The organism is Burkholderia sp. YIM B11467 (genome assembly GCF_052952715.1).
Map to the genome: position 1 here is coordinate 167,344 of NZ_JBQVSQ010000008.1, position 111,300 is coordinate 278,643.

101 protein-coding genes and 1 tRNA gene are annotated in these 111,300 nt (G+C 68.0%); 45 read left to right on the forward strand and 57 right to left on the reverse strand.

The features are described from left to right. Window positions 1-231 precede the first annotated feature (231 nt). The gene (locus ACTRWB_RS26235; protein ID WP_129512833.1) at window positions 232-741 is read left to right on the forward strand and encodes a flavin reductase family protein; all 510 of its coding nucleotides are present in this window, start codon (window positions 232-234) and stop codon (window positions 739-741) included. On the opposite strand, the gene ACTRWB_RS26240 is transcribed toward ACTRWB_RS26235, so the two are convergent. Next, the gene (locus tag ACTRWB_RS26240) at window positions 728-1,228 is read right to left on the reverse strand and encodes an Lrp/AsnC family transcriptional regulator (RefSeq protein WP_006477992.1); all 501 of its coding nucleotides are present in this window, start codon (window positions 1,226-1,228) and stop codon (window positions 728-730) included. The two genes, ACTRWB_RS26235 and ACTRWB_RS26240, sit on opposite strands and share 14 nt — an antisense overlap. Window positions 1,229-1,358: 130 nt before the next feature. Between ACTRWB_RS26240 and kynB the strand changes: the two genes are divergently transcribed. The 3 genes from kynB to kynA all read left to right on the forward strand — a co-directional run bounded on the left by kynB (window position 1,359) and on the right by kynA (window position 4,298). Continuing rightward, window positions 1,359-2,000, forward strand: coding sequence for an arylformamidase (gene kynB / locus ACTRWB_RS26245; RefSeq protein ID WP_343494816.1), 642 nt, complete (start codon window positions 1,359-1,361; stop codon window positions 1,998-2,000). A gap of 25 nt (window positions 2,001-2,025) precedes the next feature. Continuing rightward, window positions 2,026-3,279, forward strand: a complete 1,254-nt coding sequence (kynU, locus tag ACTRWB_RS26250; RefSeq protein ID WP_446903558.1) for a kynureninase — start codon at window positions 2,026-2,028, stop codon at window positions 3,277-3,279. Between the two features lie 92 nt (window positions 3,280-3,371). Then, window positions 3,372-4,298, forward strand: a complete 927-nt coding sequence (kynA, locus tag ACTRWB_RS26255; protein WP_446903647.1) for a tryptophan 2,3-dioxygenase — start codon at window positions 3,372-3,374, stop codon at window positions 4,296-4,298. A gap of 21 nt (window positions 4,299-4,319) precedes the next feature. Here kynA and ACTRWB_RS26260 read toward each other — a convergent pair whose 3' ends face one another. From ACTRWB_RS26260 to mdlC, 4 genes are all read right to left on the reverse strand, one after another. Continuing rightward, window positions 4,320-5,726, reverse strand: coding sequence for an MFS transporter (locus tag ACTRWB_RS26260; RefSeq protein ID WP_446903559.1), 1,407 nt, complete (start codon window positions 5,724-5,726; stop codon window positions 4,320-4,322). A gap of 179 nt (window positions 5,727-5,905) precedes the next feature. Next, entirely contained in the window at window positions 5,906-6,850 is a 945-nt protein-coding gene (locus tag ACTRWB_RS26265) for a ketopantoate reductase family protein (protein WP_446903560.1), read from the reverse strand. A gap of 13 nt (window positions 6,851-6,863) precedes the next feature. Next, on the reverse strand, window positions 6,864-8,315 hold the full coding sequence (locus ACTRWB_RS26270) for an aldehyde dehydrogenase (protein ID WP_446903561.1): 1,452 nt from the start codon (window positions 8,313-8,315) through the stop codon (window positions 6,864-6,866). 30 nt (window positions 8,316-8,345) lie between these two features. Then, on the reverse strand, window positions 8,346-9,953 hold the full coding sequence (gene mdlC / locus ACTRWB_RS26275) for a benzoylformate decarboxylase (protein WP_446903562.1): 1,608 nt from the start codon (window positions 9,951-9,953) through the stop codon (window positions 8,346-8,348). Window positions 9,954-10,052: 99 nt separating this feature from the next. On the opposite strand from mdlC, the gene ACTRWB_RS26280 reads away from it, so the two are divergent. The 4 genes from ACTRWB_RS26280 to ACTRWB_RS26295 all read left to right on the forward strand — a co-directional run bounded on the left by ACTRWB_RS26280 (window position 10,053) and on the right by ACTRWB_RS26295 (window position 15,212). Further along, window positions 10,053-10,964, forward strand: a complete 912-nt coding sequence (locus ACTRWB_RS26280) for a LysR family transcriptional regulator (protein ID WP_446903563.1) — start codon at window positions 10,053-10,055, stop codon at window positions 10,962-10,964. A gap of 188 nt (window positions 10,965-11,152) precedes the next feature. Further along, the gene (gene dalD, locus ACTRWB_RS26285; protein ID WP_446903564.1) at window positions 11,153-12,547 is read left to right on the forward strand and encodes a D-arabinitol 4-dehydrogenase; all 1,395 of its coding nucleotides are present in this window, start codon (window positions 11,153-11,155) and stop codon (window positions 12,545-12,547) included. Window positions 12,548-12,652: 105 nt separating this feature from the next. Continuing rightward, window positions 12,653-14,134, forward strand: coding sequence for a xylulokinase (xylB, locus tag ACTRWB_RS26290; protein WP_446903565.1), 1,482 nt, complete (start codon window positions 12,653-12,655; stop codon window positions 14,132-14,134). A gap of 121 nt (window positions 14,135-14,255) precedes the next feature. After that, a complete protein-coding gene (locus tag ACTRWB_RS26295) occupies window positions 14,256-15,212 on the forward strand; it encodes a sugar-binding transcriptional regulator (RefSeq protein ID WP_419685182.1) in 957 nt (318 codons plus the stop codon). A gap of 15 nt (window positions 15,213-15,227) precedes the next feature. Here ACTRWB_RS26295 and ACTRWB_RS26300 read toward each other — a convergent pair whose 3' ends face one another. Next, window positions 15,228-16,451: an MFS transporter gene (locus ACTRWB_RS26300; RefSeq protein WP_446903566.1), complete on the reverse strand. Its 1,224-nt coding sequence runs from the start codon at window positions 16,449-16,451 to the stop codon at window positions 15,228-15,230. 113 nt (window positions 16,452-16,564) lie between these two features. On the opposite strand from ACTRWB_RS26300, the gene ACTRWB_RS26305 reads away from it, so the two are divergent. Further along, a complete protein-coding gene (locus ACTRWB_RS26305) occupies window positions 16,565-17,449 on the forward strand; it encodes a LysR family transcriptional regulator (RefSeq protein ID WP_446903567.1) in 885 nt (294 codons plus the stop codon). Window positions 17,450-17,462: 13 nt separating this feature from the next. Here the strand turns inward: ACTRWB_RS26305 and ACTRWB_RS26310 are convergent, their stop codons facing one another. The 8 genes from ACTRWB_RS26310 to ACTRWB_RS26345 all read right to left on the reverse strand — a co-directional run bounded on the left by ACTRWB_RS26310 (window position 17,463) and on the right by ACTRWB_RS26345 (window position 25,776). Continuing rightward, window positions 17,463-18,572 carry an ABC transporter ATP-binding protein gene (locus ACTRWB_RS26310; RefSeq protein ID WP_446903568.1) on the reverse strand — a complete coding sequence of 370 codons (1,110 nt, stop codon included), beginning with the start codon at window positions 18,570-18,572 and terminating at the stop codon, window positions 17,463-17,465. Window positions 18,573-18,630: 58 nt separating this feature from the next. Beyond that, window positions 18,631-19,329: an HAD family hydrolase gene (locus ACTRWB_RS26315; protein WP_446903569.1), complete on the reverse strand. Its 699-nt coding sequence runs from the start codon at window positions 19,327-19,329 to the stop codon at window positions 18,631-18,633. Further along, window positions 19,326-20,177 carry a carbohydrate ABC transporter permease gene (locus tag ACTRWB_RS26320; RefSeq protein WP_011353034.1) on the reverse strand — a complete coding sequence of 284 codons (852 nt, stop codon included), beginning with the start codon at window positions 20,175-20,177 and terminating at the stop codon, window positions 19,326-19,328. Before ACTRWB_RS26320 ends, ACTRWB_RS26315 begins: the two co-directional genes overlap by 4 nt. Then, window positions 20,174-21,121 (reverse strand): carbohydrate ABC transporter permease, encoded by a 948-nt coding sequence (locus tag ACTRWB_RS26325; RefSeq protein WP_446903570.1) that lies wholly within the window; start codon window positions 21,119-21,121, stop codon window positions 20,174-20,176. The genes ACTRWB_RS26320 and ACTRWB_RS26325 overlap by 4 nt, the downstream gene beginning before the upstream one ends. A 101-nt stretch (window positions 21,122-21,222) precedes the next feature. Then, the gene (locus ACTRWB_RS26330) at window positions 21,223-22,548 is read right to left on the reverse strand and encodes an ABC transporter substrate-binding protein (protein ID WP_048245225.1); all 1,326 of its coding nucleotides are present in this window, start codon (window positions 22,546-22,548) and stop codon (window positions 21,223-21,225) included. Window positions 22,549-22,609: 61 nt separating this feature from the next. Next, a complete protein-coding gene (locus ACTRWB_RS26335; RefSeq protein ID WP_446903571.1) occupies window positions 22,610-23,962 on the reverse strand; it encodes a D-tagatose-bisphosphate aldolase, class II, non-catalytic subunit in 1,353 nt (450 codons plus the stop codon). Continuing rightward, window positions 23,950-24,906, reverse strand: a complete 957-nt coding sequence (locus tag ACTRWB_RS26340) for a sugar kinase (RefSeq protein WP_419685195.1) — start codon at window positions 24,904-24,906, stop codon at window positions 23,950-23,952. Before ACTRWB_RS26340 ends, ACTRWB_RS26335 begins: the two co-directional genes overlap by 13 nt. A 93-nt stretch (window positions 24,907-24,999) precedes the next feature. Next, window positions 25,000-25,776, reverse strand: coding sequence for an L-iditol 2-dehydrogenase (locus tag ACTRWB_RS26345; protein ID WP_343494803.1), 777 nt, complete (start codon window positions 25,774-25,776; stop codon window positions 25,000-25,002). A 328-nt stretch (window positions 25,777-26,104) separates the two neighbouring features. On the opposite strand from ACTRWB_RS26345, the gene ACTRWB_RS26350 reads away from it, so the two are divergent. Genes ACTRWB_RS26350 through ACTRWB_RS26365 form a run of 4 tightly spaced genes read left to right on the forward strand, consistent with a single transcriptional unit; the run spans window position 26,105 to window position 29,200 of the window. After that, complete coding sequence (locus ACTRWB_RS26350) at window positions 26,105-26,566, forward strand: Fur family transcriptional regulator (RefSeq protein ID WP_011546084.1); 462 nt, start codon at window positions 26,105-26,107, stop codon at window positions 26,564-26,566. A gap of 47 nt (window positions 26,567-26,613) precedes the next feature. Then, window positions 26,614-27,528 (forward strand): metal ABC transporter solute-binding protein, encoded by a 915-nt coding sequence (locus ACTRWB_RS26355; RefSeq protein ID WP_412023116.1) that lies wholly within the window; start codon window positions 26,614-26,616, stop codon window positions 27,526-27,528. Window positions 27,529-27,543: 15 nt separating this feature from the next. Further along, entirely contained in the window at window positions 27,544-28,425 is an 882-nt protein-coding gene (locus tag ACTRWB_RS26360) for an ABC transporter ATP-binding protein (RefSeq protein WP_419685201.1), read from the forward strand. Continuing rightward, the gene (locus ACTRWB_RS26365; RefSeq protein ID WP_048245231.1) at window positions 28,418-29,200 is read left to right on the forward strand and encodes a metal ABC transporter permease; all 783 of its coding nucleotides are present in this window, start codon (window positions 28,418-28,420) and stop codon (window positions 29,198-29,200) included. The genes ACTRWB_RS26360 and ACTRWB_RS26365 overlap by 8 nt, the downstream gene beginning before the upstream one ends. Window positions 29,201-29,318: 118 nt before the next feature. On the opposite strand, the gene fghA is transcribed toward ACTRWB_RS26365, so the two are convergent. The 3 genes from fghA to ACTRWB_RS26380 form a co-directional block, all read right to left on the reverse strand. Beyond that, complete coding sequence (fghA, locus tag ACTRWB_RS26370; RefSeq protein WP_446903572.1) at window positions 29,319-30,167, reverse strand: S-formylglutathione hydrolase; 849 nt, start codon at window positions 30,165-30,167, stop codon at window positions 29,319-29,321. 16 nt (window positions 30,168-30,183) lie between these two features. After that, window positions 30,184-31,290 (reverse strand): S-(hydroxymethyl)glutathione dehydrogenase/class III alcohol dehydrogenase, encoded by a 1,107-nt coding sequence (locus ACTRWB_RS26375; RefSeq protein ID WP_034178897.1) that lies wholly within the window; start codon window positions 31,288-31,290, stop codon window positions 30,184-30,186. 272 nt (window positions 31,291-31,562) lie between these two features. Then, window positions 31,563-32,999: a xylulokinase gene (locus ACTRWB_RS26380; protein WP_446903573.1), complete on the reverse strand. Its 1,437-nt coding sequence runs from the start codon at window positions 32,997-32,999 to the stop codon at window positions 31,563-31,565. A 439-nt stretch (window positions 33,000-33,438) separates the two neighbouring features. Between ACTRWB_RS26380 and ACTRWB_RS26385 the strand changes: the two genes are divergently transcribed. After that, complete coding sequence (locus ACTRWB_RS26385; RefSeq protein WP_193098950.1) at window positions 33,439-34,815, forward strand: nucleobase:cation symporter-2 family protein; 1,377 nt, start codon at window positions 33,439-33,441, stop codon at window positions 34,813-34,815. 133 nt (window positions 34,816-34,948) lie between these two features. Here ACTRWB_RS26385 and ACTRWB_RS26390 read toward each other — a convergent pair whose 3' ends face one another. The 4 genes from ACTRWB_RS26390 to ACTRWB_RS26405 all read right to left on the reverse strand — a co-directional run bounded on the left by ACTRWB_RS26390 (window position 34,949) and on the right by ACTRWB_RS26405 (window position 41,767). Beyond that, on the reverse strand, window positions 34,949-35,512 hold the full coding sequence (locus ACTRWB_RS26390) for a chloramphenicol phosphotransferase CPT family protein (protein WP_446903574.1): 564 nt from the start codon (window positions 35,510-35,512) through the stop codon (window positions 34,949-34,951). Between the two features lie 238 nt (window positions 35,513-35,750). Continuing rightward, entirely contained in the window at window positions 35,751-37,274 is a 1,524-nt protein-coding gene (locus ACTRWB_RS26395) for an efflux transporter outer membrane subunit (RefSeq protein WP_446903575.1), read from the reverse strand. Next, window positions 37,274-40,474, reverse strand: a complete 3,201-nt coding sequence (gene bpeB, locus ACTRWB_RS26400) for an efflux RND transporter permease BpeB (RefSeq protein WP_129512855.1) — start codon at window positions 40,472-40,474, stop codon at window positions 37,274-37,276. Before bpeB ends, ACTRWB_RS26395 begins: the two co-directional genes overlap by 1 nt. A gap of 15 nt (window positions 40,475-40,489) precedes the next feature. Continuing rightward, entirely contained in the window at window positions 40,490-41,767 is a 1,278-nt protein-coding gene (locus tag ACTRWB_RS26405) for an efflux RND transporter periplasmic adaptor subunit (protein ID WP_446903576.1), read from the reverse strand. A gap of 398 nt (window positions 41,768-42,165) precedes the next feature. On the opposite strand from ACTRWB_RS26405, the gene ACTRWB_RS26410 reads away from it, so the two are divergent. After that, window positions 42,166-42,807: a TetR family transcriptional regulator gene (locus ACTRWB_RS26410; RefSeq protein ID WP_048242628.1), complete on the forward strand. Its 642-nt coding sequence runs from the start codon at window positions 42,166-42,168 to the stop codon at window positions 42,805-42,807. Between the two features lie 49 nt (window positions 42,808-42,856). Here the strand turns inward: ACTRWB_RS26410 and ACTRWB_RS26415 are convergent, their stop codons facing one another. Further along, a complete protein-coding gene (locus ACTRWB_RS26415) occupies window positions 42,857-43,534 on the reverse strand; it encodes a cysteine hydrolase family protein (RefSeq protein ID WP_446903577.1) in 678 nt (225 codons plus the stop codon). Between the two features lie 152 nt (window positions 43,535-43,686). Between ACTRWB_RS26415 and ACTRWB_RS26420 the strand changes: the two genes are divergently transcribed. Beyond that, complete coding sequence (locus tag ACTRWB_RS26420) at window positions 43,687-44,691, forward strand: helix-turn-helix domain-containing protein (protein WP_446903578.1); 1,005 nt, start codon at window positions 43,687-43,689, stop codon at window positions 44,689-44,691. Between the two features lie 52 nt (window positions 44,692-44,743). Here the strand turns inward: ACTRWB_RS26420 and ACTRWB_RS26425 are convergent, their stop codons facing one another. The 6 genes from ACTRWB_RS26425 to ACTRWB_RS26450 all read right to left on the reverse strand — a co-directional run bounded on the left by ACTRWB_RS26425 (window position 44,744) and on the right by ACTRWB_RS26450 (window position 50,126). Beyond that, window positions 44,744-45,451: a CoxG family protein gene (locus ACTRWB_RS26425; RefSeq protein ID WP_048242632.1), complete on the reverse strand. Its 708-nt coding sequence runs from the start codon at window positions 45,449-45,451 to the stop codon at window positions 44,744-44,746. A 28-nt stretch (window positions 45,452-45,479) separates the two neighbouring features. After that, entirely contained in the window at window positions 45,480-45,839 is a 360-nt protein-coding gene (locus tag ACTRWB_RS26430) for a DUF427 domain-containing protein (RefSeq protein WP_129512859.1), read from the reverse strand. A gap of 136 nt (window positions 45,840-45,975) precedes the next feature. Next, the gene (locus ACTRWB_RS26435) at window positions 45,976-46,413 is read right to left on the reverse strand and encodes a carboxypeptidase-like regulatory domain-containing protein (RefSeq protein WP_129512860.1); all 438 of its coding nucleotides are present in this window, start codon (window positions 46,411-46,413) and stop codon (window positions 45,976-45,978) included. Window positions 46,414-46,517: 104 nt separating this feature from the next. After that, window positions 46,518-48,002 carry a DegQ family serine endoprotease gene (locus ACTRWB_RS26440; protein ID WP_129512861.1) on the reverse strand — a complete coding sequence of 495 codons (1,485 nt, stop codon included), beginning with the start codon at window positions 48,000-48,002 and terminating at the stop codon, window positions 46,518-46,520. A 111-nt stretch (window positions 48,003-48,113) separates the two neighbouring features. Beyond that, window positions 48,114-49,460 (reverse strand): ATP-binding protein, encoded by a 1,347-nt coding sequence (locus ACTRWB_RS26445; RefSeq protein WP_446903579.1) that lies wholly within the window; start codon window positions 49,458-49,460, stop codon window positions 48,114-48,116. Window positions 49,461-49,463: 3 nt separating this feature from the next. Beyond that, a complete protein-coding gene (locus ACTRWB_RS26450; RefSeq protein ID WP_041490448.1) occupies window positions 49,464-50,126 on the reverse strand; it encodes a response regulator in 663 nt (220 codons plus the stop codon). Window positions 50,127-50,326: 200 nt separating this feature from the next. Here ACTRWB_RS26450 and dacB point away from each other — a divergent pair, with 200 nt between their 5' ends. The 3 genes from dacB (at window position 50,327) to ACTRWB_RS26465 (ending at window position 54,291) form a co-directional block, all read left to right on the forward strand. Further along, the gene (gene dacB, locus ACTRWB_RS26455) at window positions 50,327-51,859 is read left to right on the forward strand and encodes a D-alanyl-D-alanine carboxypeptidase/D-alanyl-D-alanine endopeptidase (RefSeq protein WP_446903580.1); all 1,533 of its coding nucleotides are present in this window, start codon (window positions 50,327-50,329) and stop codon (window positions 51,857-51,859) included. Window positions 51,860-52,153: 294 nt separating this feature from the next. After that, window positions 52,154-53,068 carry a sterol desaturase family protein gene (locus ACTRWB_RS26460; RefSeq protein ID WP_343494791.1) on the forward strand — a complete coding sequence of 305 codons (915 nt, stop codon included), beginning with the start codon at window positions 52,154-52,156 and terminating at the stop codon, window positions 53,066-53,068. A gap of 95 nt (window positions 53,069-53,163) precedes the next feature. After that, window positions 53,164-54,291, forward strand: a complete 1,128-nt coding sequence (locus tag ACTRWB_RS26465) for an SGNH/GDSL hydrolase family protein (protein WP_446903581.1) — start codon at window positions 53,164-53,166, stop codon at window positions 54,289-54,291. Between the two features lie 82 nt (window positions 54,292-54,373). On the opposite strand, the gene ACTRWB_RS26470 is transcribed toward ACTRWB_RS26465, so the two are convergent. The 6 genes from ACTRWB_RS26470 to pyk all read right to left on the reverse strand — a co-directional run bounded on the left by ACTRWB_RS26470 (window position 54,374) and on the right by pyk (window position 61,329). Further along, entirely contained in the window at window positions 54,374-55,402 is a 1,029-nt protein-coding gene (locus ACTRWB_RS26470) for an L-threonylcarbamoyladenylate synthase (protein WP_343494789.1), read from the reverse strand. 11 nt (window positions 55,403-55,413) lie between these two features. Continuing rightward, a complete protein-coding gene (locus tag ACTRWB_RS26475) occupies window positions 55,414-56,610 on the reverse strand; it encodes a 5-(carboxyamino)imidazole ribonucleotide synthase (protein WP_193098961.1) in 1,197 nt (398 codons plus the stop codon). 79 nt (window positions 56,611-56,689) lie between these two features. Next, complete coding sequence (gene purE, locus ACTRWB_RS26480; protein ID WP_412023107.1) at window positions 56,690-57,211, reverse strand: 5-(carboxyamino)imidazole ribonucleotide mutase; 522 nt, start codon at window positions 57,209-57,211, stop codon at window positions 56,690-56,692. A gap of 157 nt (window positions 57,212-57,368) precedes the next feature. Continuing rightward, window positions 57,369-58,259: a phosphoribosylaminoimidazolesuccinocarboxamide synthase gene (locus tag ACTRWB_RS26485; RefSeq protein ID WP_048242647.1), complete on the reverse strand. Its 891-nt coding sequence runs from the start codon at window positions 58,257-58,259 to the stop codon at window positions 57,369-57,371. Window positions 58,260-58,491: 232 nt separating this feature from the next. Beyond that, the gene (fba, locus tag ACTRWB_RS26490; RefSeq protein WP_047898922.1) at window positions 58,492-59,556 is read right to left on the reverse strand and encodes a class II fructose-bisphosphate aldolase; all 1,065 of its coding nucleotides are present in this window, start codon (window positions 59,554-59,556) and stop codon (window positions 58,492-58,494) included. A gap of 336 nt (window positions 59,557-59,892) precedes the next feature. Beyond that, window positions 59,893-61,329, reverse strand: a complete 1,437-nt coding sequence (gene pyk / locus ACTRWB_RS26495; RefSeq protein WP_048242793.1) for a pyruvate kinase — start codon at window positions 61,327-61,329, stop codon at window positions 59,893-59,895. Between pyk and ACTRWB_RS26500 the strand changes: the two genes are divergently transcribed. Then, window positions 61,328-61,456 carry a hypothetical protein gene (locus ACTRWB_RS26500; RefSeq protein WP_021164118.1) on the forward strand — a complete coding sequence of 43 codons (129 nt, stop codon included), beginning with the start codon at window positions 61,328-61,330 and terminating at the stop codon, window positions 61,454-61,456. The genes pyk and ACTRWB_RS26500 overlap by 2 nt on opposite strands. 157 nt (window positions 61,457-61,613) lie before the next feature. Here ACTRWB_RS26500 and ACTRWB_RS26505 read toward each other — a convergent pair whose 3' ends face one another. The 3 genes from ACTRWB_RS26505 to ACTRWB_RS26515 all read right to left on the reverse strand — a co-directional run bounded on the left by ACTRWB_RS26505 (window position 61,614) and on the right by ACTRWB_RS26515 (window position 64,166). Next, window positions 61,614-62,810, reverse strand: coding sequence for a phosphoglycerate kinase (locus ACTRWB_RS26505; protein WP_419685226.1), 1,197 nt, complete (start codon window positions 62,808-62,810; stop codon window positions 61,614-61,616). Window positions 62,811-63,090: 280 nt separating this feature from the next. Next, window positions 63,091-63,414, reverse strand: coding sequence for an AzlD domain-containing protein (locus tag ACTRWB_RS26510; protein ID WP_059511805.1), 324 nt, complete (start codon window positions 63,412-63,414; stop codon window positions 63,091-63,093). Further along, on the reverse strand, window positions 63,411-64,166 hold the full coding sequence (locus ACTRWB_RS26515) for an AzlC family ABC transporter permease (protein WP_129512870.1): 756 nt from the start codon (window positions 64,164-64,166) through the stop codon (window positions 63,411-63,413). The genes ACTRWB_RS26510 and ACTRWB_RS26515 overlap by 4 nt, the downstream gene beginning before the upstream one ends. A gap of 194 nt (window positions 64,167-64,360) precedes the next feature. Here ACTRWB_RS26515 and ACTRWB_RS26520 point away from each other — a divergent pair, with 194 nt between their 5' ends. From ACTRWB_RS26520 to ACTRWB_RS26545, 6 genes are all read left to right on the forward strand, one after another. After that, window positions 64,361-65,284, forward strand: coding sequence for a branched-chain amino acid transaminase (locus ACTRWB_RS26520; RefSeq protein ID WP_048242651.1), 924 nt, complete (start codon window positions 64,361-64,363; stop codon window positions 65,282-65,284). Between the two features lie 50 nt (window positions 65,285-65,334). Further along, complete coding sequence (locus ACTRWB_RS26525) at window positions 65,335-65,529, forward strand: zinc-finger domain-containing protein (protein WP_006749970.1); 195 nt, start codon at window positions 65,335-65,337, stop codon at window positions 65,527-65,529. A gap of 140 nt (window positions 65,530-65,669) precedes the next feature. Further along, a complete protein-coding gene (gene waaF / locus ACTRWB_RS26530; RefSeq protein WP_027785312.1) occupies window positions 65,670-66,707 on the forward strand; it encodes a lipopolysaccharide heptosyltransferase II in 1,038 nt (345 codons plus the stop codon). Between the two features lie 115 nt (window positions 66,708-66,822). Then, window positions 66,823-67,269 (forward strand): nuclear transport factor 2 family protein, encoded by a 447-nt coding sequence (locus tag ACTRWB_RS26535; protein WP_034178922.1) that lies wholly within the window; start codon window positions 66,823-66,825, stop codon window positions 67,267-67,269. Between the two features lie 34 nt (window positions 67,270-67,303). Beyond that, window positions 67,304-68,341, forward strand: coding sequence for a hydrolase (locus ACTRWB_RS26540; protein WP_446903582.1), 1,038 nt, complete (start codon window positions 67,304-67,306; stop codon window positions 68,339-68,341). Next, complete coding sequence (locus ACTRWB_RS26545) at window positions 68,334-68,921, forward strand: DUF2946 family protein (RefSeq protein WP_446903583.1); 588 nt, start codon at window positions 68,334-68,336, stop codon at window positions 68,919-68,921. Before ACTRWB_RS26540 ends, ACTRWB_RS26545 begins: the two co-directional genes overlap by 8 nt. 39 nt (window positions 68,922-68,960) lie before the next feature. On the opposite strand, the gene ACTRWB_RS26550 is transcribed toward ACTRWB_RS26545, so the two are convergent. Further along, entirely contained in the window at window positions 68,961-70,655 is a 1,695-nt protein-coding gene (locus tag ACTRWB_RS26550; RefSeq protein WP_446903584.1) for a M48 family metalloprotease, read from the reverse strand. Between the two features lie 178 nt (window positions 70,656-70,833). On the opposite strand from ACTRWB_RS26550, the gene moaC reads away from it, so the two are divergent. The 5 genes from moaC (at window position 70,834) to ACTRWB_RS26575 (ending at window position 77,784) form a co-directional block, all read left to right on the forward strand. Then, window positions 70,834-71,322, forward strand: coding sequence for a cyclic pyranopterin monophosphate synthase MoaC (gene moaC / locus ACTRWB_RS26555; protein ID WP_048242655.1), 489 nt, complete (start codon window positions 70,834-70,836; stop codon window positions 71,320-71,322). A gap of 114 nt (window positions 71,323-71,436) precedes the next feature. Then, a complete protein-coding gene (locus ACTRWB_RS26560) occupies window positions 71,437-74,124 on the forward strand; it encodes a type VI secretion system Vgr family protein (protein WP_446903585.1) in 2,688 nt (895 codons plus the stop codon). Then, on the forward strand, window positions 74,117-75,064 hold the full coding sequence (locus tag ACTRWB_RS26565; protein WP_419685248.1) for a hypothetical protein: 948 nt from the start codon (window positions 74,117-74,119) through the stop codon (window positions 75,062-75,064). The genes ACTRWB_RS26560 and ACTRWB_RS26565 overlap by 8 nt, the downstream gene beginning before the upstream one ends. Window positions 75,065-75,143: 79 nt before the next feature. Then, complete coding sequence (locus tag ACTRWB_RS26570; protein WP_446903648.1) at window positions 75,144-76,319, forward strand: WD40/YVTN/BNR-like repeat-containing protein; 1,176 nt, start codon at window positions 75,144-75,146, stop codon at window positions 76,317-76,319. 259 nt (window positions 76,320-76,578) lie between these two features. After that, window positions 76,579-77,784, forward strand: a complete 1,206-nt coding sequence (locus ACTRWB_RS26575) for a hypothetical protein (protein WP_446903586.1) — start codon at window positions 76,579-76,581, stop codon at window positions 77,782-77,784. A 121-nt stretch (window positions 77,785-77,905) separates the two neighbouring features. Here the strand turns inward: ACTRWB_RS26575 and ACTRWB_RS26580 are convergent, their stop codons facing one another. The 9 genes from ACTRWB_RS26580 to recA form a co-directional block, all read right to left on the reverse strand. Beyond that, window positions 77,906-78,256, reverse strand: coding sequence for a TonB family protein (locus tag ACTRWB_RS26580; RefSeq protein ID WP_089461591.1), 351 nt, complete (start codon window positions 78,254-78,256; stop codon window positions 77,906-77,908). 425 nt (window positions 78,257-78,681) lie between these two features. Next, window positions 78,682-80,460 (reverse strand): PglL family O-oligosaccharyltransferase, encoded by a 1,779-nt coding sequence (locus ACTRWB_RS26585; RefSeq protein ID WP_446903587.1) that lies wholly within the window; start codon window positions 80,458-80,460, stop codon window positions 78,682-78,684. A 156-nt stretch (window positions 80,461-80,616) separates the two neighbouring features. Further along, window positions 80,617-81,213, reverse strand: a complete 597-nt coding sequence (locus ACTRWB_RS26590) for a pilin (protein ID WP_193098969.1) — start codon at window positions 81,211-81,213, stop codon at window positions 80,617-80,619. Window positions 81,214-81,310: 97 nt separating this feature from the next. Continuing rightward, window positions 81,311-82,015, reverse strand: coding sequence for a TerC family protein (locus tag ACTRWB_RS26595; RefSeq protein ID WP_412023095.1), 705 nt, complete (start codon window positions 82,013-82,015; stop codon window positions 81,311-81,313). 157 nt (window positions 82,016-82,172) lie between these two features. Beyond that, on the reverse strand, window positions 82,173-83,054 hold the full coding sequence (sucD, locus tag ACTRWB_RS26600) for a succinate--CoA ligase subunit alpha (RefSeq protein ID WP_010090788.1): 882 nt from the start codon (window positions 83,052-83,054) through the stop codon (window positions 82,173-82,175). A 67-nt stretch (window positions 83,055-83,121) separates the two neighbouring features. Continuing rightward, window positions 83,122-84,288: an ADP-forming succinate--CoA ligase subunit beta gene (gene sucC / locus ACTRWB_RS26605; protein ID WP_048242663.1), complete on the reverse strand. Its 1,167-nt coding sequence runs from the start codon at window positions 84,286-84,288 to the stop codon at window positions 83,122-83,124. A gap of 68 nt (window positions 84,289-84,356) precedes the next feature. Further along, window positions 84,357-84,965 carry a DUF2889 domain-containing protein gene (locus tag ACTRWB_RS26610; protein WP_129512880.1) on the reverse strand — a complete coding sequence of 203 codons (609 nt, stop codon included), beginning with the start codon at window positions 84,963-84,965 and terminating at the stop codon, window positions 84,357-84,359. Between the two features lie 146 nt (window positions 84,966-85,111). Further along, entirely contained in the window at window positions 85,112-85,969 is an 858-nt protein-coding gene (recX, locus tag ACTRWB_RS26615; protein WP_446903588.1) for a recombination regulator RecX, read from the reverse strand. Further along, window positions 85,969-87,039, reverse strand: a complete 1,071-nt coding sequence (gene recA, locus ACTRWB_RS26620) for a recombinase RecA (RefSeq protein ID WP_048242666.1) — start codon at window positions 87,037-87,039, stop codon at window positions 85,969-85,971. The genes recX and recA overlap by 1 nt, the downstream gene beginning before the upstream one ends. 190 nt (window positions 87,040-87,229) lie before the next feature. Between recA and ACTRWB_RS26625 the strand changes: the two genes are divergently transcribed. From ACTRWB_RS26625 to ACTRWB_RS26650, 6 genes are all read left to right on the forward strand, one after another. Continuing rightward, window positions 87,230-87,958 carry a response regulator gene (locus ACTRWB_RS26625; protein ID WP_446903589.1) on the forward strand — a complete coding sequence of 243 codons (729 nt, stop codon included), beginning with the start codon at window positions 87,230-87,232 and terminating at the stop codon, window positions 87,956-87,958. Between the two features lie 17 nt (window positions 87,959-87,975). Then, complete coding sequence (locus ACTRWB_RS26630; protein ID WP_343494779.1) at window positions 87,976-89,523, forward strand: sensor histidine kinase; 1,548 nt, start codon at window positions 87,976-87,978, stop codon at window positions 89,521-89,523. A gap of 226 nt (window positions 89,524-89,749) precedes the next feature. Beyond that, window positions 89,750-91,408: an MFS transporter gene (locus tag ACTRWB_RS26635; protein WP_343494778.1), complete on the forward strand. Its 1,659-nt coding sequence runs from the start codon at window positions 89,750-89,752 to the stop codon at window positions 91,406-91,408. 156 nt (window positions 91,409-91,564) lie between these two features. Next, window positions 91,565-91,641: transfer RNA gene (locus ACTRWB_RS26640), tRNA-Met, on the forward strand. 261 nt (window positions 91,642-91,902) lie between these two features. After that, a complete protein-coding gene (locus ACTRWB_RS26645) occupies window positions 91,903-92,277 on the forward strand; it encodes a hypothetical protein (RefSeq protein ID WP_446903590.1) in 375 nt (124 codons plus the stop codon). Window positions 92,278-92,280: 3 nt separating this feature from the next. Then, complete coding sequence (locus ACTRWB_RS26650; protein WP_446903591.1) at window positions 92,281-92,625, forward strand: hypothetical protein; 345 nt, start codon at window positions 92,281-92,283, stop codon at window positions 92,623-92,625. Between the two features lie 44 nt (window positions 92,626-92,669). On the opposite strand, the gene ACTRWB_RS26655 is transcribed toward ACTRWB_RS26650, so the two are convergent. Together ACTRWB_RS26655 and ACTRWB_RS26660 are read right to left on the reverse strand one after the other, a co-directional pair. Continuing rightward, window positions 92,670-93,644, reverse strand: a complete 975-nt coding sequence (locus ACTRWB_RS26655; RefSeq protein WP_193098979.1) for a LysR family transcriptional regulator — start codon at window positions 93,642-93,644, stop codon at window positions 92,670-92,672. 175 nt (window positions 93,645-93,819) lie between these two features. Further along, window positions 93,820-94,791: a GlxA family transcriptional regulator gene (locus ACTRWB_RS26660; RefSeq protein WP_446903592.1), complete on the reverse strand. Its 972-nt coding sequence runs from the start codon at window positions 94,789-94,791 to the stop codon at window positions 93,820-93,822. A gap of 117 nt (window positions 94,792-94,908) precedes the next feature. On the opposite strand from ACTRWB_RS26660, the gene ACTRWB_RS26665 reads away from it, so the two are divergent. Further along, entirely contained in the window at window positions 94,909-95,592 is a 684-nt protein-coding gene (locus ACTRWB_RS26665) for a DJ-1/PfpI family protein (protein WP_446903593.1), read from the forward strand. Window positions 95,593-95,651: 59 nt separating this feature from the next. Next, the gene (locus ACTRWB_RS26670; protein ID WP_129512890.1) at window positions 95,652-95,963 is read left to right on the forward strand and encodes a cupin; all 312 of its coding nucleotides are present in this window, start codon (window positions 95,652-95,654) and stop codon (window positions 95,961-95,963) included. A gap of 58 nt (window positions 95,964-96,021) precedes the next feature. On the opposite strand, the gene ACTRWB_RS26675 is transcribed toward ACTRWB_RS26670, so the two are convergent. From ACTRWB_RS26675 to ACTRWB_RS26690, 4 genes are all read right to left on the reverse strand, one after another. Beyond that, complete coding sequence (locus tag ACTRWB_RS26675) at window positions 96,022-96,306, reverse strand: PAAR domain-containing protein (protein WP_048242675.1); 285 nt, start codon at window positions 96,304-96,306, stop codon at window positions 96,022-96,024. A 144-nt stretch (window positions 96,307-96,450) separates the two neighbouring features. Next, window positions 96,451-97,596, reverse strand: coding sequence for a porin (locus ACTRWB_RS26680; RefSeq protein WP_446903594.1), 1,146 nt, complete (start codon window positions 97,594-97,596; stop codon window positions 96,451-96,453). Window positions 97,597-97,754: 158 nt separating this feature from the next. Beyond that, window positions 97,755-98,534, reverse strand: coding sequence for an ABC transporter substrate-binding protein (locus ACTRWB_RS26685; RefSeq protein ID WP_446903595.1), 780 nt, complete (start codon window positions 98,532-98,534; stop codon window positions 97,755-97,757). 122 nt (window positions 98,535-98,656) lie between these two features. Then, window positions 98,657-99,835, reverse strand: a complete 1,179-nt coding sequence (locus ACTRWB_RS26690; RefSeq protein WP_446903596.1) for a M20 aminoacylase family protein — start codon at window positions 99,833-99,835, stop codon at window positions 98,657-98,659. Between the two features lie 130 nt (window positions 99,836-99,965). On the opposite strand from ACTRWB_RS26690, the gene ACTRWB_RS26695 reads away from it, so the two are divergent. Beyond that, on the forward strand, window positions 99,966-100,919 hold the full coding sequence (locus ACTRWB_RS26695) for a LysR family transcriptional regulator (protein ID WP_446903597.1): 954 nt from the start codon (window positions 99,966-99,968) through the stop codon (window positions 100,917-100,919). An 85-nt stretch (window positions 100,920-101,004) separates the two neighbouring features. Here ACTRWB_RS26695 and ACTRWB_RS26700 read toward each other — a convergent pair whose 3' ends face one another. Beyond that, window positions 101,005-101,397, reverse strand: a complete 393-nt coding sequence (locus ACTRWB_RS26700; protein ID WP_412023080.1) for an MAPEG family protein — start codon at window positions 101,395-101,397, stop codon at window positions 101,005-101,007. A gap of 420 nt (window positions 101,398-101,817) precedes the next feature. Here ACTRWB_RS26700 and ACTRWB_RS26705 point away from each other — a divergent pair, with 420 nt between their 5' ends. Further along, entirely contained in the window at window positions 101,818-104,925 is a 3,108-nt protein-coding gene (locus ACTRWB_RS26705) for a transglycosylase domain-containing protein (protein WP_446903598.1), read from the forward strand. 34 nt (window positions 104,926-104,959) lie between these two features. Here the strand turns inward: ACTRWB_RS26705 and ACTRWB_RS26710 are convergent, their stop codons facing one another. Next, complete coding sequence (locus ACTRWB_RS26710; protein WP_048242801.1) at window positions 104,960-105,307, reverse strand: GFA family protein; 348 nt, start codon at window positions 105,305-105,307, stop codon at window positions 104,960-104,962. A gap of 147 nt (window positions 105,308-105,454) precedes the next feature. Here ACTRWB_RS26710 and ACTRWB_RS26715 point away from each other — a divergent pair, with 147 nt between their 5' ends. Continuing rightward, on the forward strand, window positions 105,455-105,700 hold the full coding sequence (locus tag ACTRWB_RS26715; protein WP_129512898.1) for a DUF1272 domain-containing protein: 246 nt from the start codon (window positions 105,455-105,457) through the stop codon (window positions 105,698-105,700). A gap of 26 nt (window positions 105,701-105,726) precedes the next feature. Here ACTRWB_RS26715 and ACTRWB_RS26720 read toward each other — a convergent pair whose 3' ends face one another. Beyond that, window positions 105,727-106,410 (reverse strand): FadR/GntR family transcriptional regulator, encoded by a 684-nt coding sequence (locus tag ACTRWB_RS26720; RefSeq protein ID WP_129512899.1) that lies wholly within the window; start codon window positions 106,408-106,410, stop codon window positions 105,727-105,729. A gap of 155 nt (window positions 106,411-106,565) precedes the next feature. On the opposite strand from ACTRWB_RS26720, the gene dgoD reads away from it, so the two are divergent. After that, window positions 106,566-107,714 carry a galactonate dehydratase gene (dgoD, locus tag ACTRWB_RS26725; protein WP_006483258.1) on the forward strand — a complete coding sequence of 383 codons (1,149 nt, stop codon included), beginning with the start codon at window positions 106,566-106,568 and terminating at the stop codon, window positions 107,712-107,714. A gap of 156 nt (window positions 107,715-107,870) precedes the next feature. Here dgoD and ACTRWB_RS26730 read toward each other — a convergent pair whose 3' ends face one another. Beyond that, a complete protein-coding gene (locus ACTRWB_RS26730; RefSeq protein ID WP_129512900.1) occupies window positions 107,871-108,803 on the reverse strand; it encodes a CopD family protein in 933 nt (310 codons plus the stop codon). A gap of 377 nt (window positions 108,804-109,180) precedes the next feature. Here ACTRWB_RS26730 and ACTRWB_RS26735 point away from each other — a divergent pair, with 377 nt between their 5' ends. Together ACTRWB_RS26735 and ACTRWB_RS26740 are read left to right on the forward strand one after the other, a co-directional pair. Beyond that, window positions 109,181-109,945: a c-type cytochrome gene (locus ACTRWB_RS26735; RefSeq protein WP_069747114.1), complete on the forward strand. Its 765-nt coding sequence runs from the start codon at window positions 109,181-109,183 to the stop codon at window positions 109,943-109,945. A gap of 19 nt (window positions 109,946-109,964) precedes the next feature. Next, window positions 109,965-111,263 (forward strand): c-type cytochrome, encoded by a 1,299-nt coding sequence (locus ACTRWB_RS26740; RefSeq protein WP_129512901.1) that lies wholly within the window; start codon window positions 109,965-109,967, stop codon window positions 111,261-111,263. The last annotated feature ends 37 nt before the right edge of the window (window positions 111,264-111,300 follow it).

Below are 111,300 nucleotides of genomic sequence, written 5' to 3' on the forward strand. Positions count from 1 at the left end.
AACGGCCGTGCCGATCCGCCCGCCGTCGCGAACCCGGCATCGCGCCGCAGTGTTCGCTACGCCACCCTATCCCTGCAATGCGCCGTCCGGCCGGGCCCGGCGGCCCCGATTCCGCTAAAATCGGGCCATGCGCACCACTTCCCAATCGACTGCCTTGTCGCCTTCCGTCCGCCGCGCCTGCCGCACCCGCGTCGCGCCGCGCCCGCCCGTTTCGTTCCGGATGGCCGCCCGATGACCCGCGCCAACCCGCCGGATTTCGACACGGCCGCCTTCCGCCAGGCGCTCGGCCAGTTCGCGACGGGCGTGACGGTGATCACGACGCGCGCACCGTCCGGGCAGCTGATCGGCATCACCGCCAGCTCGTTCAACTCGGTATCGCTCGATCCGCCGCTGGTGCTGTGGAGCCTCGCGCACAAATCGGCATCGACGCCCGTATTCCGCGGCAACAGCCATTACGTGGTGAACGTGCTCGCGGCGTCGCAGCTCGACCTGTGCAAGCGCTTCTCGACCTACAAGGGCGATCGCTTCGAAGGGATCGCGCATGCGGCCGGCAACTCGGGCATGCCCGTGCTCGACGGCGCGCTCGCGTGGTTCGAGTGCCACAACCGCAGCCGCTATGACGAAGGCGACCACGTGATCTTCGTCGGCGAAGTGGAACGCTGCGGCGTGCGGGCCGCATCGGATACGACACCGCCGCTCGTGTTCCACGGCGGCGGCTTCCACGGCCTTACACGGCTTTGATCGCGCCCGTGCGCGCCAGCCCGACCGGCGCGCCGGCTTCGTCCTTCAGCGTCTGCAGCACGATGTTCGAGCGGATGTCCATCACGCCCGGCGCCTTGTAGAGCCGGTTCAGCACGAAATCGGAATAGTGCTTGAGGTTGTGCGCGAGCACGCGCAGCAGATAGTGGCTCTCGCCCGTGACGACAAACGCGCCGACCACCTCCGGCCATTCGCGCAGCGCTTCCGCGAAGCGCTCGTGCCACTGGTTTTCCTCGTTGCGCATCGATACCTGCACGAACGCCTCGAGCTCGAAGCCGAGCTTCTCGCGGCTCAGGCACGCGCGGTAGTGCTCGATCACGCCCTGCTCCTCGAGCAGGCGCATGCGGCGCAGGCAGGCGGATGGCGAAAGCGAAATCCGTTCCGCCAGGTCGAGATTGCTGATTCTGCCCTCCTCCTGCAGTACCGCCAGAATCCGGCAGTCGGTGGCATCGAGCGTGATCGCGTGCATTTTTGGTCCCCGTTTTCCCTCTGAGTCGAATTATCTGCCAATCCGGCGGATTGTCCATGTTTATTTCGCAAGCACTTTCTGCGAGCGTCCACCTATCATTCGAAGCATCGACTTACCGCTTCGTCATGCCATGGACACACTCTGGGACATCTCGCCGCCTGTCAGCCCCGCCACTCCCGTGTGGCCGGGCGATACGCCGGTTTCCGTCGAACGCGTGTGGCGGATGGAGGCCGGCTCGCCGGTCAACGTCGCACGCCTGACGCTGTCGCCCCACACCGGCGCGCACTGCGACGCGCCGCTGCACTACGACGCCGACGGCGCGCCGATCGGCGCCGTGCCGCTCGACACCTACCTCGGCCCGTGCCGCGTGATCCATTGCATCGGCGCGTCGCCCGTCGTGCAGCCGGCCGACATCGCGGCCGCGCTCGACGGTGTGCCGCCACGCGTGCTGCTGCGCACCTGTGCGCAAGCGCCGGTCGCGCAATGGGACCCCGGTTTCTGCGCCGTCGCGCCCGACACGATCGACCTGCTCGCCGCGCGCGGCGTGAAGCTGATCGGCATCGATACGCCGTCGCTCGACCCGCAGGAATCGAAGACGATGGACGCGCATCATCGCGTGCGTGCGCACCGGATGGCGATCCTCGAAGGCATCGTGCTCGACGACGTGCCGCCCGGCGACTACGAACTGATCGCGCTGCCGCTGAAGTTCACGACGCTCGACGCGAGCCCGGTGCGCGCGGTGCTGCGCGCGCTGCCCGTGCGTTCCTCCTGATTACCCCGACCTACGACCCCACATCATGATCAAGACCCGTGAAGACGCGCTCGCGCTCGACCGCGACGACCCGCTCGCCCCGCTGCGCGACCAGTTCGCCCTGCCCGACGGCGTGATCTACCTCGACGGCAATTCGCTCGGCGCGCAGCCGCGCGAATCGGCCGCCCGCGCGCAGCAGGTGATCGGCGCCGAATGGGGCGAAGGCCTGATCCGCAGCTGGAACACGGCCGGCTGGTTCGCGCTGCCGCGCCGGCTTGGCGACAAGCTCGCGACGCTGATCGGCGGCGCGCCCGGCGAAACGGTCGTGACCGACACCATCTCGATCAACCTGTTCAAGCTGCTGTCGGCGATGGTGCGCCACCAGGCCGAGCGCGCGCCCGAGCGCCGCGTGATCGTGTCGGAACGCTCGAACTTCCCGACCGACCTGTATATCGCGCAGGGGCTGATCGAACAGCTCGGCGGCGACTACGAACTGCGCCTGATCGACGATCCGGCCGACCTGCCCGATGCGCTCGGCGCGGACACGGCCGTCGCGATGATCACGCACGTGAACTACCGCACCGGCTACATGCACGACATGCCGGCCGTCACGCAGCTCGTGCACGACGCGGGCGCGCTGATGCTGTGGGATCTCGCGCACTCGGCCGGCGCGGTGCCGGTCGACCTGAACGGCGCACGCGCGGACGGCGCGGTCGGCTGCACGTACAAGTACCTGAACGGCGGCCCCGGTTCGCCCGCGTTCGTGTGGGTGCCGCAGCGCCATCACGCGCATTTCTCGCAGCCGCTGTCCGGCTGGTGGGGCCACCGCGCGCCGTTCGCGATGCAACCGGGCTTCGCGCCCGATCCGGGCATCGCGCGCTTCCTGTGCGGCACGCAGCCGATCGTGTCGATGTCGATGGTCGAATGCGGGCTCGACGTGTTCCTGCAGACCGACATGCACGCGATCCGCCGCAAGTCGCTCGCGCTGACCGATGCGTTCATCGCGCTCGTCGAGTCGCGCTGTGCAGGCCTGTCGCTGAAGCTCGTCACGCCGCGCTCGCATCACCAGCGCGGCTCGCAGGCGAGCTTCGAGCATCCGCACGGCTACGAGGTGATGCAGGCGCTGATCGCGCGCGGCGTGATCGGCGACTACCGCGAGCCGTACGTGCTGCGCTTCGGCTTCACGCCGCTCTATACGCGCTTCGCCGACGTGTGGGATGCCGTCGAGACGCTGCGCGACATCCTGGCCACCGAAGCGTGGAAGGCGCCCGAGTTCGCCGAGCGCGGCGCGGTGACCTGACCGGTTCTGCCCGGCGCGCGCCGCACCGACGTGCGGACGACGCGCCGCGCCCCCGTCATTCAATCCTGGAGAAAGTCGTGAATTCTGGTCATATGCAGCCGCCCGGCGACGACGCGCCGGCGGGCTGCCCGTTCTCGGGCGCACGCGCCCCGCATCCGGCACACGAAGCACCGCACGTGCCGGGCGAAACCTCGGGCCAAGCCGGCTGGCACAACGCGCAGCTCGATTTCTCGAAGTCGATGAGCTACGGCGACTACCTGTCGCTGAATTCGATCCTCGACGCGCAGCATCCGCTGTCGCCCGATCACAACGAGATGCTGTTCATCATCCAGCATCAGACCAGCGAGCTGTGGATGAAGCTCGCGCTGTTCGAGCTGCGCGGCGCGCTCGATGCGGTGCGCACCGACGCGTTGCCGCCCGCGTTCAAGATGCTCGCGCGCGTGTCGCGCATCCTCGAGCAGCTCGTGCAGGCGTGGAGCGTGCTGTCGACGATGACACCGTCCGAGTATTCGGCGATGCGGCCGTATCTCGGGCAGTCGTCGGGCTTCCAGTCGTACCAGTATCGCCAGCTCGAATTCCTGCTCGGCAACAAGAACGAGCAGATGCTGCAGCCGCATGCGCACCGGCCCGACATTCTCGAACAGGTGCGCGCGACGCTCGAGGCGCCGTCGTTCTACGACGAGGTCGTGCGCCTGCTCGCGCGGCGCGGTTTCCCGATCGCGCCGGAGCGGCTCGAGCGCGACTGGACGCAGCCGACGCGGCACGACGAAACGGTCGAGGCCGCGTGGCTCGAGGTGTACCGTCACCCGCAGCAACACTGGGAGCTGTACGAGATGGCCGAGGAGCTGGTCGATCTCGAGGACGCGTTCCGCCAGTGGCGCTTCCGTCACGTGACGACCGTCGAGCGCATCATCGGCTTCAAGCAGGGCACGGGCGGCACCAGCGGTGCGCCGTATCTGCGCAAGATGCTCGACGTCGTGCTGTTCCCCGAGCTCTGGCACGTGCGCACCACGCTGTAACGCACGTGATGCGCCCGCACGTCACGACGACGTGCGGGCCAGCTCCTCTCCTTCGCGCGGCATCGACTGCGCGCGCGACAGCCGCGGAATATGCCGCCGCACCGCGAGCAGCGCGATGCACACCACGCCCATCGCGGCCGCCAGCATCGTCAGGTACGCGCTCGCGCCGCCCGTCGTGATCACGATCGCGCCAGCGAACGCGCTGAGGATCGCGCCGAGCCGGCCGAACGCGAGCGCGCTCGCGGTGCCCGTCGCGCGCACCGCCGTCGGGTAGATGTACGCGCAGAGCGCATACATCGTCGACTGCACCGCGTTGACGAACAGTCCGTGCAGGCCGAGCCCGACGATCAGCCAGCCCGTGTGGCGGCTCGCATCGACGCCCATCAGCCACACCGCGCTCGCCGCGCCGCCGATGCTGCACAGCGCGAGCGGCCAGCGCGACCCGGCATGCGCGATCGCCCACGCACACAGCAGCGCACCGATCACGCCGCCGAGGTTGTACGCGGTGAGCCCTGCGCCTGCGACCGACACGCTCAGCCCGCTCGCCGCGAGCATCGTCGGCAGCCAGCTGAACGCCGCATACACGGCGAGCAGACACATGAAGAACGCGCACCACAGCGCGATCGTGTCGCGCGCCTGGCCGCTCGCGAACAGTGCGCCGAAACCGCTGCGTCCACCGGGCACGCGTGCGTCCTTCATATCGGTAAACACGGTGCCCGGCGCGACCGGCCGCTGCATCCGCGCGAGCAGCGCGCCGAGCTCCGGCCAGCGCGCGGGGCGCCGCGCGAGATAACGCGGCGATTCGGGCAGCGCGCGCACGAGCACGAAACCGAGCACGAGCGGTAGCGCGCCGCCCGCGAAGAACAACCCGCGCCAGCCGTAGCGCGGCAACACCTCGTGCGCGAACAGGCCGGCCAGCATGCCGCCGAGCGGCACGCAGACGATCGTCGCCGTCACCATCATCGTGCGGCGCCGCGCGGGCGTGTATTCGGCCGTCATCGTCGTTGCCGTCGGCAGCGCACCGCCGATACCGAGCCCTGCAAAGAAACGCAGTATCGCGATCGCGGTGACATCGGGCGCGAAGCCGATCGCGCAGGTCGCGATGCCGAACAGGAACACGCTGCCGATCACGGCCTGGCGGCGGCCGAAACGATCCGCGACGATGCCCGCGCACGCGCTGCCGATGCCCATCCCGATCAGGCCCGCCGCGACCGCCGGCGCGAACGCGCCGCGCGTGATGCCCCATTCGCGGATCAGCACGGGAATCGCAAAGCCGATCAACTGGCCGTCGAAACCGTCGAGCACGATCGCGAGCGCGGCGAGCAGCACCACGCAGCGCTGCATCGTCGTGAACGGCCCGTCGTCGAGGGTGGTGCCGATGTCGACCGACGGCGGCTGTCGTCCGTCCAGTGCGTGCTGCGCGCTCATGCGGGGCTCCCGGCGCCGCGCAGCGGCAACATGCACGCGCTGCGTGCGGCGGAACGGCGGCAGTCGATAACTTTCATGGTGTCTCCTGTCCGATGCGAACGGACCCAGATCCGGCGCCGTGGTACATGCCCGGCGCGCTCGTATCGTTATGCGGCGCAAGCCGGCCGCCGGCCTGATGCTCAGTTCACCCGTGCGTCGATCAGCCGGACGAGCGCGAGCAGCGTCTCGGCGTGCGGCACCGCGACGCCCGCTTCGCGCGCGGCCGCGACGACCTTGCCGCTGATCGCGTCGATTTCCGTGCGGCGGCCCGCGAGCACGTCCTGCAGCATCGACGGGCGGTGGCCGCGATGTTCGCGGATCGCATGCTCGACGTTGCGTGCGATGCATTCGCCGTCGACCGCGATACCCTTCGCGCGCGCGACGGCGGCCGTCTCGGCCGCGATCGCGAGCGCGAGCCGCGGCCCGTCGTGCTGGTTGCCGAGCTGGTCGACCGTGCAGCCGGTCACCGCGCACAGCGTGTTCAGCGCCGCGTTGAACGCCACCTTCTCCCAGATCGCGGCCCACACGTCGGCATCGAGCGTGCACGCGAGCCCCGCACGCGACAGCGCGTCGGCCACCGCCGTCGCGAACGGGCGGGCCGTGCCGTCGGCCGTCATCATGCGGATCGTGCCCGCGCCGTGCGAGCGAACGTGCGCGGGCCCCGCGGCGTCGGCCGGCCACGTCGTCACGCCGACCAGGATCCGTTCGAGCGGCACGAACGCATTCAGCGTCTCGACGTTGCCGAGCCCGTTCTGCAGCGTCAGCACGCAGGTGCGCGGCGTCAGCAACGCGCGCACGCCGTCGAGCGCGCTGCGCGTGTGCAGCGATTTCGTGAAAACGATCAGCAGGTCGAACGGTGTGTCGGGCGACGCGGCCGCGGCCGCATTCGCGGCGTCCGGCCGCACGGCCTGCAAATCGCGGATGCGCCGTTCGCCGCGATCGTCGTCGATGCGCAGCCCGTCGCGGCGAATCGCATCGAGATGCGCATCGTTCACGTCGATCAGCGTGACGGCCTCGCCGCTTTCGGCCAGCAGCCCGCCGAACAGCGAGCCCATCGCGCCCGCGCCCAGAATCGCGATCCTCATCGTCATGGCCTCGTCAGAACGGATAGTGGCGCGGCGTCGTCTGCACGGTGATCCAGCGCAGGTCCGTGAACGCCGCGATGCCGGCCTTGCCGCCGAAGTGGCCGAAGCCGCTGTCCTTTACGCCGCCGAACGGCATTTGCGCCTCGTCGTGCACGGTCGGGCCGTTCACGTGGCAGATGCCCGATTCGATGCGTGCCGCGACGCGCATCGCACGCGCGACATCGCGGCTGAACACGGCCGACGACAGCCCGAACGCGTTGTCGTTCGCGCAGCGGATCGCCGCCGCCTCGCCGTCGACGCGCACGATGCCCTTCACCGGGCCGAACGATTCTTCCGCGTAGATCCGCATCGCCGGCGTCACGTGGTCGAGCAGCGTCGCCGGGAACAGCGTGCTGTCGGCTTTGCCGCCGCACCGCAGTGTCGCGCCGTGCGCAAGCGCGTCGTCGATCAGCGCGTTGCAGCGTTCGACGGCCTTCATGTCGATCAGCGAACCGAGGACGACGGGCCCGTTGCGAGGATCGCCGAGCGGCAGCGATGCGGCCTTGGCGGCGAGCTTCGTGACGAACGTATCGGCAATCGACGCGTCGACGATGATCCGCTCGGTCGACATGCAGATCTGCCCGGAATTCGCGAACGCGCCGAATGCGGCCGCCGCGACCGCCGCGTCGATATCCGCATCGTCGAGCACGACGAACGGCGCCTTGCCGCCGAGCTCCAGCACCGACGGCTTCAGGTGGCGCGCGCACGCTTCGGCGACGATCCGCCCGACGCGCGTCGAGCCCGTGAAATTCACGCGGCGTACGGCCGGATGCGCGATCAACGCGTCGACGACGGCGCCTGCGTCCTCAGGCGCGTTCGTCACGAAATTGACGACACCCGGCGGCAGCCCGGCCTCCTGCAGCGCCTCGACGATCAACCCGTGCGTGACGGGGCACAGCTCCGAACCCTTCAGCACGACCGTGTTGCCGCACGCGAGCGGCAGCGCGAGGGCGCGCGTCGCGAGGATCACCGGCGCGTTCCACGGCGCGATGCCGAGCACGACGCCGGCCGGCTGCCGCACGCCCATCGCGAGCGAGCCGGGCACGTCGGACGGAATCAGCTCGCCGCCGATCTGCGTGGTCAGCGACGCGGCCTCGACGAGCCCGCTCGCGGCAAGGTGCACGTTGAAGCCGGCCCACAGCGCGGACGCGCCCGTCTCCGCCGCCATCGCCGCGACGAACTGCTCGTGCTTCGCTTCGAGCGCGGCCGCCGCCTTCAGCAGCAGCGCGCGGCGCGCACCGGGCCCAAGCGCCGCCCATTCGGGAAACGCGCGGGCGGCCGCGTCGGCCGCCGCGCGCGCATCGTCGACGGTGCACGCGGGCGCTACGGACGCGATCTCGCCGTCGAGCGGGTTGCGGCGCACGAAGGTCGCGCCGCTGGACGAATGGCGGCGTTCGCCGCCGATCAGCATCGATACGGTTTGCATGGATTCTCCGCAAAAGACGCGCGCCGCGCGTCAGGCAATCTCGACTTCGACGACGACCGGCGTCGTGGCATGCAGCGCGTCGGTCAGCGTGTCGCGCAGGCGCGCCGCGTCGGCGACGCGCACGCCGCGGCAGCCCATCCCTTCGGCGAGCGCGACGAAATTCAGGTCGGGCAGATCGGTGCCCTGCACCGGGTCGCCGGGGCCGAAGCCGAACACGGGCGCGAAATCCTGCAGCGCCGCGTAGCGCCGGTTGTTCAGGATCACGAACGTGATCGGCAGCTTCAGTTGCGCGGCGCTCCACAATGCCTGGATCGAATACAGACTCGAGCCGTCGCCGATCAGCCCGATCACGCGCCGCCCCGGCTGCGCGAGCGCGACGCCGACGGCGGCCGGCATCCCGTAGCCGAGCCCGCCGCTGTCCATCGTGTAGAACGTGCCGCTACGCGTGAACGGCAGGTGTTCCTGCATCACGGGCCGCGCGCTCGGTGCTTCCTCCACGACGATGTCGTGCGCGTCGCGCACGTCGGCGAGCGTCTGCAGCGCGAACGCGGCCGACATGCGCTCGCCGGCGGCCGGCGCGTCGACGCGCATGCGCGGCGGCCGCGGCGCGGGCATCGGCCGCTCCAGCGGCGCCGGGCGCGCCAGCAGGTCGCGCGCCGCGAGCCGCAGGTTGCCGACGACCGCGTCGCCCGACGGCGTCCACGCGGCGACGCCCGGATCGTCGACGAGCTGCACGAGCGCCGCACCCGGCGGCACGTGCGGGCCGAAGCCTTCGATGTGATAGGTGAACGCGGGCGCGCCGAACGCGAAAACGAGGTCGTGCCCGTCGAGCCGCGCGACGATCTTCTCGCGGATCGCCGGCAGGAAGCCGCCGAACAGCGGATGGTCCTCGGGGAAGCTGCAGCGCCCCGACATCGGCGCGACGTACACGCGCGCCCGGTGCCGCTCGGCGAGCCGCACGACGTCGTCCCACGCGCCCGCACGATCGACGGCCGCGCCGACCACGAGCGCGGGACGCCGCGCGGCGTCGAGCGCATCGCCGAGCCGCGCAAGCGCGTCGGGATCGGGCCGCACGACACTGCTGACGTCGCGCCGCGGCAGCAGCTCGGCCGGCTGGTCCCAGTCGTCGACCGGGATCGACACGAACACCGGGCCGCGCGGCTCCTGCATCGCGATGCGATATGCGCGCGCGATCGCGGCCGGCACGTCCTGCGCGCGCGCCGGCTCGATGCTCCATTTCACGTACGGCTTCGGCAGCTCGGCGGCCTGCGTCGCGCCGAGGAACGGATCGAACGGCAGGATCGCGCGCGCCTGCTGGCCCGCGGTGACGATCAGCGGCGTGCGGTTCTTGAACGCGGTGAAAAGGTTGCCCATCGCGTTGCCGACGCCCGCAGCGGAATGCAGGTTGACGACCGCTGCATTGCCGGTGGCCTGCGCATGGCCGTCGGCCATCCCGACCACGACGGCCTCGTGCAGGCCGAGCACGTAGCGGAAATCGGCCGGGAAATCGCGAAACATCGGCAGTTCGGTCGAACCGGGATTACCGAACACGCGGTCGATGCCGAACTGGCGAAGCAGGTCGATGACCGCATCGCGAACGGTGACGGGTGCGGCGGATGGGGGCGGATGGCCGGACATGCTCGGGTGACTCCTCGATGGCTTGGCGGTTTCCACAGTATCGAAGTGCAAGCCATTCTCGGATACTGTATTTTTTGCGATAAGCCATTACATTCCGGCATGACTTTCGATCTCCGACAATTGCGCGCCTTCACGACGATCGTCGCGTGCGGCAGCCTCGGCCGCGCGGCCGATGCGCTGCATGTGACGCAGCCGGCGCTGAGCCGGATCCTGAAGCGGCTCGAGGACCAGGTCGGCGCGCCGCTGTTCGAGCGCCATTCGAAGGGCGTGCAGCTCACCGCGTTCGGCGACGCGCTGCTGCCGCACGCGACGCTGCTGCAGCACGAGGCCGAGCACGCGCGCGAGGAACTCGACGCGATGCGCGGGTTCGCGAAGGGCACGATCAAGGTCGGCGCGGTGGGCAGCATCGCGAGCCTCGTGCTGCCGGTCGCGGTCGGCCGCGTGCTCGACCGCTGGCCGAACCTGCGCGTGGAGATCATCGAAGGCGTGTGGGACCGGCTCGCCGAAGGGCTGAACAAGCACGAGATCGATCTCGCGCTGTCCGCGCACGGGCCCGACACCGACGAGATCGTCGCGATTCCCGAGTGCCGCTGGGAAGATCGCAGCCATATCGTTGCGGCGCCGCACCATCCGCTGCGCGCGCTCGGCCGCGCGCCGACGCTCGCCGATACGCTGGATGCGCGCTGGGCGATTCCGCCGCGCGGCACCGCGCCGTTCGACCACATGCGCGCGACCTTCGACGCGCACGGGCTCGCACTGCCCGACATCGCGGTCGAAACGCGCTCGGTCACGACGCTGAAGAGCCTCGTCGCGCACGCGGGCTTCCTGAGCTGGATGGCCGAGCCGATGTACGGCGCCGAGCAACGCGCCGGCACGATCGACACGCTGCCCGTGCGCGAGGTCGTCGCGGTGCGCACGCTCACCGCGTTCCGGCGCCGCCACGGGATCCTGCCGGGGCCGGCCGGCAAGCTGCTCGAAGAACTCGTCGCGCTCACCCGCGAAGGGCGCTGACCGCGTTTCCCGGCCGGCCGCCCGTTCCCCGCCTCTTCCCGCCCGCCCTGCCCGCGCGCCGCCGCAGCGCACCATCGAAATGCCGTTTCCCCGCCTTGACTTTCGCTCGCCCGAATACGATCATTCGCTCACATGACGAGCAAATGATCTAGTCGACAGGAAAGACTGGCACGAACAGGAGACACCGGATGAGCGAATCGTCCTCCGCCCGCGCGCCCGTGCTGCTGCACATCGGCGCGGGCTCGTTTCACCGCGCGCACCAGGCGTGGTATCTGCATCGCGTGAACGCGGCCGTGTCGGCCGACGAACGCTGGTCGCTGACCGTCGGCAACATCCGCGACGACATGCGCGCGACGATGGACGCGCTGGCCGTGCAGCACGGCGAATACACGCTCGAAACCGTCACGCCGCAAGGCGAGCGCGCGTACGAGACGATCCGCGCGATCACGCGCGTGCTGCCGTGGTCGATCGACCTCGCCGCGCTGATCGACGCCGGCGCCGATCCAGCCTGCCGGATTGTGTCGTTCACCGTCACCGAAGGCGGCTACTACCTCGACGAACACAACCGGCTCGACATCGCGAACGCCGATCTCGCGGCCGACCTGCAGGGCGCGCGCACGACGCTGTACGGCGCGCTCGCGGCGCTGCTCGCCGAACGCATGACGCGCGGCGCGGGCCCGCTGACGCTGCAGAGCTGCGACAACCTGCGCAACAACGGCGCGCGCTTTCGCGCGGGGATGCGCGAATTCCTCGAGCGGCGCGGGCAGGCCGACCTGCTCGCATGGTTTGACGCGAACGTCGCCACGCCGAGCGCGATGGTCGACCGCATCACGCCGCGCCCGACCGCCGACGTGCGCGAACGCGTGCTGGCGGCCACCGGCATCGACGACGCGTGCCCGGTGATGGGCGAATCGTTCATCCAGTGGGTGATCGAGGACCGCTTCGCGGCCGGCCGGCCGCGCTGGGAGCTGGCCGGCGCCGAACTCGTCGACGACGTGCACCCGTACGAGGAAGCGAAGATCCGCATCCTCAACGCGACGCACAGCTGCATCGCGTGGGCCGGCACGCTCGCGGGCCACACGTATATCCACGAAGGCACGCACGACGCGGCGATCCGCCGCTTCGCGCACGACTACGTGACGCAGGACGTGATCCCGTGCCTCACCCCGAGCCCGCTCGATCTCGCGCGCTACCGCGACGTCGTGCTCGAACGCTTCGGCAATCCGTACGTGCTCGACACGAACCAGCGCGTCGCGGCCGACGGCTTCTCGAAGATCCCCGGCTTCATCGCGCCGACGCTCGCCGAATCGTTCGCGCGCGGCGCGGCGCCGGTCGCCACCGCCGTGCTGCCCGCGCTGTTCCTGCGCTTTCTCGAACGCTGGGCGCGCGGCACACTGCCGTACGCGTACCAGGACGGCGTGATGGACGAAGGCGCCGCGCGGGCGATCGTCGACGCCGACGACCCGGTCGTCGCGCTGTGCGCGAGCCGCCCGCTGTGGGGTTCGCTCGCCGGCAACGCGGCGCTGTACGAGGCGCTGCGCGCCGGGCTCGCGCGGGTCGACGCCTGGCTCGCGCCGCGCTGACGCGCGGCAGCCGGCGCCCGGCCGCACGGGCCGGGCGAACCTGCTTGGCACATGCCGGGCAGCACGGCTAAAGTAGCGGCTCCTCTCTGACGGAACGGATCGCTCATGTATCTCGGCATCGACCTCGGCACCTCGGAAGTGAAGGTGCTGCTGCTCGCCCCGGACGGCGCGGTCGTCGGCACCGCCGGCTCGCCGTTCACCGTGTCGCGGCCACATCCGCGCTGGGCCGAACAGCATCCGGACGACTGGTGGCAAGGCACGCTCGCCGCGCTCGCGGCGCTGCGCGAACGGCATCCGCAAGCGTTCGCGCAGGTGCGCGGCATCGGCCTGTCGGGCCAGATGCACGGCGCCGTGCTGCTCGGCCGCGACGACCGGGTGCTGCGCCCCGCGATCCTGTGGAACGACATGCGCAGCGCCGACGAATGCGCGCTGCTCACCAAACGTGCGCCCGATCTCCACGCACTGGCCGGCAATCTCGCGATGCCGGGCTTCACCGCGCCGAAACTGCTGTGGGTCGCGAAACACGAACCCGACGTATTCGCGGCCACCGCGTGCGTGCTGATGCCGAAGGACTACCTGCGGTTCCGGCTGACCGGCGCGAAGGTGTCGGACCCATCGGACGCAGCCGGCACGCTGTGGCTCGACGTCGCGCGCCGCGACTGGTCCGACGCGCTGCTCGCCGCGTGCGGGATGACGCGCGACCAGATGCCCCGCATCGTCGAGGGCAATGCACCTTCGGGCACGCTGCGCGCCGATATCGCACGCGAACTCGGGCTGTCGGAGGCCGTCGTGGTGGCGGGCGGCGGCGGCGACAACGCGACCAGCGCGCTCGGCATCGGCGCGATCCACGCGGGCGACGGCTTCGTGTCGCTCGGCACGTCGGGCGTGCTGAGCGTGGTCGGCGACCGCTTCATGCCGAATCCCGCGTCGGCCGTGCATGCGTTCTGCCATGCGATTCCCGATCGCTGGCAATTGATGAGCGTCGTGCTGTCGGCCGCGAGCTGCCTGCGCTGGGTCTGCAAGCTGACCGGCACCGACGAGCCCGCGCTGCTCGCCGAAGTCGCGGCGCTCGACGCCGACGCGCTCGCGACGGCGCCGCTGTTCCTGCCCTACCTGTCCGGCGAACGCACGCCGCACAACGATCCGTATGCGCAGGGCGTGTTCTTCGGGATGACGCACGCGACCGAGCGCGCGCATCTCGGCTACGCGGTGCTCGAAGGCGTGACGCTCGGCCTCGCCGACGGCTTCGACGCGCTGCATGCGGCCGGCATCGAAACCGACCAGTTGTCGCTGATCGGCGGCGGCGCGCGCAGCGCGTTCTGGGCGCAGCTGATCGCCGACGCGCTGAACGTGCGCACGCGCCAGATCGGCGGCGGCGAAACCGGTGCGGCGCTCGGCGCCGCGCGGCTCGGCTGGCTGGCCGTCGGCGGCGATCCGCATACGGTGCTGACCAAGCCGCCCGTGCGTGCCGAATACGCACCGGACGCGGCGCGCCATGCGCTGCTGCGCGAACGCCTCGACGCGTTCCGCACGCTGTACCGTCACGTGCGGCCGCTGTACGAACCGTCGCGCACGCGGCTCGCGTAAGCGCCGCGGTCGCGCGCACCGGCCGCCGGCCGCACGCGCGACATGCGGTACAGTGGATGCCGTCGTGCGGCCCGCCGGCCGGCCCGCGGGCGGCCCCCCAGCTCCGAACCGAATCGCTATCGTGTCCAAGTCCTCAGAAAAACTCGATCTCGCCACGCGTGCCGCGTGGCTCTACTACGTCGCGGGCGACACGCAGAACGAAATCGCCGAAAAGCTGCAGGTGTCGCGCCCCGTCGCGCAGCGCCTCGTCGCGTTCGCGGTCGAGAAGAACCTGATCCGCGTGCGCGTCGACCACCAGCTCGCCGACTGCCTCGATCTCGGCGCGCAGCTGTCGAAGCGCTACGGCCTCGCGATGTGCGAGGTCGTGCCCGTCGATGCCGATGCGCCCGACGCGATCGACCGCAAGCTCGCGGTCGCCGGCGCGCAGGTGATGGAGCGCTACCTGGGCGAGACGCGGCCGATGGTGATCGCCGTCAGCAGCGGCCGGACGCTGAAGGCCGCGGTCGCGCAGATCGCGCAGATCGAGCGCCCGCAGCACCGGCTCGTGTCGATGGTCGGCGCGATCGCGGCCGACGGATCGTCGAACCGCTACGACGTCGCGCAGTACATCTCCGAGAAGACCGGCAGCAAGCACTTCCTGCTGCCCGCGCCGCTGTTCGCCGACAGCGCGGCCGAGCGCGCGCAGTGGTGCAACCACCGGCTGTACCGGATCGTCGAGGCGCTGTCGGGCAAGGCCGACGTCGCGTTCGTCGGGATCGGCAACATCGGCCCGCACTGCCCGCTCTACGAAGACGGCTTCATCACCGAACAGGAGCGCGACGAGATGACCGCGCTCGGCGCGGTGGCCGAACTGCTCGGCATGCCGATCGATGCGCAGGGCAAGCTGATCGACGTGTCGACCGGCACGCGCGTGACGAGCGTGTCGCTCGCCACGCCGCCGAAGCGCCCGACGATCGCGTTCGCGGGCGGCCCGAAGAAACGCGACGCGGTGATCGCCGCATTGCGCGGCCGCTGGATGTCGGGGCTCGTCACCGACGAAACCTGCGCGCGCGCCGCACTCGACGCGAAGGCGGACTGACCCGCAGCCGAACGCTCAGGCCGCGCGCGGCGCCGGAAACGCATGCCGGCGCGCGCGCCACGCGCCGACCCACGCGGCCGCCAGCAGCGCGACGAGCACCCACGGAATCGCACCAGCGCCGGTGGCGCCGAGCAGCATCCCGCCCGCGATGCCGCCCCCGGCGATCGCGAGGTTCCACACCGTCACGAGCATCGACTGCGCGACGTCGGCGGCGTCCCCCGCCGCGTTCGCGGTGGCCGTCTGGAACAGCGTCGGCGCGCCGCCGAACGCGAGCCCCCACAGCGCGACGCCCGCATAGACGATCGTCATCCCCGATCCGGCGCCGAGCATCACCGCCGCGAGCGCGAACAGCGCGATGCTGGCGAGCGTCAGACGCCGTTGCGCGGCGCCGATCCACGCGCCCGTCAGCGCGATGCCGACCAGCGACGCGATGCCGAACACGAACAGCACCACATCGACCTGCGCACCCATCCGGACGCCCGCGAGGAACGGCGCGACATACGTGTACAGCATGTTATGCGCGAGCACGTACGCGAACATCACGATCAGGACCGGCCGCACGCCCGGCAGCGTCATCACGCCGAGCACCGGTTCGCGCGCGCCGGCCTGCTGCCCCGGGTAATCGGGCAAGCGCAAGCGGATCCAGCCGATCAGCGCGAGCGCCGCGAGCGTGATCAACGCGAACGCGACCCGCCAGCCGAGCGCCGCGCCCAGCGCGGTGCCGGCCGGAATGCCGATCGACATCGCGACCGGCGCGCCGAGCATCGCGACCGCGATCGCGCGGCCGCGCAACGACGCGTCGACCATCCGGCTCGCATAACCGGCCAGCAACGCCCACAGCAGCCCGGCCGACATGCCCGCGACGAAGCGCGCGACAAGCGTGAGCGCGTAGTACGGCGACACGGCGGTCAGCGCATTCGACACGACGAAGCCGGCCAGCGCCATGAGCAGCAGGCGGCGTCGGCGCATCGCGCGGGTCGCGGCCACGAGCGGAATTGCCGCGACGATCGAGCCGAGCGCGTACACGGTCACGAGCTGGCCGATCAGCGCGGCCGGCACGTGCAGGTCGACGCTCATCAGCGGCAGCAGGCCGGCCGGCAATGCCTCGGTAAGGATCGTGATGAAGGCGGCCGTCGCGAGCGCCAGCAGGTTCGCGACCGGCAGGCGCTCATCGGCGGGCGCGCGACCGAGCGCGGCGTCCGATTCGGCGCAGGACGCGGTGACAGGCTGGGATGACATGGCGTGACCTCGAACAGTGAAGGAACGCCCATCGTAAGGAGCCGACGCGAGAAGAAAAACCGGGTTAGAGTTCCGGACAATCCGGACGTCGATGTCCGCAATCGGGATCTTGCATGGAAAATCTGGGCGGCTTCGTCGTGTTCGTGCAGGTCGCGGAAACGCGCAGTTTCGTCGCGGCCGGCCGCGCGCTCGGGCTGTCGGCATCGGCGATCGGCAAGCGCATCGCGCGGCTCGAGGCGCGCCTGAACGTGCGGCTGTTTCACCGCAGCACGCGCAGCATCACGCTGACCGCCGAAGGCACGCGCTTTCTCGAACGGTGCAGGCGCGTGATCGCCGAGATCGACGCGGCCGAGCAGGAACTGAAGCACAGCGCCGAAGCGCCGCGCGGGCGTTTGCGCGTGAGCCTGCCGACGATCGGCACGCTGCTGCTGCCGGTGCTCGCCGACTTCATGGCCGCGTACCCGGAGATCGAACTCGATATCGATTTCAGCGACCGGCTCGTCGACGTCGTCGAAGAAGGTTTCGACGCGGTGCTGCGCACCGGCCAGCCGTCGGATTCGCGGCTGTCGTCGCGGCTGCTCGGCCATTTCCGCCAGCACCTCGTCGCGTCGCCCGACTATCTCGACCGGCACGGCACACCGCACACACCGGCCGATCTCGCGCGCCACCGTTGCCTGCATTACCGCTTCCCGAGCAGCGGCAAGCTCGAAACCTGGCCGCTGCGCGTGCCGCGCTCGGGCACGCCGCCCGACGTGCCCGTATCGATGGTCAGCAACAGCGCGGAAACGCGCCTGTGCTTCGCGCTGCGCGGGCTCGGCATCGCGTGCCTGCCCGAATTCTTCGTGCACGGCGCGCTCGATGGCGGCACGCTGCGCGCGGTGCTCGACGAACACGTCGCGAGCCGCACGCCGCTCTATGCGCTGTGGCCATCAGGCCGCCATCCGACGCCGAAGCTGCGCGCGTTCGTCGATTACATGGCCGCGAACTTGCACCTGTGAGCGCAGCCGGCCGTCACGCGGCCTTCGCGTGCACGCCGAGTCGCCGCAACGCCTGCCCGTGCTCGTCGAACAGATGGCAGTGCTCGGCCTGCGCGTGCACGTGCAGCGCGTCGCCGGTGCGATACGTATCGAGCGGCGGAATCCGCGCGATCAGCCCGTCCGGCGCAACCGCCGACTCCGCATACAGATACGCGGCATCGCCGAGCGACTCGACGGCCATCGTCCGCGCGGCGACACCCGTGGCCGCGGCCTCGACCAACAGATGCTCGGGCCGCACGCCGACGGTCACCGCCGCGCCGCGCTGCAGCCCCGCCGCTTCGACCGCCACGCGCTGCGTCTCGCCGCTGTCGAAGCGCACCAGCACGCCGCCCGCATCGACCGATTCGACCGTGCCTTTCAGGAAGTTCATCTTCGGCGAACCGATGAAGCCCGCGACGAACTGGTTCGCCGGTGCGTGATACAGCTCGTTCGGTGTGCCGACCTGCTGCACCGCGCCGCCCGACAGCACGACGATCTTGTCGGCGAGCGTCATCGCCTCGACCTGGTCGTGCGTCACGTAGATCATCGTCGTCTTCAGCTCGTCGTGCAGCCGCGCGAACTCCAGCCGCATCTTCACGCGCAGCGCGGCATCGAGGTTCGACAGCGGCTCGTCGAACAGGAACACCTTCGGCTTGCGCGTGATCGCGCGGCCGATCGCGACGCGCTGCCGCTGGCCGCCCGACAGTTGCTTCGGCTTGCGGTCGAGCAGGTGATCAATGTGCAGGATCTTCGCCGCGTTCTTCACCGCCTGGTCGATCTCGGGCTTCTTCGCGCCCGCGAGCTTGAGACCGAACGCCATGTTGTCGTACAGCGTCATGTGCGGGTACAGCGCATACGACTGGAACACCATCGCGATGCCGCGCTTCGCGCTCGGCACGTCGTTGACCTTCGCGCCGTCGATCAGCAGGTCGCCGCTCGAAATATCCTCGAGGCCCGCGATCATCCGCATCAGCGTGGATTTGCCGCAGCCGCTCGGGCCGACGAACACGACGAATTCGCCGTCGGCGATGTCGAGGTTCACGTTGCGCAGCACTTCGGTTTCGTCGTAGCGCTTCGCGATGTTGCGCAGGAGCACGCTTGCCATGATCTGTCTCCGTTCGTTCGTGATGCGCCGCATGCACGCATGCGGCGCGTAACTTGTCCTAGTTCGGCAGCACCGCGCCCGTCGCCTGCCAGCGCGCGACGTAGCCGGGCAGCTCGTGCATGTCGTCGAATACGTGACGCGCGCCGATGCCGCGCAGCGCGTCGATCTGCGCGGCCGACGCATGCCCGCCGCCGACGAAGCCGAGCACGGTCATGCCGGCCGCGGCCGCCGCGGTGATGCCCGTCACGCTGTCCTCGACGACGAGGCACTGCGCGGGCGCCACGCCGAGCGTGCGCGCGGCCGCGAGATACACGTCCGGCGCCGGCTTCGGCCGCGCGACGGAATCCGCGCAGAACAGCCGGTCGCCGAAGAAGCGCGCGAGGCCCGTGCGCGCGAGCGCCGCCTCGACATACGTGCGGTAGCTGTTGCTCGCGCAGGCCGTCGTCAGGTCGATCGCGGCCAGCGCCGCGTCGATGCCTTCGACCATCGGTGCGTTGACGGCCGCCGCCTCGACCGCACGGCGGATCGCATCGACGTCGTCGGCCGACAGCGTGCGGCCGACGGCGTCACTCGCGCCGGCCAGCACGCGTTCGATGCGCAGCCCGAGCAGCGGCATCACGGCCGGCCGCGCATCGACGCCCGGCCAGCGCGCATCGAGTTCGCGCACGATCACGTCGGCGGCGACCGCCTCGCTGTCGATCAGCACGCCGTCGCAATCGCAGATCAGCACGTTCGCACCTTGACCGGTAGCGCTCATTTGACCGCCCCGAACGTGAGCCCGCGCACCAGCTGCTTCTGCGACAGCCAGCCGACGATCAGGATCGGCGCGACCGCGAGCAACGAAGCCGCGGACAACTTCGCCCAGAACAACCCCTCGGGGCTCGAGTACGACGCGATGAACACGGTCAGCGGCGCCGCGTTCGAGCTCGACAGGTTGATGCTCCAGAACGCTTCGTTCCACGACAGGATCACCAGCAGCAGCGCGGTGGACGCGAGCCCCGGCAGCGCCATCGGCATCAGCAGGTAGACGATCTCCTGCCACGTCGATGCGCCATCGATGCGCCCGGCTTCGAGGATGTCCTTCGGGATCTCGTTGAAGTACGTGAAGGTCATCCACACCGCGATCGGCAGGTTGATCAGCGTGTAGACGATCACGAGGCCCGACACGGTATCGAGCAGCCCCGCGTTCTTCCACAGCAGGTAGATCGGCACGAGCACGCCGACCGACGGCATCATCTTCGTCGACAGCATCCACAGCAGCACCTTCTGCGTGCGGTGGTTCGGGAAGAACGCCATCGCGTACGCGGCCGGCACCGCGAACAGCAGCGAGATCACCGTGACGCCCGCCGAGATCAGCACCGAATTCCACGCGAACGCGAAGTAGTTGCTGCGCGCGAACACCTCGCGGAAGCTGTCAAGCGTCGGGATGAAGAACAGCGTCGACGCATACGCCTGCTGCTCGGTCTTGAACGCGGTGATCGCCATCCAGAAGATCGGGAAGAACAGCAGCAGCGCGATCAGCCACGCGAGCGTGCCGGGCAGCGCGCGCCGCACCAGGTCGAACACGGCCGGCACGCGCCGGCCTTCGAAGGTCAGGTCGCTCATTTCTCGTACTCTCCCTTCAGGTTGCGCGCGAGCATCCGCACGAGGAAGAACGACACGACGTTCGCGACCACCACGGCGATGATGCCGCCGGCGGATGCGAGGCCAACGTCGAACTGCTGCAGGCCGAGCGCGTAGATCAGGTACGACAGGTTGGTCGTCGCATCGCCGGGGCCGCCGCCGGTCGTCGTGTAGATCTCCGCGAAGATCGACAGCAGGAAGATCGTCTCCATCATCACGACCACCGCGATCGCACGCTTCAGGTGCGGCAGCGTGATGTAGAAGAACATCGCGATCGGGCCCGCGCCGTCGATGCGCGCGGCTTCCTTCTGCTCCTGGTCGAGCGACTGGATCGCGGTGAACAGGATCAGGAACGCGAACGGCAGCCATTGCCACGCGACGATGATGATCACGGCGGTAAGCGGGTAATCGGCGAACCAGTCGATCGGCGTCATCCCGAGCGCGCGCATCGCGGTCGCGACGAGCCCGTACACCGGGTGCAGGATCATGTTCTTCCAGATCAGCGCGGACACCGTCGGCATCACGAAGAACGGCGCGATCGCCAGCAGGCGTGCCACGCCCTGCCCGTAGAACTTGCGGTCGAACAGCACGGACATCAGCACGCCGCCGATCACCGTGATCGCGAGCACCGCGCCGATCAGCACGAGCGTGTGCCAGATCGCGGGCAGGAACGACGGATCGGTCGCGAGGAAGCGGTAGTTGTCGAGGCCCGCGAAACCCTTCACGTCCGGGTTCAGCAGGTTGTAGCGCGAGAACGAATACCAGATCGTCATCGCGAGCGGAATCGACATCCACAGCAGCAGCACCGCGACGGACGGCGACACGAGCCAGCTCGCGCCGCCGCGCGCGTGGCGCGGCGCGCCCGGCGGCGACGACGCGTCGCCGACCGACGGCGCGTGACTCAGGGGAAGACGTAGGTGACGCATGATCGGAGTCCCTCCGGTTGATGCGCGGGCGCGAACGGCCTGCCCGCCTTTCAGCATGGGCGACCCGCACCGTGCCCGACGGCACACGGTGCGGGGCCGCGTTACTTCTTGTAGCCGGCCTGCCGGACCGCGCGGTCGGCGGCGGCCTGCCCGGCGGCCAGCGCCTGGTCGACCGTCATCTGGCCCGCGACAGCACCCGCGATCGACTGGCCCACCACCGTGCCGAACGACTGGAATTCAGGAATCCCGACGTACTGCACGCCCGTGTACGGCACCTTCTTCAGCGACGGATCGGTCGGGTCGGCCGTCTCGATCGCCTTCAGCACGAAGTCCGAGAACGGCGCGGCGGCCTTGTACTCGGGGCGCTGATAGGTCGACGCGCGCGTGCCCGGCGGGACCGACGCCCAGCCCTCGTCCTTGCCGGCCATCTCGATGTACTGCTTCGACGTCGCCCACGCGATGAACTTGCGCGCGGCATCCTGCTGCTTCGAGGTCTTCGGCACGGCCAGCGCCCACGCCCACAGCCAGTGCGAACCCTTCGGCGTGACGGCGACCGGCGCGGGCGCGAAGCCGATCTTGTCGGCGACCTGCGACTGCTGCTTGTTATAGAGCATCCCGGCCGCGACCGTCGCGTCGATCCACATCGCGCACTTGCCCGACGCGGTCAGCGTCAGGTTCTCGTTGAAGCCGTTCGAGCTCGCTCCCGGCGGGCCGTCCTTCTTCAGCAGGTTCACGTAGAACGTGATCGCCTTCTTCCATTCGGGCGACGTGAGCTGCGCGTTCCAGTTCTCGTCGAACCAGCGCCCGCCGAACGTGTTCACGACCGTCGACACGAACGCCATGTTCTCGCCCCAGCCGGCCTTGCCGCGCAGGCAGATCCCGTAGGTGCCCTTCGCCTTGTCGGTGAGCTTGTCCGCGAACTCGGCGATCTGGTCGTAGGTCGGCTGGTCGGGCATCTTCAGCCCCTTCGCCGCGAACAGGTCCTTGCGGTAGAACGTCATCGAGCTTTCGACGTAGAACGGCAGCGCATACAGCTGGCCGTTGTACGACAGGCTGTCGCGCGCGGTCTTCACGATGTCGTTGAGGTCGTAGTCGGCGGGCAGGCCCGTGATCGGCGCGAGCCAGCCGCGCTTGCCCCACTGCGGCGTCTCGTAGGTGCCGATCGCCATCACGTCGAACTGGCCGCTGCCGGTCGTGATGTCGGTCGTCGCGCGCTGGCGCAGCACGTTCTCCTCGAGGATCACCCAGTTCAGCTTGATGTCGGGGTTCGCTTTCTCGAACGCCGGCGACAGCTTCTTCAGCTCGATCATGTCGGGGTTGTTCAGCGTCGCGATCGTCAGCGTACCGGCGGACGCGGCGCAGGCGGCCGTCGCGAGCGCAGCTCCGGCGAAGCAGCGTGCGGCGGCGTCGAGCATCTTTCGTTGCATGGCATGTCTCCTGTGATTGTTCGAAGTATCGTCGGTCTTGCGTCGTTTCCTTCGCGGCCCGTCATGCCGGCCGCTGCATTCCGCACGCGCGCGCATAGTGCGCAATCACGTCGCGTATCCGGTGGCGCACCCATGCGCGCGGCTCCTTCGCGAGCCCGCCCGCGCGGCACGCCGCGTAGACATCCGGCAGCCACTGCGCGACGAGCGTCTCGGGCACCGGCTGCCGCGCGAGGTTGCCGAACAATTGCTCGACCGCGGCCGCGACGGCCGGCTGCAGCCAGTAGTAGCGAATCCGGTCGCTGTAGCTGAACTGGCGCGCGAGCCGCTGCTCGGTCTCGTCGCCGCGGTAGTACGGCGCCCAGTGCTCGGGCTGCGCGCGCATCGCGGCGTCGACGACGTCGCGCAACCGCGAGCGCTGCGCGACGTCGTCGATCAGCGCATCCTCGATGAACGTCAATGCGAACAGCGCCTCGCGCAGCGCGAACGTCAGCGCCGGGCCGACCTTCAACACCGCGAAGTGATCGCGCACGAGCGCGGCGAGCGCACCCTCGGTCTGGTAATCGGTCGAATGCGCCTCGAACACGAGACGCGGTGTATGCAGGATACTCGCGCCGAGTGACGCTGCCTTGGCGCTGTCGTAGTCGAGCACGTGGCGGTCGTCGAAGTCGACGCCCGGCTGCGCGACGATCGCGACCACGCGCGTCCACGCGTCGTCGAGCCCGGCCGCCGCGAACGCGCGGCGGTGCGCGTCGAGCGTCGCGTCGATGCTGTCGCTGCGCGTGACCGCGATCCGCGCGATCGCCGCCTCGCCGTCATGGCCGCCGACTTCGCCGCCCGGCGTCGGCACCTCGGTGCCGATCACGTAGACGGGCGCGACGCCGGCGCGCGCCGCCGCGTCTTCCGCCGCGCGGCACAGCTCGGCCGCGCGCGCGGCGATCGTGCGGTCGTCGAGCCGCGCCGGATCGTCCGCGCAGGCCATGCTCGCATCGAGGTGAATCTTTTCGAAGCCGGCCTCGACATACGCGGCGACCATCGCGCCGGCCTCGCGCATCGCGTCGGCCGCGCGGCGATGCCGCCACGGGTTCGGGCCGAGATGGTCGCCGCCGAGCACGAGCGCCGACGGCGGCAGCCCGCAGCGCTCGGCGATCGTATCGACGTCGCGGCGGAAATCGGCGGGCGTCATGCCCGTATAGCCGCCGAGATGGTTCACCTGGTTGCAGGTCGCCTCGATCAGCAGCGGTGAGCCATCCGCGCGTGCGGCTTCGCAAGCCGCCTCCAGCACGAGCCGGTGCGCGCTGCAGATCGAATAGATGCCGCGCTGCGCGTCCGCGCGATTCGCGTCGAAGATCATCCGCAGCACGGCATCGGCGTGCGCGGTGCGCGTGCGTTCGGCGATGGTCGTCAGGCCGGACATGCGATACCTCGTTCGGTCAGGAAACGGTCGATCTCGGCCGCGCTGCTGTTGCCTTCCATCGGGCCGCGCCGCGTGACCGCGATCGCGCCGGCCGCGTTCGCACGGCGCAGCGCAACGTCGATCGGCACGCCCGCGACGAGGCTCGCGACCAGCGTGCCGCCGAAACAGTCGCCGGCGCCGGTCGGGTCGATCTCGTCGACCGGAAAGGCCGGCGCGTCGACGCGGTTCGCACGGTCGAACGCAACGCTGCCTGCCGCGCCGCGCTTCAACACCACACGCTCGAGCAGCGGATGCGTCGCGAGCAGGCCCGCGATCGCGCGCTCGGCCGGCTGCGGCCCGCAAAAGAACGGCAGGTCGGCTTCGCTCGGCAGGAACAGGTGGCAGGCGGCGAGCATCTCGTCGAGCGCCGCGCGCATCGGGCGAAAGCTCAGCATTTCGGGCCGCACGTTCGGATCGAACGACACCTTCGCGCCGGCGCGCGCGGCCTCGATCACGCCGCGGTGCACCGCCGCGATCGCCGATTCGCTCGTCAGCGACGAGCCCATCACGTGGAAGTAGCGGCAGCCGTCGAACATCGACGTATCGACGTCGGACGCATCGACGCACGCGGCCGCGCTGGTGGCAAGACTGAATACGAAGCTGCGCGAGCCGTCGTCGCGATACGCGACGAACGCGGTGCCCGTCGGGCGCGCGACGCGACGGATGCGCGCAACGTCGACGCCGTCGAGTTCGAGCCGCGCGACGATCGCGTCGCCGAATGCGTCGCGGCCGACGCAGCCCGCATACGCGACGCGCGCGCCGAGCCGTGCAGCCTGATCGGCAAAGATCGCGGGCGCGCCGCTCGGGAACGGTCCGGTGAACAGGCCCGGCGTGTCGAAGCCCTGGCCGCGCTCGGCGGCGACGAATTCGGCCAGCAGTTCGCCGGCAACAACGATCGCGGCCATCAGGCGTATCCTCGTTCGACGGCGGCCGCGCCGGGCGGGCAAGCCGCCCCGTCGAGGGCCGGCCGGCAGGTTGCGCGTGCGAGCGGCGCCATGTCAGCTCATCCAGTTGCCGCCGTCGACGTTCAGCGTCTGGGCGGTGATGTAGTCGGCGTCGGCCGATGCGAGGAACAGCGCGGCGCCCGTCAGGTCGCCCGGCACGCCCATGCGGCCGAGCGGCACGGCTTCGCCGACGAGCCGTTTCTTCTCGCCGAGCGGCCGGTTCTCGTAGCGCGCAAACAGCGCATCGACCTGCTCCCACATCGGCGTGTCGACGACGCCCGGCGCGATGCCGTTCACGTTGATCCGGTGCGGCGCGAGCGCGAGCGCGGCCGACTGCGTATAGCTGATCACCGCGGCCTTGGTCGCGCAGTAGTGCGAAACGAGTGCCTCGCCGCGACGGCCGGCCTGCGACGACATGTTGACGATCTTGCCGCCGCGCCCCTGCTCGACCATCCGCTGCGCGACGGCCTGCATCAGGAAGAACAGCCCTTTCACGTTGACCGCGAACAGCCGGTCGAACACGTCCCACGATTCGTCGAGGATCGGGCGCATGTCGAACAGCGCCGCGTTGTTGAACAGGATGTCGACGCCGCCGAAGCGCTCGACCGCGGTCATGACGATCCGCTCGATATCGTCGCGGCGCGTGACGTCCGCGGTGACGGCCATCGCGCGGCCAGGGTTCGCTTCGATGAGCCGCGCGAGCGATCCGCCCGCCGGCTTCAGGTCGACGAGCACGCAGCGCGCGCCCTCGTCCAGATAGCGTTGCGCGACCGCCTCGCCGATGCCGCTTGCGGCGCCCGTCAGGATCGCGACCTTGTGTTCCAGTCTCACTGGTTGTCTCCGGTTCGTTCTGCTGTGCGACGGCCGCGAAGTGAGCGAACGCCCGCTGACCGATCAATTGCTCTGTTAGTGATCGAATGATCGGATACGCGATTCGCGCTGTCAAGGCGACGTGGCGGCTTTCTATGATGCGCTGCGGCACAACGGCACAGGGCGACGGCCGGCCGCGCACGCCCGGCAAGGCGCGGCGCGCGCGGTGCGGCGCAGCCGGGAAAGCGATGAAGGGGACGGAGCGAGGACGGCAAAGGGAATTCGCGCTGCACGGCGCGACGATACGTTATATCATCGCGGTACTCCGTTTTATTGCCTGCTTCACGCCATGGCTACCTCATCGTCCATTGACGCCCGGCTGTCCCGGGCCGACGCATTCGCCGCCGAGCACGGGCTCGCGTGGACGCCGCTGCGCCGCCAGGTCTACGAACGCGTGCTGGCCGCGCAGCGCCCGATCGGCGCGTACGACCTGCTCGCCGAGCTCGAGCCGCAGCGCGGCCGCGTGCCACCCACGACCGTCTATCGCGCGCTGGATTTCCTCGTCGAGCACGGTTTCATCCACCGGATCGAATCGAAGAACGCGTTTTTCGCGTGCTGCGAGATCGGCGTGCCGCACGAAGGCCAGTTCCTGATCTGCGATTCGTGCGGCGACACCGTCGAGATTCCCGGCGGCGACCTCGCGAAGCAGTTGTCCGCGAGCGAGCCCGCGCACGGGTTCGAAGTCCACCACCAGGTCGTCGAATTGAGCGGCCTGTGCGGCCACTGCAAGCGCAAGCCCGCGCAACGCTGACGCCGAATCGCGCGGCGCATGCGCCGCCCCTTCCAACGAGGAGTTCCATGTCCATTGCCTTGAAGCGCGCTCCGCGGCGTGCCCTGTCGCCTGTCCGCTGGCTCGCCGCCGCTGCCGCCGCGCTGTCGTTCGCGGCGCCGGCATTCGCGCAGGCCGCGACCGTCAACGTCGTCGCCGCCGAGAATTTCTACGGCGATGTCGTGTCGCAGATCGGCGGCCACCACGTCGCGGTAACGAGCATCCTGAGCAATCCTGACCAGGACCCGCACCTGTTCGAAGCGAGCCCGAAAACGGCCCGCGCGCTCCAGCGCGCGCAAGTCGTGATCTACAACGGCGCCGACTACGATCCGTGGATGGGCAAGCTGCTCGGCGCGTCGAAGCAGGCGAAGCGCGCGACGATCGTCGTCGCCGATCTCGTCGGCAAGAAGGCCGGCGACAATCCGCACCTGTGGTACGACCCGGCGACGATGCCGGCCGCCGCCCGTGCGATCGCCACCGAGCTCGGCCGTGCCGACCCGGCGAACAAGGCCGAATACGATGCGAACCTGCAGAAGTTCGTCGCGTCGCTGAAGCCCGTCGACGACAAGGTCGCCGCGCTGCGCGCGCAGTACAAGGGCGTGCCGGTGACGGCCACCGAGCCCGTATTCGGTTATATGTCCGACGCGATCGGCCTCGACATGCGCAACCAGCGCTTCCAGCTCGCGACGATGAACAACACCGAAGCGAGCGCGCAGGACGTCGCCGCGTTCGAGAACGACCTGCGCAAGAAGCAGGTGCGCGTACTGATCTACAACAGCCAGGCCGAAGAACCGATGACCAAGCGGATGCTGAAGATCGCACGCGACGGCGGCGTGCCGACCGTCAGCGTCACCGAGACGCAGCCGGCCGGCAAGACCTTCCAGCAATGGATGGCCGGCCAGCTCGATGCACTCGCCAGCGCGCTTTCGGCCGGCAAGAAATAACACGACCGCAACACGATGACCGCCACTCCTCACGCACTCGCAGTCGATCGCGTCACGCTCGAACTGGGCGGACGCACGATCCTCCGCGACGTCAGCTTCTCGATCGAACCCGGTGAATTCGTCGGCGTGCTCGGGCCGAACGGCGCGGGCAAGACGACGCTGATGCGCGCGGTGCTCGGCCTCGTGCCCATCTCCAGCGGCACGCTGTCCGTCGGCGGCGTGCCGGTCGTGCGCGGCAACGCGTCGATCGGCTACATGCCGCAGATCCGGAGCGGCCTCGCGAACCGCCGGATGCGCGGCTACGACTTCGTCGCGATGGCCGCCGACGGCCACCGCTGGGGGTTGCCGCACACGAACGCGGCGGCGCGGCGCGAGGTCGACCGCGTGCTCGACCTCGTCGGCGCCCCGACGCTCGCGCGCCGGCCGCTATCGGAACTGTCGGGCGGCGAGCGGCAGCGCCTGCTGCTTGCGCAATGCCTGCTCGGCAGCCCGAAGCTGCTGCTGCTCGACGAACCGCTGATCAGCCTCGATCCGAACCACCAGCGCGGTGTCGTCGAACTCGTGCGCAACGTGCAGCGCGAGCTCGGCATCACCGTGCTGTTCTCCGCGCACGAACTGAATCCGCTGCTGAACGCGCTCGACCGCGTGCTGTATCTCGGCAACGGCGTCGCGGCGCTCGGCACCGTCGACGAGGTGATCACGAAGCCGGTGCTGTCGCGACTCTACGGGTCGCCGATCGACGTGATGCGCGTGAACGGCAAGATCTTCGTGATGTCGGGCGACGTCGAGATCGAGAAGCACGACCACGAACACGAAGACGACGACGGCCACTCGCACGGCGGCGGCGGCCATCACCACCACGGACACGCCCATCCCGGGCATTCGCACGATGTTTGAATACGACTTCATGATCAACGCCTTCGCGGCGTCGGGCATCGTCGCGGTGCTCGCGGGCATCGTCGGCTACTTCCTGGTGCTGCGCGGGCAGACCTTCGCCGGCCACGCGCTGTCGCACGTCGGCTTCACCGGCGCGACGGGCGCGGTGCTGCTCGGCATCTCGCCGATCTGGGGGATGGTCGGCTTCACGCTCGCGGCCGGGATCGGGATGGGCGCGCTCGGTGAGAAGCTCGCGGGCCGCGACGTCGCGATCGGCGTGATCCTGTCGGGCGCGCTCGGCTTCGGCCTGCTGTTCCTGCATTTCTATACGTCGTTCGCGACGCAGGTCACCGCGCTGCTGTTCGGCAACGTGCTCGCGGTCAGCCACGACACGCTCGCGGTGCTCGCGGGCATCGGCGCGGTGAGCCTCATCGCGCTCGCGCTGATCGCACGGCCGCTGCTGTTCGCGTCGCTGCAGCCCGAACTGGCCGAAGCCAAGGGCGTGTCGCTGCGCACGGTGTCGATGCTGTTCCTCGCGGTGTGCGCGCTCGCGGTGGCCGCCGCGACGCAGATCGTCGGCGTGCTGCTCGTGTTCACGCTGCTGGTCGGGCCGGCCGCGGCCGCGCAGAACGTGTCGACGCGGCTGTCGACGGGCGTGCTGCTCGCCGCGCTGTTCGCGCTGTTCGAAGCGTGGGCCGGTATCGTGCTCGCGTATCACACCGACTGGCCGACGAGCTTCTGGATCACCGCGCTGTCCGCGCTCGTGTACGGCGCGAGCCTGTTGCGACGCAACTGATTCCCGCTGCGAATGAAAACGCCGGCGTGCCCGAGGGCAGCGCCGGCGTTTTTTTATGCACCGCGACGATCGCGTACAGCGATGCCGATGTGTGTGCGTTACCTGCTTCCCGTCCCGCTCACCGGGCGAGCACGCGCGCGTGATGCGCGATGTGATCGGCGATGAACGTCGAGATGAAGTAGTACCCGTGGTCGTAGCCCGGATGGCGGCGCAGCGTCAGCGGCTGACCGGCCTTCGCACAGGCGGCCTCGAACACGTCGGGGTTCAGCTGGTTCGCGAGGAACTGGTCGGCAAGGCCCTGATCGACCAGGATGCCGTCCGCGAACTTCGGCGCATCGGCGCGCGCGACGAGTTCGCTCGCGTCGTGCTGCTTCCACGCGTCGCGATCGTCGCCGAGGTAACCCGAGAAGGCCTTCTCGCCCCACGGGCAGCGCGTCGGCGCGGCGATCGGCGCGAATGCCGACACCGACCGGTACAGGCCCGGATGGCGCAACGCGAGCGTCAGCGCGCCGTGCCCGCCCATCGAGTGGCCGAAGATCCCGAGCCGCGCGCCGTCGATCGGCAGCTCGGCCGCGACGAGCTCGCGCAGCTCGCCCGTCACGTACGACTCCATCCGGTAATGCGCGGACCACGGCGCTTCGGTCGCGTCGACATAGAAACCCGCGCCGACGCCGAAATCCCACGCGTCGGTCTCGCCCGGCACGCCCGCGCCGCGCGGGCTCGTGTCGGGCATCACGAGCGCGATGCCGTGCTGCGCCGCGTACTGCTGCGCGCCCGCCTTGATCGCGAACGTCTCGTCGGTACACGTGAGCCCCGCGAGATAGAACAGCGCCGGCACGCGACCCTGCGCGGCCTGCGGCGGCAGGTACACCGAGAACTTCATCGGCAGGCCGATCGCCGCCGAATCGTGACGGTAGAAGCGCTGCTCGCCGCCGTGGCATGCATGCGAGGAAACGAGTTCGAGCATGGCGATGCGCTCCCGATCAGTACAGCACGACCGAGCGGATCGACTCGCCCTGCTTCATCAGGTCGAAGCCTTCGTTGATCCGCTCGAGCGGCAGCGTGTGCGTGATCAGGTCGTCGATGTTGATCTTGCCTTCCATGTACCAGTCGACGATCTTCGGCACGTCGGTACGGCCGCGCGCGCCGCCGAACGCGGAGCCCTTCCATTCGCGGCCCGTCACCAGCTGGAACGGACGCGTGCTGATTTCCTCGCCGGCTGCCGCCACGCCGATGATGAACGACTGGCCCCAGCCCTTGTGCGTGCACTCGAGCGCCTGGCGCATCAGCTTCACGTTGCCCACGCATTCGAACGAGTAGTCCGCGCCGCCGTCGGTCAGTTGCACGATGTGGTCGACGACGTTCTCGACTTCGTTCGGGTTGATGAAGTGCGTCATCCCGAACTTCTTCGCGAGCTCGACGCGCTTCGGGTTGATGTCGACGCCGATGATCTTGTCCGCGCCGACCATCTTCGCGCCCTGGATCACGTTCAGGCCGATGCCGCCCAAACCGAACACGACGACGTTCGCGCCCGCCTCGACCTTCGCCGAGTAGACGACCGCGCCGACGCCCGTCGTCACGCCGCAGCCGATGTAGCAGATCTTGTCGAACGGCGCGTCCTCGCGCACCTTCGCAACCGCGATCTCCGGCACCACGATGTAGTTCGAGAACGTCGACGTGCCCATGTAGTGGAACAGCGGCTTGCCGTCGAGCGAGAAGCGCGACGTCGCGTCGGGCATCAGGCCCTTGCCTTGCGTCGCGCGGATCTTCTGGCACAGGTTGGTCTTGCGCGACAGGCAGAACTTGCACTCGCGGCATTCCGGCGTGTACAGCGGAATCACGTGGTCGCCCTTCCTCACGGTGCCGACGCCGGGGCCGACGTCGACCACCACGCCCGCGCCTTCGTGGCCGAGGATCGCCGGGAAGATGCCTTCCGGATCGGCACCCGACAGCGTGTAGTAGTCGGTGTGGCAGATGCCGGTTGCCTTCACTTCGATCAGCACTTCGCCTGCGCGCGGCCCTTCGAGATCGACTTCCTCGATCGTCAGCGGCGCGCCCGCCTTCCATGCAATCGCGGCTTTCGTCTTCATCGTGTCACTCCTGTCTGTCTGTTAAGTCGAACCGGGTTGGCGCTTCGGCACGGGTGTCGACCGGAGCCGGTGCTGCGGCACGCTCCGGTCCCGTGCTTTGCGCCGGGCCCATGCAAAGCTGTGAAAGCCGTGCCGCGCGGCATCGCGCGCGCCACGGCGCAAGAATCTGGTGCTCGCCATGATGGCCGGTCCCGACACGCACCGCGTGCGGGAAACGGTCGCCGGCTTGCCACGATGCGTCATCGCTGACGCAAAAGAACAAGTGTTCGAGTTTAAACGCCCGTCGTGAACCATGCATCCGTACGCACGTACAGATCGATGAAGCGCGCGTAACGCGCGGCCAGCAGACGATCGTCGCGCGGCGCGGCGACCGGCGACGCGCTCGGTGCCAGCGCGTGCAACGCCGCTTCCCGCCAGTGACCGATCGCGACACCCGCGAGCAGCGCGGCGCCGCGCGTCGCGGCGTTCGGGCAATCGATCGCATGAAGCGACGCGCCGAGCGCATCGGCGAGCAACTGGCGCCAGCGCGGATCGACCGAGCCGCCGCCCGCGAGACGCAGCGTCGTCACCGGGTCGCCGCGATCGGCGTCGCGGATCGCATCGAGCCCCGCACGCAACGCGAACGCGACGCCTTCGAACGCGGCGCGCATCATCGCACCGCGCGTATCGCCGAGCCCGAGGCCGAGCCAGCCACCGCGCGCATCGGGGTTCATCCACGGCGAACGCTCGCCCGTCAGGTACGGCAGGAAGCACAACCGTTCGGACGCCGGTTGCGCGAACGCATCGTCATACGCGTGCGCCCAGTCCGGATAGCCGAGCCAGCCGCGCACGGTTTCGAGCGCGAGCCCGACGTTCTGCATCGCGGCCATCGTGTAATAACCGCCGCCCGACGCCGTGCGATAGCGATGCAGCCCGCGCCGCGCGGGCGGCAGCGTATCCGCGAGCACGACGATCTGGCCGCCGCTGCCCGTCGTCAGCAGCGCGTCGCCGGCCGCGACAAGTCCGCTGCCGAGCGCCGCGCATGCCGTGTCGGCCGCGCCCGTCGCAAGCGGTACACCGGCCGGCAGGCCGAGCGCCGCGGCCGCGCGCGCACCGAGCACGCCGGTCCGTGCGCTCGACGCACGAACCGGCGCGAACCGGTCGGCCGGCAAGCCGAGCGTGTCGATCAACGCCGTATCCCATGCACCGTCGGGCGTCGCGAGCGCGGTCGCGCATGCGTCGCTCGGATCGGCCGCGACGTCGCCGCCTAGTGCGACGCGCAGCCAGTCCTTCGGCTGTACGGCCCAGCGCGCGGCGCGCAGCGCAGCGGGTTCGTGCGCGGCCAGCCAGCGCAACAGCGGGCCTGCCATGCCCGGTGCGACGGGATTCGGAGCATCGCGCCAGTCGGCCGCATCCGCTTCGCGCACCGCGCGCGTGTCGGGCCACAGCATCGCAGGCCGCACCGGCTGCCCGTCCGCGTCGACCAGCACGACGCCATGCATCTGGCCCGAGAAACCGATCGCCGCGACCTGCGCGCGCTCGCCTGCCGGCAACCGCGCGGCCGCGCGCACCAGCGCCTGCCACCACGCGTCGGGCGCGATCTCGGCCCAGCCGGGCTGCGGCGACGACAACGCATAAGGTTCGCTCGCGACCGCGCGCTCGATGCCGTCGGCATCGAGCGTGACGAGTTTGACGGAGCCGGTGCCGAGGTCGATTCCGAGCAGGCGCATGACGTGAAGATGAATTCGAATGAACGGATGTCGATGATAACGGGATCGCGATACACGACCCGATTTTTGCCGCCGCGATGACGCACCGAAAGCGCTGTCGGCAGCGGGGTGTCACCGGGCTGCACCTTGTGTGCAAAAGCGGCCGTTCGCGGGTTAACCCGGCACGATTTTTCGACACCCCTTTTTGCCACTATGCGAGCCGCGCGATACACACCATAAAGCGACCTATATTTGACACGGGGGCCCGCGCTATTTTGAAGGGCTATAAATCCGGGGAACCTCACTCCTACGGCAGTTTCCCGATGATCGACCCCCTGTTCCATGCCGAAATGGCATATCGAACCAGCAAAGAACGGAATAGTACCCAGTGCTCTTGTTGCGGGGATTCATTCCGCATAACTTCGTATCACCCCGAAAACAAGATCATGGAGTGAGACAGATGCAATCGAACACGGTCCATCCGTGCGATGAAGTGCTGCCGACCGGCAAGCTGGTAACGCTTGGCCTGCAACACGTCCTCGTCATGTACGCCGGCGCTGTCGCCGTACCGCTTATCGTTGGCGGCGCGCTCAAGCTGCCGAAAGACCAGATCGCGTTCCTGATCAGCGCCGATCTGTTTTCGTGCGGCATCGCGACGCTGATCCAGACGCTGGGCCTGTGGATCTTCGGGATCCGCCTGCCCGTCATCATGGGCTGCACGTTCGCGGCAGTCGGCCCGATGATCGCGATCGGCACGAACCCCGGCCTCGGTATTCTCGACATCTTCGGTTCGACCATCGCGGCCGGCATCATCGGCATCGTGCTGGCGCCGATGATCGGCAAGCTGTTGCGGTTCTTCCCACCGGTGGTGGTCGGCACCGTGATTGCGGTGATCGGTCTGTCGCTGATGGAAGTCGGCATCAACTGGGCAGCCGGCGGCGTCGGCAACCCCGAATACGGCAGCCCCGTCTATCTCGGCCTGTCGCTGCTCGTGCTCACGCTGATCCTGCTGATCAACAAGTTCGGCCGCGGCTTCATCGCGAACATCTCGGTGCTGCTGGGCATCGTCGCCGGCTTCGTGATCGCGTTCGTGATCGGCCGCGTGAACACGGAAGGCGTGTCGCTCGCGCCGTGGGTCGGCTTCGTGATGCCGTTCCACTTCGGCTGGCCGCACTTCGACCCGCTGTCGATCGCGACGATGGTCACGGTGATGTTCGTCACGTTCATCGAATCGACCGGCATGTTCCTCGCGGTCGGCGACATGGTCGATCGTCCGGTCAACCAGCAGCAGCTCGTGCGCGGCCTGCGCGTCGATGGCCTCGGCACGCTGATCGGCGGCATCTTCAACTCGTTCCCGCACACGTCGTTCTCGCAGAACGTCGGCCTGATCGGCGTGACGGGCGTGAAGAGCCGTTACGTGTGTGCGACGGGCGGCGTGATCCTCGTGCTGCTCGGCCTGTTCCCGAAGATGGCGCAGGTCGTCGCGTCGGTGCCGCCGTTCGTGCTCGGCGGCGCAGGCATCGTGATGTTCGGGATGGTGGCGGCGAACGGCATCAAGGTGCTGTCGAAGGTCGACTTCGTGAACAACTCCCATAACCTGTTCATCGTCGCCGTGAGCGTCGGCATGGGCCTCGTGCCGGTCGTGTCGCCGCACTTCTTCTCGAAGCTGCCGCCGGCGCTCGCACCGATCCTGCACAGCGGCATCCTGCTGGCATCGGTAACGTCCGTGATCCTGAACATCGTGTTCAACGGCGTGAAGGGCGAGAAGGACGCGCGTTGCGACATCCGCCGTGCTGGACACGACTTCGACGGTCGCCCGGCCGACGTGCATCACTGATCGCTCCGCGCCGGAAAACGGCGCAACGCAGTAACGAAAAACGCCACGGCATGCCGTGGCGTTTTGCTTGGCGGGACCCTCGTGGCAACGGCGCCTGCCTACCGCGGGCGGGTGTCCCGGGAGAAACCGGGCATCAGCTCCCGTGCAGCGCCAGCGCCGACGCGACCTCGCGCGCGCAGGCTTCCGGCGTGGCCTTGCTGGTGTCGACCGTCACGTCATACGTGACGCCAGCGTGCACCCTGTCGTACTGCCAGCGTGCCAGCCCGGCAACACGGTCGCCTCGTTGCCGCTCCCTTTCCTCGAGAACCTCCAGCGGACAGTGGACGCCAACCATGCTGACCGTGAACGGCGCCAGCAAATCGGCATATTCCGCTTTCTCGTCGCCCAGCAGCACGTCGTCGACAATCAGATGGTTTCCCTGGTTCGCCAGCGCGACGATCGCGTGTCGCATCCCCTGCATCGCTCGCCGGGCAACCGGCCCGCTGCGTATCGATACGACATCCTTGCCGTCCTCGATGAATGACGAAAAAACGAATCCGTCCGCATCGTTCAGGTAACGCGCGGGCAGCATGCCGAGAAACGCATCCATCTGGACATGCAGGAACGGGATGTCCAGCATGGCCTGGAGCGCATGCGCGAGAGACGTCTTGCCTGAGCTTCCCACGCCGTTGAGCAGGATGATTCGAGTCGTTTTCATGCGGCGAGTGTACCTGCGTGCCCTGAACAACGCCGATCGGTATCGCGGAACGAACTGCGTGACCCGACCCGCCGCACCGGGCATGTTTGCCGGGAAGCCGATGCGATGAAATGTATCGACCGGCGCGTCGGCGCTCGCAAAAAAAACGCCACGGACTTTCGTCCGTGGCGTTTTCGTTTCCGCTGTATAGCCGGTTCGGCAAACAGGAGCGGCTGCCCGCTCCCGCCCTGCTTCGCGCTTACCCGTTCGTCGCCGCTGCCGACGCGGGCGCCGGGGCGGCCGCCTTGTCGTAGTCGACCGGCGTATCCGGCGCACGCGGCGTTTCGCCAGCCCGCTGGATCCACCCGCCGCCCAATGCACGGTACAGGTCGACCAGGTTCGTCCAGCGCGCCAGACGCGCGCTGATCAGCGACTGCTGCGCCGAGTACAGGTCCGTCTGCGCGGTCAGCACCGACAGGTAGCTGTCGACGCCGTTCTTGTAACGCAGGTCCGACAGGTCGAAGCGGCGCTGCTGCGCGTACTCGTTGCGTTCCAGCGCCGCGATCTGCTGGTCGTACGTGCCGCGTGCGGCCAGCCCGTCCGACACTTCGCGGAACGCCGATTGAATCGCCTTCTCGTAGTTCGCGATCTCGATGCGCTTCTGCACGTGCGCGAGATCGAGGTTCGCGATGTTCTGCCCGCCCTCGAAGATCGGCAGTGCAATGTTCGGCGCGAACGACCACGCCGCCGTGCCGGCCTTGAACAGGCCGCCCAGCGTCGGGCTCGCGGTGCCGAACGCGGCCGTCAGCGAGATCTTCGGGAAGAACGCCGCACGTGCCGCGCCGATGTTCGCGTTCGCGGCCAGCAGCGTCTGCTCGGCCTGCATCACGTCCGGACGACGTGTCAGCAGATCCGACGGCAACCCGGCCGGCACGTCCGTCAGCAGGTTCTGCGAGTCGAGCGGCATGCCCGGCGGCAGATCGTCAGGCAGCGGCTCGCCGATCAGCAGCACCAGCGCGTTCACAGCCTGCGCGCGGGAGCGTGCCTGCGCCTGCTGGTTCGCGAGCGCCGTCTCGACGACCGTCTGCGCCTGACGCAGGTCGAGCTCGGAGCCCGTACCGTTGTCGAACTGCAGCTTCGTCAGGTCGTACGACGCCTGCGCGGATTTCAGCGTGTTCTCCGTGACCTTCAGCAGATCGTCGGTCGACAGCACCGTCAGGTATTGATCGGCCACCTGCGACACCAGCGAGATTTCCGACGCCTGCCGCGCGTACGCGGTCGACAGATACTGCGCGAGCGCCTGATCCTTCAGGCTCTGCACGCGGCCGAACAGATCAAGCTCCCACGACGCGGACAAGCCGACGTTGTAGGTGCGCGTGATCAGCGGCGAGCCCGTCGTCGACACGCCAGCCGGAACACGCTGGATGTTGCCCGTGCCCGTCGCATCGAGCGTCGGGAACAGGCCCGCACGCGTGATCTGGTACTGCGCGCGCGCCGCCTCGATGTTCAGCACCGACACGCGCAGGTCGCGGTTGTTCTTCAGCGCGATCTCGATCAGCCGCTGCAGGCGCGGATCGACGAAGAATTCGCGCCAGCCGATGGCGGTCGCCGCCTGGCCGTTCGCGCTGCGCGCGCCGGCAGCACCCGGCTGCGTCGCATAGACGCCGCCGGCCGGGAACGCCTGTGCGACGGGTGCGTCGGGCCGCGTGTAATGCGGCGCCATCGTGCAGCCCGTGGCAAAGAGCGCGACCGCGATTGCAGTCAAAGCGTGTTTTTGCATCATCACTGTCCCTTGTTGCCTTGGTCGCCGTTGCCCGGCTTCTCTTCGTGGTGCGAGTGCTCCTGAGCCAGGCGCAGCGCCTCGTCGACGTCTTCCTTCTCGCCGCTGAAGATCGCGCGGATCTTCACGAAGAACATCGGGATCATGAAGATCGCGAGGAACGTTGCCGTGATCATCCCGCCGATCACGCCCGTGCCGATCGCGTGCTGGCTCGCCGAACCCGCGCCGTTGCTGATCGCGAGCGGCATCACGCCGAGAATGAACGCGAGCGACGTCATCAGGATAGGACGCAGCCGCAGGCGCGCCGCTTCCAGCGCGGCCTCGATCGGCCCCATCTTCTCCGTCACCTGCAGTTCGCGCGCGAACTCCACGATCAGAATCGCGTTCTTCGCGGACAAGCCCACGGTGGTCAGCAGGCCGACCTGGAAGAACACGTCGTTTTCCAGACCGCGCATCGTCGCCGCAAGCAGCGCACCGATCACGCCGAGCGGCACGACCATGATCACCGAGAACGGGATCGACCAGCTTTCATACAGCGCCGCGAGACACAGGAACACGACGAGGATCGAGATCGCATACAGGATCGGCGCCTGCGAGCCGGACTGGATTTCCTGGAACGACAGGCCGGTCCACGAATAGCCGATACCGACCGGCAGCTTCTTCGCGAGCCCTTCCATCGCGGTCATCGCCTGACCGGTCGACTTGCCCGGTGCGGCCTGACCCTGGATTTCCATCGCCGACACACCGTTGTAGCGCTCGAGCTTCGGCGAACCGTACGTCCAGTGACCGGTCGCGAACGAGCTGAACGGCACCATCCCGCCCGACCCGTTACGCACGTACCAGATGTTCATGTCTTCCGGCGTCATCCGGAACGGCGCATCGGCCTGCACATAGACCTTCTTGATCCGGCCGTCGACGTCGAGGAAGTTGTTCACGTACTTCGACGCCCACGCGATCGAGAACGTCTGGTCGATCGCATCCGCCGTCACGCCGAGCGCATTCGCCTTCTCGCGATCGATGTCGACCTTGTACTGCGGCGTATCGTTCAGGCCGTTCGGGCGCACGCCCTGCAGCGTCGGATCCTTCGAGGCCATCCCGAGCAGCTGGTTACGCGCGGCCATCAGCGCATCGTGACCGAGACCGGCGTTGTCCGTCAGCTCGAAGTCGAAGCCGGCGGCCGTGCCGAGTTCAGGAATCGACGGCGGGTTGAACGGGATCACCAGCGCGTCCTTGTAGCCCGCGTAGCGCCCGAACATCCGGCCGATCAGCGCCTGGACCTTCTGGTTCGCATGCTGACGCTGCGAGTAGTCCTTCAGGCGAACGAACACGAGACCGGAGTTCTGGCCGCGGCCCGCGAAGCTGAAGCCGTTGACCGTGAACGCCGATTCGACGATTTCCTTCTCGTCCTTCAGCAGGTAGTCGGAAATGTTCGCGAGGGTCTTCGCGGTCGTTTCCTGCGTCGAGCCCGACGGCGTCTGCACGATCACGAACATCAGGCCCTGGTCTTCATCGGGCAGGAACGACTTCGGCAGGCGCACGAACAGCAGGCCGACCGCGACGATCACAACCAGATAGATGATGAGCCAGCGGCCCGAGCGCTTGATCACGTGGTGCACGCCGACGTGGTACTTGTCGCGGCTATTGTTGAACGTGCGGTTGAACCAGCCGAAGAAACCCTTCTTCTCTTCGTGATGCCCTTGCGGGATCGGCTTCAGGATCGTCGCGCACAGCGCCGGCGTCAGAATCAACGCGACGAGCACCGACAGCACCATCGCCGACACGATCGTCAGCGAGAACTGGCGATAGATCGCGCCGACCGAACCGCCCGAGAATGCCACCGGCACGAACACCGCCGACAGCACCAGCGCCACGCCGACGAGTGCGCCGGTGATCTGGCCCATCGCCTTCTTGGTCGCTTCCTTCGGTGACAGGCCCTCTTCCGCCATCACGCGCTCGACGTTCTCCACCACGACGATCGCATCGTCCACCAGCAGGCCGATTGCGAGCACGAGGCCGAACATCGACAGCGTGTTGATCGAGAAGCCCACCAGCGACATGATCGCGAACGTGCCGAGCAGCACGACCGGCACCGCGATCGTCGGGATGATCGTCGCCCGCAGGTTCTGCAGGAACAGATACATCACGAGGAACACGAGCACGATACCTTCGAGCAGCGTCTTGACCACTTCCTCGATCGACAGCTTCACGAACGGCGTCGTGTCGTACGGATACTTCACGACGAGGCCGTGCGGGAAGAACGGCGCCAGCTCATCGATCTTCGCGCGCACGGCCTTCGCGGTTGCGAGCGCGTTCGCGTTGGTCGCGAGCTGGATACCGAGTGCCGCGGTCGGCTGACCGTTGTACTTCGTGTCGAAGTTGTAGTTTTCGCCGCCGAGGCCGATCTGCGCGACGTCCTTCAGGCGAACCTGCGAGCCGTCCTGGTTGACCTTCAGCAGGATGTTGCCGAACTGCTCGGGCGTCTGCAGCAGCGTCGATTCGGTGATCGTCGCCTGCAGCACGGTGCCCGGCGTGGCCGGCGTGCCGCCGATCTGGCCGCCCGCGATCTGCACGTTCTGCGCGGTGATCGCCGACGACACGTCGACCGGCGTCAGGCCGTAGTTCGTCAGGCGGTTCGGGTCGAGCCAGATCCGCATCGCGTACTGCGAGCCGAACAGCGTGACGGTACCGACGCCATTCAACCGGCTGATCGGATCCTTCACGTGCGACGCCACGAAGTTCGCGAGGTCGTACTTGTTCATGCTGCCGTCTTCGGAGTTGAAGGCGAGCACCAGCAGGAAGCTGCTGCTCGACTTCGTCACCGACAGACCGAGCTGCTGCACGACCTGCGGCAGAACCGGCGTCGCGAGCGACAGCTTGTTCTGCACCTGGACCTGTGCGATGTCGGCGTTGGTGCCCGGCGCGAACGTCAGCGTGATCGTTGCGTTACCCGAGTCGTCACTCGTCGACGACATGTACAGGAAGTTGTCGAGACCGCTCATCTGCTGCTCGATCACCTGCGTCACCGTGTCTTCCACCGTCTTCGCGGAAGCGCCCGGATAGTTCGCGGTAATCTGGATCGATGGCGGCGCGATCGTCGGATACTGCGAGATCGGCAGCGTGAAGATCGCCGCAACCCCGGCCAGCATCAGGATGATGGCGATCACCCACGCGAAGATCGGGCGATCGATAAAAAACTTTGCCATGAAACAGGCTCCCTGTTATTGCGCGCTCGAAGCAGCGGCAGCACTCGCCGGCGCGGCGCCCGATGCGGCGGCACCGGAAGCGGCAGCGGCGCCGGAACCGGCGGCAGCCGGCGCGGCGGAGGCGGCAGCAGCGCCCGATGCGGCATCGGCCGCCGGTGCAATCTGCGCGGGTACCGACTTCACGGTCGCGCCCGGGCGCACCTTGTCGATGCCCTGCACGATCACGTGATCGCCCGCCTCCAGACCGCCTTCGACGATCCAGTTCGGACCCTGCATGCCGGTGGTCTTCAGCGGACGCGGCTCGACCTTGTTGCTGGCGTTCACCACCATCGCGATCGCCTGGCCCTTCTGGTCGTGCGTGACGCCGATCTGCGGCACCAGGAACGCGTTCTCGTTCACGCCCTCCTCGATCCGTGCGCGCACGAACATCCCCGGCAGCAGCACCTTGCCCGGGTTCGGGAAGACCGCGCGGATCGTCACCGAGCCGGTGGTCTGGTCGACCGTCACGTCCGAGAACTGCAGCTTGCCCGGCTCCGCATAGGTCTTGCCGTCTTCCAGCACCAGCGACACCTTCGCGGCGCCCGGGCCGGTCGTCTTCAGACGCCCGCTCTGCACGTCCTGACGCAGCTTCAGCCCTTCGAGGCTCGACTGCGTGAGGTCGACATACACCGGGTCGAGCTGCTGCACCGTCGACATCAGCGTCGCCTGGCTCGCCTGCACGTATGCGCCCGGCGTCACCTGCGAGATGCCGACACGGCCGGTGATCGGCGAGACCACGTCGGTGTAGCCGAGGTTGATCTGCGCGGTATCGACCGCCGCCTTGCCGGCCGCGACGTCCGCCGTGGCCTGACCTTGCGTGGCCACCGCGTTGTCGTAGTCCTGCTTGCTGACCGCGTTCGCCGCCACCAGCACCTTGTAGCGTGCGACCAAGGCGTTCTGCGTCACGAGGTTCGCCTGCGCCTTCGCCAGCGTCGCCTTCGCGCTGTTCAGCGCGGCGACGTACGGTGCCGGATCGATCTTGTAGAGGCGCTGGCCGGCCTTGACGTCCGTGCCTTCGGTGAATTCACGGCGCAGCACGATGCCGTCGACCCGTGCGCGCACCTGCGCGACGAGGAACGCGCTCGTACGGCCCGGCAGTTCGGTGAAGACCGGAACGGATTGCGGCTGGACGGTGACAACGCCGACTTCCGGCGTTTGCGGCGGCGGTGCCGATTCTTTTTTTCCGCATGCAGCCAGGAAAACCGCGGCTGCCGCGACAGTGATCAAGCGGTATGGAACCCGTTCGACGCGCATGGAGCGACCTCTGTGTATAGCCAATGGAATAAGTGCAGCACCCGGCGGGAGCGCAACACGGATGCGCCTCGCGGCGCAGATCGAACACCTGAATTACTGGACTGCTGGATACAGCACGTCGGCACGAGACCTCCATGCCGACGGGATGCCGCGAACTGCGGACTGGTACTAGGGCGGGAATCAGCAGAGTGGGATATTAACTGATTGCCACTTGGGTCATTCGATCGTAGGGTGGTATTGTATATACATTCACGAATGTATGTAAAAAGCCCATTTGTGTCGCGCCGACTGTCCAGTCTTACGGATTGTTACCAGTCGCAAGCATAGCCCGTCTCCATGGCGACGACGAGGGTTGCGGCCCCTAAATTTACCAACGATCGATCCAATCAGGCCTGCACATGGTCAGACGTACCAAGGAGGAGGCGCTCGAGACGCGCAATCGCATTCTCGACGCCGCCGAACACGTGTTCTTCGAGAAAGGCGTATCGCACACGTCGCTCGCGGACATCGCCCAGCACGCCGGCGTGACGCGCGGCGCGATCTACTGGCATTTCGCGAACAAGAGCGAACTGTTCGATGCGATGTTCGACCGCGTGTTTCTGCCGATCGACGAGCTGAAGCGGATGCCGCTGGACGCGCCGGGCGGCAATCCGCTCGAGAAGATCCGCAAGATCCTGATCTGGTGCCTGCTCGGCGTGCAGCGCGACCCGCAGTTGCGGCGCGTGTTCAGCGTCCTGTTCATGAAGTGCGAATACGTCGCGGACATGGAGCCGCTGCTGCAGCGCAATCGCGCCGGGATGAGCGAGGCGCTGCACGCGATCGATGCCGATCTCGCGGGGGCCGTGCGGCTCAAGCTGCTGCCCGAGCGGCTCGACACCTGGCGCGCGACGCTGATGCTGCATACGCTCGTCAGCGGTTTCGTGCGCGACATGCTGATGCTGCCCGACGAGATCGACGCCGAGCAGCATGCGGAAAAGCTCGTCGACGGCTGCTTCGACATGCTGCGCCTGAGCCCGGCGATGCTGAAGGAAGGCGACTGACCGCGGCCGCCGCCGCGACGCGCTGCCCGCCCCCGTCTGTCCGGCCGGTTCAGGCCGCCTTCGCGCGCTGCGCGCGGGCCCGCCGGTTCGACGCGGCCACCGAATCGGGTTTCGACATCGGCGCGCCGGCCAGTCCCGCGATCCACGCGTCGGTCGACATCACGGCCGCGAAATTCGACTGGAACACCACCGTGTACGCACGGTGAATCTCTTCGGCGCTCGCCGCGCCCGCTTCATTCTCGTAAGGCAACGCGCCCGTCGCGTCATCCAGGTACTCGACCGTCAGCCCCGCATGCGCCGCGTGATAAACCGTCGACGCATTGCAGTTGTGCGTCATGTAGCCGGCCACCGCCAGCGTGTCGATCCCGTGCGCATCGAGCCATGCGGCGAGATCGGTGCCGGCAAACGAACTCGCCTGCGTCTTCTCGATCAGGTGCGCGTACGGCCGGCCCGCGACGACCGCGTGCAGCGCGACGCCGTCGGTGCCGGGCGCGAAGATCGGCGCGCCGGCCGGCGCCACGTGCTGGACGACGATCACGGGCACGCCGGCCGCATGTGCGGCGTCGATCGCGCGGCCGATGTTCGCGAGCGACACGTCGAGCGGCGGATACTCGATCGGCAGATTGCCCGTTACATATTCGTTCTGGACGTCGATCACGATCAGCGCACGGCGGGAAACCGGATCGGCGACGGAACGGGAAGCGGAATGCGGGACGGTGTTCGACATGGCAGGCTCCTGGCCCAGGGGCGCGGCCCCGCCCCGGAACGGGACGGCCAGCGGCGCGATGCGATGCATTGTCGGGCCGCATCATTCCTGCAGATAGTGGCCCGATAGTCATTCTTCGATAGAATCGGGCCATCACCATTCCGGAGCCCGTCATGACCGCCGCGTCACCTGCCCCGCCCGTTCCGACCATCGTCGCCGTGATCGCCTACGACGGCATCAGCCCGTTCCACCTGTCGGTGCCGTCCGTCGTGTTCGGCAAGGAGCGCGACGCAGCCGCGTCGCCGTCGTTCGAGTTCCGCGTGTGCTCGGCCGAGCGCGGCCCGCTGTCGACGACGGGCGGCTTCACGATCACCGCACCGTATGGCCTCGACGGGCTCGACGACGCCGACATCGTCATCGTGCCGGCCTGGCGCGACCCGGACGAAGCGCCGCCCGACGTGCTGCTCGACGCCGTCCGCGCGGTCGCCGCGCGCGGCGCGCAGCTCGTCGGGCTGTGCCTCGGCGCTTACGTGCTCGCCGCGGCCGGCCTGCTCGACGGGCGCCCGGCCACCACGCACTGGGCCTGGGCCGACGATTTCGCCGAACGCTTCCCGCGCGTGAAGCTCGACCCCGACGTGCTGTACGTGGACGACGGCAACCTGACGACGTCGGCCGGCACGGCCGCGGGGCTCGACTGCTGCCTGCACGTCGTGCGGCAGCGCTTCGGCTCGGACGCCGCGAACCAGATCGCGCGCCGCCTCGTGATCCCGCCGCATCGCCAGGGCGGGCAAGCCCAGTACGTGCCGCAACCGGTCGCCGCGCACCCGCGCGATGCGCGGCTCGCGGGCCTGCTCGACTGGGTGCGCGCGCACCTCGACGCCGCGCACAGCGTCGATTCGCTCGCCGAACGTGTGCTGATGAGCCGGCGCACGTTCACGCGCCACTTCCGCCAGGCCACGGGCACGACCGTCACCGCGTGGCTGCAGGCCGAGCGGCTTGCGCGCGCGCAGCATCTGCTGGAAACCACCGGACAATCGATCGACGCGATCGCGCAGGCGGCCGGCTACGGGTCGAGCGTGTCGCTGCGCCAGTATTTCGCGGGCACGCTCGGCACCTCGCCGTCTGCGTATCGAAGGGAATTTCGCGGCGCCGGAACTGGTGCCGATGCGGGGCGGTAACGCCCGCCGCGCGGGCGGCGGGCCGTGAAGCGGAACAGCGACGCGCGGTCGCTCAGCCGCCGTTGATCCAGCGTGCCGCGTAAAGCAGCAACGCGACGAACACGATCATCGCCGCCCAGGCCCAGACGGGCACCGTGCCGGAACCGCGATGCGGGAGCGCGCTGGCGGCACGCCCGGTCAGCGCGCCGCCGAGGTGCGGCGGCAGCGAACGCTTCGTCGCGGCCACCAGCGACGCCGGCCGCAAGAACACGTGCTGGCGCCGGTGCGCGGCCGAGCGCGCGCGATTCGGCGCGAGTCCATGCTTGGCCTGCACGACCGCGCAGAACTCGCGGAAGAAATCGTCGGTCCATTCGCGCAGCGCATTGTCGATCTGCCGCCCCGGCAGCTCGGCGAGCGGCCCGCTCGCAGTCGCCCAGACCACGTACTCGATGCACGTGGCGTTCTCGTCGTCATCCGGCATCAACACGAGTTCGACCTGGCCGCGCAGCGCGCCGAGGCCGTCGGCCCGCGCCTTGAAGTTGATCACGCGGCGCGGCTGCCCTTCCGCGTCGCCCTGCTCGCCGGCCGCATGCGCACGCACGTCGTAGCGGGCGCGCAGCGGGCCGAGCGGCACCGTGATCGTCAACGCGAACTCGTCGTGCGCGAGCTTCACGAACGATTCGCAATGGTCGAAGCTCGCCCGCAGCAATGCGAGATCCTCGAAGGCCTCCCGCACGACAGGCGGCGCGAGCGGTACGCGTAACGTGTCGTTCAGTTCCATGATGCCTCCCCGATGAACACGCGCCGCATCAGGACGTCTCGACGAGACTGTCGATCCGTGCGACATCGAAGGCGACGTAGTGCGCAAGCGCGGCGGCCGCCTCCTTCGGTTCTTCGAAACTCCACGCGGCGTTCTCGATCACGCCGTCTTCCGTCTGCAAGTCGAAATGCACGGCCTCCCCCCTGAACGGGCAGGCGGTCGTCATGCCCGACTTCACGAGCCTGCGCATGTTGACGTCGTGGCGCGGCAAGTAATGGGTGTCCGGCAGCCCCGTCACGCGCACGGTCAGCACGCCGTGCGAATCGGCATACGTGATGCCGCGATGGATCACGCGCACGCGATGACGGTTCGGCACGATTTCAAGGCGAGGGTCGGCGGCATCGGACATCGTTTCTCCTTCGGGCGGCCCGGCAGGCAGGCCGGTGGCAGGAAACGAAAAAAGCCACGGCACGCATGCCGTGGCTTTCATTATGGGCGAATCTTCGTCCGATTGCGCGACCCGGGCCGGGGCCGCGCGCGGCGGGCTACTGCGCGCTCCACTGGAACGCGGTTTTCGCGCCGCCCTTCGCGCCGACGGTGACGGCGCGCGATTCGTCGTTGCCCTGGTACGACGCATGCACCGTATAGCGCCCCGGCGGCACCTTCACGAGCATGTACGGCCCGCGCGCGTCGGTTTTCAGCACTTCGGCGCCCTTGCCGTCGACGATCAGCACATGAACGTCGGCCAGGAACTCGCCGCCCTTGCCGGTGAAGCGCAGGGCCAGCGGCCACTTCGGCTCGTTGCGCTGAAACGCCGTCGATTCGTCCTGCCCGACGCCGCCGGACACGAAGGTGACGTCGCCCTGCTGGCGCGCGGCGGGCAAGCCGTCCGACTGCGCGTACGCGCCGGTCGCACCGGCTGCGAGGCCGGCGGCCAACGCCGCGGCGACGGCAAATCGGGACACGTTGCGTAGATATTGCATGGCTCTCTCCTTGGGGTCGGAACACATACAGGGCGCCGCGTCATGCGATCGAACGGCGGCGGCGCCCGCCGCGGCCGGCCAGGCCGGCCGTCGGCCGTGGCCGGTCAGCTCAGGTCGACCGGCACGAAGATCTGTGCATTATCGCGCTGGATCAGCAGAGCCAGACTGTTGCCCGCGCCCTTGACCGCATCGCGCAGCTGCTCGGGGCTCGTGACCGGGCGGCCGTTGACCGCGAGGATCACGTCGCCGGGCTGGATGCCCGCGTTGGCTGCCGGCCCGCCTGCCTGCTGCACGATCAGCCCGTGCGACAGGTTGTCGGCACTGCGCTCCTGCGGCGACAGCGGCCGCACCGCGACGCCCAGGCGCCCCTGCTCGACGGGCCCGCCGTCATTCGACGCGAGTTTCGCATCGGCCATCGCGCCGAGCGTCACGCTGATCGACTTCTTCGACTTGTCGCGCCAGACCTGCAGATCGGCCTTCGAACCCGGCTTCAGGTTCGCGATCTGCGCGGGCAGCGACGTCGAATCGGCGACCGGCGAACCGTTGACCGACAGGATCACGTCGCCCGGCTGCAGGCCCGCCTTCGCGGCCGGGCCGTTCGGATCGACCGAGCTGACGAGCGCGCCGTCCGGCTTCTGCAGCCCGAACGAACTCGCGAGCGTCTGGTTCAGCCCCTGCACGGCGACGCCGAGGCGGCCGCGGCTCACGTGACCCGTCTTCACGAGCTCGTCCTTCACCTTGATCGCCTCGTTGATCGGGATCGCGAACGACAGGCCCTGGAAGCCGCCCGTCTGCGAGTAGATCATCGAGTTGATGCCGATCACCTCGCCCTGCAGGTTGAACAGCGGGCCGCCCGAGTTGCCCGGGTTCACCGGCACGTCGGTCTGGATGAACGGCGTGTAGTTCTCGTCCGGCAACGCGCGCGACTTCGCGCTGATGATGCCCGACGTGACCGTGTTGTCGAAGCCGTAAGGCGAACCGATCGCAACGACCCACTGGCCGACCTTGCTCTGGGCCGGATCGCCGATCTTCACGGTCGGCAGGCCGCTCGCGTCGATCTTCAGCACCGCGACATCGGACTGCTTGTCGGAGCCGACGACCTTCGCCTTGTATTCGCGCTTGTCGGTCAGCTTGACCGTGACGACGTTCGCGCCGTCGATCACGTGCGCATTGGTAAGGATGTACCCGTCGGAGCTGATGACGAAGCCCGAACCGAGGCTCGCGCTCGGCTGGTCGTCCGGCTGCGCGTCACCGCCCATGCCCGGCACCTGGCCGTAGAAATGCTTGAAGAACTGGTAGAACGGGTCGCTCGGGTCGATCGGCAGTTGCGGCTGCGGCACGCGCCGCGACACCTGCTTCACGACGTGCTTCGCGCTGATGTTCACGACTGCCGGGCCGTAGGTCTCGACGAGCCCGGAGAAATCGGGGATGCCGGTCTTGGCGGCCGCTTCGGCCGGCATCAGCGCGGCCGCCTGTGCGGGCGTGATGATCTGCGGATCGGCGCGGCGGGTGCCGGCGACATAACCTGCCGACAGGGCGGCCGCGACGGCGACCGCGACGGCGCCGCGCGCAAGGAATCGGGTATTCATCGTAGGACCTCCTCTTTGTTAGGACGCAGTGTAACGACCCTGACTTAAAGGAGGCTTAATCAGCCTTAAGTGGGGCTTAAGCGGGCCGCGCGGCCCACCCGGCGCTGTTCCTCAGGCAGATTCCGGCTGGCGCGGCGCCTGGGCCGGCATCTCGGCGGCGCGAAACACGACACTGACGAGCAGGCCGCCCGCGGCCGCGTCGCCGAGCGCCACCGTCGCGCCCTGCTGCGCCGCCACGCGCTTGACGATCGCCAGCCCAAGCCCGCTGCCCGACAAGTCGGTGCGCGCCCGCGCGGAGCTGTCGCGGTAGAAGCGGTCGAACACGCGCTCACGCTCGTCGGCCGGGATGCCCGGCCCGCTGTCGCCAATCTGGACGCACGCGCGGCCGGCCGCGTCGGCGGTCAGCGACACGTCGATGCGGCCGCCGTCCGGCGTGTACTTCACCGCGTTGTCGAGCAGGTTGCCGAACATCACGCGCAGCGCGCCGATGTCCGCGACGACGCTCGCCGCACGTGTCTCCTCGAAGCCGAGATCGATATGGCGCCGCTGCGCGAGCGGCGCATGCGCGGCCACGCATTCGGCGAGCAGCGACTGCAGGTCGACCGGTTCGCGCATCGTCGCGCCATCGGGTTCGGCCCGGGCGAGCGCGAGCAACTGCTCGGCGAGCCGTGTCGCGCGCGTGACGCCGTCCTGGAGATCCGCAACCGCCTCGCGGCGTGACGCGTCGTCCTTCGCACGGGCGACGAGCTGCGCCTGGATCTGTACGGCCGCGAGCGGCGTGCGCAACTCGTGCGCGGCATCGGCGACGAACGCCTTCTGCGTATCGAGCGCCGCCGCGAGCCGCGCGAGCAGCCCGTTCAGCGCACGCACGAGCGGCTGCACCTCGAGCGGCAGGCGGCCGTCGGGCAGCGGATCGAGCGCCTCGGGCCGGCGCGCCTCGACCGCGCGCGTCACGCGGCCGAGCGGCGCGAGCCCGCGCCCGACGATCACCCACACGGCCGCGCCGAGGAACGGCAGCAGCACGATCAGCGGCCACAGCGTGCGCAGCGCGACGTTCGCGGCGAGCCGGTTGCGCACCGACAGCGGCTGCGCGAGCTGCACGACGTTGTCGCCGACGATCGCGCCATACACGCGCCATTCGCCGCGGTCGGTACGTTCAGTCGAGAAGCCGAGCTCCGCGCGCGGCGCGATCGGCGCGCGCGGATGCGAGAAGTACATCAGCACGCCGTTGCGGTTCCAGATCTGGATCACGATGCCTTCGTCGCCGTTGGTCCGCGAGCCGAACACCTGCGAGAACGGCTCGGACGGCAGCGCCGCGGCGATTTCCTGCAGCTGGTAGTCGAACAGCTCGTTCGCCTCGGCGAGCGCCTGTCGATAGATGAGCCAGCCCGCGATGCCCACGCCCGCGACGACGATCGCGAGCAGCCAGATCAGCAATTGATGACGAATCGACCTCACGCGTCAGCTTTCCTTGACGACCATGTAGCCGAGCCCGCGCACGTTGCGGATCAGGTCCGAGCCGAGTTTCTTGCGCAGCGCGTGGATGTAGACCTCGACCGTGTTGCTGCCGATCTCTTCGCCCCAGCCGTACATCTTCTCCTCGAGCTGGCTCTTCGACAGCACCGCGCCGGGCCGCGCGAGCAGCGCCTCGAGCAGCGCGAACTCGCGCGCGGACAGCGCGACCGGCGCGCCGTCGAGCGTCACCTGATGCGACGCGGGATCGAGCGTCAGCGCGCCGTGGCGGATCAGCGATTCGCTGCGCCCGGCCTGACGGCGGATCAGCGCGCGCATCCGCGCGCCCAGCTCGTCGAGGTCGAACGGCTTGACGAGGTAATCGTCGGCGCCCGCGTCGAGCCCCTTCACGCGATCGGCGACCGCGTCGCGCGCGGTGACGATCAGCACGGGCAGCGACAGCCCGCGGGCGCGCAGCGTGCGCAGCACGTCGATGCCGTCGCGCTTCGGCAGGCCGAGATCGAGCAGCAGCAGGTCGTACGTCTCGCCGCCGAGCGCCGTGAGCGCCGCGTCGCCGTCCTGCACCCAGTCGACCGCAAAGCCGTCCGAGCGCAGCGCCTTGCGCACGCCCTCGGCAATCATTCGGTCGTCTTCGACAAGCAGAATCCGCATCGGGACAGGCATCCATGGGTCGGGTGAAACACGCCGACCATTGTAGCGCCGCGAATCGCGTGCGCGGCATGTGCGCAACAAAGTGATGCCGCCCTGCCGCACGACACGCGATTTCAGCGGGCATTTGCCCAGTTTCTCTACAATGTGCGCTTGCGCGCGACACGCGCGCCGCCCGAGCCCCTGCCTACCCGTATTCGTCCATGCCGATTTCCACCCTTTCCGCCCGGTTCGCCCCCCGCACCCGTGTCTGCCTGCGTGCAGCCGCCGTCCTCGCCACCTGCACGGCCCTGGCCTTCGCGCCCGCCGCGCAAGCCGGCAAGAAATCCCACAAGCAAGCGCGCAAGACCGCCGTCGTGTCGCCCGCCGCGCGCGCGGCCGGCCTGCCGGCGACCGTGCTGGTCGCGCTGCAGCACGCGAAGGTGCCGGCGTCGGCGATGAGCGTCGTGGTCGAGCGCGTCGGCGATCCGGAACCGCTGATCGCGTGGAATGCGAGCCGGCCGATGCTGCCGGCATCGACGATGAAGCTCGTGACCACCTTCTCGGGCCTGTCGATCCTCGGCCCCGACTTCCGCTGGCGCACGACCGCCTACACGGACGGCACGGTCGACCCCGACGGCACGCTGCAGGGCAACCTGTACATCAAGGGCACCGGCGATCCGAAGCTCGTGCCCGAAGAGCTGATCGACCTCGTCGACAAGATCCGCAAGGCCGGCATCAAGCGCGTGGCCGGCGGCCTCGTGCTCGACAAGAGTTATTTCGCGGCGTCGACGCGCGACCTGCCGTCGTTCGACGACGACGCGAGCGCACCGTACAACGTCGGCCCCGATCCGCTGCTGTACGCCTTCAAGGCCGTGTCGTTCACGGTCACGCCGGGCGACGACGGCAAGGTGGCCGTCGACGTGCTGCCGCCGCTCGCGGACCTGTCGATCGACAACCAGCTGGTCGAAGGCACCGGCTCGTGCAGCGCGGCGGCCGCGGCCGCGCGCCCGACCTTGACGGCCGGCGGCGGGATGATGACCGCGTCGTTCGCCGGCGACTATCCGCTGCGCTGCGGCGCGCACACGACCAACCTCGCGATCCTCGATCACACGACCTTCTTCGCGCGCGGCTTCCTCGCGCTGTGGCAGCAGGACGGCGGCACGATCACGGGGCCCGTGAGCGAAGGCAAGGTGCCGACCACCGCGCGGCCCGTCGCCGTGCATCACAGCCCGGTACTCGGCAGCATCGTCTACGACATCAACAAGTTCAGCAACAACGTGATGGCGCGCAACCTGTTCCTGACGATCGGCGCGGTCAGCGGCAAGCCGCCCGCGACGCCCGAGCAGTCGAGCCGCGCGATCGAGGCGTTCCTGCAGAAAAACGGGATCGCGATGCCCGACCTCGTGCTCGAAAACGGTTCGGGGCTGTCGCGCGAAGAGCACGTGAGCGCGCTGTCGCTCGCCGCGCTGCTGCAGGCCGCGAACGCGAGCCCCGTCGCGCAGGCGTTCGTCGATTCGCTGCCGATTGCCGGCATCGACGGCACGATGAAGAACCGCCTCACCAACGCCGGCGTGCTCGGCAACGCGCACATCAAGACCGGCACGCTGCGCGACGTGCGCGCGATCGCCGGCTACGTCGCCGGCGCCGACGGCCAGAGCTACATCGTCGTCAGCTTCATCAACAACGATCACGCGGAAGGCGCACGCGCCGCGCACGACACGCTGCTCGAATGGATCTACGCGGGCGCGCACTGACGATGCCCCCGCGCGCACGCTCGTGCGCGCGCCTCTCTTTCCGTGCGCCGGCCGCCACGCATCACGGCCGGCGCACGCGTCCCGTTCCGTCCCCAACCATGCCCATCAATCGGGGCCGCACCGCCCGGCCACGCGCCGCGCGGCTTCCGTAGAAACCCTGTCCTCAGAGGGAACCCTCTACGCTCCCCTCTCGCCTAGCGCGTGGTGTTTGCGTAGGCTGATGGCCTGACCGATATCTACAACGGGCCATACGCCCGGCCTCAAGGCTTGCAGGGGAAAGAAGGAGACACGCCCATGCGATTCGACGTCGAATTGCTTCTGCTCGCGCTGGCGCCCGTCTTCCTGCTCTGCATCGCGTGGGAGGCCTGGCACCTCGCCCGCACACGTGCGCAGGACCATGTCTATGCGTGGCGCGACACGCTTTGCAACGCGGCACTCGCGCTGATGCACCAGGGCGCCGACAAGATCGCATGGCTGTTCGTGATCCCCGTCTACGCGTACTGCTACCAGCACTATCGCCTGTTCACGTGGCACGACGGCTGGCTGTCGTTCGCGGTGCTGTTCGTCGCGCAGGATTTCCTCTACTACGTGTTCCATCGCGCGAGCCATCGCGTGCGCTGGCTGTGGGCCGCGCACGTCGTGCACCACTCGTCCGAGCGGATGAATTTCTCGACCGCGTTCCGCCAGAGCCTGATGTACCCCGTCGCGGGCATGTGGGTGTTCTGGCTGCCGCTCGCGTTCGCCGGCTTTCCGCCGCAGCAGGTCGTCGGCATCGTGCTGATCAACCTCGCGTTCCAGTTCTTCGTGCACACGCAGGCGATCGGCAAGCTCGGCTGGCTCGAATACGTGCTGAACACGCCGTCGATCCACCGCGCGCACCATGCGCGCAACCCGCGCTACATCGACCGCAATTACGCAGGCGTCCTTGTGATCTGGGATCGCCTGTTCGGCAGCTACGTCGAGGAAACGCACGACGATCCGCCGCAGTACGGGATCGTCGAGCGGCTCGGCTCGAACAACCCGCTCGTCGCGACGTTTCACGAGTGGGGGTCGATGGCGGCCGACGCGTTGCGCGTCGACGGATGGCGCAACAAGCTGCGCGCGATTTTCGGCCCGCCCGAGTGGGCGAGCGCTTATCATGCGCAGATCGCCGAGGCCGCGAACCAGGATCCGCGCACCGTGCCGCTCGCGGCTGCGCGTGAACAATAAACCGTTTTAGCCAACGGCCGCCGCGCAGCCCGGAACCGAGCAGGCACGCGGCAGATGAGAAACACATCAGGCCATATCTACGAGGAGATCGAACGATGCAGTCACAACAACAATTCCCGTCGCGCACCCGGCAACGCCTGCTGCGCACCGCACAGGTCGCGATCGCCGGCGCCGCGCTCGCGCTGCTCGCCGCCTGCGGCGGTGGCGACGACAACAACAGCAGTGCATCGAACACGCCGCCGTCGGGCGTGAAGATGCAGATCGTGTCGTTCGGCGACAGCCTGTCCGACGCCGGTACCTACTCGCAGATCAAGCTCGGCTTCGGCGGCGGCCGCTTCACGACCAACCCCGGCCAGGTGTGGACGCAGAACGTCGCGCAATACTATGGCGACACGCTGCAACCCGCGAACCAGGGCGGCTTCGGCATCCCGCTGCAGGCCACCGGCGGTCTCGGTTATGCGCAGGGCGGCTCGCGCGTGACGCAGCAGCCGGGTATCGGCCATGCGGACGCAAGCGTGCCGAACCCCGACTACGCACAGGCAACCACGACGCCGATCGCCGATCAGGTCAAGCAGTACCTGACGCAGCACGGCAGCTTCAACGGCGGCCAGATCGTGCTGCTGAACGGCGGCGCGAACGACATCTTCTATCAGGTCGCGGCCCTGCAGGCAGGCGCCATCACGCCGACGCAACTGCAGCAGAACATCGGCGCCGCCGCGCAACAGCTCGCGGGCCTGGTGCAGCAGATCGTCGCCTCCGGCGCAACGCACGTGTTCGTGTCGAACGTGCCCGATATCGGCGGCACGCCGCTCGCCCTCCAGGGCGGCACGCAGACGACCCTCACGCAACTGTCGATGCTGTTCAACGGCACGCTCGCCGCCACGCTGCAGGCACTCAAGGTCGACACGACCAAGTACGCACTGCTCGACACGTTCACGTGGCAGGACGGCATCCTCGCGAACTATCAGGCGAACGGCTTCAACGTGTCGAACACCGACACCGCCTGCAACCTGAAGGCGATGGTCCAGGCCGCGACGCAGTACGGCGTCGCGAACGCGACCGCATTCGGCTCGTCGCTGTTCTGCTCGCCGCAGACCTACACGGTCGCGAACGCGGACCAGACCTACATGTTCGCCGACACGGTCCACCCGACGACGCACCTGCACGCGCTGTTCGCGCAGTTTGCCGAACAGCAGATCGCGAAGTCGGGCGTCGGCAAGTAAGCAGCCGGCCACGCGCCCAAACAAAAACGCCCGACCGGTTTGCCGGTCGGGCGTTTTTTTATTCCTGAAGCGCCGGGCTTCGTCAGTCGCGCGCTTCGAACGCGGCCGCCGCACGGCCGAGGCGATCGTTGACCGCGATCCATTCGACGGTTTCCGGCAGCTTCTCGACGAGAATGCGCGCGACCTGCGCGCGGTCGAGCGCCCGCAGCATCCCGTACAGATCGCGCGCATAGGCCTGCGGATCTTCCGGTGCCGCGACGAAATGCACGCCGTCGGCCTGTGCCCAGCGTCCCGCACGCGACGCGCGCGCGACGAGCGCGACACGCTCGCCGTCGGTTTGCGCGGCCGCGAGCAGCGGCTCCAGCGCGTCGAACGGCAGCAGCGCGAGCGGCGTGCGCGGCGCGTAATGGGCCTTCAGCGTGCCCGACGCGCGCGGCGCGGTCGCATCGCCGCCGTCCGGCAGCCGCGGCGCGCGGCCGAGCACGTCGGCGATCTGCTGCGGCGTCACGTGGCCCGGGCGCAGCAGCGCCGGGAAGCCGCGCGACAGGTCGAGGATCGTCGATTCAATGCCGACCTCGGAAGCACCGCCGTCGAGCACGTGCACGGTGTCGCCGAATTCGTCACGCACGTGCTGCGCGGTCGTCGGGCTCACATGGCCGAACCGGTTCGCGGACGGCGCGGCAACGCCGCCGTGCCCGCCGCGTCGCGCGCTGAATGCGGCCAGCAGCGCCTGCGCGACCGGATGCGACGGGCAGCGCAGCCCGACCGAATCCTGCCCGCCGCTCACCGCGTCCGGAATGCGCGCATGGCGCTTCAGGATCAGCGTCAGCGGGCCCGGCCAGAATGCATCGATCAGCGCCTGCGCATCGGCCGGCAGCGCGTCGGCCCAGTAGCCCGGATCGCCGCCGGGCGGCAGGTGCACGATCACCGGATGGTTCGCGGGCCGCCCCTTCGCCGCGTAGATGCGCGCGACGGCCTCGGGATTCGCCGCGTCGCCGCCGAGCCCGTAGACGGTTTCGGTCGGAAACGCGACCAGTTGCCCCGCGTCGAGCAGCGCGGCGGCCGCGCCGATCTGCGCGGGCGTCACGGACTTCGGGAGATCGATGGACATCGGCTGGCGCCTCAGTCGAGCGGCACGCGCAGCAACTGCGCGCACGCGGTAGCTGCGGCGACGGCTTCGTCGCGCGTCTGGGCCGTGAAGTTCACGTGACCCATCTTGCGGCCGACGCGCGCGTCTTCCTTGCCGTACAGGTGCAGGTGCGCAGTCGGCATCGCCGCGACCGTGTCCCACGGCGGCGTGACGGCATCGGCCGCGGCACCATTCGGGAACCACACGTCGCCGAGGATGTTCAGCATCGCGGCCGGCGAATGCTGGCGCGGGTTGCCGAGCGGCATGCGCGTCATCGCGCGCACCTGCTGCTCGAACTGGCTCGTTGCGCACGCATCGACCGTGTAGTGGCCGGAGTTGTGCGGGCGCGGCGCCATCTCGTTCGCGACGAACGAACCGTCTTCCAGCACGAAGAATTCGACGCACAGCACGCCGACGTAACCGAGCGTGTCGGCGATCCGCACGGCCGCCTGCTGCGCCTCTTCGACGCGCGCGGCATCGGCGGCCGGCGCGGGCACGACGGTCAGCGCGAGGATGCCGTTGTGGTGCGCGTTCTGCGCGAGCGGGAACGCAGCCGAGCGGCCGTCCGCGCCGCGCGCGATCAGCGCCGACACTTCGTATTTCAGCGGCAGGCGCTTCTCGAGCACGCACGGCACGCCGCCGAGCGCCGCATGCGCGTCGCGCGCTTCCTGCGCGGTGCTCACGCGTACCTGGCCCTTGCCGTCGTAGCCGAGGCGCGCCGTCTTCAGGATGCCCGGCAGCACCGCGTCGAGCGCGGCATCGTCGAGCGCGGCGAGCGCCGCCGACGATTCGATCACGACGTGCGGCGCGACGGGTACGCCCGATGCCTCGATGAAACGCTTCTCCGCGATCCGGTCCTGCGCGACCGCGACGCAGCGGCCGGCCGGCGCGACGAACGTCGTGCGCGCGAGGAAATCGAGGCTCGCGGCCGGCACGTTCTCGAACTCCGTCGACACCGCTTCGCACAGGTCGGCCAGTTCGGCGAGCGCGGCTTCGTCGTCGTAGGCTGCGCGCACGTGGCGGTCGGCGACCGCGCCGGCGGGGCTCGTCGGATCGGGATCGAGCACGGCGACGCGATAGCCCATCGACTGGGCGGCAAAGCAGAACATGCGGCCGAGCTGGCCACCGCCGACCATGCCCAGCCACGCGCCGGGCAGGATCGGGGAAACGGAATCAGGAGTTGCGGTCATGTCAGTGGTCGGTCGCGGCGGGCGCTGCCCGCCGCAGTGGTAGGTCAGGCAGCCGCGACGCGCGGCCGCCGGTGCGCCGTCATTCCAGCGGCGGCAGCACCATTGCGTGCGCGGCTTCGTTCTGGCGCACGCGGAACGCGGCGAGCCGGTTCGCATAGTCGACCGACGTGCCGGACAGGATCGACACCGCGAACAGCGCGGCATTCGCGGCACCGGCCTCGCCGATCGCGAACGTCGCGACCGGCACGCCCTTCGGCATCTGCACGATCGAGTGCAGCGAATCGACACCCTTCAGATACTTGCTCGCGACCGGCACGCCGAGCACCGGCACCGTGGTTTTCGCGGCAAGCATGCCAGGCAGGTGTGCGGCACCGCCGGCGCCCGCGATGATCGCGCGCAGTCCGCGCTCGCGCGCCTTCTCCGCATAGTCGAACATCTCGTCGGGCATCCGGTGCGCGGACACGACCTTCGCTTCGTACGGCACGCCGAATTCCTGCAGGATCGCTACCGCGTGCTTCATCACGTCCCAGTCGGAACTCGAACCCATCAGCACGCCGATGAGCGGCGCGTTGTGCGTGTGGGCGGTCTGGACTTCACTCATTTCGTTATTTCCTGTCGACCGGAGTCAGTGCTTCAGCACTTACTCCGGTCCCATGCCGTGGCTGGCTGGAGTTGGCGCTTCAGCGCTTACTCCAGCCCCACGGCGGTCGACCAGAGTTAGCGCTTCAGCACTCACTCCGGTCCCATCCAAAGCTCGCTCAGGCGAGCGACTGGCCCGTGATGCGCTCGAGCGCTTCCTGGTACTTCGCGGCCGTCTTCTCGACGACGTCGGCCGGCAGCGCCGGCGCCGGTGCCGTCTTGCCCCACGGCTGCGCCTCGAGCCAGTCGCGCACGAACTGCTTGTCGAACGACGGCGGGTTCGTGCCGACCTGGTACTGGTCGGCCGGCCAGAAGCGCGACGAATCGGCCGTCAGCACTTCGTCCATCAGGAACAGCCTGCCGTGGTTGTCGAGGCCGAATTCGAACTTCGTATCGGCGATGATGATGCCGCGCGTCGCCGCGTAGTCGGCCGCTTCCTTGTACAGCTTGATCGAGATGTCGCGGATCGTCGCGGCCAGCTCGGTGCCGATGCGGCGCTCGGTTTCCTCGAACGTGATGTTCTCGTCGTGCTCGCCCATCTCGGCCTTCGCGGCCGGCGTGAAGATCGGCTCGGGCAGCTTCTGCGCGTTCTGCAGGCCTTCCGGCAGCTGCACGCCGCACACGGCGCCCGACGCCTGGTATTCCTTCCAGCCGCTGCCGGCCAGGTAGCCGCGCACGACCGCCTCGATCATGATCGGCTCGAGGCGCTTGACGACCACGCCGCGCCCCGTCACCTGCTCGACCTCGTCGGCCGCGACGACCGCTTCCGGCGCGTCGCCCGTCAGGTGGTTCGGCACGATGTGCGCGAGCTTGTCGAACCAGAAGTTCGCCATCTGGTTCAGCACGCGGCCCTTGTTCGGAATCGGCTCGCCCATCACCACGTCGAATGCCGACAGGCGGTCGGTCGTGACGATCAGGAGCTTGTCGTTGCCGACCGCGTAGTTATCGCGGACCTTGCCGCGACCGAGGAGCGGCAGCGAGCGGAGCGTGGATTCGTAAAGGGTAGACATCGTCTTTTCGCAGATAAGGAGCCAAACAAAAAGGGAAACGCCGTTCCCCGCGGCAGGCGGGAACGGCGGTCTTGCAATACGTCGGCGAACCGGCCGGGCGACTGCGCCCGGGCGGCTGCCGGCCGGCCCTCGTTCGGCCGGACGGAACGACTGCCTGGGGCCGGATCAGGTCCGGCCTGGCGGCCCGCCGCTGCCTTGCGGAAGATTCGGGCGGGGCAATCGTACTACAGTCTCAGCGCACGACCTGCGCGAGCGCGCCGGACTTGTACTGCTCGGCGATCTTGTCGAGCGACACCGGCTTGATCTTGCCGGCCTGGCCTTCGCAGCCGAACGCGAGGTAACGGTCGACGCAGACCTGCTTCGCCGCTTCGCGCGCGGGCTTCAGGTAGTCGCGCGGATCGAACTTGCCCGGGTTCTCGAACAGGTAACGACGGATCGCGCCGGTGATCGCGAGACGCAGGTCGGTGTCGATGTTGATCTTGCGCACGCCGTGCTTGATGCCTTCCTGGATTTCCTCGACCGGCACGCCGTAGGTTTCCTTCATGTCGCCGCCGAATTCGCGGATCTCGGCCAGCAGTTCCTGCGGCACCGACGACGAACCGTGCATCACGAGGTGCGTGTTCGGGATGCGTGCGTGGATTTCCTTGATGCGCTGGATCGACAGGATGTCGCCCGTCGGCTTCTTCGAGAACTTGTACGCGCCGTGCGACGTGCCGATCGCGATCGCGAGCGCATCGCACTGCGTCAGCTTCACGAAGTCGGCGGCCTGCTCCGGATCGGTCAGCAGCTGCTCGCGGGTCATCGTGCCTTCCGCGCCGTGGCCGTCTTCCTTGTCGCCCTTCATCGTCTCGAGCGAGCCGAGCACGCCGAGTTCGGCTTCGACCGTCACGCCGATCGAGTGCGCCATCTCGACAACCTTGCGCGACACGTCGACGTTGTACTCGTACGACGCGACCGTCTTGCCGTCGGCTTCGAGCGAGCCGTCCATCATCACGCTCGTGAAGCCGCTGCGGATCGCGCCCATGCAGACGGCCGGCGACTGGCCGTGATCCTGGTGCATCACGACCGGGATGTGCGGGTACGACTCGACCGCTGCTTCGATCAGGTGGCGCAGGAACGGCTCGCCCGCGTACTTACGCGCGCCGGCCGATGCCTGCATGATCACGGGCGCGCCGACCTGGTCCGCCGCAGCCATGATCGCCTGGACCTGCTCCAGGTTGTTCACGTTGAAGGCCGGCAGGCCGTAACCGTGCTCTGCCGCGTGGTCCAGCAATTGACGCATTGATACGAGAGGCATTGTGGAACTCCTTGGAATGAAAACCGGTGCGCCCTGACGCCGGCGCGGCGCTCGCTCCCGGTCAAACCGGGGTGGCGCGGCGCGGCTGAGCGTCGAATAGCCGCATTTTATCGCGAAGCGCCTCCGATTCCGACCGCCCGGTGACGCCCACTCGCAATTTGTTACGTTCGCACGGCACAATTCGGGCAAAAAAGAGAAAAAAGCCGCGCGGGGCTTCGGACCCCGCGCGGCTTTTGCGTGAAAAACAGTGCCCGATCGAATGGGATCGACCGGATCGCCGGACCGCCGGACCGCCGACCCGCAGGCCCGCAGGCCGGTCAGGTGCTCAATCGGCGCTCAATAGTGCTCGCCGACCCGCACGATCTTCAGCGTGTTGGTGCCGCCCGCCTGCCCCATCGGCTCGCCGACGGTCAGCACGACCATGTCGCCGTGCTGCACGTAACCCTGCTTGACGACGATCTCGAGCGCCGCCTGCAGCGCCGAGTCGCGGTCGCTGTTGAATTCGACGTGCAGCGGCGTCACGTTGCGGTACAGCGCCATCGTGCGCTCGCTGCCGACCCGCGGCGTCAGCGCGAAGATCGGCACGTGCGTGTAGTGACGCGACATCCACAGCGCGGTCGCGCCCGATTCGGTCAGCGCGATGATCGCCTTCGCGCCCAGGTGGTACGCGGTGAACAGCGCGCCCATCGCGATCGACTGGTCGATGCGCGTGAACGTGCGGTCGAGGAAATCCTTGTCCAGCTCGACGTGCTCCGACTTTTCCGCCTCGACGCACACGGCCGCCATCGTCTCGATCGTGACGACCGGGTACTTGCCGGCAGCCGTCTCGGCCGACAGCATCACCGCGTCGGTGCCGTCGAGCACCGCGTTCGCGACATCCGACACTTCCGCCCGGGTCGGCACGGGCGCGTAGATCATCGATTCCATCATCTGCGTCGCGGTGATCACGAGCTTGTTCGACTCGCGCGCCATCCGGATCATCCGCTTCTGCAGCGCCGGCACGGCCGCGTTGCCCACTTCCACCGCGAGGTCGCCGCGCGCGACCATGATGCCGTCGGACGCGTCGAGGATGCTCTGCAGCGCCGGGATCGCCTCCGCGCGCTCGATCTTCGCGATCATCTTCGGCTTGATGCCGTACGGCGCACCCGCGATGTTCGCGAGCTGACGCGCCATTTCCATGTCGGTCGCGTTCTTCGGGAACGACACCGCGACGAGGTCCGCGCCGAGCGACATCGCGGTGCGGATGTCTTCCATGTCCTTCGCGGTCAGCGCGGGCGCCGACAGGCCGCCGCCCTGGCGGTTGATCCCCTTGTTGTTCGACAGCTCGCCGCCCACCTTGACGGTCGTGTGGATCTCGTCGCCGAGCACGCGCTCGACGGTCAGCACGATCAGGCCGTCGTTCAGCAGCAGCAGGTCGCCCGGGCGCAGGTCGCGCGGCAGTTCCTTGTAGTCGAGGCCGACGCGCTCGTCGTTGCCGAGCTCGCAAGCCGCGTCGAGGATGAACGGCTGCCCCGGCACGAGCGTCGTCTTGCCGTTCTCGAACTTGCCGACGCGGATTTTCGGGCCCTGGAGGTCGGCCATGATCGCGATCTCGCGGCCGACCTTGCGGGCAGCCTCGCGCACCATCTCGGCGCGCTGGCGGTGATCGTCGGCCGTGCCGTGCGAAAAATTGAGCCGCACGACGTCGAGGCCCGCCTGCATCATCTGCAGCAGAATCTCCGGCGAACTGGAAGCCGGGCCGATCGTGGCGACTATCTTGGTGGCGCGCTGCATGAAACTCCTCATCTGGATCAAGGTGGATGCGCTGGGTGAAACGCTGCGAGAGCCGGAAGCGGCGGGCCCAGCGGCGGCCGTTCCGGGGGGCGTGCCGGTGCTTGCGCCCGGCATCGCTTTGTTCTGAATTTCGTGGTGCTGCACGGCCGCGTCGCCGGCGGCCGCCGGTGCGCGCGGGGCGGTGTTCGCCCGCGCGGGCGCGCGTTTGCGCTTGCCCGCGCCGGCCTGCTGCTCCGCTTTCGCGGAGCGCGCGGCCTTCGTCACCCCTGCGCGCGCCGCCACGCTCAGGCCGCCCGCGTTTCGAGCACTTCCACCGCCGGCAGCTTCTTCCCCTCGAGGAACTCGAGGAAGGCGCCGCCGCCCGTCGAGATGTAGCTGACCTGGTCGTGGATGCCGTACTTCGCGATGGCCGCGAGCGTGTCGCCGCCGCCCGCGATCGAGAACGCGGAAGACTTGGCGATCGCTTCCGCGAGCGTCTTGGTGCCGTTGCCGAACTGGTCGAACTCGAACACGCCGACCGGGCCGTTCCATACGATCGTGCCGGCCTTCTCGAGCTGGCTCGCGAGCGCCTTGGCGGTATCCGGGCCGATGTCGAGGATCATGTCGTCCGCTTCGATGTCGGCGACCTGCTTCACCGTGGCCACGGCCGTCGGCGAGAATTCCTTGGCCGTCACGACGTCGGTCGGGATCGGCACCGACGCGCCGCGCTTGCGCGCTTCGTCGATGATCGCCTTCGCGTCGCCGACGAGGTCGGTTTCCGCGAGCGACTTGCCGATCGGCAGACCGGCCGCGAGCATGAACGTGTTCGCGATGCCGCCGCCGACGATCAGCTGGTCGACCTTCTCGGCCAGCGACTTCAGGATCGTCAGCTTGGTCGACACCTTCGAGCCGGCGACGATCGCCACCAGCGGGCGGGCCGGGTTGCCGAGCGCCTTGCCGAGCGCGTCGAGTTCGGCGGCCAGCAGCGGGCCCGCGCACGCGACCGGCGCGTACTTCGCGATCCCGTGCGTGGTCGCTTCCGCGCGGTGCGCGGTGCCGAACGCGTCGTTCACGTACACGTCGCAGAGCTTCGCCATCTTCTGCGCGAGCTCGTCCGAATTCTTCTTCTCGCCCTTGTTCACGCGGCAGTTCTCGAGCAGCACGACCTGGCCCGGCGCGACGTTCACGCCGTTTTCGACCCAGTTCGAGACGAGCGGCACGTCGCGGCCGAGCAGCTCGGCGAGGCGCTTCGCGACGGGCGCGAGCGAGTCTTCCGGCTTGAATTCGCCTTCGGTCGGGCGGCCGAGGTGCGACGTGACCATCACGGCCGCGCCGGCGTCGAGCGCGGCCTGGATGGCCGGCACGGACGCGCGCACGCGGGTGTCCTCGGTGATGTTGCCCTGGTCGTCCTGCGGGACGTTCAGGTCGGCGCGGATAAACACCCGCTTGCCGGCGAGCTGGCCGGCGGCGATCAGGTCGGTAAGACGCTTGACTTGGCTCATGTTGAACAGATTGAAGTAGTGGATGGGGAAAGGGGGTTCACGCTGGATGTGCGCGGGCTGCCGCGAAAGGGCGCCGGATGCGGCCGTGGCTGGCGGTTCGCATGACGCGCACGGGTAAAAAATCTCGAACGGGCATTCTAGCCGATCCACCCGGCACACTGACCCGTGCGGCGGCGAATTCCGCCTATTTGGGATCGCGTGCGGGAACGGACACATTGCCGCAATGCAGCAATGCACCCGCGCGGGCGGCAGGCGCCCGACCGGCCGGAACGACGGCCTATCAGAAGATCAGGCGCAGCACGGTGAAGACGAGCATCCCGACGACGATCGTGCCGAGCATGCTGCGCCGCCACAAAAACCAGCCGAGGCCGGCGAGCGCCGCGTAGAACGGATGGTTGGACAGCGCGAACGACAGCCCGGCGGGCGTTTCGAGCACGTCGGGCAGCACGACGGCGACGAGCGCGGCCGCCGGCGCGTAGCGCAGCGCGCGCTGCGCGCGTTCGGGCAGCACGGTGCGCTCGCCGCCGATCAGGAACAGCGCGCGCGTGACAGCCGTGACGATCGTCATCCCGACGATGACGATCCAGATCTCCGTCGCGCTCATTCGATCTCCTTTTCGTGCACGGTTTCGGTGCGGATGCGCCGCCAGTCGGCCCGTTCGACGAAGAAATCGGCCGAGCAGCCGGCCGCGAGCGCGGCGAGCACCGCCAGCGGCAGCGCGAGCCGGTACGGCAGGTCGAACGCGACGAGCGACACGATGCCCGCGACCGCGACGGCCGCGAGCGTCGAGCGGTTCGCGACCGCCGACACCATGATCGGGATCAGCGCGAGCGTGCCGGCCAGCTCGAGGCCCCAACTCGCGGGGAAGAAGCTCGCGAGCAGGATGCCGGCGAGCGACGACACCTGCCACGACGCCCAGCTCGCGAGCGCCATTCCCCAGAAATACGCTTCCTTGCCCGGCACCTGGCCGTAGGCGAAGCCCTGCTTCTGGAACAGCAGGTAGATCACGTCGCCGTTGAAATAGCCGATCGCGAGACGCCGCCACAGCGGCAGGTAGGAAAAATGGGGAGCAAGCCCGGCGCTGAAGATCACGAAACGCGTGTTGACCATCGCGGCCGTGAGCAGCACGGTCCAGATCGGCAGCTTCGCCGCGAGGAGCGGCAGCACCGCGAGCTGCGACGAGCCCGCGTAGACGAGCAGCGACATCGCGCTCGCCTGCCCGAGCGTCATGACCGACTTGCTCATCGCGATGCCGGTGACGAGCCCCCAGGACAGGATCGCCATCAGTGTCGGGGAATAGTCGCGCGCGCCCTGGATCAGCGCGAAGCGGTCGGTGGCGGACAATCGAGCGAGCATGGGAAAGCGGGCCGCAGCGGGCGGTTCGTCGGGACGCCGGCGCCTCCTGCCGGTACGCCCCATCGTTATTGGAATCGGTACCGGGCGATTATAGCGCCGCCCCCGCGCCGACCGACCGGATCGTCGCCAAATGACGCTAAAATAAGCGTCTTTCCGGCTCAACGCTGCACACAACCGCATCCCAGGAGAATCCTATGTCAATGGCCGACCGCGACGGCAAGATCTGGATGGACGGCAAGCTGATCGACTGGCGCGACGCCAAGATCCACGTCCTGACCCATACGCTGCACTACGGCATGGGCGTCTTCGAGGGCGTGCGCGCGTACAAGGCGGCCGACGGCAGCACGGCGATCTTCCGCCTGCGCGAGCACACGAAACGTCTGCTGAATTCGGCGAAGATCTTCCAGATGGACGTGCCGTTCGACCGTGAAACGCTCGAAGCCGCGCAGCTCGAAGTCGTGCGCGAGAACAAGCTCGAGTCGGGCTACCTGCGCCCGATCATCTGGGTCGGCTCGGAAAAGCTCGGCGTGTCGGCGAAGGGCAACACGATCCACGTCGCGATCGCCGCGTGGCCGTGGGGCGCGTACCTCGGCGAGGACGGCCTCGCGAAGGGCATCCGCGTGAAGACGTCGTCGTTCACGCGCCACCACGTGAACGTGTCGATGGTGCGCGCGAAGGCGTCGGGCTGGTACGTGAACTCGATCCTGGCGAACCAGGAAGCGACGGCCGACGGCTACGACGAAGCGCTGCTGCTCGACGTCGACGGCTACGTGTCGGAAGGCTCCGGCGAGAACTTCTTCCTGGTGAACAACGGCAAGCTGTACACGCCCGACCTGTCGTCGTGCCTCGACGGCATCACGCGCGACACGATCATCACGCTCGCGAAGGACGCCGGCATCGAGGTGATCGAGAAGCGCATCACGCGCGACGAGGTCTACACGGCCGACGAAGCGTTCTTCACCGGCACCGCCGCTGAAGTCACGCCGATCCGCGAGCTCGACAACCGTACGATCGGCAGCGGCGCGCGCGGCCCCGTCACGGAAAAGCTCCAGTCGGCGTTTTTCGATATCGTGACGGGCAAGAACGCGAAGTACGCGCACTGGCTGACGAAGGTCTGAGCGCGCCGCGCCCCCGACCGCCCCACAAAAGAGTGATAAGAGAAAGTCTCATGAGTGAAATCAAGGAAATGCCGCTGGTCGAGCTGACGGCCAAGGATCTTCCCGCGTACTGCCCGAACCCGGCCATGGCGCGCTGGAGCGCGCACCCGCGCGTCTTCATCGACGTCTCTCACGGCGAGGCACGCTGCCCGTACTGCGGCACGCGCTACAAGCTGCGCGACGGCGAGGTCGTCAAGGGCCACTGACCCCGGGCGGCCGGGCCCGCGGGCCCGCCGACTCGCGAGGCGGCGCAGCCGGATGCCCGGCGCGCCGCCCTTCTCCATTCTGGCAACCCGAACGCGGCGCCCGCGCGCCGTGCTTCATTACGACATCGGAAGTCGACCTGATGCGTCGAGCGCTGGTTATCGCACCGAATTGGATCGGTGACGCATTGATGGCGCAGCCGCTTTTTGCGCTGCTGAAGAAACTCCATCCCCGCATCGCGATCGATGCCGTCGCGCCCTCGTGGGTCGCGCCCGTGCTCGAGCGGATGCCCGAGATCCACGATGTCTACGCGACCGATCTCGCGCACGGCAAGCTGCAGCTGCTGCGCCGCTGGCAGCTCGCGAGCGACCTGCGCGACGTCGGCTACGACGCGGCGTACGTGCTGCCGAATTCGCTGAAGTCCGCGGTGATCCCGTGGCTCGCGAACATCCCGCTGCGGATCGGCTACACGGGCGAGCACCGCTACGGGCTGCTGAACGTGCGGCACGCGAACCCGACCAAGTCGGGCGAGCGGCCGCCGATGACGACCCACTACGCGGCGCTCGCGTACGCGCCGGGCGCGAAGCTGCCCGAGTCGATGAAGACGCTGCCCGCGCCGCGCCTCGACGCCGACCTGAACGAGACGGCGCGCGTGTCCGCGCGTTTCAATCTCGATACACGCAAGCCGCTCGTCGTGTTCTGCCCGGGCGCCGAATACGGCCCGGCCAAGCGCTGGCCGCCCGAGCACTTCGCGTCGCTCGCGACGATCGTGCACCAGTCGTTCCCGTACACGCAGATCGTCGCGCTCGGCTCGCAGAAGGATGCCGCGGCCGCGCAGGCGATCGCCGACCACGCGCCGAACGTGCGCAACCTGTGCGGGCAGACGTCGCTGTCCGAGGCCTGCGCGCTGATCGCGCGCGCGAACGCGGTCGTCACCAACGATTCGGGGCTGATGCACGTCGCCGCCGCGCTGCGACGGCCGCTCGTCGCGCTGTACGGATCGACCGATCCGCGCCACACCCCTCCGCTGTCGGACCTGGCGAAGGTACAATGGCTGCATCTCGAATGCAGTCCCTGCTTCGAACGCGAGTGCCCGCTCGGCCATCTGAAGTGCCTGCGCGAACTCGGTCCCGAGCAGGTATTCGGCGATTTGCGCGGCATGCTCGTCGGGCAGCGCTGACCCTGACCGGCAGCGTCGCACGACGCGCCGGGCAATCCGATTCACCGGTGTACGGCGGCCCCATCCGGGCCGCCGTGCTGAATACGGCGCGCGACGCGCGCGAGAGATAACCCCGATGCCACGTTTTGCCCGCCTCTTCGAAGCCGCTGCCGATACGCTGAACGCCTACTATCAGGCCGTCGCGGATGCCAATCTCGACGCACTGCTGGCGTTGTGGATCGACGAGGATTTCGCCAGCTGCGTGTGGGCGGACGGCGAGCATCTGCACGGCCTCGACCAGATCCGCAGCGGGCTCGCCAACCGGCTCGCGACGCGCCCCGTGACAATCGAACCGCTCGACATCCGCGTGTACGACAGCCTCGGCACGGTCGTCTATACGATCGCCGAGGCGCATCAGCAGGCCGACCTGACGGCCGAACCCGACATGGTTTTCGCGACGTATGTGATGATCCACGAACGTGGCGAGTGGCGCATCGCGCACATCCACGCGAGCCCGATTCCCGAACAAGCGGCCGGGCAGTTCGCCGCGAAGATCCGTCATGGGCAGGGCCCGCTGCACTGACGAAAAGACGAAGCAACGCATACGCGGGGCGATCATGAGTACGGCTTCTCCGCCCACCTCGTCGCTGACCGGGGCATCTGCCCCGGACGACGACACATTGCGCTATCGCGCACCACGCTGGCTGCCGAACAGCCATGCGCAAACCATCGTGCCCGCGCTGTTCGCGCGGCGTCCGGCTGTCGCATACCGGCGAGAGCGATGGGAAACGCCCGATCACGACTTCATCGATCTCGACTGGGTCGCCCATCTCGACAGCGCGGCGCCGCGGCCCGATGCGCCGCTGTTCGTGCTGTTCCACGGCCTCGAAGGCAGTTCCGGCTCGCACTACGCGCTCGCGATGATGGCCGCCGCGCGCGCGAAAGGCTGGCACGCCGTCGTGCCGAACTTCCGCAGTTGCAGCGGCGAGATCAACCGCCAGCCGCGTTTCTACCATCTCGCCGACAGCGCCGAGGTCGACTGGATCCTGCGCCGGCTCGCCGCGCAGCATCGCGGGCCGCTGGTCGCGGCCGGCGTGTCGCTCGGCGGCAACGTGCTGCTGCGCTGGCTCGGCGAGCATCGCAGCGATACGTCGATCCTGCGGGCGGCCGCCGCGATCTCGACGCCGCTCGACGTGCACGCAGGCGGCCGCGCACTGTCGCAGGGGTTCGCGATGGTCTACACGCGCAGCTTCCTGAAGACGCTCAAGCGCAAGGCGCTCACGAAGCTCGAACAGTATCCGGGGCTGTTCGACCGCGACGCGATGCTGCAGGCCGTGACGATGCGCGACTTCGACGAGATCGTGACCGCGCCGCTGCACGGTTTCGCGGACGCCGACGACTACTGGACGAAGGCGACGACGCGGCCGCTGCTGCCCGCAATCAACGTGCCGACGCTGATCCTCAACGCCCGCAACGACCCGTTCCTGCCCGAATCGGCGCTACCGGGCCCGGCCGACGTATCGCCGACCGTCGAGCTCGACCAGCCCGCGGCAGGTGGACACGCGGGATTCATGACCGGGCCGTTCCCCGGCCGCCTCGACTGGCTGTCGGCGCGGGTGTTCGGCTATTGCTCGAAATTCGTCGACCATGGATGACATCGTCAGGCAGGCGCTCGCCAAATGGCCGAACGTGCCGCATTGCACCGGCTGGCTGCTGCTCGACCGGCGCGGCGAATGGCGGCTGCGCGACGACGCGGCGCAGGCGGCCGGCGAGCTCGGCTCGCCGATCCGGCATGCGGCGCTGAACGCGTTCATCGGCCGCAACTACGAATGCGACGCGCAGGGCCAGTGGTTCTTCCAGAACGGGCCGCAGCGCGTGTACGTCGAGCTCGCCTATACGCCGTGGGTCGTCCGGCTCGCCGAGCGCGACGGGCAGCTCGCGCTCACCGACCAGACGGGCGCGCCGTTCGAACCGGACGAAGCCTGGCTCGACGACGGAGGCGGCGTGCTGTTCCGCGATGCGGGCACGCCGCCGCGCATCGCGGCGCTGCACGACCACGACCTCGGGCTGTTCGCCGATCACGCGGATTTCGATGCCGCGCCGCCCGTGCTGCGCTGGCGCGACGGCCGCACGCTGCCGCTCGACACCATCGTCTGCGCGGACGTGCCCGCTCGGTTCGGCTACGTCGCGAGTCCGGCACGACAGGCACGCGACGCGGTCGACGGCGGCAACTGACCCGCAGCCGCCCTTCCCGCGTTCGCCGTGCGCGGGCCGCTAACTGCGGCCATTTTTGTCGTCCTCGCGCTCTTCCTTGTAGCGCGCCTCGAATTCCAGCAGCCGCGCGCCGATGATCGACTGCTCGTAGAACGACACGTCCTTCGCATCGCGCGCTTCCTTCAACTGGCGAATCGCCGACGGCCATGCGCCGTCGAGCGCGAGTTTCTCCGCGAGCGCGCGGCGCCGCGCGAGCACGTCGCCCTTGCCGTCGCTCGCCTTCGCGAGATAGTCCCACCAGTCCGGCTGCTCGGGATCGGCCTTCGCCTGCGTGCGGGCGAGCGCCTGCGCTTCGGCGAAACGGCGCGCGGCGATCAGCGCCTGCAGGTGCGCGACGATCGCCGCGTGCGACGCCGGCCAGCGCCGCTGCGCGAGCGCCGCGAGCCGCACCGCGTCGTCGGTCCGGCCCGCGCGGCGCGCGATGTCGGCGGCCAGCACGTCGAGGCTCGGCGAGCTGGTCGCGGGATCGTTGTCGCGCCGCTCGCGCGCATCGAATGCGCCGCGTGCCGCCGCGAGCGCCTTGTCCGCCGCGTCGTACTGGCCGAGCAGCGTGTTCGCGAGCGCGATGCCGTACCAGTTCGCCGCGACGTTCGGCGCCGTGCGGTCGTCGATCTCGAGCTGCATTCGGCGCGCTTCGGCCGCGATGTCGGTCGGCGCCCGGTTCTGCAGGATGCGCAGCCGCGCGCGCACGAACCCGTATTCGGCCGACTGGCGCGGCTGCCGGTACGGCGCGCGGCGTGCGCGATCCTCCATGTCGGCGATCCGCTCGCCGGTCAGCGGGTGCGTGCGCGCATAGGCCGGCACACCCGCATCGCCCATCGACGCGCGGTCGAGCCGTTCGAAGAAGCCCGGCATCCCGTACGGGTCGTAGCCCGCGCCCGCCAGCAGCTGGAAGCCGACGCGATCGGCCTCGCGCTCGGCCGAACGCGAGAAGCGCAGCTGGTTGTCCACCGCATACGCCTGCCCACCCACGGCGATCGCGCTGCCGAGATCGCCGCTTCTCGCGAGTACGCCGGCCAGCACGCCGAGCAGCATCGTCGCGAGCGCCGTGTAGCCCGTCTTCTCGCTCGCGCCGATCATCCGTGCGATGTGCCGCTGCAGCACGTGCCCCATCTCGTGACCGACCACCGACGCAAGCTCCGACTCCGTCTGCGTCGTGACGACGAGCCCGCTGTTGATCCCGATGAAACCGCCCGGCATCGAGAACGCATTGATCTGCGGATCGCGCACCGGGAACAGGTCGAAGTCCGGCGTATAGCCGCCGATGAAGCGCGCGGCCGCCGCGGCGGCGAGCCGGGCGGCCATCGCGTTCAGGTAGTCGCGCACGAGCCAGTCGTCGAGATAGTCGGGGTCGCGCCGCACTTCGCGCATCACGCGCTCGCCGAGCCGGCGCTCGGCCCGCGGCGTCAGCGAACCGCCGGAGCCGTCGCCGAGATCGGGCAGCTCAAGCGCGCGAAGCGGCGCACGCAGGCTCGCGGCCGGCGCCGACGCGCCGCCCGTGTCCGAAAACCGGCTCTCCGCGCCGCCGTAGGTGCCGAAAACGCCGGTCGCGATGCCGGACGGCACGGTGGAAATCGACCGGGCATCGCCGGTCGCCGGCTCGAGCGGCGGCGCGGACGCGCTCTGCGCATGGCCGCTCGGCGGTAGCGCGAGCGCCGCCGACAGCGACACGGCAAGCAACTGTTTGACACGCATGGCAGGAGGAAAACGACGCCGTCCCGCGCGCCGGGCGCGCATCGCGGCGTTTGGTCTGAATATTCGGGTCATTGTACCGGCGCTGCGACGACTGTCTCGTGCCGCGCATGCGTCATCTGCGCCCCCGGCGACGCGAACGCCGCTGCTATGATAGGCGCCCGTTGAGACGGAGCATGACATGTCAGGACTCACCCATTTCGACGCCGCCGGCCATGCGCACATGGTCGACGTCGGCGGCAAGCAGGAAACCCAACGCATCGCGATCGCGCGCGGCACGATCCGGATGCTGCCGGCCACGTTCGCGCTGATCCGCGACGGCAAGGCCAAGAAAGGCGACGTGCTCGGCGTCGCGCGCATCGCGGCCATCCAGGGCGCCAAACGCACGGCCGACCTCATTCCGCTGTGCCACCCGCTCGCGCTGACGCGCGTGGCCGTCGACTTCGAACTCGACGACACGCTGCCGGGCGTCCACTGCGTCGTCCAGGTCGAAACGTTCGGCCGCACCGGCGTCGAGATGGAAGCGCTGACCGCCGTGCAGGTCGGGCTGCTGACTGTCTACGACATGTGCAAGGCGGTCGATCGCGGGATGGTGATCACCGACGTGAGCGTGCGGGAAAAGCGCGGCGGCAAGTCGGGGGACTGGAAGGCGGAAGACGTCGCGGGTTGAACGGCCGGGACGCCGCCAGCCGGCAAATTCGGGATAAACCCGGTTATCTCATACAATTACTGAATTCCGCACGAGAGAGCGTGCGAACCAGCACAAAAAGAGCGAGCACTGGTGATGAATTCACAAGCGTTAAGAAGCGCATTGCTGGGCGGTCCGGTTCAGCATGAACGGCTTGTCAAACTGGATACGCCGCTCGGCCCCGACGTCCTGCTGCCGCATCGCGTCAAGGGACGATCGCGGCTCGGGCGTCATTTCGAGTTCACTGTCGATACCGTCTCGGTGACCGACAACCTCGAACTCAAGAAACTGATCGCGCAGCCGGTCACGCTGTGGATCCAGCAGGCCGACCAGTCGTACGCGCCGCACCACGGCTACGTGCATACCGCCCGCCGGCTCGGATCGGACAGCGGCGTCACGCACTATCAGATCGTCTTCGCGTCGTTCCTGCACTTCCTGAAGTTCCGCCGCGATCAGCGCATCTGGCAGGACCGAGCCGCGGACGACATCATCGCCGACGTGCTGAACCAGCATCCGCAGGCCAAGGGTCGCTTCACCTTCAAGCTCTACCAGCCGCTGCCGCCCCGCTCGTTCTGCATGCAATACGAAGACGACTGGAATTTCGTGCATCGCCTGATGGAATCGGAAGGCCTGTACGGCTTCTGGGAACAGGACAAGGACGGCAAGTCGCATCAGCTCGTCATCGTCGACCGCATCGACGCGTTGCCCGCGCTGTCGCCGCGCACCGTGCGCTTTCATCACGCCGGCACGGGCGACGAGGCCGACACGCTCGTCCAGTTCTCCGGTACGCGTACGCTGCGAAGCGTCGCGCGCACCACGCGCACGTTCGACTACAAGCAGCCGCCCACCGCGTCGAATCCGAAAGCGACCCATACGCCGACGATCGCGAACCAGGGCGACCTGCCGCAGCAACTCGAAGTCTACGAATTCACGGGCGGCTACACCTACCCCGAGCAGTCTCGCGGCGACCATCTGTCGAAGATCTGGATGGAGGAGCAGGAGTCGCACGCGAAGCGCTTTCACGGCGTCGGCGGCGTGCGGCGCATGGATGCGGGACGCACGTTCGAGTTCGCGGATCACCCCGAACACGACAAGGACGATGCCGGCCAGCGCGAATTCGCCGTGATCGAGACCGCATGGATCATCGTCAACAATCTGCCCGTCGCCGACGGGCAGGCCGCGTTCCCGCACAGCCTGCAGGCCGAGATCGGCAGCATCGTGCAGGCCGGCGGCGACGACCCGTCGCGCGTTCGCCATCCTGACGGCAGCGAAGGTTTTTTCCGGATCAGCGTCGAAGCACAGCGCACGACGGTACCGTTCCGCAGCCCGTTCGACCACGCGAAACCGCCGATGCACCTGCAATCGGCGATCGTCGTCGCACCGCAAGGCGAGGAAGTCCACACCGACGAACTCAACCGGGTCAAGGTCCGCTTCCATTGGGACCGCCTCAACGACGGCGACGAGAAAGCGTCGTGCTGGCTGCGCGCCGTGTCGTCGGATTCGGGCAACGGCTATGGCGCCGTTCACCCGCACCGCGGCGGCGAGGAGGTGCTGGTCGATTTCGTCGGCGGCGACTGCGATCGCCCGATCATCGTCGGCAAGGTGTACAACGGCGCGACGAGCCCGCAGTGGCACACCAACGGGATCCTGTCCGGATACCGGTCCAGGGAATATGCGGGCGCCGGCTACAACCAGCTGGTACTCGACGACGCGACGTCGCAGAACCGCGTGCACCTGTACAGCAGCCAGACCAACGCACACCTGCACCTCGGCTACCTGATCGACCACACGGGCAACAACCGCGGCAGCTATCTCGGCAGCGGCTTCGACCTGCGGTCCGACGCATACGGCGCCGTGCGCGCGAACCGCGGCCTGTACGTCACGACGTATCCGAAACAGCCGGCAAGCCAACCGCTCGACGTCGAAGAGACGCAACAGCAACTCGTTCGCGCGGAAGGCCTGATGGAGGCGATGTCGGATGTCAGCGCACAGCATCAGGGCGAATCGCTCGACCCCGGCCACACGGCGCTGAAGCAGTTCACCGACGCGACGCAAAACAGCGTGAGCGGCAGTGCATCGGGCGGCCGAACCGCCGGCGGCGGAACCGGCAGCGCCAATGCGTTCAAGGAGCCGGTGATGCTGTTCGGCAGCCCGGCCGGCATCGGCATCTCCACGCAGCAGTCCACGCAGCTCGTCGCGGACCAGCACATCAACCTCGTCAGCGGGCAAAGCACGCACGTCGCCGCCGGGAAGTCGCTGATCGCGAGCGTCCTCGACCGGATCAGCCTGTTCGCGCAGAACGCGGGCATGAAACTGTTCGCCGGCAAGGGCAAGGTCGAAGTCCAGGCGCACGCGGACAACATCGAGCTGACCGCGCAGAAGGCGCTGAAGCTGATGGCGGTCACCGAGTCGATCGAAGGCGCCGCGGCGAAGGAAATCCTGCTGACGTCCGGCGGCGCCTACATCCGCATCGCGGACGGCAACATCGAAGTGCACGCGCCCGGCAAGATCGACATCAAGGGTGCGCAGCACGCGTTCAGCGGTCCCACGCACCTGTCGCAAACCATGCCGACGCTGCCGAACTCGACCGGCAACTACGATCAGGCGTTCATCGCGCACTGGGCCGGCACCGACATTCCGGTCGCGAACACGCGGTACCAGATGTTCTCGAACGGCAAGCTGCTCTCGGAAGGCGTCACCAACGCGGCAGGAGAGACGGGGCTCACGCAGAGCCACGTGCCGCACGACGTCGTCGTCAAGTTTCTAGGGAAATCGAATGGCTGACGGACAACAGGACAAGAACGTACTGGGCGCCGGTTCGGGGATGCTGACGCCGACGGGGTACAAGGATCGGCCGAAGGTCGATATCAATATCTGCGACAAGCATGTAACGCCGGCTGCCGATTCCATCGTCGGCACCTGCCCGTTCTACTACCAGCCGCTGCACGGCGAGTACTGGCAAACGGTCGAGAAGGTCAGCAAGTCGAGTGCATGGGAGACCGTCAAGAAATTCGCCACCTCATGGGATCCGTGGAAAGACAAGGAAGTCGCCCGCCGCCTGCTGCATCGGCGAGAGAAGCTGATCGAAGTGCGCAGCAAGGATTCCGACTGGTCGCGCCACGGCAATTTCATGATGCGCCATATCGGGTGCGGGCATAAACCGCCCGACTACTATGTGAGTTACGGCTATTACTATTGCTCGGATTACGGCGCCAATCTCTATCCCACCCTCACGCCAAAAGGAAAGAAATGGCTTGAAAGCGCCCGGTGGTGGCTTCAGAGATACATCGAGATCGGGCTGCAGCAGAACATGCAGGGAGACCTGATCGCATTCCAGAGTGCGAAACCGGGCAACGGCGAGCTCTCGATGCAGGTGGAACAATACGAACTGGAAGTGGACCAGGGCGGGGAAACATTCAAGACCTTCGCCTTCGTCACGCACCCATTGGCTTATCTGGACGGCGGGCTGGCCGGCCTGCCGGTCGAGGATCTGGTGAAGATTGGCAAGCGGCCCAACATGCAGGAATGGGGTGATGGGCGCACGCTCAAGCAGGCATGGGACGCCGGGATCCCCGTCGCCAAACAGAAGGCACGCGATTGGAGCTCCGATGCGGTCGACAAGGCACGCGAATGGGGCAACGACGCGGTCGACAAGGCGCGCGAGTGGGGCTCCGACACATCCGAAGAAGTCAGCCGCGCGCTGGATCGTTTGCTGAAAAAGTAACATGCAAAAACACAAGCGCTGGAAATGGATCGCCGGGGGCCTCGTTGCCCTGGCCATTGCAACATACGGGTACGTGAATATGACGACGGGCTGGGAGACGATTTCGACAAGCTTCATGCGGGACGACACGCCGTACGGCGGCGGCAACTTCCGTATCAAGGGCAATGACGTCATGAGCGTCAAGCTCGCCAATCCCGAGGTGACGTTCAAGCCCACCGCCGAATCGAACGAACCGCAGCGGGCCGAGCCGACCGAAGCGTGGATGAACGACACCGGCGAATTGCTGAACCGCATGACGATCAGCTTCTTCCGGGGAACCGTCGACGGCGGGATGAAACGCCATTTCCAGCAGGTCGGCCAAAACGCCGCCTGGTGGTACTCGCCGGACTGGTCCGTTCAGTTCATCAGTACGTCGTGGATGAACTACAAAGCCCCCGAGGCGCAAGGCGGCGACGCGCCGCAAACCACGAAGCTGTGGAAGTCGACCAATGGCGGCCAGACATGGGCGCAGCTTCAATGGCCCGAAGGCCAGAACATCGGCCGGCTGCTCTTCATCGATCCGCAGCGCGGCTACGCGATCGGCTGGGGGCCGCGCGTATGGCGGACATCCGACAGCGGAAACACGTGGCAGGCGATCGACGTACCAGCCGATGCGCATGTCCCCGGCAAGGCGCGCAAGAATTTCAATGCAATCAGTCTTGGCCCTGACGGCGTGCTGCGCATCGCGTACTCCGTCGCTCAGACTGCCGACGCACCGGCGCACAGCGTGATCGACCGGCTCGACTGGGAGCAGCACGCCTTCGTGACGGATACCGTGTTGCCGGGCCAGGTCGTCACCGCCCTCGACACCACGCCGGGGCCGACATCACGCTATTCGCTGTACGCGCTGTCGCGCCTCGACAAGCCGCAGAACGGCGAGGTTCGCGACAATGGCCGCCGCACGGGCGCCATTTCCACGTGGACGAGCGATCATCCCGATTCGGTGCAGCAACTACGCACCTTCGACGAGAAACTCAGGCTCGACAGCCTGAGCGTCGGTCGCGACGGCCTCCTGCTCGTCTATGCCACCGACCCGAACACGGGCAGTGACGGCCGCGGTGGCGGCGCACCGATCGACCTGACGTTCAGCAGCACCAACGCCGGCAAGTCGTGGGATCAAACGACCGACAAGACCGCTCAAGGCGGCTACTTCGACGCGCAGACCAACACGTTGTACTGGCTGCACGCATTCACGCTGAAGAAGCGGACCTTCTGACCACGCGCCGGAAGTCTCGGCGACCGGCCCTCGCTGCGGCAGCGCGATCGTGACGATCCCGGGCCGCAGCGAGATATCGTGCGCACGATGGCAACGCACGCAACGGCTGACAGCGCGTCCTGGATCGAAGGCTCCGTTCATCGCGTCCGCGCCGAACTGCTCAAGCTTCACGCAATTCCGCGTCGGACCTCGATTCCGGTCAGGTATCCGGCCAGACGCTTTCCGTCGTGAACGAATAAAAGAGCGAAGAAAGGCTTAGATGAAAAAAATGCTGACCCGCGCGACACTGGCGCTCTCCATCGTCTGCGCCGCACCGGCCGCCGCGTTCGCCGCCGGCACCTGCCCCGCCGCCGACACCGCCGCGCGCGCGGCAATCGACGCGCAACAGCGCGTCCAGCAGGTCCGCAATCCGCAAGGTGACGGCGGCGGCAACGTCGATATCTCGCCGCCGCTGCGCGACGCGCTTCGCGCATACAAGCAGGCGCTCGTCGGCGCGATCGACGCGCGGCTCGCGTGCAGCGACGAACACGTCGAACCGGCTGCGCTGAAACGTACACTCGCGGCCACACTCGGCGTGCCGGCCCAATCCGTCCAGCCGAAAAACGGCGAATCGGCATTCGGCCGCAATCCGGACGTCGACGTCGAACGCGGCGGCACGTCCCGCCCGCTCCTCTTAGTGCGCGCCGGCTTCGATATCGCATGCGGCGACGACAACCTGCTCACCGCGTACGCATGGGAAAACGGCGGCTGGCGGCGCGTGCTGCGCTGGCAGGCCGACGACTACAAGGACATCGGCGGCGCCTACGGCGGCGGCTTCTGGTTCTCGGCGCTGCCCGGCGGCCAGGTCGCGGTCGTCCATGGCACGCCGTGGTGCTCGTCGCGCTGGAGCCGGTTCGGTGCGGACGTGGTCGCACCGGCAAACGGCTCGGCCGCGCAACGCACGCTGTTCCATACCGAGCACGGCTACGTACTCGACGACAACGCGCTCCGCTTCAAGGTGCGCCCCGACGGCTTCGAGCTGCGCACGACGGTCGGCTCGCTCGACAGCGACGTGATGACGCGGCCCGGCATTTTCCGCTACCGCGTCGACGGCGATACCGTGCAACGCGTGCAGCCCGTGGCACTCAACGGTCGCGATTTCGTCGACGAGTGGTTGAAGGTGGACGATGCGCCGGCGCGCGAATGGAGCGATCCCGCCGACGCCGCGGCCGCGCTGAAAGCGCGGCAAGCGTTCAACGCGGAAAGCAAGGCGCCCGACACCGGGTTCGCGTACGGCCCCGTGCGCGGATGCTCGGACAACAAGGACCGCTTTCAGGTCGAACTCGATCTGACCGGCAAGAGCGGGGAAACCGTCGCGCGGCGCTATGCGCTGATTCGCCAGGAGCGCAACGGGTTCACGATGCTCGGGCTGCACAATGCGGCCGAACCGGCCTGCCGCGGCGCGAACCTGATGCCGCAGCACTGAGCATCGAGCGCGCGCGCCGCGATGGCCGCGCGTATCGACTTTCGACGGCCGCGCGAAATGGCGCGGCCGGCCGGAAGCGCAACCGGACGGCAAGCCGCACGCAGCGCACGCCGTGCGCGCGTCACTGGCCGCGTTGCGGCTCGAACACGAACGGTTGAGTCAGCAGGAACGGGTTCGCGGTTGCGCCCGTCTGCACGCAGGTTGCGTGCGTCATCGCGTCGACGGCCGCGCGATCGGCCGCCGCATTGCGGCTGCTGGTCGTGACGGTGACGTTCTGCGCTTCGCCGGAGGTCGTCATCAGCGCGCGCACGAGCACGGTCGCCGGGCGCGTGAGCGGTTTCGCGGTGTCCGGATAGACGGCACGCGGAATGTGGCAGGTCAGCTTGCTTTCCTGCGACGACGTCAGCATCGCGCAGCCGGAAAACAGCATCGCGACGGCGGGCAGGATCAGGTAGGTCGAGCGAATAGCCATGGTCGAATATCGTTCTTCAGCACTGTTCTGGACGCACGCGCCGCGCACCGGAAGATTTCACCCGGCCGCATCGCGCGCGTCGCACTGCGCCGCGGCCATCGGACCGGCGCCCCGTTACGGCCGCACGGCCGAGCGATCTCGGCCGCGATCCTGCTTGGCGGGTTTCCCGGAAAACCGGGATGTTGTCCGGCTTCACGCCGGCCCCGTGCTCCACGCGGGCCGGCACGCGAGCACTTTCGCGCATTGTGCACGCGCGCCCCGGTCAGCGGCGGCGATTTGACAATGATTGACGCGAATCGCCGCGCATGCGGCCGGAATCCACGCAATCCGCGAGGTAATCGATACCGGGCCGGATTGGCCGGGTTCGCGCCGGCCGCATCGCGACGCGGCAAACGCCGGTATTCCCCGTCCCGGCGCTGCGCGCGTCAATCCGAATCGTCGTCGTCCGAATCGTCGGCCGCATCGGCCGGCACTTCCCCGTACTTCGCGACGACGGCCGCCTTGAACCCCTTCAGCGCCGGCTGCTGGTCGCACAGCTTGTACAGCGACGCAAGTTGTTGCGGCCAGTCCTTCAGCTCCTTCGCAAACACATGCAGGCGCGCGACGGTATCGAGCGCGTCGGCTTCGCGGCCGTCCAGCGCCTGCAGCGCCGCATAACGACGCAGCACCGTCTCGCCGGGCAGCAGCGCGATCGCGCGTTCATGCGCGGCGAGCTTGGCCGGCAAGTCTTCCGGCGAAATCGCCAGCAGCGTGGCCGCCCCGTAATCGCCCCACGCGCCGAACAGCAGCGACGGCGCGTCGCGGTACTGCGCGGCCGGATCGCTGCCGTAATACAGCACTTCCGCACGCTGGTAGTCGCGCAGCACCGGCACCGCCGCCAGCACGCCGCCGAACGACAGCACCGCGAACAGCCCGAATGCCGCGCGGCCCGGCAGGAAACGCAGCGGCTTCACGTCGAGCAGACCGATCACGAACATCGCCGGCAGCAGGAAGAACATGTACTGCTGCGGATACTCGACGAGCGCATGCATCAGCAGGATGCCGATCAGCGCGAAGCCGAACACGCGCATGCTCGACTGCGGCGCGCGCAGCGCCCGCACGAACCACGTCACGAGCGTGACGACGAGCACGCCGAGGCCGATCAGGCCGGACTTCGCGAGCAGGTCGATGAAGATGTCGTGCGAGTTGTTCGCGATCTCGACGCCGCCGAGCGTGCGCACGAGCGCAAACTGGTGCGACGGGAACTCGCCCCAGCCGACGCCGAGCAGCGGATGCTCGCGGAACATCGCGAGCCCGTACTTCCACAGCGCGAGGCGCGGCGCGATCTGCCCCGCGTCGCGCATCCGGTCGGCCGCCGATTCCGCGAGATTCAGGTGATAGTGCAGGTTGGCCCAGCGCACCGCGACGTTCACCGCGATGAACGCGACCGCGAGCACGACCGGAATCAGCCACGCGCGCGTATTGCCCGGCGCGCGGCGCGATTCGAGCCACGCCATCCAAAAGCCCGCGACGACCATCACCGCGACCTGCAGCCACGGCCCGCGCGACACCGTCAGCGCGAGACCGACCGACAGCACGAGCGACAGCGCGAGCCACGCCCACACCGCGAGCCGGCGCGTCTGCACGAGATACAGCGCGCCCGCGAGCGCGAACGCGATGTAGGTGGCCAGATGGTTCGCCTGCGCCATGTTGCCGTACGGACGTCGATCGACCGCGACGTTGTACATCACGACGAACGGCGACACAGCCGACTCGAGGTGGAACATCTGCACGATCTGGGTGCCGACCGCGAACACGCCGCCGACGAGCAGCGCACCGGCCATCATCCGCGAAACGGCTTCGGCCAACCCGTCGCGCGCGAGCGCGTAGCCGGCCTGCATCGCGACCAGCGCGGCGGCGAGATAGCCGAGCGCCAGCCAGTTCATCGACGGCACCTTGAGCGGGATCAGCGCGACCTGCGCGATGAGCACCACGGCGAACCCGAGCGGCACGACGAACGCGGCCGGCGCGGCAAACGGCTCGGCCGGGCGGCCCGTGCGCACGAGCAGCACGACCGACAGCCCCACCAGCAGATACAGCACCAGCGCGGAAAACTCGGAATAGAAGGTCGGGATCGGATACGTGTGATTCGTGATCGCATACGGCACGATCAAGGCGACAGCCAGCGCAACGAGCGACAACGAACGGGAAAAAGTAGAAGGCATGAGCGAACCGGATGTCAGCAACCGGCGCACTATACAAAACTTTCCCCCCTCTGTGCGGGGCGGTCGCGCCGCGACCCGCTGCGGTGCGACCGCCCCGGCCGGCCGAAGCGGCGGTCGGCATGCCGCGCGCGCCGCCGCCCTGCGCCCCCGCCGGCGCTACGCGCGGCATTCGGCCGGTGCGTATTTCGCAGGCAGCGTCGCGGCGTCGCCCGGCAACGGCCCGGCCCCCGGCGCCGGCAGCGACGACGCATCCTTGCCCGCGGCGAAGCACTCCCACGCGATCGTGCCGGCTTGAAGCGCGCCCTTTTTGAGCGGCACGCGCGCGGTAGGCGTGTCGGCCTTGTCGGGCGCGGACGGCACGAGCACCAGCGTATTCGTGCCGGCCGCGGCGACGCGGGTGGTGAACGCGACCGTGATCTGGCCGGTTTCGCCGTCGATCGCAACGGATTCGACGTTGCGGGTCGCGGCCGGCGGACTGTAGCCGCCGTCGAGGCTCGCGCCGCTCGCCGCGTTGTCGGCGACCGCGAGCCGCGCGGACGACGCGAGCGCGAGCCCCTCGCCGACGCGCGAGCGCGCAAGGTAATCCTGGTACGCGGGAATCGCATAGGCCGCGATCACGCCGACGATCGCCAGCACGATCATCAACTCGATCAGCGTGAAGCCGGCCGGCCGCCAGCGTGGCGACGGCCGGTTCGCGCGCCGCAGATCGGCGGCCACGCGACGGAACAGGGAAACGGAAAAGGCTTCGAACATGGCAGGCTCCGGAAACGAATAACGCCTGCCGGTAAAGGCAGGCGTCTCGATCGTAGCCAGCGGGCCGCGAACCCGGCAGTCAGCCGGACGGCCAGTGTCAGTGCGCGTGCGGTGCGCCGCGGCGGCGCCTGAGCGCGTAGCCGGCCGCCACGACGAACAGGGCGCCCGCCATGCTCGCACCGTAGATCGCGGGTGCCGTATCGAGCACGGGCCAGCGGTCGCCGACCGGGTCGTTCACGATCAGCCCGCCCGCGATCCAGCCGAGCAGCGCGGCGCCGAGCGTCACGACGATGGGGAAGCGGTCGAGCAGTTTCAGCACCAGCGTGCTGCCCCACACGATGATCGGCACGCTGACGACGAGCCCGAAGATCACGAGCGCCATCCGATGCGACGGATCAGCCTGCTCGGCCGCACCTGCGATGGCGATCACGTTGTCGAGGCTCATCACCGCATCGGCGATCACGATCGTCTTTACGGCGTCCCACAGCCGGTCGGCCGGCTTGATGTGGTCGTGCGCGTCGGCGGCCGGCGCCATCAGCTTGACGCCGATCCACAGCAGCAGCAGCCCGCCGCCGATCTTCAGGAACGGCACGTCGAGCAGCGCGACCGCGAACGTGATCAGCGCGACGCGCAGCAGGATCGCACCCGCGGTGCCCCAGACAACGCCGCGCAGCCGCTGGCTCGCCGGCAGGTTGCGGCAGGCGAGCGCGATCACGACCGCGTTGTCGCCGCCGAGCAGGATATCGATGATGACGATCTGGAGAACGGCGCCCCAGTGCAGCGACGCGAGGAATTCGAGCATGGGGAAGATGTGCAGGGCTTGGCCGCCCGGCGGGCGGCCTGGTTCATCGCCGGCACATGCGCGACGCATGCCCGGTGCTTACGAATTCATTGCGCGAGCATAACAAAAAACGCCGGCAAAGCCGGCGTTTTCTGGAGGACGAACCCACGTGGAAATATTACAGCGCCTTCTTCAGCAGACGGCCCATTTCCGACGGGTTGCGCGTGACGGTGATGCCGCACGCTTCCATGATTTCCAGCTTCGCTTCGGCCGTATCCGCACCGCCCGAGATCAGCGCGCCGGCGTGGCCCATGCGCTTGCCCGGGGGCGCCGTGACACCCGCGATGAAGCCGACGACCGGCTTCTTCATGTTGTCCTTGATCCACTGAGCGGCGTTGGCTTCGTCCGGACCGCCGATTTCGCCGATCATCACGACCGCATCCGTATCCGGATCGTCGTTGAACATCTTCATCACGTCGATGTGCTTCAGACCGTTGATCGGGTCGCCGCCGATACCGACTGCCGACGACTGGCCGAGGCCGAGTGCCGTCAGCTGCGCAACGGCTTCATACGTCAGCGTGCCCGAACGCGACACGACGCCGATGCGGCCCTTGCGGTGGATGTGACCCGGCATGATGCCGATCTTCAGTTCGTCCGGCGTGATCGTGCCCGGGCAGTTCGGCCCGAGCAGCAGCGTCTTGCGGCCTTCGCGACGCATGCGGTCCTTCACTTCGATCATGTCGCGGACGGGAATGCCTTCCGTGATGCAGATCGCGAGATCCAGATCGGCTTCGACCGCTTCCCAGATCGCAGCAGCTGCGCCTGCCGGCGGAACGTAGATGACCGACACGGTCGCGCCGGTTTCTGCCTTCGCTTCCTTGACGCTTGCGTAGATCGGAATGCCTTCGAAATCTTCGCCGGCCTTCTTCGGGTTCACGCCCGCGACGAATGCTTCGCGGCCGTTTGCGTATTCACGGCAGGCGCGCGTATGGAACTGACCGGTTTTGCCGGTAATGCCCTGCGTGATGACCTTCGTGTCCTTGTTGATCAGAATCGACATGTATTTTGACCTCTGTTCGATTGGCGTCGCGTGCAAGCCGCGCCGCCATGCGTGTTCAATAGCGCGCTTACTTGCCTTCGGCAGCCGCGACGACCTTCTGCGCGGCTTCTTCCATGCTGTCCGCCGAGATGATCGGCAGGCCCGAGTCGGCCAGCATCTTCTTGCCGAGGTCCTCGTTCGTGCCCTTCATGCGCACGACGAGCGGCACCTTCAGGTTCACGGCCTTCGAACCGGCGATCACGCCTTCCGCGATCACGTCGCAGCGCATGATGCCGCCGAAGATGTTCACGAGGATCGCCTTCAGGTCCGGGTTCTTCAGCATCAGCTTGAACGCTTCCGTGACCTTCTCGGTCGTCGCGCCACCGCCGACGTCCAGGAAGTTCGCCGGCTCGCCGCCGAACAGCTTGATGGTGTCCATCGTCGCCATCGCCAGGCCTGCGCCGTTCACGAGACAGCCGATGTTGCCGTCGAGCGAGATGTACGCGAGGTCGAACTTCGACGCTTCGATTTCAGCCGGATCTTCTTCATCCAGATCGCGGTACGCGACGATTTCCGGATGACGGAACAGCGCGTTCGAGTCGAAGTTGAACTTCGCGTCGAGTGCGATGACCTTGCCGTCGCCGGAGACGTTCAGCGGGTTGATTTCGGCCAGCGACGCGTCGGTTTCCCAGAATGCCTTGTACAGGCCTTGCAGGATCGCACGTGCTTGCGGAATCGAGGCAGCCGGCACGCCGATCTTCGCGGCGAGGTCGTCAGCCTGGGCGTCCAGCAGGCCGGTCGACGGCTCGACGATGACCTTGTGGATCAGTTCCGGGTGCTTTTCGGCAACTTCCTCGATGTCCATGCCGCCTTCGCTCGAACCCATCAGAACGATCTTTTGCGTCACGCGATCAACGACGAGGCTGACATACAGTTCCTGCTTGATGTCGGCGCCTTCTTCGACCATCAGACGGTTGACCTTCTGGCCTTCCGGACCGGTCTGGTGCGTGACGAGCTGCATGCCGAGGATCTGGTTCGCGTATTCGCGAACCTGCTCGATCGACTTCGCCACCTTCACGCCGCCGCCCTTGCCACGGCCACCCGCGTGAATCTGAGCCTTCACGACCCAAACCGGGCCGCCCAGCTCTTCCGCCACCTTGACGGCCTCGTCAACCGAGAACGCCGGCTTGCCGCGCGGTACCGCGACTCCGAATTTCCGCAGGATTTCCTTACCCTGGTACTCGTGAATCTTCATGCGTGATTCCCTTCAGTCTGAGAGTTGGATGAAAAGTCGTTTAAGACGCTTCTTCGAATGATTTCCGTTCATTCCTTCGTGCTGCCGTCTACGGGCACGCCCGGCCGTTCCGCGCCATACCAGCGCGGGTAGAACTGCCGCACGACCTCGCCGTCGAACCGCAGCGCCCGGCAGCGGCCGAGCTGGAACGGCGGTTCGTCGTGCGCGCCGTCGTGATCCGGCCCTTCACCACCCTCTTCGCGCACGTTCCATACGTCACCGGCGAACGCCTGGATCGCTGCCGTCGGCAGCACGGCGCACAGTTCGGTGAGATGGGAACAGCCCGCGACACCCGACAGCAGTCGGTTCGCATCGCGGCGGAAGTGGCGGAAAAGATTGAGCCCGATGAGGGCCCGATAGGCGGGAGGGGCGGATTGACACTGACCGGGATACGGCACCCATTCCGAAGACGCTTCGGCGTCGACGACATTGAGTTCACGATCGATAGTCACGCGCAGCCAGAGTTCGTGGATCGGCAGGCCCTGGGGCCGGATGCCCGACGCAAGCGCGACATCGCGCGGCTTGTGGTCGGTCAGGCAGGCTTCAATGTCCCACAAGCCGTCGCCGCGCTCGTAAGCTTCCGCTCGGATTGCGCGTTGATGTCGCAACTGACGGGGCACGGGCTCGGATAGCGGCATGCTGGAGGTTGAGGCCGAAGAGGAAAACCCATGGATTTTAGCATATTGGGTATTTGAGACAGTTTGACGCGACGGCGGGTATTCCCGCCTGTCCGGAAGCGGTTGCATTGCAGCAAAATCGCGCGCCGCGCACGCGACCGGCCGGGTCAGTCGTCGATCGGGAAATCGTCGCCGACCTTCAGCAACTTCACGATGGTAGCGCTCGAGAAGCCGCGCGCGGCGAGAAAGCGTGCCTGCTTCGCACGCTCGGCCGGCGTTTGCGGCAGTGCACCGAATTTCTTGCGCCAGACCGCCTGCGCACGGGCCCATTCGGTCTCGCGCAGCTGCGCGTTCACCTCCTCGACGAGGACGTCGCCGACCGCATGGCGCTTCAGTTCGCTGACGATGCGCGCGACGCCGACGCGCGACGCGCGGCGATTCACGAGACTCTCGGCAAAGCGTGCGTCGGACAGCCAGCCGTCCTTTTCCAGCGCATCGAGCACCGGCTCGACGGATTCGTCTTCGCCGACGTACGGCGCGAGCTTGCGCGCGAGCTCCGTGCGGCTGTATTCACGCCTCGACAGATAGCCGAGCGCGCGGCCTTTCAACGAACGCGGCGGCTTCGACGACTTGCGCTCCCCCGCGCCCGGATCGTCGCCGGAAGCAGCGCCGGACCCACGGCGCGTGCGGCGCGGATGCTGGCTGCTGCGCGTATAGACATCTTCCGTGGCGGGTGCGGACGCGTCGGATGCGCGCTCACCCGGAAAGCTGACACCGGACACGCGACGGCGGGGCCGGTCATGTGCGTCGAACGATTCATCGTCGTCGAACGGATCGTCCGGCGCGGCAATCTCAAACGAAACGAGGGCATCGTCGGATGCCCTCGTCGCGGTGCGGTTCGCGGCATGGCTGCCTGCGACCCGCCGATCGGCGCCCGAGGATCCGGCTCGCCGGCCGGAGCGACCCGCCGTTTCGGGCATGTCGCTCTCCTCCGGCTCGCCAGCCTGACCTCGGCGCGCGACCATCACTCTTCTTCGTCCACCGCCTCGGCTTCGTTGCTTGCGCCATCAGGCATTGCGACGACGCCGAGCGATTCGCGGATGCGGTTCTCGATCTCGCGTGCGATTTCCGGATTCTCGCGCAGGAATTCACGCGCGTTGTCCTTGCCCTGGCCGATCTTCTCGCCGTTGTAGCTGTACCAGGCGCCCGCCTTGTCGACGATCTTCGCCTGCACGCCGAGATCGATGATCTCGCCCTGACGCGAAATGCCCTCGCCATACAGGATGTCGAAGATCGCTTCGCGGAACGGCGGCGACACCTTGTTCTTGACCACCTTCACGCGGGTTTCGTTGCCGATCACCTCGTCGTTCTTCTTGATCGAGCCGATCCGGCGGATATCGAGACGCACCGACGCGTAGAACTTCAGCGCGTTGCCGCCCGTCGTGGTTTCCGGGTTGCCGAACATCACGCCGATCTTCATGCGAATCTGGTTGATGAAGATCACCAGGCAGTTCGTGCGCTTGATCGTGCCGGTCAGCTTGCGCAGCGCCTGCGACATCAGGCGAGCCTGCAGGCCCGGCAGCGAATCGCCCATCTCGCCTTCGATTTCGGCCTTCGGCACGAGCGCCGCGACCGAGTCGATGACGATCATGTCGACCGAGCCCGAGCGCACCAGCGCATCGGTGATTTCCAGTGCCTGCTCGCCGGTGTCCGGCTGCGAGATCAGCAGTTCCGGCACGTTCACGCCCAGCTTCGACGCATATTGAACGTCGAGCGCGTGTTCGGCGTCGATGAACGCGGCCGTGCCGCCGATCTTCTGCAGTTCGGCGATGACCTGCAGCGTGAGCGTGGTTTTACCGGACGATTCCGGGCCGTAGATCTCGACCACGCGGCCGCGCGGCAGGCCGCCGACGCCAAGCGCGATGTCGAGCCCCAGCGAACCCGTGGAGACGACCTGGATGTCTTCGGCCGCCTCGCCGTCGCCCATGCGCATGATCGACCCTTTGCCGAACTGCTTCTCGATCTGCGCGAGTGCGGCCGCCAGCGCCTTGCTCTTCTCGGCGGTCATCCCGGAGCCTTTCTTGCTTTCTTCCATGAATCGTCCTTTGCTATGATGAGCAGCGTCTGTTAAAGGCGCGCCCGCTTTCAAGCGCCGCCCACGAATGCAGACACTGTATAAAAAAACAGTGTTTTATGCAAGCCCGCAATGCAGGCTGCGTTGTACACAAATAACTTCGGAGACAACCGCGCCGGCGCGAACACCTTGCCGGCCATCGGTCAGCAACATGCGAATTCTCATCGCCGAAGACGACAGCATACTCGCGGACGGCCTCACCCGGTCACTCCGCCAATCGGGCTATGCCGTCGACCACGTGAAGAGCGGCGTCGACGCCGATACGGCGCTGTCGATGCAGACATTCGACCTGCTGATCCTCGATCTCGGGCTGCCGAAAATGTCCGGGCTCGACGTGCTCAAGCGCCTGCGCGCCCGCAATTCCAACCTCCCCGTGCTGATCCTGACCGCCGCCGACAGCGTCGACGAGCGCGTGAAGGGGCTCGACCTCGGCGCCGACGACTATATGGCCAAGCCGTTCGCGCTCAACGAGCTCGAAGCGCGCGTGCGTGCGCTGACCCGGCGCGGCGCGGGCGGCGGCCCGACCGTCGTCCGGCACGGCTCGCTCGCGTTCGACCAGGTCGGCCGCATCGCGTATGCGAACGATCACGTGCTCGATCTCTCCGCGCGCGAACTCGGCCTGCTCGAGGTGCTGCTGCAGCGGATCGGCCGGCTCGTGTCGAAGGAACAGCTCGTCGACCATCTGTGCGAATGGGGCGAGGAAGTCAGCAACAACGCGATCGAAGTCTACGTGCACCGGCTGCGCAAGAAGATCGAACCGAGCGGCGTACGGATCTCGACCGTGCGCGGCCTCGGCTATTGCCTCGAGAAGGCCGCGCCCGCCGCGCCGGCCGGCACGACAGCGCCCCAGCCCGCGGCGGCCGGCACGCCGCTGCGCTGAAGCCGGGCGTCGCCGCGATGGCCACGCCGGCCCATTCCCGCCACCCGACCGGCGCGCCGTCATCAGCCGCCGACGACGCGCGCGACGCACGTTACGAGAACCCGTTCGCGCCGCCCGACGAAACCGATACGCCCGAGGCCCCGCGCCCGCGCTCGCTGTTCGGTGAAATCCTCGACTGGATGCTCGCGCCGCTGCTGCTGCTGTGGCCGATGAGCATCGCCGTCACCTACCTCGTCGCGAAGACGATCGCGAACAGCCCGTTCGACCGTACGCTCGAGACCAACGCCTACGTGCTCGCGCGGCAGATCCACCCGGTGAACGGCGTCGCCGAGCTGACGCTGCCGGAGCAGACGCGCGACTTCCTGCGCGCGGACAACGTCGACAGTGTTTACTTCCAGGTGCTCGGCACGCGCGGCGAGCTGGTCGCGGGCGAAGCCGACATGCCGCTGCCGCGCGACGAGGATCGCCCGCCGCCGGGCGTCGTCGTGTTTCGCGACGACCTGCTGCGCGGCAACGACGTACGCGTCGCGTATACGACGGTCGAGCTGCCGCAATCGAGCGGCACGCAGCCCGTACTCGTGCAGGTCGGCGAAACGCTCGACAAGCGCAACGCGCTCGCGAACGACATCATCAAGGGCGTGATCCTGCCGCAATTCGTGATCCTGCCGCTCGCGATCCTGCTCGTCTGGTTCGGGCTGTCGCGCGGGCTCGCGCCGCTCAACGCGCTGCAGGCGCACATCCGCGCGCGGCGGCCCGACGACCTGTCGCCCGTCGAGGCACAGCGCGCGCCGCCCGAGATCGAGCCGCTCGTCACGTCCTTCAACGACCTGCTCGCGCGGCTCGAACAAAACATGGCGCTGCAAAAGCGCTTCATCGCCGACGCCGCACACCAGATGAAGACGCCGCTCGCGGGCCTGCGCACGCAGGCCGAGTTCGCGCTGCGCCACCCCGTTCCGCCCGACGTGCAGCGCTCGCTCGAGCAGATCGCGACGAGCTCCGAGCAGGCCGCGCGGCTCGTCACGCAACTGCTTGCGCTCGCGCGCGCCGAGAACCGCGCGAGCGGGCTCACGTTCGAGCCGGTCGAGATCGCCGCGCTCGCGCGGCGCACGGTGCGCGACTGGGTGCAGGCCGCGCTCGCGAAACGGATGGATCTCGGCTACGAAGGCCCGCCGGACGACACGCCGCTCGACGTCGACGGCAATCCGGTGATGCTGCGCGAGATGCTCGGCAACCTGGTCGACAACGCGATCCGCTACACGCCGGAAGGCGGCCGCATCACGGTGCGCGTGCACGCCGACCCGACGACGCGGTTCGTGCATCTCGAAGTCGAGGACACCGGCCCCGGCATCCCCGCCGCCGAACGCGAGCGCGTCGTCGAGCGCTTCTACCGGATCCTCGGCCGCGAAGGCGACGGCAGCGGCCTCGGGCTCGCGATCGTGCGCGAGATCGCCACGCAGCACGGCGGCACGCTGACGCTCGACGATCACGTCTACCAGCACGAACCGCGCCTCGCCGGCACGCTCGTGCGCATCAGCCTGCCGCTGGCCGAAACCGCCCCGGATTAACCCTGATACGCCCCGCCGCGGCGCGCCGAAATCGCATCGAAACCGACGATTTACCGGACGTTCACGCCACAATCGGCACGTATGGCGGCCGATTCGCCACGGGTTAACGCGCAGTCGTTTTGTGTGTGCAAGTCAGTGCGCCGTAAGTTTCCGTGCCAATAATCGTCGACAGGCCCGCCCACCCAAGGCGGCCGCACATCTATATCAAGGGACTTGGAGACGATTCATGGCAACGTTAGGCGGGCAAATTTCGCACTCGCCGATGACGGGCGAAGAGAAGAAGGTGATCTTCGCGTCGTCGCTCGGCACCGTGTTCGAGTGGTACGACTTTTACCTGGCCGGCTCACTCGCGGCCTACATCAGCAAGAGCTTCTTCTCCGGCGTCAATCCGACCGCCGCGTTCATCTTCACGCTGCTCGGCTTCGCGGCCGGCTTCGCCGTGCGCCCGTTCGGCGCGATCGTGTTCGGCCGGCTCGGCGACATGGTCGGACGCAAGCACACGTTCCTCGTGACGATCGTGATCATGGGTATCTCGACGTTCGTGGTCGGCTTCCTGCCCGGCTATGCGTCGATCGGCATCGCCGCGCCCGTGCTCTTCATCGCGATGCGGCTGTTGCAGGGCCTCGCGCTCGGCGGCGAGTACGGCGGTGCGGCGACTTACGTCGCCGAGCATGCGCCGGCGAACCGCCGCGGCTTCTACACCGCGTGGATCCAGACGACGGCGACGCTTGGGCTGTTCCTGTCGCTGCTCGTGATTCTCGGCGTGCGCACCTTCATCGGCGAGGAAGCGTTCGGCAGCTGGGGCTGGCGCGTGCCGTTCGTCGCATCGATCGCGCTGCTCGCGGTGTCGGTGTGGATCCGGCTGCAGCTGAACGAATCGCCGGTGTTCCTGCGCATCAAGGCGGAAGGCAAGACGTCGAAGGCGCCGCTGACCGAAGCGTTCGGCCAGTGGAAGAACCTGAAGATCGTGATCCTCGCGCTCGTCGGCCTGACGGCCGGCCAGGCCGTCGTGTGGTACACGGGCCAGTTCTACGCGCTGTTCTTCCTCACGCAGACGCTGAAGGTCGACGGCGCGAGCGCGAACATCCTGATCGCGATCGCGCTCCTGATCGGCACGCCGTTCTTCCTGTTCTTCGGTTCGCTGTCGGACAAGATCGGCCGCAAGCCGATCATCCTCGCGGGCTGCCTGATCGCGGCGCTGACCTACTTCCCGCTGTTCAAGGCACTCACGCACTACGCGAACCCGCAGCTCGAGATCGCCACGCAGAAGGCACCGATCACCGTCGTCGCCGATCCGGCCACCTGCTCGTTCCAGTTCAACCCGGTCGGCACGTCGAAGTTCACCGACTCGTGCGACATCGCGAAGAGCGCGCTCGCGAAGGCGGGCCTGAACTACGAGAACGTCGCGGCACCGGCCGGCACGACCGCGCAGATCAAGGTGGGTGACACCGTGGTCGAAGCGTACGACGCCAAGGGGACCGACGCGAAGGCGAAGGGGGCGGCGTTCGACAAGACGCTCGCGACCACGCTGAAGTCGGCCGGTTATCCGGCGAAGGCCGATCCCGCGCAGCTCAACTGGCCGATGACGATCGTGATCCTGACGATCCTCGTGATCTACGTGACGATGGTCTACGGGCCGATCGCCGCGATGCTGGTCGAGATGTTCCCGACGCGGATCCGCTATACGTCGATGTCGCTGCCGTATCACATCGGCAACGGCTGGTTCGGCGGCTTCCTGCCGGCAACCGCGTTCGCGATCGTCGCGGCGAAGGGCAACATCTATTCGGGACTCTGGTATCCGATCGTGATCGCGCTGGCCACGTTCGTGATCGGGCTGCTGTTCGTCAAGGAGACGAAGGACACGAACATCTACGCGCAGGACTGATGCCGACGCGCGGGCGGGCGGCGGTTTCCGGATGCGTTCCGGCTAACGGCAACCCGCCCCGCGACGAAGCCAGCACGGGCCGGAGGCAACTTTTTTCACGCAAGATGAAAAAAGGTGTTGACAGCAAAACGCCTCATCGGCATAATTTATTTCTTCGGCGAATTAGCTCAGTCGGTTAGAGCGACGGAATCATAATCCGCAGGTCCGGGGTTCGAATCCCTGATTCGCCACCAAATGCGAAAGCCCGGTAGATCAAAGATCTACCGGGCTTTTTCAGTTTGGTCTCTGCGAGTTGTCCGCGAGCCCTATTCCTTTAACGGCTCCTCGTCGTACAGATTCGGCGCAATCCTCAAGACTGCCCCCTTGCGTCGCACCGTTTTCGCTTTTCTGGGCCGATCACCCCGCCATCCCGCTCGCGTCACCTCGACCGACATCGATAGCGCGCTGCTTCGAAGGCACAATGACGCCGTCCAGCACACGACCGACGGCGCCCGATGATCCCGACTCATCCCGACAAGATATCGCGCATCGCCGCGCTTGCACTGGCAGTCGTCGTGCTCTGCTACGTCGGCGCCGGCGCTCCGCCACTCTCCCGCCTGCTCGACCCGGTCGTGATCAGCGAAGGCGTCGCCCTCAAACCGATCACCTACCACTGGGTCAATCGCGTCGACCGCGCAATCCCCGAAGCCGACCTGTTCGCGAGCCGCTTCTACGTCCTCGTGCTGGCCGCCCTCAACGCACTGGCCGCGCTGTTTGCACTCGACGCCCATCGCGGCCGCAGGCGCTTCGCGTTCGTGCTCGGCTGGGCCATCGTCATGCTGATCGTGCTCGTCAACGCGCAGATCCACGCGTTCTACAACGTGGGCTGACCGATGAAACGACGCATCACGATCATCATCGCCGCACTGTTCACGCTGATCGGGCTCGTGCCCGTCGCCGGCACGTTCGTCAACCTGTCGACGCCCGACCAGTTGCGCCACCTGCTGAGCTACGACTACATGAGCTTTGCGGACAGCCTCGTCGAACGCGACTTCGGCGATTTCGCCAACGACTTCTACGCGGGCGTCGCCCTGATGCTCGTCGGCAGCACCCTCTTCATCCGGATCGAACGCATCGGCTCGATCGCCCGCATCGTCACGTCGCTGCTGTTTGCGCTGCTGACCTTCAGCCTCATCTACGCGTGCCTGAATCCGCGCATCGGCATACGGCCGTTCTGATCGGCCGCCACTCGTGCCACCGGTCACACGCGCAGCGCACCAAGCTACGCCGCCACCGCCCCACGCCGCTCCTCCGCCGCCTTTCCCTGCACCCGCCCGCGCCAGTTCTCCCCGCCTTCCAGCGACGGCGTCGACTCGAACAGCTCCGCGATCCAGTCGGCGAACACGCGCACCTTCTGCGACAGATGCCGGTTGTGGGGGTAGACGATCGAGATCGGCTTCGGCTTCGGATTGCAGTCCGGCAGCACCTCGACCAGCGATCCGTCGAGCAGGTTCGGCAGCACCATGAACAGCGTCGGCTGGATCATCCCGAACCCTTCGAGCCCGCACGTCACGTAGGCATCGGAATCGTTGACCGTCACGCTCGCGTTCATCCGCACCTCGAACGGCTTGCCGTCGATCATGAACACCCACGGAATCGCCCGCGCGCCGTGGCTCGACCGAAAATTCACCGCATGATGCTCGGCAAGATCGGCAATCTCGTGCGGCTCGCCATGGCGCGCGAGGTAGTCGGGCGACGCGCAGGTCACGCGCTTGAGCATCCCGATCCGCCGCGCGACCATCGACGAATCCTCGAGCGGCCCGACCCGGATCATGCAGTCGATGCCCTCCTCGACCGGATCCACATAGCGGTCGGAGAGCCCGAGTTCGAGCGTGATGTCCGGATAGCTCTGCCGGAAAATCGACAGCGACGGCAACACGACGCGCCGCCCGAGCGAACTCGGCATGTGGACGCGCAGCACGCCGCTCGGCTTGCGGTTGCCGACCTGGAAACTCGCGTCGGCTTCCGCGATCTCCGAGATGATCTTCGTGCAATGCTCGTAGTACGCGGCACCCTCCGGCGTCAGCGACAGCCGGCGCGTCGTCCGGTGCATCAGGCGCACGCCGAGCAGCGCCTCGAGATTCTGGATGATGGTCGTCACCGACGCGCGCGGCATCGCGAGCGTGTCGGCCGCGCGCGTGAAGCTGTTTGCGTCGACCACGCGGGTAAAAACTTCCATTGCCTGGATTCGGTCCATGCTGCCCCCCTTCGAATCGCCAACGGAACAGAATAGAGCGCGCAGCGGGCGCGGCACAAGCCCCCACCTATTGTTCTATCGTCCCGAATAGTTTCGGCATTTCGCACTGGAAAGCGATCGATTTCCGTTCAGTACCGGACGATATCCGCTCCGGCCCCGAGCCGAACCCCGTGCGTCACCGCACGAACCGCTCGCGATACCCCTGCGGCGACACGCCCAGCACGCGCACGAAACTGCGCCGCAGCGTCTCCTCCGAACCGAATCCGCAACGCGCGGCGATCCGCTTGACCGGCCATGCCGTTTCGCCGAGCAGGCGCTGCGCGGCCTCGACGCGGATCTGCTCGACGGCGCGCGCGGGCGTGCGGCCGGTTCCCGCGCGATAGTGGCGCACGAAGCTGCGCTCGCTCATGCGCACGCGCTCGGCCAGCGCGGGCACCGACAGGTCGGCCGTCAGGTGCTCGGCCATCCACGCATGCAGCTCGCCGAACCGCTCGTCGGTGCGCTGCATCGATAGCATCGCGCTGAACTGCGCCTGGCCGCCCGGACGTTTCAGGAACACGACGAGTTCGCGCGCGACGTCGAGTGCGGTCGCGCGTCCGAGATCCTCCTCGACCAGCGCGAGCGCGAGATCGATGCCGGCCGTCACGCCGGCGGACGTCCACAGCGCGCCTTCGCGGATGAAGATCGGGTCGGACTCGACGTGCACGTTCGGGTAGCGCGCCGCGAATTCGTCGCAGCGCGCCCAGTGCGTGACCGCGCGCCGCCCGTCGAGCAGGCCGGCCTCCGCGAGCAGGAACGCGCCGGTGCAGACCGACGCGATGCGTCGCGCGCGCCCGGCCTGCTGCCGTACCCAACGCACCAGCCGTGCATCCCGCGATGCCGCGTGCACGCCCTTGCCGCCGGCGACGATCAGCGTATCGGGACGGCGCGCGGCCGAGCGCAGCGACTCAGCCATCACGACGAGGCCCGACGACGTCTCGATGGGCCCGGCATCGGCCGCGACGACTCGGGGCGCATACGGCGCGGGCTGCCCGCGCTCCAGCGCGAGTTCGTTGACGGACGCAAACACCTGCAGCGGCCCCGACACGTCGAGCAGTTGCGCGCGGGGGAACGCGAGGACCAGGATCGAACGCGGAGCGGCAGGCATGGCGATTGGCTGAAAACGTGGGTGATATGGCGATTTCGCCAAACACTACGCGCCTAGAATCGATCTGTCCATCATGTGCCGCCAACGGCGTGTGCCACTTCCACTCGGAGTCTTCGCATGACCCTGCATATCGGCTTACTCGTGTTTCCGGGCGTCCAGCAACTCGATCTCACCGGCCCGCACGACGTGCTCGCGTCGCTACCCGACGCGGCCGTCCATCTGGTGTGGAAGTCGCGCGACGCCGTCGCGTCGAGCAGCGGCCTCGCGCTCGCGCCGACGACCACCTTCGACGACTGCCCGCCGCTCGACGTGATCTGCATCCCCGGCGGAATCGGAATCAACGACCTGCTGCTCGATGCCGAAACGATCGCGTTCGTACAGCAACGCGCGGCCAGCGCGCGCTACGTGACGTCGGTCTGCACGGGCGCGCTGCTGCTCGGTGTGGCCGGCCTGCTGCGCGGGCGGCGCGCGACGACGCACTGGGCGTTCCACGCGCTGCTCGAACCGCTGGGCGCGGTGCCCGTGCGCGAGCGCGTCGTGCGCGACGGCAACCTGATCACGGGCGGCGGCGTGACTGCCGGCATCGACTTCGCGCTGACGATCGCCGCGGAACTGGCCGGCGACGAAGAGGCGCAGGCGATCCAGCTGCAGCTCGAATACGCGCCCGCGCCGCCGTTCGACGCGGGCTCGCCCGACACCGCGCCGGCTTCGGTCGTGAAGCGTGCCACCGAGCGGTCGGCGGCCGGCTTCGCGAAGCGCAAGCAGATCATCGAGCAGGCGCTGCGCGCGACGTCGCGCTGAATGCGGGTACGGGGAAATTGGCCGGCAAACAACGCGCATTCGCGCAGGAGAACATATCGATGAACATCATCCGCAGCGCCGCGTTCACCGCGGACCGCCCGTGGGGCGCGCTCGACATCGCGAACCTGAACGGCGTCACGGTCCGCTTGCACTGGACCGACCAGCCCTATCGATGGCATGTGAACGACGACGAGGAAGTGTTCGCGGTGCTCGACGGTCGCGTCGAGATGCGCTATCGCGAAGCAGGCGTCGAGCACGCGACGGTGCTCGAAGCGGGCGACGTGTTCCACGCGACGGTCGGCACCGAGCACGTCGCGCATCCGCTCGGCGAAGCGCGCATCCTCGTGATCGAGACCGAAGGCAGCGTCTGACGACCGGCGGCCGTACGTCGATGCTACGCGGAGGGCAACCGCATCCGCGCGGCGGGTTTCATCCCGTGATGGTGCCCGTCGCCTGCGACGCAATCAGTTTCGGCTGCGGCGTGCACAGGCACTGGCACAGGTCGTGTTCGAGCGCGACGACCTTGCCCATCACGGTCATCGTCCGCTCGCCGCCGTCCGACACGATCACGCCCGGCGACTTGCACGCGGCGCAGAACACGGGCGCGCCGAGATAGGCGAGCTCGCGTCCGTCGAACGACGAATTGGCGATCCCTTCGAGCACCACGCCGCCGTGGTCGGTGGTGTCGCCCTTCAGAATGAATTTGCGGCTCATGATGTCGGTTCTTCCCTCGGAAACGCCGCGCCGCGCGGCAGCGAGCCGCGCGCGGGCAGTCGGAATCCGCCCGTCGGTCGCGGGCGTCCCGGGAGCATATCACCCCGCGCGGCCGCCGCGTGCCGGTCGCCGCGGCCGCGCCCGTCAGAACTTGTGGCGAATCCCGATGCGCGCCATCAGTTGGCGGTCGTTCGACGACGAATCGTCGGCGGCCGGATTGTAGGCATGGTCGAGCGCCGTCCCCGTCGATCCGTTCACCTTCATGTAGCTGCCCTGGATATACACGTCGGTCCGCTTCGACAGGTTGTAGTCCGCCATCAGGCCGACCGTCTGCCAATGCGGCCGGGATTTTCCGGTGGACGCGTCGAGCGACCCTTGCGTGTAGTAGTACATCGCGCCGAGCAGCAGCGCCGGCGTCACCTGGTAGGTCGCGGCGACTTCATAGTTGTCGAACTTCAGGTGCGACACGGCCTGTCCCGCAGGCACGATCGAACCGCTGATGTACTGGAACGACGTCGGGTTCTTCATGTCGCTGTGCGTGTAGACGAAGCCGAGCATCGCCTTGCCGAGCTGATAGTTGATGCCTGCACCGAACACGCGCTGGCGCTCCGCGAGGAAGCCCGCGTCGTCCGTGGTCACCGCGCCGACCGTGTTGGCGCCGCCGCGATTGACGTTCAGGTATCCGATGCCGACCGTCAACGGACCGTTCGAATAGCCCGCGCCCACGCTCTGCGCATTATTCAGCGAAAACCGGCCCGCGCTGTTCGAGAACGCGTAGGTCGCGCTCATCTGGAAGCCCGACAGATCGGCGCTGTAGAACTGCACCGCGTTGTCGAGCCGGAAGAAGTTGTCGGTGTTGTCGTTGCCGTACGGGTGATCGAAGATGAAGCCGCCCCAACTGCCGTTCGCGGTCAACGGCCCGAGGAATTCGACCAGCGAGTCGTACTGGCGGCCGAACGTCAGCGTACCCACGCCGTCCTTCGACAGACCGACATACGCCTGCCGGCCGAATTCGCGGCCGCCCTGGTTGAGCCGGCCGGTGTTGACGTCGAAACCGTTCTCGAGCCTGAACACGGCCTTGAACCCGCCGCCGAGATCCTCGCCGCCCTTGATCCCCCAGCGGCTGCCCTGCACGATGCCGCTCGACATTTCCCACGCCGAGTGGCCGTTCACGTTGCTCGTGTAGTTCACGCCTTCGTCGATCAATCCGTACAGCGTGACGCTGTTTTGGGCGTGTGCCGACGTTACCGCGCCGCCGGCCAGCAACAGGCCGATCATCTGCTTTTTCATGTTTCAGTCTCCTCCGATTTGCCGAACAGGCGGGACGGTCGGCCGCGAGCGCGCACGACGCGCCCGTTGCGCGCGTGCACCGTCCCCGGCATGCGTCGGTGGATGTCGCGAATCCGTCGGCCCCGCGTCAGATGCCCGGGAAACCCGGGCCGTCACGCTTACTCGCCGTAGATATCGAACGTGAAATACTTGCGCGCGAGCTTGTCGTACTCGCCGCTCTTGCGAATGGACGCGATCGCCTGATTGATCTTCGCCCCGAGCTGCGTGTCGTCCTTGCGGATACCGATCGCGACACCTTCGCCCGCTGCACGCTTGTCCTTGACTTCGGCGCCGGCAAACGCGAACGCCTTGCCGCGCGGCGTGCGCAGGAACCCCATGTCGGCCTGGACGGCCGCCTGGAACGACGCGTCGAGGCGGCCGGTCGTGAGGTCCTGATAGATCTGGTCGGTACCCGGATACGACACGACCTCCACGCCCTTCGACGCCCATTCGGCCCGCGCATAAGTCTCCTGCAACGACCCTTGCTGAACACCGATCCGGCGCCCCTTCAACGATTCCGCGGTCGGCTGCAACGTGGAGCCCGCCCGCGCGATCAGGCGCGGCGCACCCGAATAGAGACGGTCGGTGAAATCGATCTGCTGCCTGCGCGCCGGCGTGGCCGTCATCGCGGACAGGATTGCGTCGAACTTGCGCGCCTTCAGCGCGGGAATGATCGCGTCGAAGCCCTGCTCCACCCATACGCAACGCATACGCAGGTTCGCGCAGATCGCATTGCCGAGATCGACGTCGAAGCCGACGAACGAACCGTCGGGCAGCTTCGATTCGAACGGCGGATAGGTCGGATCGATGCCGAAGCGAAGGGTCTGCGGCTCACCCGCGGAAGCGAGCAGCGGAATGGCGCAGAGCGCGAACAGACTAGAGCGGACAAGGCGTTTCATGGTGTCTCCAAGCCAGGATGAGAAAGCACGTTCGCGCGTGGCACGAACGCGTTGCCGTCAATGTTTGTTCGAACGGCAGGCAGGCGACGGCGCCTGTCTGCTCCGGGTGAAGCGGGGCCGCGTTACGCGAGGAAGCGTTCGACCAGCCGGACCCAGTAGCTCGCGCCGGTCAGCAGGATGTCGTCGTTGAAGTCGTAACCCGGGTTGTGGACCATGCATCCGCCCTTGCCCTCACCGTTGCCGATCAACAGGTAACAGCCGGGGCAGCGCTCGAGCACATACGCGAAATCCTCGCTGTTCGTGATCGGCTTCATGTCGCGGACGAGTCCGCCGTCGCCGAGCCAGTCGCGAGCGACGGATTCGGCCAGCCGGGTCTCGTCGGGGTGATTGATCAGCACCGGATAACCGCGCTCGTACTCGACCTCCGCCCGCGCGCCGAACCCCTCCGCGTGAGCGTGCGCAAGCGCGGTGACCCGCGCTTGCAGCAGGTCGCGCACGCCGGGATCGAGCGCACGCACCGACAGGCCGATGACGGCGGCGTCGGGAACGATGTTGGACGCACTGCCCGCGTGTATCGATCCGACCGTCACGATGGCCGTTTCGAGCGGATCGACATTGCGTGCCACCACCGTTTGCAGCGCCATGACGAGCGACGCGCTCGCGACGACCGGGTCGACCGTCTTGTGCGGGATCGCGCCGTGGCCGCCGTAACCGGCGATGCGAATCGTGACCGAGTCGGCGGATGCCATGAATGCACCGCTTCGGAATCCGAACTGGCCAGCCGGCAAGCCCGGCATGTTGTGCATCGCGAATACGGCATCGCAGGGAAAGCGCTCGAGCAAGCCTTCCTCGAGCATTCGCAGCGCGCCGCCGCCGCTTTCTTCCGCAGGCTGGAAGATCACGCGCACGGTGCCCGAAAAGCACCGGTTCTGCGCCAGATACCGCGCGGCGGCGAGGAGCATCGCCGTATGTCCGTCGTGACCGCAGGCATGCATGACGCCCGGGTTCGTGCTCGCATACGGCAACCCGGTCGCCTCGACGATCGGCAACGCATCCATGTCCGCCCGGAGTCCGATCGTGCGTCCGGCGCCGTTGCCGAGCGTCCCGACGACCCCGGTATCGCCGATCCCGCCATGCACGTCGTAGCCCCACTGCGCAAGACGTTCCGCGACCAGCGCGCTCGTCGCGTATTCCTGGAAGCTCAGCTCCGGATCGGCATGAATCTGCCGACGCAGCGCGATCATCTCGCGTTCGATATCGCGCATGCCTTGCGGCACGAATTGATTGGACGGGCTGGACATGTAGAGGCTTCCGTGTAGGTCTGACAACCAAGGCGGAGCCGATCATAAGCAGCGCAATTCGTCGCCGGAAGCCGCAATTTGGTTATATTGACAACCAATGGTTATCACGGTGCACGGCCACGCCTATCGTATGAAAAATCATCAGATCCATGCATTGGTCGCGGTCGCCGACGCGGGCAGCATCCGGGCGGCGGCAAGGCTGCTCGGCGTATCGCAGGCCGCGGTGACGAAGGCGCTGCGCGAACTTGAGCAGGACCAGAAACTGACGCTGCTGTCGCGCAGCTCGAGCGGCGTCAGCCTCACCGACGCCGGGCATACGCTACTGGGTCATGCACGGCTGATCATCGGGCAGTTCGAACGCGCGAACGACGCGCTCGCGCGGCTGCGCGGCGACCAGACCGGCAAGCTCACGATTGCAGTCACGCCGCTTGTCATGCTGACGTTCATGACCGAAGCGATCACGCTGTTCCGCAAGAAGATGCCGAAGGTGCAGCTCGAGATCTTCGAGGGCCTGACGGCCGTCGCGTTGCCGCGACTGCGGGAAGGCACGCTGGACCTGTCGGTCGTGCCGCTGACGTCGGTCGTGTCGAGCCGGGAATTCGATCACGAGCCGCTGTTCTCGTATCAATCGTGCGTGGTGGCGCGGCGTGGCCACCCGCTCGCGAACCGGCGTTCGATTCACGACCTGCTCGAGCAGGACTGGGCGGTCAACTACACGGCGACCAGCTATGACGAGACGATGCACAACATCTTCTGGCAGCACGGCGCCGCGATCGATCGTTCCCGCCTGCATTGCGCCCATTCCAGCGCGCTGATGCTGGAACTCGTCCGCCGCAACGACATGCTCAGCCATTGCCCCGAGCCGCTGCTTCTCACCGACGCGATGCGCGACTGGGCGCAGCCGCTCGAGCTCGCCGAGCGCTTCGACGCCGGCCGCGTCGCCGTCATCGGCCTGCACAACGCGATGCGCAGCCAGGCAAGCCAGTGCTTCGTCGACAGCCTGTCGCAAACGATCCGCAAGCGCGGCCGCTCCGCCGCAACGGAGAACCGGCGGCTGTTCGATCAACTCGATCTGCTGCTTTGAACGAAGGCTTCCACGGCGCAGGTGGATTCGATGGCGCGGCAGCCTGCGGGCGGCGCGCCGGACCCGGCCGGCTATCGCACCTGAATCAGACGAACAGCGCGATACACAGCGCGGCACCGCACAGATAGGTGCCGAGCGCTCCGATGAAACGCACGGGATTCGGCGCGGCCATCGTCGGCCACGCGAGCAATCCGATCACGAGCAGGCAGCGGCACGCGGTCGCCGCGACGATCAGCGACAGGATCGCGCGCGACGGATCGTGCGCGCCGAAATAGAGAAACAGCACCGCGAGAAACGGCGCGTATTCGGCCGTGTTGCCGTGCGCGCGCACGACCTTGTGCAGCCCGTTCGTCGGATCGGACGCACACCCGGATCCGGTGGTGTGCCGGAAGCGCGTGACGGACACGACGAGCCCGAGCCCGAACAGCAGCAACCCGAGGATGGCCGTGCAAACCAGCGCGACGGGATGGATCGGCATGGGACTCCCGGCGAAAGCGGAAATGCGCCGCACATCCGGCGATGCTACCCGCGGCCGGCGCGCGCGACTATCGCGGAAACCCGTAGCGTCGCCGTGCGCCGGCCGCGATTTCCGGAACAGGTTCCGTCCCGAATTGCCCCGCGCGGCAGCGCACGAAACCGGTGCATCGTCCGTCGGCCCGGCCGCCCGGGCCTGCCCGCCGACACCCTTGTCGCGCGGAACCGTCGGCGCGAAGCGCGCAAACGTTAGCCTGCGATGGTGCGCGCCGCCGCACCGCAACGCCGGTTGCGGCGCGTCACAGGCACGCGCGTTGCGTCGGCGCATCTCGGTAGAGAACCACCCTTGGCAGCCCGCCGTTGAGGACTACACTAATCCTTAATGGGGTGCGGCCGGAGCCCGCGCCTTCAGGGAGACGCCGCCATGAATCGGCCGCTGAATCGTATCCTGCCGCGCGTGACCGGTCTCGCATCGGTCTGGACGTGGGTCAAGTGGTCTTTGCTCGCCGCGCTGGTGATCGCGGCGGCGATCGTTGCGCGACTCGTGCAGACCGAGATCGAAACGTCCCGGCTGCAGGCGCACTATCTGTCCGAACTCACCCGCGACGTCGGCTACACGGTCGAGACGGGCCCGAGCGATCACATCCGTTTCCCCGCGAACGGCCCTTACGACCAGCGCCTCGGCTACGCGATGATTCCGTCGTTCCAGGAGCGGCTGCTCGCGCGCGGTTTCGTCGTCAGCAAGCAGGCGCGCGATTCGCAGCGGATGCTGTCGCTCGGCGATCGCGGGTTGTTCCTCCCCTATGACGAGAAGGACCAGGCGGGCCTGATGCTGTTCGACTCGACCGGCGCGCCGCTGTTCGCGACCGTGTTCCCGCAGCGCGTCTACGCCGACTTCGACATGGTGCCGCGCGTGGTCGCCGATTCGCTGCTGTTCATCGAGGATCGCTACCTGCTCGACGCGAACCAGCCGAACCGCAATCCGGCGATCGACTGGGGGCGCTTCAGCCGCGCGGTCGCCGACCAGGCGCTGCACGTCGTCAACCGTCACCAGGCGCGCCCGGGCGGCAGCACGCTCGCGACGCAGATCGAGAAGTTCCGCCATTCGCCCGAAGGCCGCACCGCGACGCCGCCCGAAAAGCTGCGGCAGATTGCATCCGCATCGGTCCGCGCGTACCTGAACGGCCCGCAGACGATGCTCGCGCGCCGCACGATCGTCGTGCGCTACCTGAACTCGGTGCCGCTCGCCGCGCGGCCGCACGTCGGCGAGATCACGGGCATCGGCGACGGTCTCACCGCGTGGTACGGGCGCGACTTCAACGACGTGAACCGCATCCTGTCCGCGCCGACGACCGGCGACAACGTCGACGAACAGGGCAAGACGTTCCGCGAGGTGCTGTCGCTGATCATCGCGCAACGCGCGCCGTCGTACTTCCTCAACAGCGGCTATCCGGCGCTGCAGCGGCTGACCGACAGCTACCTGCGGCTGCTGTCGAGCGGCGGCGTGATCTCGCCCGCGCTGCGCGATGCCGCGCTCGCCGCGCGGATCGAACGCAGCGCGCCGCCGGCCGCCGCGCACGTGCAGTCGTTCGTGTCGCGCAAGGCCGTGACGTCCGCGCGCGCGTCGCTGCTGTCGGCGCTCGGCATCAGCGACCTGTACCAGCTCGACCAGTTCGACCTGCAGGCCACGAGCACGCTCGACAACGGCGTGCAGCAGGCCGTCGCCCAGCGGCTCGCGCTGGCGTCGACCCGCGACGGCGCGCAGGCCGCTGGCCTGTACGGCTTCGAGATGCTCGCGCCGAAGGACGATCCGTCGCATCTCACGTACAGCTTCACGCTGTACGAGCGACGCAACGGCGCGAACATGTTGCGCGTGCAGACCGACAGCGTGAACGAGCCGTTCGACGTGAACCGCGGCGGCCGCATCAACCTCGGCTCGACCGCGAAACTGCGGACGCTGATCACGTACCTGCAGATCGTCTCCGACCTGCATGCGCGTTATGCGAACCTGTCGAATGCGGAACTGGCCCGGGTGAAGCCCGACCCGATCGACGGGCTGTCGCACTGGGCGCTCGACTACCTGTCGCATACGCGCGACCGCTCGCTGCAGGCGATGCTCGACGCGGCCGTCGAACGCAAGTATTCGGCGAGCCCCGACGTGTTCTATACGGGCGGTGGCGCGCAGGTGTTCTCGAACTTCGAAAAGTCGGACAACGGTCGCATCCTGACGCTGCACGCGGCGTTCGAGCATTCGGTCAACCTCGTGTTCGTGCGACTGATGCGCGACATCGTCCACTACGAGACGCTGCAGGCGGCCGGCCCGTCGTCGTCGTGGCTCAACGATCCCGAGCAGCGCCAGCATTACCTGCAGCAGTTCGTCGACGGCGAAAGCCAGGTCTACGTGAAGCGCTACTACACGCGCTATGCGGGCAAGGCGCCCGACGACGCGCTCGCGCTGATGCTGCACGACGTGCGCAAGTCGCCGCCGAAGATCGCGACCGTGCTGCGCAGCGTCGCGCCGAACGAGTCGCTTGCATGGTTCGATGCGCAGATGCGCGCGCAACTGAAGGGCACGCCGGCCGCGACGCTGTCCGACGACGATCTCGCCGCGCTCTACGCGAAGTACGCGATCGACCGCTTCAACCTCAACGATCGCGGTTATATCGCGAGCGTGCACCCGCTCGCGCTGTGGACGCTCAACTACCTGCGCGCACACCCGGGCGCGTCGCTCGGCGATGTCCAGCGCGACAGCCGCGATGCGCGTTTCTACACGTACTCGTGGCTGTACAAGACGCGCTACCACGCGACCCAGGACCGGCGCATCCGTCGCATGGTCGAGTTGCGTGCGTATGCGGAAATCACGAAGGCGTGGCGCGCACTTGGCTATCCGTTCGCGGAAGTCACGCCGTCCTACGCGGCCGCGATCGGCGCATCGGGCGACCAGCCCGACGCGCTCGCGAAACTGATCGGCCTGATCGCGAACGGCGGCCAGAAAGCACCGACGGAAACCATCACGCGGCTCGACTTCGCGAAGGACACGCCGTACGAAACGCGCTTCGTGCGCGCGGCCGCAAAGCCGCAGCCGATGCTGTCGCCCGAGATCGTCAACGTGGCGCACACGCTGCTGCGCGACGTCGTGCTCAACGGCACCGCGCGCCGCCTCGCGGGCGGGTTCACGCTGCCCGACGGCAAGACGCTCGAGGTGTACGGCAAGACGGGGACGGGCGACCAGCGCTTCAACATCTACGCGCGCGGCGCGCGGCTGATCGAGTCGCGCAAGGTGAACCGCAGCGGCACGTTCGTGTTCGTGATCGGCGACCGGTTCTTCGGGGTCCTGACGGCGACCGCGCACGAACCGTATGCGGCGCGTTACGACTTCACGAGCGCGATGGCCGTGCAGTTGCTGCGCTCGATGGCGCCGGCGCTCGCGCCGCTGATCGAACGCCCGGCCGATGCCGGCACGCGCACCGCGGGCTCCGCACCGCAGGCGGAAATGCCCGCGCCGCGCGCCGCCGCGGTGCGGCCGTCCTGAGCCCGGCGCGCGGGTTCATGCCGTGACGCGCCGCTCAGTGCGAGCGGCCGTCGTAGTGCGTGACGGGCAGCGCGTCGATATCGACATCCTCGAGGCAGCGCACGTTGATCGCCGCCATCGCGGTGCCGTTCGGATGGACACCTTCGCCGAACGGATGGATCCCGCAGCGCTTGCAGAAACGATGCCGGATCACGTGCTTGTTGAACAGGTAGGTCGCAAGATTCTCGTCGGGCGTGAGGAGCTTCATGTGGTCGCGCGGCACGAACCACATCAGCGCGCCCTTGCGCTGGCAGATCGAGCAATTGCACGCCATCACGCCCTGCAGGTCGCCTTCCGCCTCGAACTTCACGTCTCCGCAATGACAGCTTCCGCGATAAAGCATGGTCGTCTCCCGGTGCGGCTCGCGCGCGTCGACGGCGCCCGGGCGGACGCCATTGGCCAAGCCGATTCGATGCGGGTACAGTAGCGCGCACCCGCGCCGCGCGCAACGCGCGCCGGCGCCGGATTTTTTCAAGACGAGGAGACACTCATGCTCGAACTGCGCCCCGGCTGCGAATGCTGCGACAAGGACCTGCCGCCCGATTCGGCGGATGCGCGCATCTGCACCTTCGAATGTACGTTCTGCGCAAGCTGTACCGACAACGTGCTGAAGGGCCGCTGCCCGAACTGCGGCGGCGACCTGGTCGTGCGCCCGCGGCGGTCGGCGAGCCTGCTTGCCAAGTACCCGGCGTCGACGGAGCGCATCCACAAGCCGGGCGGCTGCGCGAGCGCCTGACGGCGCCGCACCGCCGCCCTTCTCCGTCACGACATCTCGATCCGCGCGCGCGTCACCGCGAGCAGCGTCGCCATCGCGCGGCGCGCGCCGTCCTCGTCGCGCACGCGGATCGCGTCGCTGACGGCCGTGTGCTCGGCAAGCGACGCGTTGTAGACGTCCGCGCGGCGCGCATTCAGAAGCAGTTGCGCCTCGAGCGTGCGATCGATCAGCGCGCCGAGCGGCACCAGCAGTTCGTTGCCGCCGGCCTCGAGCACGCCCAGGTGAAAGCGCAGGTCGGCACGCACCCACTCGTCGACGTTGCGCGCGGCGGCCATCGCGCGCGCCGCGTCGTCGATCGCGTCGAACGCTTCCGGCGTATGCGCGCGCGCGGCGAGCGCGGCCGCGTACGGCTCGATCATCTCGCGCATCTCCTGCAGCTTCAGCGCGAACGCGAGCGGCGGCGCGACACGCGCGTACCAGTCGAGCAGGTCGGCGTCGAGCAGGTTCCACGCGCGGCGCGGCCGCACGCGCGTGCCGACCTTCGGCCGCGATTCGACCAGCCCCTTCGACGTCAGCGTGCGCAGCGCCTCGCGCATCACCGTGCGGCTCACGCCGTACAGTTCCATCAGGTCCGGCTCCCGCGGCAGCAGCGATTCGGGCGGATAGTCGCCGCGCAGGATCGCCGTCGCCAGCCGGAAGGCCGTCTGTCCATGCAGGTCGCGTTGAATGATCGTTCTCCGTTGGGCCGGCGGGCCGGCTGCCCACTATCTGCACAATAATGCTATTAATACTATTTTTTATCGGCCTACGCTAGGATAACCGCCAAAGCACGCGACCGTGCGCCGCGCCCGAGCGCCCGCGCCGGTCAACCATGGAGACTCGCGTCATGAAAATCACCCGCCTCGAAACCTTCGTCGTCCCGCCACGCTGGCTGTTCCTCAAGATCGAAACCGACGAGGGCATCATCGGCTGGGGCGAACCGGTCGTCGAAGGCCGCGCGCACACGGTCGAGGCTGCGGTGCAGGAGCTGGCCGACTACCTCGTCGGCCGCGATCCGCTGCTGATCGAGGATCACTGGCAGGTGATGTACCGCGCGGGCTTCTATCGCGGCGGCCCGATCATGATGAGCGCGATCGCGGGCGTCGACCAGGCGCTGTGGGACATCAAGGGCAAGCATCACGGCGTGCCGGTGCACGCGCTGCTCGGCGGCCAGGTGCGCGACCGCATCAAGGTGTATTCGTGGATCGGCGGCGACCGGCCGAGCGACGTCGCGAACAATGCGCGCGCGGTCGTCGAGCGCGGCTTCAAGGCGGTGAAGATGAACGGCTCCGAGGAGCTGCAGATCGTCGACACCTACGACAAGGTCGAGCAGGTGATCGCGAACGTCGCGGCCGTGCGCGACGCGGTCGGCCCGCACGTCGGCATCGGCGTCGACTTCCACGGCCGCGTGCACAAGCCGATGGCGAAGGTGCTCGCGAAGGAGCTCGACCCGTACAAGCTGATGTTCATCGAGGAGCCGGTGCTGTCGGAGAACGCCGAGGCGCTGCGCGACATCGTCAACCAGACCAACACGCCGATCGCGCTCGGCGAACGGCTGTATTCGCGCTGGGACTTCAAGCACATCCTCGCGGGCGGTTACGTGGACATCATCCAGCCCGACGCATCGCACGCCGGCGGCATCACCGAGTGCCGCAAGATCGCGACGCTCGCGGAGAGTTACGACGTCGCGCTCGCGCTGCACTGCCCGCTCGGCCCGATCGCGCTCGCCGCGTGCCTGCAGCTCGACGCGGTCAGCTACAACGCGTTCATCCAGGAACAAAGCCTCGGCATCCACTACAACCAGGGCAACGACCTGCTCGACTACCTGCGCAACCCCGAGGTGTTCCGCTACGAGGATGGCTTCGTCGCGATCCCGCAGGGCCCGGGGCTCGGCATCGACGTCAACGAGGAGAAGGTGCGCGAGATGGCGAAGACGGGCCACCGCTGGCGCAACCCGGTGTGGCGCCACGCGGACGGCAGCGTCGCCGAGTGGTGAGCGCGATGCGCATCGCGCGCGGCTGCGGCCCGCGCGGTACGCATCGATTCGAGTACGGCCGCCCGACAGGCGGCCGTTTTTGCATGCGCGACGCGACGGGCACCACATGCCGGGCGTGCCCCGGCGGCCCCGCCGCGCGCCGCGTGGAACCCGCCGTCAGCCGAGCGCCGCGAACCCCGGCACGCTGAACGACAGCACGGCGGCCGCGACGAACACGCCGATCATCGTCAGCCCTTCGAGATGCAGGATGTTGCGGAACGTGTGCGCGTCCTCGGTCGATGCGGTGCGGCGCAGGCGCGGCAGCGCCGAGAAGCGGTTCAGGCCGCCGAGCACGAGCGCGAGCGCGACGAGCAGCAGCTTCAGCAGCAACACGCGCCCCCACGTGCTGCCGTCGAGCGGTGCGAGCGAACCGCCGAGCCCGCGGATCGCATTGAGCGCGCCCGTGCCGAGCACGAATACGACCGCGATGATCGACGTACGCGACAGATGCTGGCCGATGCGGATCAGCGCACCGCGCGCGACCGACGAACCGAGCGCCGGCAGCACCGCGAGCCCGCCCGCGAGCACGAGGCCGCCCCATACCGCCGTCGCGAGCAGGTGCAGCGTCTGCACGCCGACCGCCGCGGACAGCGCGCCCGTATCGGCTGCATGGCCGAGCGATGCCTTGCCGGCCGCGACCACGATCACCGCGAGCCACAGCACCGCGTGCGCGGCCGGGCTGTCCGGCTTCGCCAGCGCGACGATCGCGAGCACCACGGCGCCAGCGAACGCGACGCTCCACGCGAAACCCGTGTGCGTCTGCATCAGCACGGTCGGAATCGCGGCGAACGCGCCGCCGAGCCCCGCGCCGCTCATCGTCGCGGCCTCGTAGACCAGCCAGCCGAGGTCCGCGAGCACGAGCGCCAGCGCCGCCGCGACCAGCGAATGTTGCGCACGCAGCCACGCGGGATGCGAAGGCGCGACGATCGGCCTCGCGCCGTCCTTGCCGAGCCACGCCTTGAGCAGCGCCGAGCCGACCGCCATCGCGAACGCGGCGTCCATCAGCGCCGCGAGCGCGACCTGCCCGATCCACAAGCTGTCGAACTTCATCGCGCGCACCCTCCCGCAGACGACAGGCCGTCAGTGCGACGGCAACGGGAGAGACAGTGCGAAGGAGGCAACGGCACGGTAGAAAACGTCATTGATGAATCCGGAAACGGGAGAAATGACTGGACCTGCGGCGGAGGCGGCGCCGCGCGACCCGCGAGTGTACGGTCTTCGATGGTGAAAGCGCACGCCGGTTCACACAAACACGGCGCGATACGCGTCAAATTGTCGCAAGTCGCGAACAGGCAGGAACCGATGTCGTTTTGCCAAATAGCCGTCATTACCCATCGATGATAGAATGCCGCGTCGCAGCAGCCCGGCTGTCCTGCCGTCCACGCGCCGAGCCGATCGTAGCCCGGACAGGTCCCCGACGAATAAACATGGAGTCTCGTGTGTCTTCAAGACGCCTCTTCCGTCCGCTGCTCGCCGTTCTGTTGATCGGCGGAGCGGGCCTTATGAGCGCTGCCCAAGCGCAGACCAAGCCCACGGAGCAAGCGCACGCCCAGCAGGCGCCGCTCAAGGCACCCGATACCATGGCCGAGCGCGTGCGCGGCTGTACTGCATGCCATGGCGTCCACGGCCAGGGCACGGACAACGACTACTTCCCGCGTCTTGCCGGCAAGCCGGCCGAGTACCTGTACAACCAGCTCGTCAACTTCCGTGACGGTCGGCGCAAGTACCCGCCGATGAACTACCTGCTGACGTACCTGAACGACGACTACCTGCGCGAAATCGCCGAGCACTTCTCGGCCGAGCGTCCGCCGTACCCGACGCCGGCCAAGCCGACGCTGCCGGCCGCGACGCTCGCACGCGGCAAGCAGCTCGTCACGCAGGGCGATCCGTCCCGCAAGCTGCCGGCCTGCGTGGCCTGCCACGGCGCAGGGCTGACCGGCATGCAGCCGGCGATCCCCGGCCTCGTCGGCCTGCACGCCGATTACCTGAGCGCGCAGCTCGGCGCATGGCGCTCGGGCAACCGCCACGCCAAGGCACCCGACTGCATGCACGACATCGCATCGAAGCTTTCCGACGAAGACGTGACGGCCGTGACCGCGTGGCTCGCCGCGCAACCGGCGCCCGCCAACCCCGTGCCGGCCCCGGCGCGTTCGATGAAGACTCCGCTCGCCTGCGGCAGCGAACCGCAATAAGGCAAGGGAGACAGACACAATGAAACGCAAGTCCCTGTTTGCACTCTCGGCCGTCGCGATCGTCGCGGCCGCCGCCCTCGTGCCGGTCCTGTGGCCGGGCAACGACACGCTGCACGGCGCCTCCGCCGTCGCCGCGACGCCGGCCGACCAGGCCGCGCTGATCAAGAAGGGCGAATACCTCGCGCGCGTCGGCGACTGTATCGCGTGCCACACCGTGCGCGGCGGCAAGTCGTTCGCGGGCGGCCTGCCGATGGCGACGCCGTTCGGCACGATGTACACGCCGAACATCACGCCGGACGACCAGGCCGGCATCGGCAAGTGGACGTCGGACGACTTCTACCGCGCGATGCACACGGGTCGCTCGAAGGACGGCAGCCTGCTCTACCCGGGCTTCCCGTTCGCGAGCTACACGAAGGTCACGCGCTCCGATTCGGATGCGATCTACGCGTACCTGCGCTCGGTCGCGCCGGTGTCGGTGCCGAGCCGTCCGCACGAACTGAAGTTCCCGTTCAACAACCGCAACCTGCTGATCGGCTGGCGCACGCTGTTCTTCAAGGAAGGCGAGTACAAGCCGGATCCGACGAAGTCGGTCGAGTGGAACCGCGGCGCCTACCTCGTCGAAGGCCTCGGCCACTGCTCGATGTGCCACACGTCGATCAACATGATGGGCGGCCCGGTGAGCTCGTCGGCGTTCGCCGGCGGCCTGATCCCGCTGCAGAACTGGTATGCGCCGTCGCTGACGAACGACAAGGAACTCGGCCTCGGCGACTGGCACGTGCAGGAGCTGTCCGACCTGCTGCAAGCCGGCGTGTCGCACAAGGGCGCGGTGTTCGGCCCGATGGCGGACGTGGTCCACAACAGCCTGCAGTACATGACCGACGAAGATACGCGCGCGATGTCGACGTACCTGAAGTCGATCCCGCAGAAGGCTGAAGCGCCGAAGAACATGCAGTACGAGCCGTCGAAGCAGTTCGGCAACGCGCTGTTCGACCAGGGCAAGAAGATTTACGCGGACAACTGCGCGACCTGCCACGCCGAAACGGGCTCGGGCAAGCCGCCGGCCTACCCGCCGCTCGCGGGCAACCACTCGATCATGATGGAATCGGCAGTCAACCCGATCCGCATGGTGCTGAATGGTGGCTATCCGCCGAGCACGTTCAAGAACCCGCGTCCGTACGGCATGCCGCCGTTCGCGCAGTCGCTGTCGAACCAGGAAGTCGCAGCAGTGGTAACGTACATCCGGATGTCGTGGGGCAACAACGGTACGCCGATCTCGCCACAACAGGTGAGTGACCTGCGTTCCGCGCCGCTTGACTAAATAACGCGTGACGCAAACGGGGCGGGGGGGGGGGGGG

What these genes read in the sequence shown, in the direction of transcription:
- ACTRWB_RS26235 (WP_129512833.1), top strand. Translation starts at nt 232, where the DNA reads ATGACCCGCGCCAACCCGCCGGATTTCGACACGGCCGCCTTCCGCCAG.
- ACTRWB_RS26240 (WP_006477992.1), bottom strand. Translation starts at nt 1,228, where the DNA reads ATGCACGCGATCACGCTCGATGCCACCGACTGCCGGATTCTGGCGGTA.
- kynB (WP_343494816.1), top strand. Translation starts at nt 1,359, where the DNA reads ATGGACACACTCTGGGACATCTCGCCGCCTGTCAGCCCCGCCACTCCC.
- kynU (WP_446903558.1), top strand. Translation starts at nt 2,026, where the DNA reads ATGATCAAGACCCGTGAAGACGCGCTCGCGCTCGACCGCGACGACCCG.
- kynA (WP_446903647.1), top strand. Translation starts at nt 3,372, where the DNA reads ATGCAGCCGCCCGGCGACGACGCGCCGGCGGGCTGCCCGTTCTCGGGC.
- ACTRWB_RS26260 (WP_446903559.1), bottom strand. Translation starts at nt 5,726, where the DNA reads ATGAGCGCGCAGCACGCACTGGACGGACGACAGCCGCCGTCGGTCGAC.
- ACTRWB_RS26265 (WP_446903560.1), bottom strand. Translation starts at nt 6,850, where the DNA reads ATGAGGATCGCGATTCTGGGCGCGGGCGCGATGGGCTCGCTGTTCGGC.
- ACTRWB_RS26270 (WP_446903561.1), bottom strand. Translation starts at nt 8,315, where the DNA reads ATGCAAACCGTATCGATGCTGATCGGCGGCGAACGCCGCCATTCGTCC.
- mdlC (WP_446903562.1), bottom strand. Translation starts at nt 9,953, where the DNA reads ATGTCCGGCCATCCGCCCCCATCCGCCGCACCCGTCACCGTTCGCGAT.
- ACTRWB_RS26280 (WP_446903563.1), top strand. Translation starts at nt 10,053, where the DNA reads ATGACTTTCGATCTCCGACAATTGCGCGCCTTCACGACGATCGTCGCG.
- dalD (WP_446903564.1), top strand. Translation starts at nt 11,153, where the DNA reads ATGAGCGAATCGTCCTCCGCCCGCGCGCCCGTGCTGCTGCACATCGGC.
- xylB (WP_446903565.1), top strand. Translation starts at nt 12,653, where the DNA reads ATGTATCTCGGCATCGACCTCGGCACCTCGGAAGTGAAGGTGCTGCTG.
- ACTRWB_RS26300 (WP_446903566.1), bottom strand. Translation starts at nt 16,451, where the DNA reads ATGTCATCCCAGCCTGTCACCGCGTCCTGCGCCGAATCGGACGCCGCG.
- ACTRWB_RS26305 (WP_446903567.1), top strand. Translation starts at nt 16,565, where the DNA reads ATGGAAAATCTGGGCGGCTTCGTCGTGTTCGTGCAGGTCGCGGAAACG.
- ACTRWB_RS26310 (WP_446903568.1), bottom strand. Translation starts at nt 18,572, where the DNA reads ATGGCAAGCGTGCTCCTGCGCAACATCGCGAAGCGCTACGACGAAACC.
- ACTRWB_RS26315 (WP_446903569.1), bottom strand. Translation starts at nt 19,329, where the DNA reads ATGAGCGCTACCGGTCAAGGTGCGAACGTGCTGATCTGCGATTGCGAC.
- ACTRWB_RS26320 (WP_011353034.1), bottom strand. Translation starts at nt 20,177, where the DNA reads ATGAGCGACCTGACCTTCGAAGGCCGGCGCGTGCCGGCCGTGTTCGAC.
- ACTRWB_RS26325 (WP_446903570.1), bottom strand. Translation starts at nt 21,121, where the DNA reads ATGCGTCACCTACGTCTTCCCCTGAGTCACGCGCCGTCGGTCGGCGAC.
- ACTRWB_RS26330 (WP_048245225.1), bottom strand. Translation starts at nt 22,548, where the DNA reads ATGCAACGAAAGATGCTCGACGCCGCCGCACGCTGCTTCGCCGGAGCT.
- ACTRWB_RS26335 (WP_446903571.1), bottom strand. Translation starts at nt 23,962, where the DNA reads ATGTCCGGCCTGACGACCATCGCCGAACGCACGCGCACCGCGCACGCC.
- ACTRWB_RS26340 (WP_419685195.1), bottom strand. Translation starts at nt 24,906, where the DNA reads ATGGCCGCGATCGTTGTTGCCGGCGAACTGCTGGCCGAATTCGTCGCC.
- ACTRWB_RS26350 (WP_011546084.1), top strand. Translation starts at nt 26,105, where the DNA reads ATGGCTACCTCATCGTCCATTGACGCCCGGCTGTCCCGGGCCGACGCA.
- ACTRWB_RS26355 (WP_412023116.1), top strand. Translation starts at nt 26,614, where the DNA reads ATGTCCATTGCCTTGAAGCGCGCTCCGCGGCGTGCCCTGTCGCCTGTC.
- ACTRWB_RS26360 (WP_419685201.1), top strand. Translation starts at nt 27,544, where the DNA reads ATGACCGCCACTCCTCACGCACTCGCAGTCGATCGCGTCACGCTCGAA.
- ACTRWB_RS26365 (WP_048245231.1), top strand. Translation starts at nt 28,418, where the DNA reads ATGTTTGAATACGACTTCATGATCAACGCCTTCGCGGCGTCGGGCATC.
- fghA (WP_446903572.1), bottom strand. Translation starts at nt 30,167, where the DNA reads ATGCTCGAACTCGTTTCCTCGCATGCATGCCACGGCGGCGAGCAGCGC.
- ACTRWB_RS26375 (WP_034178897.1), bottom strand. Translation starts at nt 31,290, where the DNA reads ATGAAGACGAAAGCCGCGATTGCATGGAAGGCGGGCGCGCCGCTGACG.
- ACTRWB_RS26380 (WP_446903573.1), bottom strand. Translation starts at nt 32,999, where the DNA reads ATGCGCCTGCTCGGAATCGACCTCGGCACCGGCTCCGTCAAACTCGTC.
- ACTRWB_RS26385 (WP_193098950.1), top strand. Translation starts at nt 33,439, where the DNA reads ATGCAATCGAACACGGTCCATCCGTGCGATGAAGTGCTGCCGACCGGC.
- ACTRWB_RS26390 (WP_446903574.1), bottom strand. Translation starts at nt 35,512, where the DNA reads ATGAAAACGACTCGAATCATCCTGCTCAACGGCGTGGGAAGCTCAGGC.
- ACTRWB_RS26395 (WP_446903575.1), bottom strand. Translation starts at nt 37,274, where the DNA reads ATGATGCAAAAACACGCTTTGACTGCAATCGCGGTCGCGCTCTTTGCC.
- bpeB (WP_129512855.1), bottom strand. Translation starts at nt 40,474, where the DNA reads ATGGCAAAGTTTTTTATCGATCGCCCGATCTTCGCGTGGGTGATCGCC.
- ACTRWB_RS26405 (WP_446903576.1), bottom strand. Translation starts at nt 41,767, where the DNA reads ATGCGCGTCGAACGGGTTCCATACCGCTTGATCACTGTCGCGGCAGCC.
- ACTRWB_RS26410 (WP_048242628.1), top strand. Translation starts at nt 42,166, where the DNA reads ATGGTCAGACGTACCAAGGAGGAGGCGCTCGAGACGCGCAATCGCATT.
- ACTRWB_RS26415 (WP_446903577.1), bottom strand. Translation starts at nt 43,534, where the DNA reads ATGTCGAACACCGTCCCGCATTCCGCTTCCCGTTCCGTCGCCGATCCG.
- ACTRWB_RS26420 (WP_446903578.1), top strand. Translation starts at nt 43,687, where the DNA reads ATGACCGCCGCGTCACCTGCCCCGCCCGTTCCGACCATCGTCGCCGTG.
- ACTRWB_RS26425 (WP_048242632.1), bottom strand. Translation starts at nt 45,451, where the DNA reads ATGGAACTGAACGACACGTTACGCGTACCGCTCGCGCCGCCTGTCGTG.
- ACTRWB_RS26430 (WP_129512859.1), bottom strand. Translation starts at nt 45,839, where the DNA reads ATGTCCGATGCCGCCGACCCTCGCCTTGAAATCGTGCCGAACCGTCAT.
- ACTRWB_RS26435 (WP_129512860.1), bottom strand. Translation starts at nt 46,413, where the DNA reads ATGCAATATCTACGCAACGTGTCCCGATTTGCCGTCGCCGCGGCGTTG.
- ACTRWB_RS26440 (WP_129512861.1), bottom strand. Translation starts at nt 48,002, where the DNA reads ATGAATACCCGATTCCTTGCGCGCGGCGCCGTCGCGGTCGCCGTCGCG.
- ACTRWB_RS26450 (WP_041490448.1), bottom strand. Translation starts at nt 50,126, where the DNA reads ATGCGGATTCTGCTTGTCGAAGACGACCGAATGATTGCCGAGGGCGTG.
- dacB (WP_446903580.1), top strand. Translation starts at nt 50,327, where the DNA reads ATGCCGATTTCCACCCTTTCCGCCCGGTTCGCCCCCCGCACCCGTGTC.
- ACTRWB_RS26460 (WP_343494791.1), top strand. Translation starts at nt 52,154, where the DNA reads ATGCGATTCGACGTCGAATTGCTTCTGCTCGCGCTGGCGCCCGTCTTC.
- ACTRWB_RS26465 (WP_446903581.1), top strand. Translation starts at nt 53,164, where the DNA reads ATGCAGTCACAACAACAATTCCCGTCGCGCACCCGGCAACGCCTGCTG.
- ACTRWB_RS26470 (WP_343494789.1), bottom strand. Translation starts at nt 55,402, where the DNA reads ATGTCCATCGATCTCCCGAAGTCCGTGACGCCCGCGCAGATCGGCGCG.
- ACTRWB_RS26475 (WP_193098961.1), bottom strand. Translation starts at nt 56,610, where the DNA reads ATGACCGCAACTCCTGATTCCGTTTCCCCGATCCTGCCCGGCGCGTGG.
- purE (WP_412023107.1), bottom strand. Translation starts at nt 57,211, where the DNA reads ATGAGTGAAGTCCAGACCGCCCACACGCACAACGCGCCGCTCATCGGC.
- ACTRWB_RS26485 (WP_048242647.1), bottom strand. Translation starts at nt 58,259, where the DNA reads ATGTCTACCCTTTACGAATCCACGCTCCGCTCGCTGCCGCTCCTCGGT.
- fba (WP_047898922.1), bottom strand. Translation starts at nt 59,556, where the DNA reads ATGCCTCTCGTATCAATGCGTCAATTGCTGGACCACGCGGCAGAGCAC.
- ACTRWB_RS26500 (WP_021164118.1), top strand. Translation starts at nt 61,328, where the DNA reads ATGAAACTCCTCATCTGGATCAAGGTGGATGCGCTGGGTGAAACGCTG.
- pyk (WP_048242793.1), bottom strand. Translation starts at nt 61,329, where the DNA reads ATGCAGCGCGCCACCAAGATAGTCGCCACGATCGGCCCGGCTTCCAGT.
- ACTRWB_RS26505 (WP_419685226.1), bottom strand. Translation starts at nt 62,810, where the DNA reads ATGAGCCAAGTCAAGCGTCTTACCGACCTGATCGCCGCCGGCCAGCTC.
- ACTRWB_RS26510 (WP_059511805.1), bottom strand. Translation starts at nt 63,414, where the DNA reads ATGAGCGCGACGGAGATCTGGATCGTCATCGTCGGGATGACGATCGTC.
- ACTRWB_RS26515 (WP_129512870.1), bottom strand. Translation starts at nt 64,166, where the DNA reads ATGCTCGCTCGATTGTCCGCCACCGACCGCTTCGCGCTGATCCAGGGC.
- ACTRWB_RS26520 (WP_048242651.1), top strand. Translation starts at nt 64,361, where the DNA reads ATGTCAATGGCCGACCGCGACGGCAAGATCTGGATGGACGGCAAGCTG.
- ACTRWB_RS26525 (WP_006749970.1), top strand. Translation starts at nt 65,335, where the DNA reads ATGAGTGAAATCAAGGAAATGCCGCTGGTCGAGCTGACGGCCAAGGAT.
- waaF (WP_027785312.1), top strand. Translation starts at nt 65,670, where the DNA reads ATGCGTCGAGCGCTGGTTATCGCACCGAATTGGATCGGTGACGCATTG.
- ACTRWB_RS26535 (WP_034178922.1), top strand. Translation starts at nt 66,823, where the DNA reads ATGCCACGTTTTGCCCGCCTCTTCGAAGCCGCTGCCGATACGCTGAAC.
- ACTRWB_RS26540 (WP_446903582.1), top strand. Translation starts at nt 67,304, where the DNA reads ATGAGTACGGCTTCTCCGCCCACCTCGTCGCTGACCGGGGCATCTGCC.
- ACTRWB_RS26545 (WP_446903583.1), top strand. Translation starts at nt 68,334, where the DNA reads ATGGATGACATCGTCAGGCAGGCGCTCGCCAAATGGCCGAACGTGCCG.
- ACTRWB_RS26550 (WP_446903584.1), bottom strand. Translation starts at nt 70,655, where the DNA reads ATGCGTGTCAAACAGTTGCTTGCCGTGTCGCTGTCGGCGGCGCTCGCG.
- moaC (WP_048242655.1), top strand. Translation starts at nt 70,834, where the DNA reads ATGTCAGGACTCACCCATTTCGACGCCGCCGGCCATGCGCACATGGTC.
- ACTRWB_RS26560 (WP_446903585.1), top strand. Translation starts at nt 71,437, where the DNA reads ATGAATTCACAAGCGTTAAGAAGCGCATTGCTGGGCGGTCCGGTTCAG.
- ACTRWB_RS26565 (WP_419685248.1), top strand. Translation starts at nt 74,117, where the DNA reads ATGGCTGACGGACAACAGGACAAGAACGTACTGGGCGCCGGTTCGGGG.
- ACTRWB_RS26570 (WP_446903648.1), top strand. Translation starts at nt 75,144, where the DNA reads ATGACGACGGGCTGGGAGACGATTTCGACAAGCTTCATGCGGGACGAC.
- ACTRWB_RS26575 (WP_446903586.1), top strand. Translation starts at nt 76,579, where the DNA reads ATGAAAAAAATGCTGACCCGCGCGACACTGGCGCTCTCCATCGTCTGC.
- ACTRWB_RS26580 (WP_089461591.1), bottom strand. Translation starts at nt 78,256, where the DNA reads ATGGCTATTCGCTCGACCTACCTGATCCTGCCCGCCGTCGCGATGCTG.
- ACTRWB_RS26585 (WP_446903587.1), bottom strand. Translation starts at nt 80,460, where the DNA reads ATGCCTTCTACTTTTTCCCGTTCGTTGTCGCTCGTTGCGCTGGCTGTC.
- ACTRWB_RS26590 (WP_193098969.1), bottom strand. Translation starts at nt 81,213, where the DNA reads ATGTTCGAAGCCTTTTCCGTTTCCCTGTTCCGTCGCGTGGCCGCCGAT.
- ACTRWB_RS26595 (WP_412023095.1), bottom strand. Translation starts at nt 82,015, where the DNA reads ATGCTCGAATTCCTCGCGTCGCTGCACTGGGGCGCCGTTCTCCAGATC.
- sucD (WP_010090788.1), bottom strand. Translation starts at nt 83,054, where the DNA reads ATGTCGATTCTGATCAACAAGGACACGAAGGTCATCACGCAGGGCATT.
- sucC (WP_048242663.1), bottom strand. Translation starts at nt 84,288, where the DNA reads ATGAAGATTCACGAGTACCAGGGTAAGGAAATCCTGCGGAAATTCGGA.
- ACTRWB_RS26610 (WP_129512880.1), bottom strand. Translation starts at nt 84,965, where the DNA reads ATGCCGCTATCCGAGCCCGTGCCCCGTCAGTTGCGACATCAACGCGCA.
- recX (WP_446903588.1), bottom strand. Translation starts at nt 85,969, where the DNA reads ATGGTCGCGCGCCGAGGTCAGGCTGGCGAGCCGGAGGAGAGCGACATG.
- recA (WP_048242666.1), bottom strand. Translation starts at nt 87,039, where the DNA reads ATGGAAGAAAGCAAGAAAGGCTCCGGGATGACCGCCGAGAAGAGCAAG.
- ACTRWB_RS26625 (WP_446903589.1), top strand. Translation starts at nt 87,230, where the DNA reads ATGCGAATTCTCATCGCCGAAGACGACAGCATACTCGCGGACGGCCTC.
- ACTRWB_RS26630 (WP_343494779.1), top strand. Translation starts at nt 87,976, where the DNA reads ATGGCCACGCCGGCCCATTCCCGCCACCCGACCGGCGCGCCGTCATCA.
- ACTRWB_RS26635 (WP_343494778.1), top strand. Translation starts at nt 89,750, where the DNA reads ATGGCAACGTTAGGCGGGCAAATTTCGCACTCGCCGATGACGGGCGAA.
- ACTRWB_RS26645 (WP_446903590.1), top strand. Translation starts at nt 91,903, where the DNA reads ATGATCCCGACTCATCCCGACAAGATATCGCGCATCGCCGCGCTTGCA.
- ACTRWB_RS26650 (WP_446903591.1), top strand. Translation starts at nt 92,281, where the DNA reads ATGAAACGACGCATCACGATCATCATCGCCGCACTGTTCACGCTGATC.
- ACTRWB_RS26655 (WP_193098979.1), bottom strand. Translation starts at nt 93,644, where the DNA reads ATGGACCGAATCCAGGCAATGGAAGTTTTTACCCGCGTGGTCGACGCA.
- ACTRWB_RS26660 (WP_446903592.1), bottom strand. Translation starts at nt 94,791, where the DNA reads ATGCCTGCCGCTCCGCGTTCGATCCTGGTCCTCGCGTTCCCCCGCGCG.
- ACTRWB_RS26665 (WP_446903593.1), top strand. Translation starts at nt 94,909, where the DNA reads ATGACCCTGCATATCGGCTTACTCGTGTTTCCGGGCGTCCAGCAACTC.
- ACTRWB_RS26670 (WP_129512890.1), top strand. Translation starts at nt 95,652, where the DNA reads ATGAACATCATCCGCAGCGCCGCGTTCACCGCGGACCGCCCGTGGGGC.
- ACTRWB_RS26675 (WP_048242675.1), bottom strand. Translation starts at nt 96,306, where the DNA reads ATGAGCCGCAAATTCATTCTGAAGGGCGACACCACCGACCACGGCGGC.
- ACTRWB_RS26680 (WP_446903594.1), bottom strand. Translation starts at nt 97,596, where the DNA reads ATGAAAAAGCAGATGATCGGCCTGTTGCTGGCCGGCGGCGCGGTAACG.
- ACTRWB_RS26685 (WP_446903595.1), bottom strand. Translation starts at nt 98,534, where the DNA reads ATGAAACGCCTTGTCCGCTCTAGTCTGTTCGCGCTCTGCGCCATTCCG.
- ACTRWB_RS26690 (WP_446903596.1), bottom strand. Translation starts at nt 99,835, where the DNA reads ATGTCCAGCCCGTCCAATCAATTCGTGCCGCAAGGCATGCGCGATATC.
- ACTRWB_RS26695 (WP_446903597.1), top strand. Translation starts at nt 99,966, where the DNA reads ATGAAAAATCATCAGATCCATGCATTGGTCGCGGTCGCCGACGCGGGC.
- ACTRWB_RS26700 (WP_412023080.1), bottom strand. Translation starts at nt 101,397, where the DNA reads ATGCCGATCCATCCCGTCGCGCTGGTTTGCACGGCCATCCTCGGGTTG.
- ACTRWB_RS26705 (WP_446903598.1), top strand. Translation starts at nt 101,818, where the DNA reads ATGAATCGGCCGCTGAATCGTATCCTGCCGCGCGTGACCGGTCTCGCA.
- ACTRWB_RS26710 (WP_048242801.1), bottom strand. Translation starts at nt 105,307, where the DNA reads ATGCTTTATCGCGGAAGCTGTCATTGCGGAGACGTGAAGTTCGAGGCG.
- ACTRWB_RS26715 (WP_129512898.1), top strand. Translation starts at nt 105,455, where the DNA reads ATGCTCGAACTGCGCCCCGGCTGCGAATGCTGCGACAAGGACCTGCCG.
- dgoD (WP_006483258.1), top strand. Translation starts at nt 106,566, where the DNA reads ATGAAAATCACCCGCCTCGAAACCTTCGTCGTCCCGCCACGCTGGCTG.
- ACTRWB_RS26730 (WP_129512900.1), bottom strand. Translation starts at nt 108,803, where the DNA reads ATGAAGTTCGACAGCTTGTGGATCGGGCAGGTCGCGCTCGCGGCGCTG.
- ACTRWB_RS26735 (WP_069747114.1), top strand. Translation starts at nt 109,181, where the DNA reads ATGGAGTCTCGTGTGTCTTCAAGACGCCTCTTCCGTCCGCTGCTCGCC.
- ACTRWB_RS26740 (WP_129512901.1), top strand. Translation starts at nt 109,965, where the DNA reads ATGAAACGCAAGTCCCTGTTTGCACTCTCGGCCGTCGCGATCGTCGCG.